Raw genomic sequence first — 112,732 nt, forward strand, 5'->3', positions numbered from 1 at the left:
GCGGCGGCGGAACGAGGCAACGGAACGCTGGCGCTCGTCATCGGCCGACTGGGCGTTGACGACGGTCAGGCGGCCGCGGCTCTTTTCCGGGCCGGCGGTGCGGGTCGGCTTGGCCGGAACGGCGGGACGCGCGGGGGCGCCACCGGGGCCACGACGCGCCGGACGGCGATCGTCCTCTTCCGCATCCATCGGGCCGCGCGGCGTGGCGACACGCGGCGCGCCGGGACCGGTGGCGATGCTGGTCGATCTCTCCGGCTCGATGCGCTTCGGCGCGGCGGTGGCCGGTCCTGTGGCGGAACTCGGCGCGCTCCTCGCGCTATCCGCCGTGCGCTCCGGCGACAATTTCGCGCTGTTCGGCTGCGACGACGGCGTGAACGAGGCCGCCAGCCTGCCGCTGTCGCGCCGGCGCGGGCTGGAGGCGGAGGTGCGCGAGCGGCTGATGGCGGCCCAACCGCGCGGCGCCGGTGCGGCCGGCCTGTTCGAGGCCGCCGGCCGCCTGCCGGGGCGGCGTTCCCTGGTGTTTCTGCTGTCGGATTTCCTCATGCCGGCGGGCGAGACCGAGCGCCTGCTCGACGCGCTGTGGCGGCACGATGTGGTCCCCGTCGTGCTGCGCGACGGCGCGCTGGAAGAGGACCTGCCGCGCTGGGGGCTGATCGAACTCGGCGATCTCGAAACCGGCGCGGCGCGGCTCGTCTTCATGCGTCCCGCCTTGCGCGCCCGCTGGTTGCGCGCGGCGCGCGAGCGGCAGGCGGCGCTGGCGGCGCTGTTCGCCCGGCGCGGGCTGCGCCCGGTCACGCTGAAGGACGCGCTCGACACCGACGCGCTGGCCCAGCGGCTGATGGAGGGCTGAATGGGGTGGCGCGCGCGCATCCTGGCCACGCTGGTTCTGCTGGCCCTTTCCGCCTCGCCGGCCATGGCCCAGCTGCGCGGCGTGGAGCTCTACGCCCCGCGCGGCTTCGGCCATGTCATCGGCGACACGCTCACCCTCACCGCCGACATCGCGCTCGACACGCCTTTCGTGCTCGATTCCGCCTCGCTGCCCACTCCGCGCGCGCTCAATTACTGGCTCGACCTGAGGGATGTGCGGGTGAAGGACCAGGGCGTGCGCGATGGCGTCCACCGCTACACCCTCGATCTCGTCTACCAGACCTTCTATGCGCCGCTGGAGCCGCGCCGGCTCACCATCCCCGCTGTCGCCCTGTTCGCCGTCGATGGCGAGCGGCGGGTGGCGGTGGACGTGCCCAGCTGGTCGTTCCTGATGTCGCCGCTGCGCGAGATCGTCGCCACCGGGCCGGGCCCGGCCATGGCGCTGCGGCCGGATATCGCTCCGCGCCCGCTGCCCACGGCGCCGCTGCGGCGCGGGCTGCTGCTGGCGCTCGGCGCGGCGCTTCTGGCGCTGCTGCTCCTCGCCTGGCAGATGGGTTGGGGACCGTTCGGCCGGCGCCGGTCGCGCCCCTTCGCGCGGGCAGCGCGGGCGATACCGTCGGGGCTGGCCGCGCCGGCGGGCGATCCCGCGCTGGCCGACCCGCGCTACACCCGCGCGCTGCAGGCGCTGCACCGGGCCTTTGATGCCACCGACGGCAAGGGCGTGTTCGCCGAGGACCTGCCCGGCTTCTTCGAGCGCCACGCCGCCTTCCGGGCGGCGGAGGCCGAGGTGCGCCGCCTGTTCGCCGCCTCGCGCCGCGCCTTTTTCGGCGCCGACCCCGCCGGGGCCCAGCGCGAACTGCCGCCGGCCGAGCTGGTGGCGCTGGCGCACCGGCTGCGCGCGGTCGAGCGGGGCACGGCATGAACGCCGCCGGCGCCGTCTGGGACGGGCTGACGCGCGGCTGGGGCGTCGATCACCCCGCCATGCTGGCGCTGCTGCTGCTCGCCGTGCTGCCGCTGCTCGCCACCCCCTTCCGCCGGCGCGGCATCGCCGCCACGAGCCTGATCCCGGACGATCCTCTGTCGCGGATCGTGGGTGTGGGCCTGCGGCTGGCCGGCGTTGTGGCCATGGTGGCGCTGGTGCTCGGCCTTGCCGGCCTCCACCGGCGCGAACAGAGCGTCGAGCGCGAGGGCACCGGCGCGCATCTCGTGCTGCTGCTCGACCGTTCCTCCAGCATGGACAACAGCTTCGCCGGCCGCGCGCCCACCGGCGACCAGGAATCGAAATCCGCCGCCGCCAAGCGCCTGCTGGCGGAATTCGTCGCCCGCCGCCCGCATGACCGCATCGCGGTGGCCGCCTTCTCCACCTCGCCCATGCCGGTGCTGCCGCTGACCGACCATCACGAGGTGGTGGACGCGGCGATCGACGCCATCGACCGGCCGGGCCTCGCCTTCACCGATGTCGGGCGCGGGCTGGCGCTCGCCTTCTCCAGTTTCGCCGAGGATACGGACGAGGCCTCACGCGCCGTGCTGCTGGTGTCGGACGGCGCGGCGCTGATCGACCGCCGGGTGCAGGAGGCACTGCGCGACGCGGCGGCACGCACGCCGCTGCATCTCTACTGGCTGTTCCTGCGCACGCGCGGGGCGCAGGGCATTTACGATGTGCCGGCCTCGGGCGACGATTCCGCGCAGGCCAATCCCGAGCGGCATCTGCACCTGTTCCTGCAGAGCCTCGGCCTGCCCTACCGCGCCTTCGAGGCCACCAGCCCGGAAGCGGTGGCGCAGGCGATCACCGAGATCGACCGGCAGGAAACCCGGCCGATCCGCTATGCCGAGCGCATTCCGCGCCGCGATCTCGCCCGCCCGGCCTTTCTCGTGGCCGCTTTCGCCGTGGCGCTGCTGCTGGCCGCCAAGCTGGCCGAGCGGCAGCTGCGCCCGGCGGGCCGCCGGCAGGCGGGGGCGACGCCGCTTCCCGCCGCCGATATGAGGAGGGCCGCATGAGGATCAGGCGCCTGGCGCTGTTCGCCACCGGGACCGTGCTGTTTGCTAGCCTCGCGGCCGCCTCCTGGCTCGGCGCGCGGCTCCTTGTCGTCGAGCGCGACAATGGCCTCATCGCGTCGCTCAATGCCGGCCATGACCTCGCCATCAGCGCGGAAGATCCGCCGGAACTCGTCTTCGCCCGGCTGCATTTCCTCGCCACCCGCGACCGGCTGGACGAGGCGCAGCCTCTGCTCAACCAGCTGGCCGGCGGGGCGGACCGGCGCCTCGCCGTCGCCGCGCTGTACGACATGGCGAATGCCCGACTGCGCGTGGCCTTCAACCATCTCGAATCCAACCGCATCGACCCCGCCATTCCGCTGGTGCGGCTCGCCAAGGACAATTACCGCCGCGCCCTCACCCTCGATCCCGGCTTCTGGGACGCGAAATACAATCTCGACGTCGCCATGCGGCTGGTGCGCGACTTTCCGCAGATCGAGCTGGAGGGCGAGGAGCTCCCGCCCGAGGCGGTGAAGAAGCTGTGGACCGACCTTCCCGGCCTGCCGCAGGGGTTGCCATGAGGGCTGCCATGAAGGCTGCAACGAGCGCGGGCGCGGCGGGTGGCCATGGCCTCGGCCACCGCCGTGACTGGCGGTTCTGGCTGCTGCTGGTGGCGCTGCTCGCCATCCTCGCGGCGCTGTTCGCCCCGCGCATCGCTCGGATCGGCACAGTGCGCGACGTGCTGGTGGTGGTCGACGTGACCGGCAGCATGAATGTGCGCGACGCGCTGAGCGAGGGGCGTCCCGCCACCCGCCTCGCCGCCGCCAAGGGCGCGGCGCGCGACATCCTCGCCGGCCTGCCCTGCGGCTCGCGTCTCGGCCTCGCCATCTTCACCGAGCGGCGCAGCTTCCTGCTGTTCGAGCCGGCGGAAGTGTGCGGCAATTTCGCCGCCATCGCCGGCTCCATCGACGATCTCGACTGGCGCATGGCCTGGGAGGGCGACAGCTATGTCGCGCGCGGCGTGCATTCGGGCATCGACCTGGCCGCCGGCCTCAAGGCCGACCTCATCTTCATGACCGATGGGCACGAGGCCCCGCCTCTGCCCGGCGGCGCGCTGCCCAGCTTCGACGGCAAGGCGGGCGAGGTGGCGGGTCTCCTCATCGGCATTGGCGGCGCGGACCCTGCCCCCATTCCGAAATTCGACCAGGACGGGCGCGAGGTCGGCTTCTATGAGGAGCAGGACGTGCCGCAGGAAAACCGCATGGGCCCACCGCCGGAGGATGCCGCGTCGCGCGCCGGCTGGAATCCGCGCAACGCCCCCTGGGGCAGCGAGGCCGCCACCGGGACGGAGCATCTGAGCGCGATGCGCGAGGAGCATCTGCGCGCGCTCGCCGCCCAGACCGGGCTCGGCTTCCTCGCGCTGGGCGCCGGCGGCGGGCTCATCGCCGCCGTCGAGGCCGACACGCGGCCCCGCCCGGTGGAAATGCGCGTCGACACCGCCGCCATCCCCGCCGCGCTGGCGCTGTTCTGCCTCGCGCTGCTGTTCGGCCTCGGCGCCACCACCTCGCGGCGCCCCGAGCGCCTTCCCACCCGCTAAAGGACACGACCATGCTTCAACGACGTGCGTTTGCGCTTTGCCTGCTGCTCCTCGCCCCGGCTCTGGCCTTCGCCCATGGGCCGACGCCCCAGCGGGCCGACGAGACGCTGGTGATCGCCGCCCCGCCGGAGGCGGTGTGGGCCGTGCTCTCCCGCTTCGGCAGCCTCGGCGAGTGGCACCCGCTGGTGAAGAAGCTGGAGGCCACCGGCGGCGACGCCGCCGGCGCCGAGCGGGTGGTGACGCTGGAGAAGGGCGAGATCAAGGAGGGGTTGGACGAGATCGACCCCGCCGCCCACCGCATTTCCTACCGCCTGCTCACCGAGAATGCCGAGGCGATCCCGGTCAGCTTCTACACCCAGACCATCGAGGTGAAGCCGGACGGCGCCGGCAGTCTTGTGTCGTGGGATGCCCGCTTCTACCGCGCCGACACCACCAACGAGCCGCCGGAGGACCGCAATGACGAGGCCGCCGTGGCGGCGATGACCGATTTCATCCAGCAGGGCCTGAAGGGGCTGCAGGCCAAGGTGACCGGCAAGTGAGCGGCGCGACGCGCGCGGTGAGGCCGGGGGCGGCGTCCCGGCGCGCCGTGCTCGCGCTCGCCATTTCCGCGCTCGCCATTTCCACGCTCGTTCTGCCCTTCGCGGCGGGCCCATCGCGGGCCGAGCCGCCCTCCCCGCCGCCTTCCCCGCTCATGGCGGTGGTGTCGCAGAAGGCGGCGGAGGTGGCGCTGGTCGATATCGACGCGCGCGCGGTGCGGGCGATGATCAGCGTCGCCGCCGTGCCGGCCGGGCTGGCCGCGAGCCCCGACGGGGCGGCGCTCTACGTCACCCATCCCGATATCAGCCTCGTCAGCCGCATCGACCTCGCCGCGCGGCGGGTCACGGCGACATTCAAGGTCGGGCTGGAGCCGTTCGGTATCGCCGTCACCCCGGACGGGCGTGCCCTGCTGGTCAGCGACTGGAGTGGCAACGCCCTGATCCGGCTCGATGCCGCCACCGGCGCGGAGACCGGCCGCGTGGCGATCGGCAAGGCCCCGGCGGGGCTGGTGCTGGATGCGGCCGGCGCCCTCGCCTATGTCGCGGATCGCGAAAGCAATCAGGTCAGCGTGGTGCGGGTCGCCGATATGAGCCGTGTCGCGACCGTGCCGGTGGGACGCGCGCCCTTCGCTCTGGCGCTTTCCCCGTCCGGGGACCGGCTCTATGTCGCCAATGTGCAGAGCGGCGATCTCTCCATCCTCGACACCGGCGCCGCGCCGCGCGAGATCGCTCGGGTGAAGATCGGGCTCATGCCCTATGGCGTGGCGGTGACGCCGGATGGAAGCCGCGTGCTGGTGAGCAACCAGCAGAGCGGCCGGCTGGCCGTGCTCGATGCCGGCACGCGCAACGTGGCGCCGGAGCAGCCCCGGCTCGGCAGCTTTCCCGAGGGCATCGCGGTGGCCTCCCCCACCCGCGCGGCGGCGGTGGACTGGGCGGACGACGAGGTGGTGGTGATCGATACCGGCACAAGCGCCCTGCTCGGCCGCATCAAGGTCGGCACCAGCCCGCGCAATCTGATCGCGGTGCCCGGCGGGCGCTGAGCCGCCCCGCTCACCCTGCCCAGTTGATGCGTGGCATCTCGCGCTGCACCGCATGGACGGCGGCGCGCAGCTGGTCGTGTCGCCACTGACGGTAAGCCGGGCCGCCGCCAGCGGAGCGGGCGATGTGGGCGGCCCAATTGGGGGCGTCGCCCAGCGCTTCGACGGGATAGATGCCGACATCGCTGTTGTCGATGCGGCCGAGGCGGGCCTCCACCGTCTCGGCGATGCGTCGCGTCACGTCACTTGGCGTCACGTCACTTGGCTTCACATCGCTTGGCGTCATGTCGCTTGTCGAAATCATCGCATTGTTCTCATTCCGTGCCCGAGGCTCCTGAATATCAAATGCCATTGTGGATGCATGATGGCCAAGGTCAGCCCGCGTGATCTAAAGCCATGCGTGTGCCGAAATTCCCGCGAACTTCTACCGCCGGGCCGGGTTGTCCTTGTCAGCAAGGAGGTAGCCATGACACTTCATCATTCAGCCAAGCCGGCGGAAGATGTTACCGATCAGAAGGTGATCCGCTTTTTCTTTCGGGGCGACGACGACATCGTCGAATGCCTCGTCGGCTGGGACGCGCTGGAGCGGCTGGAGAACAGTCCGCTCGTCGGCCGCGCCGATCGTCTCGCCCGGTTCGAGCAGCACCGCCCGCGCATCGAGGCGGCGGCGCTGCGCAAGATGGGCGAGGCCGGCAGCCCGCGCCCGCTCACCCTTGGCGCCGGGGACGTGATCGACGGGCCGGCGCTCTGACGCCTTCCGTCGCATCGCGCGCAAACAGTTCGGCCGCCTCCCGTCGAGGCGGCCGTTTCCTTTTTAGCCCGGAATAAGTTTTTCCGCCTCGTCGAGCGCCTTGCCGCAGGCGGCCGCGTCACCGGCGGCGTCGGCCGTGCGCGCTCGCGCCATGGCGCCGTCGAGCTGGTCGGCGGTGGAGGCACCGCCTTCCGCCGCCGTCTTCTGGCCCGAGGTCTGGGCGCGGACATCGGCGGGCGAAGCGGCCTTCCCGGCCAGCGTGTCGTTCATGCCCGTCGTGCCGCCGGTCCCCGGCGCCTCGCCGGCGCGCGGCGTGGCCGCAGCGGGGGCGGTGGTGCCGGCCGCCGGCAGATTGGTCGGGCCGGAGCCGGCATCGCTGGCGGAGACCTTCTTATCCAGCTGGGTGAGGCGGTCCGTGCAGGGTCCGGCGACGGCAGCGCCGGCACCGAGGGTCAGCACCCCGGCAAGGCTGAGAATGGCGGTATTTGCGAACAGTTTCATGGCGTTCCTCCTGCCAAAGCACCTTGGCTGAGGGAACAACTTCCCGGTCCCCCGCCCGTTCCCGCCCGGTCCGTGGAGACACCGGGCGGGTCGGCGCGGGCTCAGGCGGCGCGGACCGTCTCCAGGAACTCGTCCATCACCGACCGCAAGGTGCGGGACTGCTGGGCGAGTGTGGCGGCGGCGTCCTGCACCTGCGTCGCGGCGCGGGTGGAGTCGGAAGCGGCGTTGTTGATGCCGAGAATATTGCTCGCCACCTGTTCCGTGCCTTGCGAGGCGCGGCTCACATTCTGGGCGATCTCGCGCGTGGCGGCGCCCTGCTGTTCGACCGAGACGGCGATGGTGCCAGCGATGTTGTTGATCTGCCCGATCACATCGGTGATGACCACGATGGCGGTGGAGGAGCTGGCGGTGGCCGCCTGGATCTCGGTGATCTGGGTTTCGATCTCCGCCGTCGCCTGCGCGGTCTGTTCGGCCAGCTGCTTCACCTCGGAGGCCACCACCGCAAAGCCCTTGCCGGCATCCCCGGCGCGTGCGGCTTCGATGGTGGCGTTGAGCGCGAGCAGATTGGTCTGGCCGGCGATGTTGCGGATCAGGTCGATGATCTGGCCGATCTTGCCGGCTGCCACCGACAGCGCCCGCACCTTGGCGGCGGTGGAGTCCGCCTCGCTCGCCGCCATCGCCGCGACGCGCGCGGAATCGTCGGTCTGCCGCTTGATCTCGGCGATGGAGGAGGCCAGCTCCTCCGCCGCCGACGCGACGGTCTGCACATTGGAGGCGGCTTCCTCGGAGGCCGCCGCCGCCGTGCCGGTTTCGCCGGCGACGCGCGCGGTGGCGGATGTCATGGTCTGCGCCGCGCCGGAAAGCTGGGTGGACGCCGAGCCGACGCCATTCACCACTTCGCCCATGGCGTTCTCGAAACCTTCGGCGAGGCGAAGCATGGTCGCCCGCCGTTCCTCATCCTGCCGCAGCCGGTTGGCCTCGACATCCAAGGCCTGCTGGCGGGCTTTCTCCTCAATGCCGAGGCGGATCTGGTCGACGGCGCGGGAAATGTCGCCGATCTCGTCCTTGCGGTTGGCGCCGGCGATCTCGGCGACATGCTCGCCCGAGGCCATGCGGCGCAGCGCGGCGGTGAGGCGGGAAATCGGCCCGGAGACGCCGCTGGCGACAAAGGCCATGGCGATGAGCGCCAGCACGGTGACGCCGATGGCCGAGACGATCTGCCAGAACAGGTCGATGCCGGCGCGCTCGTCCAGCGCCTCGCGCAGCCTTATCGCCTCCGCCATCACCAGCGCCTGCGGCACGGTGATGATGAGCGACCAACTGGCTCCGGTGCGCCCGAGCGCGATCGGCGCATAGACCTTCAACAGGGCCTGCTCCGCATCGACCTTCACCGCCGATTGACCCTCGCGCAGAATGGTCATGTCCTTGGCCGCGTCCGGCTCGATGGCCTCGAACGCGCCGCCGATCGCCTGCGGCTTGGCGCTGGAGGCCACCACCAGCCCGGCATTGGTGACGATGGAGACCGTTCCCTTGCCGTCATAGATCGAGGCATCGACCTTTTCCGCGAGGGTCTGGACGAAGGAGAGGTCGAAATCGGCGCCGGCGACCCCGGCGAAAACGCCATTCAGCGTGATCGGCACCGACATGGTGGCGAGGAAGACCGGCTTGCCCTGAACGATATAGGGCAGCGGCGCGAGGATGCTTTCCTTGCCGTCGGTCTGCGGGCCGATGAACCAGCCGCCCTTCATCACCCCGTTGGGGTGCAGGTCGCGGCTGTCATATTCCACCAGCGGCTGCAGCGCGATCCGCCCGTCGGCATCGCGGGTCCAATAGGGCAGCGCCCGGCCGGTGGCGTCGGAGCCGATATCCTTGCGGTCGATGAAGCGGCTGTCGTCCCCGTCGAGCGCGCCTGGCATCCAGGCGCTGTAGGTGCCGTTGAAGCGCGGATTGTCCTTGAGCACGCCGAGCAGCACGGCGTTCAGCTGCGCGCGGCGCTGCTCCAGGGGTGAGCCCGCGACATCCGGTTTGCTTGCCACCACTTCCAGCGCGCGCGCCATGTTGCGGGCGGCGTTGAAGGCGGAATCGACCTCGGTCTGGACGATTCCGGCCTGGGTGGAGGCGAGCCGCTGCAGCGATTCCTGGCTCAGGCGCTCCAAGAGATTTTCGACGCTGCCCGAAACGTAATTCGAGGTCTGCGCGGCGGAATAGATGCCATAGCCGACAAGCGCGCCGGTCGCTGCCAGCACACAGACGGCGGAAAGCGAAATGATCTTGAATTTCACGGAATGAATGTTCACCGGCACCAGGCCCCTTTGCGTCCAGGAAGCGCGCAAGGTTCGGGTTGGGGCTTGCGTCAGGCTGGTTTTACCGTCGTTTACGTAGTTCTACGTGCTGCCTCCGCTGGTTCAGCGGGACGCTGTCAACGGCCCCCGGGCGGTCCGTGCGCATGTTAAAAAGTCAAACAGTATGACTATTCAGCTTCGAAAGACTGTGGCATAGATTCCCGGCCGGCAAGCGCCCGCAAGTGGCGCGACGGTGATACCTCACGGGAGAAACGCCAATGAATTTCAGGGCCTTGCTGCTCGCGTCCGCCGTGTCCGGCGCGCTGTTCTCGGTCGGCGCGCAGGCCGCCGACCTGACCATCGGCTTCTCGCAGATCGGCTCGGAATCGGGCTGGCGCGCGGCCGAGACCACCGTTTCCAAGGCCGAGGCCAAGAAGCGGAACATCAATTTCAAGATCGCCGACGCCCAGCAGAAGCAGGAAAACCAGATCAAGGCGATCCGCGCCTTCGTCGCCCAGGGCGTGGACGCCATCTTCCTCGCGCCCGTGGTCGCCACCGGCTGGGATTCGGTGCTGAAGGAGGCCAAGGAGGCGAAGATCCCGGTCGTGCTGCTCGACCGCGACATCGACCCTTCCGGCAAGGAGCTCTACCTCACCGCCGTCACCTCCGACAGCGTGCATGAAGGCAAGGTCGCCGGCGAGTGGCTGGTGAAGACCGCCGCTGGCAAGCCGTGCAACGTGGTGGAGCTTCAGGGCACGGTCGGCGCCTCCGTCGCCACCAACCGCAAAAAGGGCTTCGAGGAAGGCATCGCCGGCGCCTCCAACGTCAAGATCGTCCGCAGCCAGACCGGCGACTTCACCCGTGCCAAGGGCAAGGAAGTGATGGAGAGCTTCATCAAGGCGGAAGGCGGCGGCAAGAACATCTGCGCCGTCTACGCCCATAATGACGACATGATGGTCGGCGCCATCCAGGCGATGAAGGAAGCCGGGCTGAAGCCGGGCACGGAGATCCTCACCGTCTCCATCGACGCCGTGCCGGACATTTTCAAGGCCATGGCGGCAGGTGAAGCCAATGCCACGGTGGAACTCACCCCCAACATGGCCGGCCCCGCCTTCGACGCGGTGATCGCCTATAAGGAAAAGGGCACCGTGCCGCCCAAGTGGATCCAGACGGAATCCAAGCTCTACACCCAGGCCGACAACCCGATGGCGGTCTACGAATCCAAGAAGGACCTCGGCTACTGAGCTTTGTGCGCGAAAGTGGGCAGACTTTCGCGGCAAAGATAGGCTCTGCCCGATCCTCCAGCAGGTGCCGCTGCGGTCCTCGCCCGCAGCCCCTGCCCTGCGCGGGCCGGCTCTTCCTCCGGCCGGCTCGCGCCGCTTTCCCGCCGCTTCCGAGGCCGTCATGCACGCCACCGAAACGCTCCCGCGCCCGCTGCTGGCAGTGACCGGCTTCTCAAAGTCCTTTGCCGGCTTCGTGGCGCTCGACCGCGTCGACTTCACCCTGCGCCCGGGCGAGATTCACGCGCTGCTCGGCGAGAACGGCGCCGGCAAGTCCACCCTGATCAAGACCATGACCGGCGTGGTGGCGCGCGATGCCGGGACCATGGCGCTCGACGGCGTCGAGATCGCGCCGCGCTCGGCGGAAGAGGCGGTGCACATGGGGCTCGCCACCGTCTATCAGGAGGTCAATCTCGCGCCTAACCTTTCCGTAGCGCAGAACCTGTTCCTCGGCCGCCAGCCGACCCGCTTCGGTCTGGTGCGCGAAGGCGAGATGCGCCGGCGCGCCCGCACTCTGCTGGCCGAGTTTGGCCTGTCCATCGATGTCGCCGCGCCGTTGGAGAGCTACTCTGTCGCCGTGCAGCACATCGTCGCCATTGCCCGCGCGGTCGACCAGTCGGCGCGCGTCCTCATTCTCGACGAGCCGACCGCCAGCCTCGACGCGCATGAGGTGGAGGTGCTGTTCGCGGTGATGCGCCAGCTCAAAGCGCGCGGCATCGGCATCGTCTTCGTCACTCATTTCCTCGATCAGGTCTACGCCATCTGCGACCGCATCACCGTGCTGCGCAACGGCCGGCTCGCCGGCAGTGCGCCGATTGCGGAGATGCCGCGGCTCGATCTCGTGCGGCTGATGCTCGGGCGCGAGCTGAGCGAGGCGACCACCCAGCGCCCGCCGCGCCTTGAGGGCGCGCCCGCCGACGTGGTCGCGGCCTTTCGCGGCTTCGGCAAGGAGGGCACCGTCGCCCCGTTCGACCTCACCTTGCGCGCCGGCCATGTCGTCGGCCTCGCCGGGCTTCTGGGCTCGGGGCGGACGGAGACGGTGCGGCTGGTCTTCGGCGCCGACCGTGCCGATTGCGGCACGGCAGAGGTTGCCGGCCACGCCGCCTCCATCGGCTCGCCGCGCGAGGCCATGGCGCTCGGCTTCGGCTATTGCCCTGAGGAGCGCAAGACCGAGGGCATCGTCGCCGATCTCACCGTGCGCGAGAACATCGTGCTGGCGCTGCAGGCCCGGCGCGGTGCGCTCGCCCCGCTGTCACGGCGCGAACAGGACGCCATCGCGGCGAAGTTCATCCGCCTGCTCGACATCCGCCCGCCCGACCCGGAACGGCCCATCGGCCTGCTCTCGGGCGGCAACCAGCAAAAGGCGCTGCTTGCCCGCTGGCTCGCCACCGCCCCGCGCCTCCTCATCCTCGACGAGCCGACGCGCGGCATCGATGTCGGCGCCCATGCCGAGATCATCCGGCTGATCCGCGAATTGTGCGCGGAGGGGATGGCGCTGCTCGTCGTCTCCTCCGAGTTGGAGGAACTCGTCACCTATGCCGACGAGGTGATCGTGCTGCGCGACCGCGCCCATGTCGCCCGGCTCGGCGGGGAGCAGATCGACGTGGCGTCCATCCTCGCCGCCATCGCCGAAGCGCCCGCCGCCGCGTCGGTCGCGGCGTGAGGAGGCGGCTCATGGCTCTGCGTCTCCCCCGCATCGGCACCTCGCAGCTGCTCGCGCTCGGCGTGATCCTCCTCGCCAACTGGATGGTCTCGCCGCAGTTCTTCGACATCCGCGTGCAGGACGGGCGGCTGTTCGGCAGCCTGATCGACGTGCTCAATCGCGGCGCGCCGGTGGCGCTGCTGTCCATCGGCATGGTGCTGGTCATCGCCATGCGCGGCATCGACCTTTCGGTCGGCGCGGTCATGGCGATCTGCGGCGCCATCGCCGCCAGCCTCGCCGACAGTCACGCCCTCCCCGTCGTGCTCGCCGCCGCGCTCGGCGCCGGGCTGCTCTGCGGGCTGTGGAACGGCTTTCTCGTCGCCGTGCTCGGCATCCAGCCCATTGTCGCGACGCTGATCCTCATGGTGGCGGGGCGCGGCATCGCTCAGCTGATCACCGAGGGACGCATCGTCACCTTCACCTCGTCGCAGCTCGCCTTTCTCGGCGGCGGTTCGGTGCTCGGCCTGCCGACGCCGGTCGTGCTGACGCTCGGCATGATGGCGCTGACGTTGCTGGTGGTGCGTGGCACCGCGCTCGGCCTGATGATCGAGGCCACCGGCGGCAATCCCCGCGCCAGCGCGCTGGCCGGCATCGGCACCCGCCTCATCACCGTCGCGGTCTATGTGTGGAGCGGCCTGTGCGCCGCGCTGGCCGGCATCGTCGCCAGCGCCGACATTCTCGGCGCCGACGCCAACAATGCCGGGCTGTGGCTGGAACTCGACGCCATCCTCGCCGTGGTGATCGGCGGCACCTCGCTGTTCGGCGGGCGCTTCTCCATCCTGCTCGCCGTGGTCGGGGCGCTCATCATCCAGGCGATGAACACCGGCATCCTGCTCTCGGGCTTTCCGCCGGAGACCAATCTGGTGGTGAAGGCGGTGGTGGTGCTCGCCGTGCTGCTCGCCCAGTCGCCCCGGCTCGGCGGCGCGCTGGCCGGGCTCGGCGTGCTGTTCAGCCGTGCGAAATCCGGAGGTCCGCGCCGATGATCCGCTCTCTGGGCCGGCTGACGCCGGTGCTCGCCACCGCTGCGGTATTCCTTGCCGGATTCGTCGTCTGCTCGCTCATCTACCCCAACTTCGCCTCGCTGCGGGTGGTGATGAACCTGCTCACCGACAACGCCTTCCTGGTCATCGTCGCCGTGGGCATGACCTTCGTCATCATTTCCGGCGGCATCGACCTCTCGGTCGGCTCGGTCATCGGCTTCACCACCGTGTTCCTGGCGCTGGCCATCGAGCGCTGGGGCGTGCCGCCGCTCGCGGCCTTCGTGCTGATCCTCGCGCTCTGCGCGCTGTTCGGCGCCTGTATGGGGGCGATCATCCAGTATTTCGAGCTGCCGGCCTTCATCGTCACCCTGGCCGGCATGTTTCTGGCGCGAGGGGCGAGCTTCCTTCTGTCGACGGAATCGCTCCCCATCACCGCCGATCTCTACGCTCACCTCTCCGACCACGCTTTCCGCTTCGAGGGCGGCGCCCGGCTCACCGTGCCGGCGATGATCATGCTCGTGGTGGTGCTCGCCGGCATGGTGCTGCTGCACCTCACCCGCTTCGGCGCCAATGTCTATGCGCTGGGCGGCTCGCGCACCGCGACGGGGCTGATGGGCATCAATGTCGCGCGCACCACGGTGCTGATCTACACCCTCTCCAGCGTGCTGGCCGGGCTCGCGGGAATCGTGTTCTCGCTCTACACCTCCTCGGGCTATTCGCTCTCCGCCGTCGGTGTCGAACTCGACGCCATCGCGGCGGTGGTGATCGGCGGCACGCTGCTCTCGGGTGGGTACGGCTTCATCTTCGGCTCGTTCCTGGGCGTGATGATCCAGGGCCTGATCCAGACCTACATCAGCTTCGACGGCATGCTGTCGAGCTGGTGGGCGAAGATCGCCACCGGGCTCCTGCTGTTCGCCTTCATCGCCTTCCAGCAGCTCACTTTGCACCTGGCCCGCCGCTCGCGGCGCGCCCCGGCCGGAGCCCATTCATGAGCGCGCCCACGACCTCGCAGATCATCGTCATCCCCACCCGCCGCTCGCATTCCAACCATGCGGAAGTGGCGCGCACCATCGGCATCGACATCATCGCCGGCCGCTATGGAGAGGGCGCCAAGCTGCCGGGCGATGCCGAGCTGACGCTGCTCTTCGGCGTGTCGCGGCCGGTGCTGCGGGAAAGCGTGAAGACGCTGGTGGCCAAGGGCCTGCTCTCCACCAAGGCGCGGGTCGGCACGGTGGTGCGCGAGCGCGCGGCCTGGAACATGTTCGACGCCGATGTGCTGGCCTGGCATCTCGACGCCGGCATCGACAAGCGCTTCCTGCGCGATCTCTCGGAGATCCGCCTCGCGGTGGAGCCGCGCGCCGCCGCGCTGGCCGCCGAGCGCCGCAGCGCGGAACAGCTCGCGGTGATGCGCCGCGCCGTCGCGCAGATGAAGGACGAGCCCGGCGCCTCCGAAGGCTTCGCCGAGGCCGACCTGACGCTGCATGTGGAAGTGGCCACCGCCTCGGGCAACCCGTTCATGCGCTCGGTCGGCGCGGTGATCGAGGCGGCGCTGCGCGCCTCCTTCGTGCTCTCCGCCCCGGCCGACGCGCGCGAGCACGACATCGCCGTGGCCGCGCATGAGCGCATCGTCGAGGCGATCGCCGATGCCGATGCGGAAGCCGCCGCCGCTGCCATGACCAATGTGATTTTCAACGGCCTGCGCCGCCACGGCGCGGCCGGCTGACCGGGTGCCGAAATGAGCGATGACGGATCGACCAACGACAACAAGAAGCCTTTGCGCAGCCAGGCCTGGTTCGGCCGGCAGGACAAGATGGGGTTCTATTACCGCTCCTTCCTGAAGAATTCCGGCCAGCCGCAGGACCGTTTCGACGGCCGGCCGGTGATCGGCATCTGCAACACCTGGTCGGAACTCACCCCCTGCAACATCCATTTCCGCGATCTCGCCGAGCATGTGCGGCGCGGCGTGCTGGATGCGGGCGGCTATCCCCTGGAATTCCCCGTCTCCTCGCTCGGCGAGGTGACGATGCGCCCCACCGCCATGCTGTTCCGCAACCTCGCCTCGATGGATGTGGAAGAGGCGATCCGCGCCCATCCGCTCGACGGCGTGGTGCTGCTGATGGGCTGCGACAAGACCACGCCGGCGCTGCTGATGGGCGCGGCCTCCGCCGATCTGCCGGCCATCGGCGTCTCCGGCGGGCCGCAGCTGCGCGGCAATTACCGTGGCCAGATCATCGGCTCGGGCACCAACATCATCTCGATGAGCGAGCAGCTGCGCGCCGGCGAGATCACCATGGCCGAGTTCCACGAGGCGGAAGCGGGCATGAACCGCTCGTCGGGCTCCTGCATGACCATGGGCACCGCCTCCACCATGGCCTCGATGGTGGAAGCGCTTGGCATCGGCCTGCCGGAGAACGCCGCCATTCCCGCCGTCGACGCCCGCCGCAATTTGCTGGCGCGCATGGCCGGACGGCGCATCGTCGACATGGTGCAGGAGGACCTGAAGCCCTCCGACATCCTGACGCGGGAAGCGTTCGAAAATGCCATCCGCACGCTGGCCGCCATTGGCGGCTCGACCAATGCGGTGGTGCATCTGCTCGCCCTCGCCGGGCGCGTCGGCGTCAACCTCACGCTGGCGGATTTCGACCGGCTGGGGCGCGACATCCATTGCCTCGTCGACCTGATGCCGTCGGGCCGCTTCCTGATGGAGGATTTCTACTATGCCGGCGGCCTGCCGGCGGTGCTGCGGGCGCTGGGCGAGCGCGGCCTGCTGAACAAGGACGCCCGCACGGTGAATGGCCGCACGCTGTGGGAGAATGTCGAAAAGGCGCCGAACTGGAACCCCGAGGTCATCACCCCCTTCGAGGCGCCGTTCAAGCCGGAAGCCGGCATCGCCATCCTCACCGGCAACCTTGCCCCGGACGGCGCGGTCATCAAGCCCTCCGCCGCCTCGCCGGAGCTGATGCAGCACACCGGCCGCGCCGTGGTGTTCGAGAGCGTCGAGGAGATGCACCACGCGGTGAATGACGAGGCGCTGGATATCGACGCCTCCTGCATCATGGTGCTGAAGCATTGCGGCCCGAAGGGCTATCCCGGCATGGCCGAGGTCGGCAACATGCCCCTTCCCGCCAAGCTGCTGCGCGAGGGCGTGCGCGACATGATCCGCATTTCCGATGCCCGCATGTCCGGCACCGCCTATGGCACCGTGGTGCTGCATGTGGCGCCGGAGGCCACCGCCGGCGGGCCGCTGGCGCTGGTCCGCAATGGCGACCTGATCACGCTCGACGTGCCCGCCCGCTCGCTGCACCTGCATGTGAGCGAGGAGGAAATGGCCGCCCGCCGCGCCGCCTGGGTGCCGCCGGAGCCGCACGCCGCGCGTGGCTATCAGCGGCTTTACATCGACCACGTGCTGCAGGCCGACCGCGGCGCGGATTTCGACTTTCTGGTCGGGCGTTCGGGTTCGCCCGTTCCCCGCGACAATCACTGAGGTGCAGGATGACGAGCCTTTCCGCCGCCGGTCCCTATAAGGGCGTTTTCCCGGTCGCGCCGACCGTGTTCGACGCCGAGGGCCGGCTCGATCTCGACGGCCAGAAGCGCTGCATCGATTTCATGATCGATGCCGGCTCGCACGGCCTGTGCATCCTCGCCAATTTCTCTGAGCAGTTCGTGCTGGCCGATGACGAGCGCGATCTCGTGATGACCACGGTGCTGGAGCATGTGGCGGGCCGGGTGCCTGTTATCGTCACCACCACCCATTTCGCCACCCATATCTGCGCCGAGCGCTCGAAGCGCGCGCAGGAGGCGGGCGCGGCGATGGTGATGGTGATGCCGCCCTATCACGGCGCCACCTTCCGGGTGCCGGAAGCCTCCATCTATGCCTTCTACAAGGCGGTGTCCGACGCCATCGACATTCCGATCATGGTGCAGGACGCGCCCGTCGCCGGCACGCCGCTCTCCGTGCCGTTCCTGGCCAAGATGGCGCAGGAAATTGAAAACCTCGCCTATTTCAAGATCGAGGTGCCGCAGGCGGCGAACAAGCTGCGGGCGCTGATCGAGGCCGGCGGCGATGCCATCGTCGGGCCGTGGGACGGCGAGGAGGCGATCACCCTGATGGCCGATCTCGATGCGGGGGCCACCGGCGCCATGACCGGCGGCGGCTTTCCCGACGGCATCCGCCAGATCATCGACCCGTATTTTGCCGGGGACCGCGAGGCGGCGCTCGATGCCTATCAGCGCTGGCTGCCGCTGATCAATTACGAGAACCGGCAGGCGGGCTTCGCCACCGCGAAGATCCTGATGCAGGAAGGCGGCGTCATCAAGCACGACACGCTGCGCGCCCCGCTGCCGCCGGTCCACCCCGCCACCCGCGCCGGGCTGATCGAGCTCGCGCGTCGGCTTGACCCTATGGTACTGAGGTGGGGTAAGTGAGCGCTATGGCCATGACCGAACTCACCGGCGCTACCCTTCTCGGCTCCCGCGACCTCGCCGGCGCCGCGACCTTTCGTGCCGTCGATCCCGCCACCGGCATCGAGCTGGAGCCCGCCTTCACCGAGGCCGGACCGGCCGAGGTGGCGGAAGCGGCGGCGCTCGCCGCTGCCGCCTTCCCGCTTTACCGCGCCACCACGCCGGAGGCGCGCGCGGCCTTTCTCGACGCCATCGCCGCCAATATCGAGGCGCTGGGCGACGCGCTGATCGCCCGTGCCGCGCGCGAGACCGGCCTGCCCGTCGCCCGGCTCACCGGCGAGCGGGCCCGCACAATGGGCCAGCTGCGCCTGTTCGCCAGCTGGGCGCGCGCCGGCGGGGCGGACGAGCCGCGCCTCGACAGCCCGCTGCCCGCCCGCACGCCGCTGCCGCGCGCCGATCTGCGCCTGCGCCATATCGGCATCGGCCCGGTGGCAGTGTTCGGCGCCTCGAACTTCCCCCTCGCCTTCTCGGTCGCCGGCGGCGACACCGCCTCGGCGCTGGCCGCCGGCTGCCCGGTCATCGTCAAGGGTCATCCCGCCCATCCCGGCACGTCGGAACTGGTCGGCCGCGCCATCCGCGCGGCGGTCCGCGAGGCCGGGCTGCCGGAGGGCGTGTTCTCGCTGCTCACCGGCACCTCGCATGAGCTTGGCGGCGCGCTGGTGGCCGATCCGCGCGTCAAGGCGGTGGGCTTCACCGGCTCGCGCGCCGGGGGGCTGGCTTTGTGCCGCATCGCCGCCGACCGGCCCGAGCCGATCCCGGTCTTTGCCGAAATGAGCAGCATCAATCCGGTGTTCCTGCTGCCCGCCGCGCTGGAGGCGCGCGCCGAGGCGCTGGCCACCGGCTTTGTCGGTTCGCTGACCATGGGCGCCGGCCAGTTCTGCACCAATCCCGGCCTGGTCATCGCCCTCAGCGGCGCGTCGCTGGACCGCTTCATCGCCACCGCCGCCACGGCGGTCGCCGCCGCCCCGGCCGCGACCATGCTCACCCCGGGCATTGCCGGCGCCTATGCCAAGGGCGTCGCCGCGCTGGAGGGCAGCGCCGACGTCACCGAGGTCGCCCATGGCGCGGAGGGCGGCGCCAATGCCTGCCGGCCGGCGCTGTTCGTCACGGAGGCGGCCGCCTTCCTGCGCGAGCCGTTGCTGTCGCATGAGGTGTTCGGCGCCTCGTCTGTGGTGATCCGCTGCGCCCATGCGGACGAGATGCGGGCGGTGGCCGGCGCGCTGGAGGGCCAGCTCACCGCGACGCTGCATCTCGATCCCGCCGACCACCTCCTCGCCGCCGCCCTGCTGCCGGTGCTGGAGGACAAGGCCGGCCGCATCCTCGCCAATGGCTGGCCGACCGGCGTGGAAGTCTGCCACGCCATGGTGCATGGCGGCCCGTTCCCTGCGACGTCGGACCCGCGCTCGACCTCGGTCGGCACGCTCGCCATCCGCCGCTTCCTGCGCCCGGTCTGCTACCAGGATCTGCCGGAGGCGCTGCTGCCCGCCGTGGTGCGGACGAAAAACCCGCTCGGCCTGCCCCGCCTCGTCGACGGCACGCCCGCCCGCACCGGGGAGGCGCAGTGATGAGCGCGATCCGTCTCGCCCTTGTCGGCCTCGGCAAGATCGCCCGCGACCAGCATCTGCCCGCCATCGCCGCGACAGAGGGCATCGAACTTGTGGCGGTGGCCAGCCGCAATGCCAGCCTCGACGGCGTCGCCCATTTCGCCACGCTGGCCGAACTGCTGGCGAGCGGCGAGGCGATCGACGCGGTGGCGCTGTGCACCCCGCCGCAGGGCCGTCACGACCTCGCGGCGCTGGCCTTGAACGCGGGCAAACATGTGCTGCTGGAGAAGCCGCCCGGCGCGACGGTGAGCGAACTCGGCCCGCTGGTGGCGGCGGCGCAGGCCTCCAGCCGTACCCTGTTCGCCACCTGGCATTCGCGCTTCGCCCCGGCGGTGGAGCCGGCCCGCGCCTTCCTCAGCGAAGTGCCGGCCCGCGCGGTGACGATCACCTGGAAGGAGGATGTCCGCGTCTGGCATCCCGGCCAGCGCTGGATCTGGGAGCCCGGCGGGCTCGGCGTGTTCGATCCGGCCATCAACGCGCTGTCGATCCTCACCGCCATCCTGCCGCGCCCGGTCTTCGTGACCGGGGCGGAACTGGCCTTTCCCTCCAACTGCGCCGCCCCCATCGCTGCCACGGTCGCTTTCGCGGATGCGGACGGGCTGAAGGTAGAGGCGGATCTCGATTTCCTGCAGACCGGGCCGCAGAGCTGGGACATCGAGGTCGACACCGACCGGGGCACGCTGCTGCTCGCCAAGGGCGGGGCCGAACTCTCGCTGGACGGGCAGGTGCTGAGCGCACAGCCCGAGGCGGAATATCGCAACATCTACAAACGCTTCGTCGAGCTGGTTGAGACGGGGGGATCGGATGTCGACCTCGCCCCGCTGCAACTGGTCGCCGACGCCTTCCTGCTGGGCCGGCGCCTGGAAGTCGCGCCGTTCCATGACTGAGCCTGAGGAGAGACGCATGGACAAAGCCAGCAACAGCAACCGGCCCCTGCGCTCCCGCGCCTGGTTCGACAACCCCGACAATATCGACATGACCGCGCTCTATCTGGAGCGCTACCTGAATTTCGGGCTCAGCCAGGAGGAGTTGCAGAGCGGACGGCCGATCATCGGCATTGCCCAGACCGGCTCCGACCTGTCCCCCTGCAACCGCCATCATCTCGAACTCGCCAAGCGGGTGCGCGACGGCATTCGCGAGGCCGGCGGCATCGCGATCGAATTCCCGGTCCACCCGATTCAGGAAACCGGCAAGCGCCCCACCGCCGGGCTCGACCGCAACCTCGCCTATCTCGGCCTGGTCGAGGTGCTCTATGGCTACCCGCTCGATGGCGTGGTGCTGACCATCGGCTGCGACAAGACCACCCCGGCGCTGCTGATGGCGGCGGCGACGGTGAACATTCCCGCCATCGCGCTGTCCGTCGGGCCGATGCTGAACGGCTGGTACAAGGGCGCGCGCACCGGCTCCGGCACCATTGTGTGGAAGGCGCGCGAATTGCTGGCGGCGGGCGAGATCGATCATGCCGGCTTCGTCAAGCTGGTGGCGTCCTCCGCGCCGTCCACGGGCTATTGCAACACCATGGGCACGGCGACGACGATGAACTCGCTCGCCGAGGCGCTGGGCATGCAGCTGCCCGGCTCCGCCGCCATCCCCGCGCCCTATCGCGACCGGCAGGAAATCGCCTACCGCACCGGCCTGCGCATCGTCGAGATGGTGCATGAGGATCTGAAGCCCTCCGACATCCTCACCCGCGACGCCTTCCTCAACGCCATTCGGGTGAACTCGGCCATTGGCGGCTCGACCAACGCGCCGATCCATCTCAACGCGCTCGCCCGCCATGTCGGGGTGGAACTCTCCATCGACGACTGGCAGACCTATGGCGAGGAGGTGCCGCTGCTGGTCAATCTCCAGCCCGCCGGCGAATATCTCGGCGAGGACTATTACCATGCCGGCGGCGTGCCGGCGGTGGTCAACCAGCTGATGGGCCAGGGCCTCATCGCCGAGGACGCGCTCACCGTGAACGGGCGCAGCCTCGGCGCCAACTGCGCCGGCGCCGGCATTCAGGATGAGGCGGTGATCCGCCCTTATGACCAGCCGCTGAAGGAAAAGGCCGGCTTCCGCGTGCTGCGCGGCAACCTGTTCTCCTCCGCCATCATGAAGACCAGCGTCATCAGCGCGGAATTCCGCGTGCGCTACCTCTCCAACCCGGACGACCCGGACGCGTTCGAGGGACGGGCCATCGTGTTCGACGGGCCGGAGGACTACCACGCCCGCATCGACGATCCGGCGCTCGCCATCGACGATGGCTGCATCCTGTTCATGCGCGGCGCCGGCCCCATCGGCTATCCCGGCGCGGCGGAAGTGGTGAACATGCGGGCGCCGGACTACCTCATCAAGGCCGGCGTGCATGCCCTGCCCTGCATCGGCGACGGGCGCCAGTCCGGCACGTCGGGCTCGCCCTCCATCCTCAATGCGTCGCCCGAGGCGGCGGTCGGCGGCGGCCTCGCGCTGCTGCGCACCGGCGACCGCGTGCGCATCGATCTGAAGCGTAACAGCGCCAATATGCTGGTGCCGGAGGAGGAGCTTGCCCGCCGCCGCGCCGAGCTGGAAGCGGCCGGCGGCTATGCCTACCCCGCCAGCCAGACGCCGTGGCAGGAGATCCAGCGCGGGCTGGTCGGCCAGCTGGAAACCGGCGCCGTGCTGGAAAACGCCGTGCGCTATCAGCGCATCGCCCAGACCAAGGGGATGCCGCGTGACAACCATTAGCGCGCCCGCCCCCGAGACGGCCGCCCTCACCCTCATCTGCGCCGAGCGCTGCCATCTCGGCGAGGGGCCGGCCTATGACGCCGCGCGCGACACCGCCTGGTGGTTCGACATCGTGGAGAAGCGGCTCTATGAGGCGCGGCTCGCCACGGGCGCGACCACCGTGCACGCGCTGCCGGTCATGGCGAGCGCGCTGGCTCTTGTCGATGCCGAGCGCCAGCTGCTCGTCACCGAGGCCGGGCTGATGCTGCGCGATGTCGCCTCGGGCCGGCTGGAAACGCTCGCCGCCGTCGAGGCCGACAAGGCCGGCACCCGCTCCAACGACGCCCGCGTCCACCCCTCCGGCACCTTCTGGTTCAGCACCATGGGCCGCAACGCGGAGACCGGCGCCGGCAGCGTCTATGCCTTCCATGCCGGCGCGGTGATCCCGCTGTTTCCCGCCGTCACCATTCCCAACGCCATCTGCTTTTCGCCCGATGGGACCATCGGCTATTTCGCCGACACGGCGATTGGCGAACTCTATCGGGTGCGGCTCGATCCCGGCTCCGGCCTGCCGCTGGAGGCGCCCACCCTGCTGCACCGCCATGCCGGCGACGGCGGGCTGGACGGTGCCGTCACCGATGCCGAGGGGCTGATCTGGTGCGCCATCTGGGGCGGGGGGCGGCTCAACGCCTATTCCCCGGCGGGCGATCTCGTTCGCAGCGTGCCCACCCCGGCGCACCAGACCAGCTGCCCGGTCTTTGTCGGGCCGGCGTTCGACCGCGTGCTCGTCACCTCCGCCTGGCAGGACATGAACGAGGACGCCCGCGCGGCGGACCCGGAGCATGGCCGCACCTTCCTGCTCGACATCGGCGCCACCGGCCGCGCCGAGCCGCGCGTCCGGCTGGGGGCGCTGTGATGGGCGGCGTCTCGCACATTGTGGTGGACTGGGGCACGTCGAGCTTCCGCCTCTGGGCGCTGGACCGCGACGGCGCGGTGCTGGCCGAGCGGCGCAGCGCGCAGGGGCTGGCGGCGTCGGGCACTGAGGGCTTCGAGCGCGTGCTGGAAGCCCATCTCGACGCGCTCGGCATCGCCGAGGGCGTGCCGGTCATGATGTGCGGCATGGTCGGCTCGCGCGCCGGCTGGGTGGAGGCGGCCTATGTCGCCACCCCCGCCGGGCTCGACGGGCTGACCGAGAAGGCGGCGCATGTGCCCTCCCCGCGGCGTCTCATCCGCATCCTGCCCGGCATTGCCCAGCGCGGCGCGGCGGGGGCCGACGTCATGCGCGGCGAGGAAACCCAGCTGCTGCCGCTGATCCGCGACGGCTTCGAAGGCGTCGCCTGCCTGCCCGGCACCCATTCCAAATGGGTGCGGGTGGAAGGCGGCACGGTCGCCGGCTTCGCCACCTTCCTCACCGGCGAACTGTTCCATCTGCTGCGCAGCGCCTCCGTCGTCGCGCCGGCGGTGGAGGGGGCGGCGGCGGTGGACCCGGACTCCGACGCTTTCGCGCAGGGCGTCGAGGACGGCCTCGCCGCGCCGGAGCTGCTCGGCCGCGACCTGTTTCGCCTGCGCGCCGGCTGGCTGCTGGCGGGCACGTCGCCGGACGCGACGCTGGCGCGGCTGTCCGGCCTGCTGATCGGCGCGGAGCTTGCCGGCGCGGCCCGCGTCGCCGGAACGGGTCCGGTCGCGCTCATCGCCTCCGGCGCGACGGCGGCGCTCTACCGCACGGCGCTGACGCGCGCCGGTTTCGCCGCCGTCACCCTCCACGACGCCGAGGACTGCGTGCGCGCCGGGCTGCACGCCGCCGCGCTCAAGGCGTTCCGCCTGGAAAGGATCACCGCATGAACGCCCCCTTCGCTCCTCGCGTGCCCTGGCCGCAGCTGCGGCGCGGGCTGGTGGCCATTCTGCGCGGCCTGCGGCCGGAGGAGGCGGAAGCCATTGTCGGCGCGCTGATCGAGGAAGGGCTGGAGGCGATCGAGATCCCGCTCAACTCGCCGGACCCCTTCGCCTCCATCGAGACCGCCGCCCGCCTCGCCCCGAAGGGCGTGCTCATCGGCGCCGGCACGGTGCTCACCGTCGAGGAGGTCGACCTGCTCAACTATGCCGGCGGCCGGCTGATGGTGAGCCCGAATGTAGACGCAGCGGTGATCGCCCGCGCCGCCCGCCACGGCATGGTGACGATGCCCGGCGTGCTGACCCCGACGGAGGCGTTCGCCGCGCTGAAGGCCGGGGCCTCGGGGCTCAAATTCTTCCCCGCCAATCTGCTTGGGCCCTCGATCATCCAGGCGATTTCCGTGGTGCTGCCGCCGGGCACGGTGGTCGGCGCGGTGGGCGGGGTCGGCGAAGAGGAGTTCGCCGCCTATGCGCGTGCCGGCATCCGCACCTTCGGCCTTGGCTCCAGCCTCTACCGGCCCGGCGCCACCGCCGATGAGGTGCGGGCGAAGGCGCGGGCCATGGTCGCGGCCTATGACGCGGCCTTTCCGATCGAGACACGAGGCGGCGGATGACCCGCGCGCCTTCCTGCGGGCTTCCCCGCCAATAATCCGGACCGCCCAAGGCGGCCGTTGAAAACACCCAAGCTGAAACGCTCAAGGAGCTGACGATGAAACGCCTGACGACGCTTTTCTCCGCAACCGCCTTCGCGCTGGGCGCGCTGGCCCTCGCCCTCCCCGCCTCGGCGGCGGACAAGGGCACGGTCGGCATCGCCATGCCCACCAAATCCTCCGCCCGCTGGATCGCCGACGGCGACAACATGGTGAAGGTGCTCAAGGAGCGCGGCTACAACACCGACCTGCAATATGCCGAGGACGACATCCCCAACCAGCTCTCGCAGATCGAGAACATGGTGACCAAGGGCGCCAAGGTGCTGGTGATCGCCTCCATCGACGGCACCACCCTGTCGGACGTGCTGAAGCAGGCGCATGACAAGGGCATCAAGGTCATCGCCTATGACCGCCTGATCCGCGAGACGCCGAATGTCGACTATTACGCGACCTTCGACAATTTCCAGGTCGGCGTGCTGCAGGCGCAGTCGCTGCTCAAGGGCCTCGGCTATCCCGAGAACAAGGGCCCGTTCAACATCGAGCTGTTCGGCGGCTCGCCGGACGACAACAACGCCTATTTCTTCTATGACGGCGCCATGTCGGTGCTGAAGCCGCTGATCGAGAACGGCACGCTCAAGGTCGCTTCCGGCCAGATGGGCATGGACAAGGTCTCGACCCTGCGCTGGGACGGCGCCACCGCCCAGGCCCGCATGGACAACCTGCTCAGCGCCTACTACTCCGACAAGACGCTCAACGGCGTGCTCTCGCCCTATGACGGCCTGTCCATCGGCATCCTGTCCTCGCTCAAGGGCGTGGGCTATGGCTCCGGCAAGATGAAGATGCCCGTCGTCACCGGCCAGGACGCGGAAGTCCCGTCGATGAAGTCGATCCTCGCCGGCGAGCAGTACTCCACCATCTTCAAGGACACGCGCGAACTCGCCAAGGTGACGGCCGACATGGTCGACGCCACCCTGTCCGGCAAGGAGCCGACGGTCAACGACACCAAGACCTATAATAACGGCGTCAAGGTCGTGCCCTCCTACCTGCTCAAGCCCGTCGTCGTCGACAAGAGCAACTGGGAAGCCGTGCTGATCGGCTCCGGCTACTACAAGCCCGGCCAGATCAACTGATCCCCCTACCCGCCGAACGCCGCGCCGGCACCCCGCCGGCGCGGCCCCGGCCTTTGGACCGATCCATGAACGCTCTTCTGGAAATGCAGGGCATCAGCAAGCACTTCGCGGGTGTGCGGGCGCTGAGCGATGTCACCTTCGCCGTCCGGCCCGGCGAGATCCATGCCCTTGTCGGCGAGAACGGCGCGGGCAAGTCGACGCTGATGAAGGTGCTGAGCGGGGTCTACCCGCACGGTTCCTATGAAGGGGCCATCGTCTTCGACGGCGAGGAGCGCCGCTTCAGCGACATCACCGACTCGGAAGCGCTGGGCATCATCATCATCCACCAGGAACTGGCGCTGGTTCCGCTGCTCTCCATCGCCGAGAACATCTTCATCGCCAACCCGCCCGGCCGCTTCGGCATCATCGACCGCGGCGCGGTCCACCGGCGGACCAAGGAACTGCTGGCCAAGGTCGGGCTCGACGAATCCCCGGACACGCTGGTGACCAATATCGGGGTGGGCAAGCAGCAGCTGGTGGAGATCGCCAAGGCGCTGTCGAAGAAGGTGCGCCTGCTGATCCTCGACGAGCCCACCGCCAGCCTGTCGGAGAAGGACAGCGCCGCGCTGCTCGACCTGCTGTTGGAATTCAAGGCGCAGGGCATCGCCTCCATCCTTATCTCGCACAAGCTCAACGAGGTCTCCAAGGTCGCCGACCGCATCACCGTGCTGCGCGACGGGCGCACCGTCGACACGCTCGACTGCCATGACGGCGCGGTGGAGGAAGACCGCATCATCTCCAAGATGGTCGATCGCGATCTCGAACACCGCTATCCCAAGCGCGAGCCGAACATTGGCGGGCCGATCTTCAAGGTGACGAACTGGTCGGCCTATCACCCCCTGCATTCCGAGCGGCAGGTGATCAAGAATGTCGATTTCGAGGTCCGGCGCGGCGAGATCGTCGGCATTGCCGGGCTGATGGGCGCGGGCCGCACCGAATTCGCCATGAGCATTTTCGGCCGCTCCTGGGGCCAGAAGATCAGCGGAAGGGCGGAGATGGAAGGCCAGCCGGTCGACCTCTCCACCGTGCGCCGCGCCATCGATGCCGGCCTCGCCTATGTCACCGAGGACCGCAAGCAACTCGGCCTCCTGCTGGCCGAGGACATCCGCAAGAACGTCACTCTCGCCAATCTGCCCGCCGTCGCGCCGGGCCGGGTGATCGACGATCTGAAGGAGCTGCGCGTCGCCTCCGACTACCGCGCCCGCATGCGCATACGCTGCCACAGCGTCTATCAGGAAACCGGCAAGCTCTCCGGCGGCAACCAGCAGAAGGTGGTGCTGTCGAAATGGCTGTTCACCGACCCCAAGGTGCTGATCCTCGACGAGCCGACGCGCGGCATCGATGTCGGCGCCAAATATGAAATCTATTGCATCATCAACGAGCTGGCGGATGCCGGCAAGGGCGTGGTGGTGATCTCCTCCGAGATGCCGGAACTGCTCGGCATCTGCGACCGCATCTGCGTGATGAACGAGGGCGCCTTTGTCGGCGAATTCCCCGGCGCGGAGGCCTCGCAGGAAAAGATCATGCGCGCCATCATGCGCAAGGGAGAGCAACGCCCCATGGAGGCATTGGCATGAGCGACACCGCTCTCAAGGACAAGGCGAGCCACGCCGGCTTCCTGAAAAACAATCTGCGCGAATACGGGATGCTGATCTCGCTCTTCGCCATCATGATCTTTTTCGAGGTGGTGACGAACGGCACGCTGCTGCGCCCGCTCAACCTCACCAATCTCGTGCTGCAGAACAGCTACATCGTCATCATGGCGCTGGGCATGCTGCTGGTCATCGTCACCGGCCATATCGACCTGTCGGTCGGTTCGGTGGCCGGCTTCATCGGCGCGGTGGCGGCGGTGCTGATGGTGAAGTTCGACCTGCATTTCATCCCGGCGACGCTGATCTGCCTGGCGCTGGGCGGGCTGATCGGCGCGGCCCAGGGCTATTGGGTGGCCTATTTCAAGATCCCGTCCTTCATCGTCACCCTGGCCGGCATGCTGGTGTTCAAGGGGCTGGCGCTGGCGATCCTGGCGGGGCAGTCGGTCGGCCCCTTCCCGCCCACCTTCCAGAAGCTGTCCTCCGGCTTCATCCCGGAACTCATCCCCGATGCCGGAAACCTCTACCCCACCTCGCTCGCGATCGGCGCGGCGCTGGGGCTGGCGATGGTGTGGCTGAACTTCCGTGGCCGCGCCCGGCAGGAAGCGCACCACATCCACACCGAGCCCTATGGATTCTTCTTCGCCAAGAACGCGCTGCTGTTCGCGGTCATTCTCTATTTCGCCTATCTCATCGCCTCGCATCGCGGCCTGCCCAATGTGCTGGTCATCATGACGGCGCTGATCGCGCTCTATGCCTTTGTGACCACCCGCACCACCATTGGCCGGCAGATCTATGCCGTCGGCGGCAATGAGAAGGCGGCGAAGCTCTCAGGCATCAAGACCGAGCGGCTGACCTTCCTCACCTTCGTCAATATGGGCGTGCTGGCGGCGCTGGCGGGCCTCGTCTTCGCCGCCCGGCTCAACACGGCGACGCCGAAAGCGGGCCTCGGCTTCGAGCTCGACGTGATCGCCGCCTGCTTCATCGGTGGCGCCTCGGCCTATGGCGGCGTCGGCCGCGTCGGCGGCGCGGTCATCGGCGCGCTGATCATGGGCGTGATGAACAATGGCATGTCGATTCTGGGCATCGGCATCGACTACCAGCAGGTGATCAAGGGGCTGGTGCTGCTCGGCGCCGTCTGCCTCGACGTGTACAACCAGCGCCGCGCCTGAGCGCGCACCGCCCGGTCGCCCGCAGGGGCGGCCGGGCCGCCGGCCCGCCGCTTGACAAGGGCGGCGCGCTGGGGGACCCCGGTTGTCCGCATCCCTCGTCACACCCGGCGCGCCATGTTCCGCTTCCTGCATTCCAGCGACCTGCATCTGGGCAAGCGCTTCGGCAATTTCGCCGGCGACCTGCCCGGCCGGCTGCGCGAGGCGCGCCATGGCGTCATCGCCCGGCTGGCGCAGCACGCGCGCGAACAGGGCGCCGGCACCATCCTGCTCGCCGGCGACAGCTTCGACACCGAGACTCCCGCGCCGGAGGTGCGGCGGCAGGCGCTGGCGGAAATGCGCCACCACGCGCCGCTCACATGGGTGCTGCTGCCGGGCAATCATGATTCGCTCCAGGCCGCGCCGCTCTGGGCGGCGCTGAAGGCGGAAGCGCCGGATAATGTGATCCTCGCCAGCGAGCCCCGGCCGCTCGATCTCGCCCCGGGCGTGGTGCTGCTGCCCGCCCCCTGCACCACGCGCCGGCCGGGCCGCGACCTCACGGAGTGGATGGACGCCCACCCGACCCCGGAAGGCACGCTGCGCCTCGGCCTCGCCCATGGCGCCATTCGCAGCTTTTCCGAGGACGCGGTGGCCGGCGAGGTGATCGCGCCTGATCGCGCCCGGCGGGCGGGCCTCGCCTATCTCGCGCTCGGCGACTGGCACGGGGCGGTGGAGGTGGACCCACGCACCCGCTACAGCGGCACGCCGGAGCCGGACCGCTTCAAGCACGCAGCGCCCGGCACCGCCTTGGCGGTGAGCCTTGCGGGCGCAGAGGCGCACCCCGAGGTGCAGGCCCTGCCGACCGCGAGCTTCGCCTGGCGCGAACTCGACCTGCATCTGCTGGAGGGCGACGACCCGATAGCCGCGCTGGCGGCGCTGCTGCCGGAAGAGCGGGCGCGCCGACAGACGCTCGCGCGGCTCGTCGCCACCGGCCGCACCGGGCTGGAAGGGCAGGCGGCGCTGCAGCGCGCGGTCGCCGCCGCCGCGCCGGATTTCGCCTTTCTCGAGCTCGACGCCGCCGGCCTTGCCACCGCCTGCGCGCCGGACGATCTCGACCGCATCGACCGGGGCGGCGCACTGCGCGCGGCGGCCGATGCGCTGCTGGCGGAATCGGGCGATGGCTCCCGCTCGGCCGAGGAGCGCGAGATCGCCCGCGCCGCTCTCAGTCGGCTCTATTCCCTGGCACAGGCGAGCGCCCCATGAAGATTTCCGCGCTGCGGCTGTTCAATGTGAAGCGCTTCGCCCAGCGCGGCGTCGCCATCGAGAACATTGGCGACGGCGTCAACGTGCTGTGCGCGGTGAACGAGTTCGGCAAGTCCACCAGCTTCGAGGCGCTGCACGCGCTGTTCTTCCAGCCGCATTCCGGCACGCCGGGCGATGTGCAGCGGCTGCGGCCCTATAGCGGCGGCAGCCCGCTGGTGGAGGCGGACATTTCCACCGGGGCAGGCCGCTTCCGTCTCACCAAGCAATATTATGGCGGCCGCTTCGCCCGCGTCACCGATCTCGCCACCGGCCGGCTGCTGGCGCAGGCGGACGAGGCGGAAGCCTTCATCGCCGGGCTCATCCGTGGCGGCACCGCCGGCCCGGCCGGGCTGCTCTGGGTGCGGCAGGGCCTCACCGGCATCGAGAAGCGCAGCAAATCGGAAGAGGACAGCGAGAAGCAGGTGCGCGCCAGCCTGCTGGAATCGGTGCAGGGCGAGGTCGAGGCCGTCACCGGCGGGCGCCGCATGGCGGAGATCATGGCAGCGACGCAGGCGGCGCTGGCCGATCTCGTCACCGCCACCGGCCGGCCCAAGGCGGGCGGGCGCTACGCCGCCGCGCTCGACGCCCGCGACGCGCTGATCGAGCAGGAGCAGCGGCTGGGAGCCGATGTGCGCGCGCTGCGCGAGGCGCTGGACCGGCGCGCGCAGGCGCTCAAGCGGCTTGCCGAGCTGGAACAGCCGGCGGAGCGGGAGGCGCGGGATCGCGCGGTGGCGAGCGCGCAGGCCGCCTTCGACGCCGCCAAGGCGCAAGGCGAGGCGCTGCGCGCCGCCGAGGCGGAGGCCGGGCTGGCGCGCGAGCGCCGCGACGCCGCCGAGCGCGAGCTCACCGCCTATCGCAACGTGCTCGCCACCGCGCAGGCGCATGCCGCGGCGATGGCCGAGGCCGAACAGCGGCGCGCGGCGGCGGTGCTGCGGCGCCAGTCCGCCGGGGCGGAACTGCAACGGGTGCAGGCCGAGCTTGTCGCAGCCGAAGCGGCAGAAGACGCGGCGCGCCAGCGTCTCGCCCGCGCCGAGGCCGCGTCGAAGGCACAGGAGGCGCGCACACGGCAGGCGGCGCTGGCCGAACGGCTCGCCGCTGCCGAAACGGCCCGGCAGGCGCTGGAAGCCGCCGACGCGGCGCTGGCCCTTGCCAAGGTCCCGCCCGGCCGTCTCGATGAATTGCAGGCGCTGGAGATCGACATTGCCAAGCGCCGCGCGGTGGAGGAGGCGGCGCGGCCGTCGGTGACCATCGAATACGCGCCCGGCGCCGCCCCCATCCTTATGGACGGCGCGCCGCTGGGCGCGGGCGAGGAGCGCGGCTATGACGGGCAGGCGCGGCTCACCCTGCCCGGCCTCGGCACGCTGACCCTTCGCTCCAATCGCGCCGCGCCCGCCGACAGCAAGCTCGCCGAGGCGCAGGCGCGCCACCGCGACCTGCTCGCCGCGCTGGGGGTCGAGGACCTCGCCGCCGCCCGCGCCCGGCAGATGCGGGCGCAGCAGATCGAGACCGAGCGGCGTGAGGGGCAGGCCCGCCTGGCTCTGCTCGCCCCGGAAGGGCTGGCGCGGCTGCGCGAGGAGGTGGCCGCCGGCGCCGGGCTCGGCGCGGAGCTGCCCGAGCCCGCGGACGACCCCGCCGCACTGCGCGCCGCCGCCCTCGCGGCCGCAGAGGAGCGGCGCGCCCTCGCCCGGCAGGCGCTGCGGGCGGCCGAGCCGCTGCGCGCCCGCGCCGACGAGGCGTTCGTCGAGGCGGAGACCGCGCTGGCCGGGCTGAAGGCCGAACACGCGCAGATCGCGGCCCTGCTCGGCCCGGAGGACGCCCGCCCCGCCCGTGCGGAGGCGCTGGCGCGCCAGCGCGACGATCTGCAACGCCTCTTCAGTGATACCGAGGCGCAGATGCTGCGCCACCGCGCCGGCGCGGTCGATCTTGAGGCCGCCGAGGCGGCGCTGCGCCGTGCCCGCTCGGTGGAGGAAGCCGCGACCCGGGAGGCAGCGACGCTGCGCGAGACCCTCGCCGGGCTCAATGCGCAGATCGGCACCCGCGCGGATGAGGCGGTGGAGGAAATGTGGGGCGAGGCGAAAGAGGCGCTCGCCGCCGCCACCGCCCGCGCGGAGGGCTTCAAGGCCGAGGTGCGGGTGCTGCAGCGCCTGGCCACCGCGCTGGAAGCGGCGCGGGCGCAGGCGCGCGATCTCTATCTCAAGCCGGTCATGGCCGAACTCTCGCCGCTGCTCGGCCTGTTGTTCGACGATGCCGCCATCACCTTCGACGACAAGACGCTGCTGCCGCAGACCCTGCGCCGCAACGGCCATGAGGAAGAGGTGGAGCGGCTGAGCGGGGGCATGCGCGAGCAGCTCTCCGTGCTCACCCGCCTCGCCTTCGCCCGTCTGCTTGCCCGCGACGGCCGGCCGGCGCCGGTCATTCTCGACGACGCGCTGGTCTATTCCGACGACGACCGCATCGAGCGCATGTTCGACGCGCTGCACCGCCAGTCGCGCGACCAGCAGATCATCGTCTTCTCCTGCCGCCAGCGCGCCTTCCAGAAGCTGGGCGGCCATGTGCTTGCTATGACCGACTGGCAGCCCGGGGTGGGGACGCCGGGCTAGTTCCGCACCACCTTGCCGGGGTTCATCAGGTTGGTCGGGTCGAGCGCGGCTTTCAGCGCCCGCATCAGGCTGAGCTTGGCCTTGTCGCCATAGCGGTCGAGCAGGTCGAGCTTGACCGTGCCGATGCCGTATTCCGCCCCGAAGGACCCGCCCATCGCCACGGCGAGGTCGTAGAGGCGCGGCGACACCTCGCGCTCGAACCATGGCTTGTAGACGGCCGGCGCCGCCCCCACCGGCGCGACGACGTTGAAATGCACATTGCCGTCGCCGACATGGCCATAGATGGAGAGCCGCCCGCCGGCGCCCTGTTCCTCAACCAGCGCGCTCGCCTGTGTAATGAGGTCCGGCAGCGCCGAGGTCGGCACGGAGATGTCGTGCTTGAGCGAGCCGCCATTGGCGACTTCCGCCTCGGGAATATGCTCGCGCAGATACCACAGCTGGTCGCGCTGCTGCCCGCCATTGGCCAGCGTGCCGTCGCTCACCCAGCCCTCGCCCATGGCCTCTTCGAGAAAGGCGGCCATCGCCTCCTCAAGTCCCAGCAGCGGCGAACAGCTCTGCGCCTCCATCAGCACATAATGCGGCGCCGCCGTCTCCAGCGGATGCCGCAGCCCCGGCTGCGCGGCGAGCAGAAGGCTGAGCGAATGGTGGGAGACATATTCGAACGAGGTGATGTTCTCGCCGGTGAGCGTCTGCGCGCGGGCGAGCAGCGTGGTCAGCGCGCCGATCTCCTCGACGGCGAGGAAGGCGGTCACTGGTCTGCGCCGGCTTGCGCGCCAGCTTCCGCGAGGCGGCGGTGATGATGCCGAGCGTGCCCTCGGCGCCGAGCAGCAGCTGCTTCACGTCATAGCCGGTGTTGTTCTTGCGCAGCGGTTGCAGCACGTCGAGAATCTGCCCGTCCGGCAACACCGCCTCCAGCCCCAGAACGAGGTCGCGGGCCATGCCGTATTTCAGCACGGAAATGCCGCCGGCATTGGTCGAGAGCGTGCCGCCCAGCTGGCAGGACTGGCGCGAGCCGAGATCGAGCGGCAGCATCAGCCCGGCGTCGGCGGCGGCGTCCTGCACCACGCTCAGCACGCAGCCGGCCTCGGCGGTGAGCGAGAGATTGGCGGCGTCGAGCGTGCGCACGGCGTTCAGCCGCTCCAGGCTCAGCACCAGTTCCCGGCCGTCGGACGAGGGCGTGGCGGCGGCGCAATAGGAGGTGTTGCCGCCCTGCGGCACCAGCGGCACGCGGTGTTCGGCGCAGAGAGCGACGATGGCCTGCACCTCCGCGGTGGAGCGCGGGCGCAGCACGGCGCGGGCGGCGCCGGTGCGGAAGCGGCGGAAATCGGTGAGATAGCGCGCCACCACGTCCGGGTCGGCGACGGTGAGCTCCGCCGGCAGGCTGCCGAGTACGCGGTTGATCGGGTCCATGCGTGCCGCCCTTCTTCCCCTGCCCTCGCGCGGGCCGGGGGAGATAGCCGGCGCGCGGCACGGCTGGCAAGCCGTCGCGTTGGGGGAGGCGCGCTCAGATGCGGGCGAGGATGGCGCCGGCGAGGCGGGCGACGGTGGCGACATGGGCGCGGCTCGCCTCATAGGCGCCCTCCCCGTCCCGCTGCATCAGCGCGGCATGGAGGCGCCGCATCTCGGCAATCGCGTCGGCATGGCGGCCCTGCTGGGCGATGGTCATGGAGCGCAGATGGTTGATGCGGGCATTGAGCGAGCGCACCACCTCCCACGCCACCTCCTTGCCGGCGGCGACGAACAGCTTCTCGTAGAATTCCGTGGTCCGCCGCAGCACCTCGCGCGGGCTGCCGGTGCGAAAGGCGGCGTCGATCTCGTCGATCACCCCGCCAAGCTCGGCAATCGCCGCCTCGGGAGCGTTGAGCGCGCAGGCCCGCGCCGCCTCGCTCTCCAGCAACGCGCGGATTTCATAGATCTGCGCCGCCTGCGCCGGGTCGGGCTTGGTCACGGCCGGGCCTTGATGGGGAATCGTCTCCACCAGCCCCTCGGCTTCGAGATGGCGCAGCACCTCGCGCACCACGCTGCGGCTCACCCCCAGCCTTTCGCACAGCTGGCGCTCCACCAGCCGCTCGCCGGGCTTGAAGCGGAAATCGAGAATGGCGTCGCGCATTTTCTCCAGCGTCAGGCTGCGCAGCGTCGGCACGCTGCGCTCGACCTTCATCTCTTCGCCGGCAGCGTTGGATTCGGTAGTCGCGACCATGGCTGTCTCCGTTCCCGCCTCTTGTCGCCCGAGCGGCGCGGGATGACAATTGACTCGATTGTCTTATGGTATACCATCATACGGAACTTGAGGCCATCGTCGCTGAACGACTGCCCGCACGGCGCCGCTCAGCCCGTCTTTCGTGAGACAGATCATGCCGTTGCAGCTGCGCAAGCTCGTCACCTATGCCGAGACCACCTTCATCGAGGGCGGCCGCGCGGCCCCCCACGCCGCTGCGGCTCTATGCGGCGGCGGCGGTGCTCACCAATCCGTGGGCGGGGCGCGGCTTCGTCGAAGACCTGAAGCCGGAGATTCACGACGTCGCTCCCCAGCTCGGCGCGCTGCTGACCGAGGAAATCCTGCGCATGGCCGGCTCGGGCGAGGCGGTGGAAGGCTATGGCAAGGCGGCGATCGTCGGCACCTCGGGCGAGGTGGAGCACGCCTCGGCGCTGATCCACACGCTGCGCTTCGGCAATCATTACCGCAAGGCGGTCGGCGCCAAGAGCTATCTGGCCTTCACCAATACGCGCGGCGGGCCGAACGCTTCCATCGCCATTCCGCTGATGGACAAGCTGGATGAGGGGCGCCGCTCGCATTACCTCACCATCCAGTTCGCCATCAACGATGCCCCGGCGCCGGACGAGATCGTCGTCGCGCTCGGCGCCTCCATTGGCGGGCGGCCGCATCACCGCATCGGCGACCGCTATCAGGATCTCAAGGAGCTCGGCTCCACCCAGGGCCTCGACGCCGCCCCGGCGGACAGCTCCCATGGCTGACCGGCGCCTCCTCGCCTATGCCGGCCGCGACGGCGCCCCCGCGCAGGTCGCCTATCGCCGTGCGGGCGTGGCCGGTGCCCCGGCCGTCGTGCTGATCCATGGCGTCGGCATGGCGAGCGAGGTGTGGGCACCGCAGATCGACGCGCTCGCCGCCGGCCATGACGTGATCGCGCTCGACATGCCCGGCCATGGCGGCTCCAGCTTGCCGCCGGAGGATGCGCGCCTGTCCGACTATGCCGATCAGGTCGTCGCGCTGTTGGACGGGCTGGGCCTGCCCTCCGCCGCTCTGGTCGGCCATTCCATGGGCGCGCTGGTGGCGCTGGAGGTGGCACTGGCGCATCCCGCCCGGGTGCGCGCGGTCGCCGCGCTCAACGCCGTGTTCTGCCGCACGCCGGAACAGCGCGCGGTGGTCACCGCCCGCGCCGGCTCGCTGGAGGCGGAAGGCCGCGCCGCCTCGCACGAAGCCGCCGTGGCGCGCTGGTTCGGCGCCCCGGTGCCGGTGGAGCTTGAGGCGAGCGCGGCGCAGGTGTCGGCCCTGCTCGCGTCTGGCGACCCCGTCGGCTATGCCCGCACCTATGCGCTGTTCGCCGCCTCGGACGAGGCGCATCGCGACCGGCTCGCGAGCCTCGCCATGCCGGCTCTGTTCATGACCGCCGAGGGCGATCCTAATTCGACCGCCGCCATGTCGCGGGCGATGGCGGCGCTAGCCCCGCACGGCGCCGCCGAGGTGCTGGCCGGCGCGCGCCATATGATGACGCTGACCCATCCCGCCGAGGTGAACGCGCGGCTCCTCGCCTTTTTCGACGCGCCGGCCGCGCCCTTCGACGCGAAAGCCTTCCGCCGCGCGCTCGGCGCCTTCCTCACCGGCGTCACCGTGGTGACGACGCGAACGGAAGAGGGCGAGATGCGCGGCTTCACCGCCAATTCCTTCTCCTCCGTCTCGCTCGATCCGCCGCTGATCCTCGTCAGCCTGGCGAAAACTGCGTCGAGCTTCCCGGTGTTCTCCGCCGCCGATCACTTCGCCGTCTCCGTGCTGGCGGCGGAGCAGAAGGACGTGTCGGCCCTGTTTGCCTCCAAGTCGCCGGACAAGTTCGCCGGCGCGCCCTGGCAACTAGGTCCCGCCGGCAGCCCGGTCATGTCTGGCGCGGCGGCGTGGTTCGACTGCACGCGCCACGAGGTGGTGGAGGCGGGCGACCATGTGATCCTGATCGGCCATGTGCGCGGCTTCGGCGCGCGCGATGTCGCCCCGCTCGGCTATTGCCGTGGCGCCTATGTCGATGTCTCGCTCGGCCTGCAGGCGCTGGCCAAGCGCGACGAACCCGCCCGCGTCGGCGCCATTCTGGAAGCGGACGGCGCGCTGCTGATGGTGGAAGACGGCAAGGGCGGCCTGAGCCTGCCCACCGGCTCCTGCCTGGAGCCCGCCGCCAACCCGCGCAGCCTGCGCGGCGCGCTCAGCAAGCTCGGCGTCGAGGGACGGCTCGGCTTCCTGTTCGCGGTGTTCGAGACGCCAGCCGCCGGTGACGGCCCGCCCACCGTGTCGCTCTATTACCGCGGCAGCTTTGAAGGCACACCCGCCGCGTCGGCGGGGGCGGTGCTTGTGCCGCTGGACGCGGTCGATCTCGCCCGCCTGCCGGACGAGGCGACCCGCTCCATGCTCGCGCGCTATCTGCGCGAGCGCCGCGAGGATGCGTTCGGCATCTATGTCGGCGACGCCGCGCAGGGCGTCGTCCATCCCCTCGCCACCCCCGCGCCGCACTGAGTCACCGGGATCATCGCCATGAAGTTCTCCCTCTTCGTCCATATGGAGCGCACCGATCCCGCCATTCCCCATGCAAGGCTGTTCGCCGAGCTGGAGGAGCTGGCGCTCACCGCCGAGGGGGCGGGCTTCGAGACGGTGTGGATCGGCGAACACCACGCGATGGATTTCACCATCGCCCCCAACCCCTTCATCCAGCTCGCCCATCTCGCGGCCAAGACGAAGACCATCCGCCTCGGCACCGGCAATGTCATCGCCCCGTTCTGGCACCCGATCCGGCTCGCCGGCGAGGCGGCGATGATGGACCTCGCCTGCGACGGCCGGCTCGATCTCGGCGTGGCGCGCGGCGCCTATGTTTTCGAATATGAGCGCCTGATGCCCGGCCTCGACGCCATGGGAGCCGGGCTGCGCATGCGCGAGCTGGTGCCGGCGGTGAAGCAGCTCTGGGCGGGCGATTATGCCCATGAGGGCCAGTTCTGGAGCTTTCCCACCTCCACCGCCTCGCCCAAGCCGGTGCAGGAAGGCGGCCCGCCGATCTGGATCGCCGCGCGCGACCCCAACAGCCATGCCTTCGCGGTGGCCAATGGCTGCAATGTGCAGGTGACTCCGCTCGCCTCGGGCGATGGCGAGGTGGCGAGCCTGATGGAGCGCTTCAACACGGCGGTGGCGGATCACCCGCAGGTGCCGCGCCCGAAGATCATGCTGCTGCAGCACTGCTTCGTGGCCGATTCCCCAGCGGAGGCCGACCAACTCGCCGACGATCTCTCCGCCTGGTACGGGCTGTTCGGCGCCTGGTTCGCCAATAAGCGGCCGATCCATCAGGCGATCATGGCGCCGCTCACCCCGGAGGAGCGCGCCGCCGCCCCGCACTTCGCCCCTGACGTGGTGCGCAAAAATCTCGTCATCGGCCAGCCAGACGAGGTGATCGCCCGGCTGAAGGGTTATGAGGCGCTTGGCTTCGACCAGTTCTCGCTCTGGATTGACGCCGGCATCAGCCACGCGCGCAAGGCGAAGTCGCTGGACCGCTTCATCCGCCACGTGATGCCGGCCTTTGCGTGAGGATGAAGCGATGACCGCGCTGCGCGATGATTTCCGGCTCTATATTGACGGCGCCTTCGTCACCGGCGGGGGCAGCTTCGAAAGCTATGACCCCGCCACCGGTCAGCCCTGGGCGGTGATGCCGGCTGCCACCAGCGCCGACGTGAACCGCGCCGTGGAGGCCGCCCAACGCGCTTTCGACGCGCCGGAATGGGCCAACCTCACCGCCACGGCGCGCGGCAAGCTGCTGACCAAGCTCGGCGATCTCGTCGCCGCCCATGCGCAGGAACTCGCCGAGCTGGAGACCCGCGACACCGGCAAGATCATCCGCGAGACGCGGGCGCAGATCGGCTATGTCGCGGAATATTATCGTTATTTCGGCGGTCTCGCCGACAAGGTCGAGGGCGCGCATCTGCCGGTCGACAAGCCGGATATGGAAGCCTGGCTGCGCCGCGAGCCCATCGGCGTCGTCGCGGCCGTGGTGCCGTGGAATTCGCAGCTTTTCCTCTCGGCGGTGAAGCTCGGCCCGGCGCTGGCGGCGGGCTGCACCGTCGTGCTGAAAGCGTCGGAGGAAGGCCCCGCCCCGCTGCTCGCCTTCGCCCGGCTGGTGCATGAGGCCGGCTTTCCCCCCGGCGTCGTCAACATCCTCACCGGCTTCGGCGAGGAGTGCGGGAAGACGCTCACCGCGCACCGGCTTGTCTCCCGCGTCGCCTTCACCGGCGGGCCGGCGACCGCACGGCATGTGGTGCGCAACACGGCGGAGAACCTCGCCTATACGACGCTGGAACTCGGCGGCAAATCGCCGGTGCTGGTGTTCGCCGATGCCGATCTGGAGAGCGCCGCCAATGCGGTGGTGGCCGGCATCTTCGCCGCCTCCGGCCAGAGCTGCGTCGCCGGCTCGCGCCTGTTCGTCGAAGAGAGCGTGCGCGACAAGCTGCTCGCCATCCTCACGCAGAAGGCCCGCCGCATTCGCATTGGCGACCCGCAGGACCCGGCGACCGAGATGGGCCCGCTCGCCACTGCGCGCCAGCTCGCCCATATCGAGCAGGTCGTCGCCGCCAGCCTCGAAGCCGGTGCCGCGCTGGTGACCGGCGGCACGCGGGCGGAGGGGTTCACGGCCGGCAATTATTACGCCCCGACCATCCTCGCCTGCGCCGGCAATGAGGTGCCCTGCGCGGCGGAGGAACTGTTCGGCCCGGTGCTGAGCGTCATCAGCTTCACTGGCGAGGCGGACGCCATCGCCAAGGCCAATGACAGCCCGTTCGGCCTCGCCGCCGGTGTGTTCACCCGCGATCTCACCCGCGCCCACCGGCTGATCCGGCGGCTGCGCGCCGGCATCGTCTGGGTCAACACCTACCGCGCCGTCTCCCCCATCGTGCCCTTCGGCGGCTATGGCCTGTCCGGCCTCGGGCGCGAGGGCGGGGCGGAATCGATCCGCGACTACACCCGCACCAAATCGGTCTGGCTGCGCACCTCCGACGCGCCGATCGACGATCCCTTCGTCATGCGCTGAGGCCCCGCCATGCTCTACGAGATGCGTACCTACCGGCTGAAGACCGGCGCCGTCCCCGCCTATGTGAAGCTGGTGGCGGAAGAAGGCATCGCCTTGCAGAAGAGCCATCTCGGCCAGCTGGTCGGCTATTTCACCAGCGAGATCGGCCCGCTGAACGAGATCGTCCACATCTGGGCCTATGCCAGCCTCGATGACCGCTCCGCCCGCCGCGCGCGGCTGAACGCCGATCCTGCCTGGCTCACTTTCCTGCCGAAGATCCAGGCGCTGATCGAGACCATGGAGAACAAGATTCTCCTGCCCACCGCCTTCTCGCCGCTGGACTGACGGCGCTTCGCCGCCGCCCGACGCAAGACGACACGAGCGCCAACGCGCCGCCTTCCATACGAACGCCAACCAAAGGGGACCACCATGTCGCGCACATCCCGTGCCCTCGGAATTGCCGCCCTCGCCCTCGCCGCCGGCCTTGCCGGTGCGGCGGTGGCGCAGTCGGGTTCCATCGTCTTCACCAGCTGGGGCGGCACCACCCAGGACGCCCAGAAGAAGAGCTGGGCCGTGCCCTTCACCAAGGAAACCGGCATCACCGTCAAACAGGACGGCCCGACCGACTATGGCAAGCTGAAAGCCATGGTCGAGAGCGGCAACGTTTCCTGGGACGTGGTGGATGTGGAGGCCGATTTCGCCGCCGCCGCCGCCAAGGACGGGCTGATCGAGCCGATCGACTTCTCCATCGTCAAGCGCGGCGAGATCGACCCGCGCTTCGTCACCGACCATGCGGTGGGCAGCTTCTATTATTCCTTCGTGCTCGGCTTCAACCCGGCGAGCCTGAAGGGCAAGGCGCCGAAGAGCTGGGCGGATGTGTTCGACACCAAGACCTTCCCCGGCAAGCGCACCTTCTACAAATGGTCGGCGCCGGGCGTGCTGGAAATCGCCCTGCTGGCGGATGGCGTGCCGGCCGACAAGCTTTACCCGCTCGATCTCGACCGCGCTTTCAAGAAGCTCGACAGCATCAAGAAGGACATCGTCTGGTGGGGCACCGGCGCGCAGTCGCAGCAGCTGCTCGCCTCCGGCGAGGCGCCGATCGGCCAGTTCTGGAACGGGCGCATCTTCGCCCTGCAGCAGAGCGGCGAGAAGGTCGAGCTGTCCTGGGAGCAGAACCTGACCGCCGCCGACATGCTGGTCGTGCCCAAGGGCTCGAAGAACAAGGAAGCGGCGATGAAGTTCATTGCCGAGGCGACCAGCCCCGAGGGACAGGCGAGCTTCGCCACCGAGAGCGGCTATGCCCCGGTGAATGTGAAGTCCGCCGCGCTGATGCCGAAGGACGTGGCCGCCAACCTGCCCGACAAGCACACCGCCTCGCAGATCAATCTCGATATGGGCTATTGGGCCGCCCATCGCGACGAGATCGGCAAGCGCTGGTACGCCTGGCAGGCGGAGTGAGCCGGCGGCCCCTTGCCGGATGAGAGCCGCGCTCCCCGTCACAAGGGAGCGCGGAAGGCGCCGGGCAAGGACGGGCGTATCGTTCCGTCCTCGTCGGCCTCATCGTCCACCTCACTGCACTCATCGAACCGCCGTGATCGAACCCTCATGACCGTGACCGACGCGCCGATCGCCCGCCCTCCCGCCGCCGCGCGCCCGCGCGCCGGCGGGATCGCGCCCGTATTGCCGGCGCTCGCTCTGGTTGTGTTCGTCTTCGTGATTCCGGTGCTGGCGTTGCTGCTGCGCAGCGTGCTGGAACCCGCGCCGGGGCTGCAGAACTACGCCGCCTTCTTCGGTTCGACGACCTATCTCAAGGTGCTGGGGAACACCTTCCTTGTGGCCTTCACCGTCACGGTGGTGACGGTTCTCCTCGGTTTTCCAGTGGCTTGGTTCCTGGCGATCGCGCCGTCCTTCTGGTCGCGCCTGCTGTTCGCCATCGTCATCCTGTCGATGTGGACCAACCTGCTCGCCCGCACCTATGCCTGGATGGTGCTGCTCCAGCGCACCGGCATCATCAACCGCACGCTGATGGATCTCGGCCTGATCTCCGAGCCGCTGCCGCTCATCAACAACCTTGTCGGCGTTACCATCGGCATGACCTACATCATGCTGCCCTTCATGATCCTGCCGCTGCACGCCACAATCCGCTCCATCGACCCCGCCATCTTCCAGGCCGCATCCCTTTGCGGCGCCAGCCGTTTTCAGGCTTTCACCCGCGTCATGCTCCCCCTCACCGCCTCCGGCATCGCCGCCGGCGCGCTGATGGTGTTCGTCATGTCGCTTGGCTACTTCATCACCCCGGCCCTGCTTGGCGGCACCGCCAACATGATGCTGGCGGAACTGATCGCGCAGCTGGTGCAATCGCTGCTCGACTGGGGGCTGGCGGGTGCGGCGGCGCTGGTGCTGCTTGTGATCACGCTCGCCATCTATATGGTGCAGCTGCGCTTTTTCGGCTTCGGTCAGGCGAGGGGCTAGGCGCCATGCTGCTCGATTTCGCCCGTCTCGGCCCCTGGCGGGTCGCCCTCAGCCTCATTGCCCTGCTGGTCGGCGCCTATCTGCTGCTGCCGATCCTGCTCATCGTCGCGCTGTCCTTCGGCTCCTCGCAATGGCTGCAATTCCCGCCCCCCGGCTGGACGCTGCGCTGGTATGAGGAACTGTTCGACGATCCCGAATGGATCGCGTCCTTCCTCACCAGCTTCAAGATCGCCGCCGTGGTGACGGTGCTGTCGGTCGGCATCGGCCTGATGGCCTCCTTCGGGCTGACACGCGGCACGTTTCGCGGCCGGCAGGCGCTGCGGGCGCTGTTTCTCACCCCGATGATCCTGCCCGTGGTGGTGCTGGCGGTGGCGCTCTACGCCTTCTTCCTGCGGCTGCACCTCAACGGCACGTTTCTGGGCTTCGTTCTCGCGCATCTGGTCATCGCCGTGCCCTTTTCCATCATCGCGATTTCCAATGCGCTGGAACGGTTTGACCGCGATATCGAAACCGCCGCCATCGTCTGCGGCGCCAGCCCGCTGGAAGCCAAGATCCGCGTCACCCTGCCCGGCATCCGCCTCGGCCTGATCAGCGCGGCGATCTTCTCCTTCCTCGCCTCCTGGGACGAGGTGGTGATCGCCATCTTCATGGCGAGCCCCGATCTGCAGACATTGCCGGTGCGCATTTACGGTACGCTGCGGCAGGACCTCTCCCCGGTCATCGCCGCCGTCTCGACGCTGCTGATCGCCCTGACCGCCGCCCTCATGGCGGCCGCCGCCCTCCTTCGCAAGGACGACCGCTCATGAGCTTTCTGGAAATAGCCAATATTTCCAAGACGTTCGGTAACGTCACCGCTGTCAGCGACGTGTCGCTGGACATCGCGCGCGGCGAGTTCGTCACCTTTCTCGGCCCCTCTGGCTCGGGCAAGAGCACGACGCTCTACATGATCGCCGGCTTCTTCGAGCCGACGGGCGGCGATGTGCGGCTCGAGGGGCGCAGCATCCTTTCCGAGCCGTCGAACAAGCGCAATATCGGCATGGTGTTCCAGCGCTACACGCTGTTCCCGCATCTCTCCGTCGCCGAGAACGTCGCCTTTCCGCTGCGCGTGCGCCGCCGCCCGGCGGCGGAGATCGCCCGCAAGGTCGAGGAGATGCTGGCACTGGTGCGGCTGGAGAGCTTCGCCGGCCGCATGCCCGCCCAGCTCTCGGGCGGCCAGCAGCAGCGCGTCGCTCTCGCCCGCGCGCTCGCCTACAACCCACCGTTGCTGCTGATGGACGAGCCGCTGTCCGCGCTGGACAAGAAGCTGCGCGAGGAAATCCAGGACGAGATCCGCCGCATCCACCGGCAGACGGGGGTAACCATCCTCTATGTCACCCATGACCAGGAGGAGGCGCTGAGCCTCTCCGACCGCATCGCCCTGTTCAACCACGGAAAAATCGAGCAACTCGGCAAGGGTCGCGAACTTTATGAAGCGCCGCGAACCCGCTTCGTCGCTGATTTCATTGGTCATTCCAATTTTCTCGACTGTACCATCTCCCGCAGCCAGGGCGCGTTCGCGGACATCACGCTTCCCGATGGCAGCGCGCTGGAACGCGTCGCGGTGCACGGCGCCGCAACAGCCGGCGGGCGCGGCGGCCTGATGATCCGGCCGGATCGGCTCCGTCTGTCGCCGCTCGGAGCCGAAAGCGGGCCCGGCATCGACGTGGTTCTGTCCGATGCCACTTTCATTGGCGAAACCTATCACTTCGTGCTGACAACGGGGTGGGGCGCGAGCGTCAACATGCGCATGCCCGCGCGCCTGGCACGTGCCGACGATGCGACCATCGGCACCCGCCTGCGGTTGCACTGGGAGGCGTCGGACGCCAGCCTGTTCGGCCAGTGACCGTTGTTCGTGTGGACAGTCGCGAGCTGACCTCCTAAGTCTGCCCGCGTTCTGAGCCAGCCGTCGATATGTCCCCGATCGGGACGGTAGCGGGCGGACACCGTCGCTGCATTTCCGAGCCAATGCCATGATTAATTCGACTGACAGCATTTCCGCCTATTTCGCTGAATCCGCTCGCCTTTTAGGCCGTCTCGACTCAATCGCGGCGGATGTCCGCAGGGCGGCCGACACCTGGATCGATGCGTTGGCGAGCGGCGGCAAGGTGATGTTCTGCGGCAATGGGGGCTCGGCCGCCGACTCACAGCACCTTGCGGCCGAACTGATGGGGCGATTTCTCTCGGATCGCGCTCCGCTGCCGGCATTGGCGCTGACCGTGGATACGTCGGCATTGACGGCGATTGGCAACGACTACGGCTTTGAGCATGTCTTCGCGCGCCAAGTCCGTGGCATCGGCCGCAAGGGTGATGTGCTGGTCGGATTGTCCACCAGTGGCAACAGCGCGAATGTGGTGAAGGCTTTCGAGGCCGCCCGGCAGATGGGCATCACCTGCGTCGCCTTTACCGGGGCGAGCGGCGGCGCGCTGGGCGCGCTCGCGGATGTGCTGCTGGCTGTGCCGCACCAACAGACCAGCCACATTCAGGAGGCCCATATCGCGATCGGGCACGTGATGTGCGGCATTGCCGAAGCGGCGCTCTGCCCGCCCGCTCGTTAGTCGCGCGCCGGCAGACTTTACGCTCGAAGCCACGTGCGTGGCTTGCGCGCACGTGCTTGGTGGGACGCGAGCGGTCAGTCGAAATTTGAGACCGTCGATCCACCATCGGTGAGCGAAATCGGAATGACATTGCCGGCGCCGAAATGCTCCACGAAGAGAGGGTGGCGGTCGGGTTCGACGATAAAGAGGATAAAGCCCGCGCCGCCGGCGCCCAGAAGCTTGCCGCCATGCGCGCCGAGTTCCTTCCCGCGCCGATAGAGGCCGTCAATGGTCGGGCTGGTCACTCCCTCTCCCAGATTGCGTTTCAGGCGCCAGCCTTCGTCCAGGAGATGGCCGAAGCGAGCGATACTCGCCCGGTCATCGCCAGCTTCTTCCAATAAACGGGTCCCTGTGCGCGTCATCTCGTACATTTCAGCGAGATAGGCGGCGTTGTCGCCGCTGACGGTGCGCCGGTGCTGGCTTTCAAGCGCGTCCACCGCGCGACGCTGGGCGCCGGTATAGACGAGCAGCAGCGAGGCATTAAGGGTCGCCAGGCGGCTCGTGGTGAGCGTCAGCGGCTCGATGGCAATGGTCTCACCGGAAAACTCGTAGCGCGAGAGGCCGCCGAAGGCCGCGTGGATCTGATCCTGAACGCCCACATTCTCCTGGAGAATGTCCTGCTCCATGCGAATGGCCTGCCGTGCCAGTTCATAGCGCGTCAGCTGGATGCCGCGCATGCGGTGAAGCAGGTTGATGAAGCCAACGGTAAAGGCGGACGAACTGCCGAGGCCGGTATTTCCTGGCAAATCCGACATGGTTGCGATGTTGAGCGGGCACTCCCAGCCGTAGAGCTTCAGGCTTTCGCGGATCACCGGGTGCTGAATGTCTTCGATCCGCTGCACACTCTCCGTCGTGCGATAGGTCACGCGAAACCTCTGCTCTGCGATCGGCGAGAGGGGAAGCGCCTGGATATAGATGTATTTATCTATGGTGCCGCCAAGAACGGCACCCGGGCTGGACCGAAAATAGGAGGGGTAATCGGTGCCGCCGCCGAAAAAGCTGGCGCGCAGAGGGGTTTTGCTAATCCACATTCTGATACCACTTAAAGCAATCGGGCGACGATGTCGATGACGGAGCCGCCTTCGTAACGTAATGAGCGCAGGCCCGCAGCGTGCGCGGCTTCCATGTCGGCGGAACTGTTGCCGATGAGAAAGCTGCGCTCTGTATCCACAGGCCATGCCGCCATCAGGTCGAGGAGCATCCCCGGGCCGGGCTTACGGCGCGGGCAGTCGCGGCGGTAGGCGGCAATGGCCGCCTCGGGGTGGTGGGGACACCACTCGAACGCATCCACATGGCCGCCCATAGAGGCCAGGGAGGCCTGCATGGCGTTGTGAAAGGCCATAACCGCGTCCTCGTCGTAATAGCCGCGGGCGATTCCAGCCTGGTTGGTGACCACGAAGACGAAATAGCCGCGCTCATTGATGTGAGCGATGGCTTCCCGCGCCTGCGGCATCCAGACGAGATCCTCGACCCGATGCGTGTAACCGCCATCGCGATTGAGCGTCCCATCCCGGTCGAAGAACACCGCCGGACGCGTACGGGCGGCGACGAGATCCACTTGCACCTGCGCGAAGGTTTCGGGAATCCCGATGTCGACGAAATACACTCCCTCGCGTGCCTGCACGGCGACGACGCGCCCGTCCGCCACGAGGCGCGGCAGGACGTCCCGCTCCAGGGAGCAGGCGGCGTGGGGCGGGACCATATCGAGAATCGCGCGGTCGATGGCATAGACGCCGGCGCTAATGAGGCCTGAGGAATCCGCGAGAGGAGCGCCCTTCTCCTCGAACCCGACGACGCGCTCGCCCTTCAACGTGACCCGACCGAAACGTGCCGTATCGGGGACGCGGTGAAGCAGCATCTGCGCCTTGAGCTTGGGATCCCGTTCCCTTGCCTTCTCCCAGCCAAATCCAAAGCGTGCGAGGTCGGCGTCGATCCAGGAGTCGCCGTTCAACAGCAGGAAATGCGGCGCAAGATGATCGGCCGCGAAACGCAAGGCGCCGCCCGTTCCGAGCGGCCCTGGCTCCACAAGCACATCGATCTGCGCGCCGAAGAGCCGGCGTCCATGGAACGCCGTCACGATCTGCTCACCGAAACGGCCGGCGAGCAGCACGATGTGCTTCACGCCATAGCGGGCCACTTCCTGAATGAGGTGAAAGAGGAAGGGGCGCCCGGCGACTTCCAGCATGGGTTTGGGCGTCGCTTCGGTCAGCGCGCCGAGACGGGTGCCCATGCCCCCGCAGAGGATGACGGCCTGATCAATCAAGTTAGGTCGCCTGCTGAGCGGGAAGGTCTGCCGGCATGGTCATGTGTCCACCCACTTTGTGGGACAGGCGAAGCGAGGGGCGGTCGATGTAGCGCTCAAAGGGTATCGCAACCAGAAGGCTGATCCCGATGCTTGCCCCGCTCGCAATCAGCGCCGCTGGCATATAGCCGAACCAGGCCTCCAGCGGAAGGAAGAGGGCGATGCCGATCGTGAACATGATCGGAAAATGCGTGAGGTAGAGACTGAAGGACAGTCGGCCGAGCCAGCCCGCCCATGGGAAGGAAAGCAGGTTGCGCAAACGGGGGCTGATGAACACGGCCGTGACGATGAGCAACGCGGCGATCTGCTTCTCCAGTTGGACGCCGAGGCCGAGTTGCAGAACGTTATAGGTCGACACGATCACCACCGAAATGAGAAGGACCCCCGAGAGATATGAGCGGAGCCGGGTATCCACGTCGCCGAGAAGCGGGCTACGCCAGATATAGGCTAGGAAGCCAATGATAAAGAGGCTCAGCGGTCCGGGCGCGACCAGGAGAGAGACGATCACCAGGAAGGGCCAAAAGGCGATGCGCGGCAAATGAATATAGGCCTTGACCACGGCAAGGGTGAGCAGCGAGCCCCAGAACTCGATATGCAGCGTCCATAAAGGCGGATCCAGCGACTGGGAAAGCCCAACCAGATTGATGCCGAAGAAGGAAGATCCGAGCGGTTGAAAGATGGAAGCGCCGACATAGCCCAGCAGCATTGAGTTGAGCAGAATGTCCTGAAGCAGTGGCCATCCTGGCTCGACCGTGAAGAGATAGAGCAGTCGGATCCAGCGCGAGGCGTTGAACATTTCCATGCGCTCCCGCATTCCCGGCCAGATCGTCAGCAGCACGATCGCCAGCGCGAGGGCCGCAAGGACCGGCAAGTACAGTCGGACGAACCGCTTTGCCACCTGCCGTCCTGCGGGCAGGTCATTCCTGAGGAAGGAGTAGCTGAGCACGAAGCCGCTCACCAGGAAGAAGGCATAGACGGCGATACCGCCGTCCTGCAGGAAGAAAAACGGCGAATGGGCGAGGATATGGCCCAGCGAGTCCTCAGCCCCGGGCTGAAAGCGGGCCACGACGGGGAAAAACAGCGAGAAAATATGGGCAAGCACAACCTGTAGTGCGCCTAGGCCGCGAATCCCCTCAAAGAACATGAACTTTTTGGATTGGGTCGCGGACACAGCCGTGTCGGACGAAGAGCCTGTCTTGGAAGCCATAGTCCAACCGCCACACGGGATACGAGAGAAGTGCGTTGTGGGCCGGGGGCAGAATCAGGTGCTTACGGCGCTGATCCCAATTATGTAGAACCTTATTGAAAATCAAATAGAGTCAAAGTCTGCGCGTGATGCGTTCCGTCGGTGGTGTAATAAACGGTAATACGCGCGACAGGCGGCCTTCTGAGTCCGAGGGTCGTGCTATGTATCTTGTTACCGGAGTCGGTATTCTAATCATCGCTGCGCTTGTTCTGTCGGTTCTCAGTTACCAATTTTATGTGGCCTTTGGCGGATTTTCGGCTGGCGACGTTGCCAACGTCACTATCCTGCCGAAATTGAGCGGCGAGGTTAGGCCGGAACCGGCGGAACGATTTGTGTTCCTGTCGGTCTCTTTGGCCACCGGGGTGCTGGCGCTCCTCGTCGCGGCAGTCACGCCCCGCTTTCTTTCTTCGGTGCACCCCACCCGCGCGGCGCTGGCCAGTCTCGCGATCTATTTCTGCCTGTCGGCTCTGGTCCTCCTGGGGCTGTCGCGCTTCGATTTCGGGCCGTCACTGCTTTATGGCGAAGCTGCATTGCAGGAGGGGGGAGCCGGGCGTCTGGCTGTGATCTGGCTTTCGGCTGTTGCCGTTCTTGCGCTCGCACCTCATGTGCCGCGCAAGTTGGTTGTGCCGCCTTTCGCAGGGGCATGGCTGGCAAGCGGGCTCTTCGCCGGCGCGTTGGTCTTGCAGATCGTCGCGTGGCGCCTTGTCGGTGAAGAGGCGGTGGAGCCCAATGTCGCGTGGTCGATTCATTGGGATGCTATGGTGTATGCAATCGCCCAGGTTGCTGCCGGGCAGAATTTGCTGGTCGACCTTCCCTCTCAGTACGGCCTCTATCCGGAATTCCTCGGCCGGATTTTCCGGGTGACCAACTTCTCTGTCCTGAAGCTGTCGCTGCTTTTTGCGGCGATGCAGGTGATTTCGATGTTTGCCGTCTATTGGGTGGTGCTGCAGCTGACGCGCAGCGTCGTGTTTCGCGTCACCTTTGGCCTCGCCTTCGTTCTCGTCACCTTCGAGACCGTGCTGAAGATCAACGGCATGGCCGAGTTCTATTTCCAGTATTGGCCGATCCGGTTCTTTTGGCCGGCACTTTCGGTACTGGCGGTCTATGCCTATGCCCATCGTCCGGATCTGAGGCGGGCGGCGGTGGTCTCCTTTTGCGCGGCCGTCGGCACGGTTTGGAACGCCGACACCGGCGTCATGGTGATCGGTGCCTTCGCGGCTCTGCTCGCGGCGAAAGCGATTCTGCGGCCGGCGGCGCCAGGGGCGGCGGGAGAACGCGCCTTCAATGAAATACAGGCGCTGCTCCTGCACCTGATCATCCTGTCGGTGACGCTCGCTGGGACGTTTGTCTACTTCACGACCGTTGCACCGGAGGCGCCTCACTGGGAGTGGTTGATGACCTATCCCAACCTCTTCTACCGGCTGGGCTTGAACATGCTTCCCCTGCCCCTTGGTCTTGCCACACCTTGGATGAGCGTACTCGGGGTCTATCTCCTGGGCTTGCTGTTTGCGCTGACGGAATGGCGCCGGGGGGCGCACGCCCCCTGTGTGGATGTCGTGTTCTACCTCAGTGCGCTCGGATGGGGGCTGTTCGTCTATTATCAGGGCCGTTCGCACATCCTCAATCTTGTTACGGTGTGTTGGCCGGCACTGGCGATCGCGACCATCCTGGCGGATCGAACCGTCCGAATGGTACGCGCCGGCGGGCTGGGCCCTGTCCATCTCGCCATGCCCGCGCTGGCGCTCACTGTTCTGATGTTCTGCGCCCTTCCGTTCATCCAGAACGTCGGCCCGCTCTGGCGCGATGCGGAGCGGGCGCTCGACGGTCAGGGCCGCCTCGCCTCGCCTCTCGTGGCCGACGAGTTAGACTTTATTCGCCGCCACACGCGGCCGGGGGACGAATGCGTCATCCTTGCGCAGCGGCAGGGACTGTATTACGCGTCGGCCCGGTTGCGGTCGCCGCTGAAGGGGCCAGGCTATGTGGAGATGCTGACGGTCGAAGATCGCGACGCGATGCTCCGGCAACTGGCGTCGGGAAGATTCGGATGTGTCTTTGTTGGCGAAGGTGGTGACACTGCCCTCGATCTGAACACTGATGTGTTGGCGTCGTTGCGTCACTATGGTGTCGTGGACACCAACACGTCGAAATCCATGTCGCTTCTCGCTATAGAGCGGCGTGGCGGCGATGCTAGGCCCATGTCCGATGACGATCCATAGTTGCTCGCCAGCAGGCGAGTCCTGTATCAGAATACCCCGTATTCACTATCTAGAATTGCATCCATGACCGATTCTTCCCACCGACCTCCGACGTTCCGGTTCCCGTCTCCCGACGAGAGCATGGCTTTCACCGGGGAGCGCTATGTTTCCGGTCTGGTGGGTGAGATTCAGCATGAGCACTATCACCGCTATCTCTTCGCCCTTCAGTTCTGCGACGGCAAAGACGTTCTCGATGTGGCGAGCGGAGAGGGCTATGGAAGCCATCTCCTTGGCCAGGTCGCGCGTTCCGTGGTGGGTGTCGACATCGACGCTGCTTCCGTCGCTTTCGCGGCGCGCAACCATGCGACGGCGACCGTCTCGTTCCGCGAGGGCAAGGCCGAGGCGCTGCCGCTTGAGGCGCAGTCGGTCGATGTTGTCGTCAGCTTCGAGACGCTTGAGCATTTTGAAGACCAGCCGGCCTTTGTCCGCGAGGTTCTGCGTGTCCTGCGCCCCGGCGGCATGCTGGTGATCTCTTCCCCGGACCGCGTCACCTATTCGGAGAGGCGGGATTTCAAAAACGCCTTCCACGTGCGCGAACTGGACCGCCAGGAACTGCGCGACCTGTTGGCGACGCGTTTTGCGCATATTGCGCTGTTCGAACAGCGTGCCCTGTGGGGCTCCGTGATCCTGGGCGACGAGCCGACGGGGGCGCGGGGCGTCGCCGGCTTCATCAGCGATGATGGCACAAGCTTCGCCTCCTGCGCGGGCGTGCCCGAGGCGCCCTATCTGATCGCGCTCGCGTCAAACGAAAAATTGCCGGCCCTGAGCCACAGCGTGCTCCATTCGCCGAACCACTTTCGCGCCCTCGAAGGTGCCCGCCTCAGTGCCGAGGAGAGCGCACGAGCCGGCGTGTCCGAAATCGGTCGGCTGAACGACGAACTCAGCGATGTTCGACGCAGGGCACAGGCAGAGATCGACCGGCTCAACGCCGAGCTCGCGGCCGTCCGTGGCGCTGGGCAGGCGGAAATCGACCGGCTCAACGCCGAACTGACCGATGCGCGGCGCACGGGGCAGGCGGAGATTGACCGCCTTAACGCCGAATTCGCGGGGCAGCGTGCGGCGGCACCGTTGGCGGGCGAAAGCAGCGTGCCGTCTCCTGAGCGGACCGAGATCGAGCGACTTCGCGCCGATCTGGCCCATGCGCAGGCGGCGGCGCAGGCGGAGGTTGCCCGCCTCGGGGCTGAGCTCACCCATGCGCGAGCGGTCGGTGCCGCCGTCGCCGTGCGGCTTGAAGCCCAACTCGTCCAAGCGCGGGAGACCGCCGCAGCCGATGTCACCCGCTTGGAGGCGGAAGCGTCGGCGCTCAGGGCGGAGCTTGTGCGTATTGACGGCGACCGCAGATATGAGCGCGAGCAATTCGAGGCCGCGCATCTGGGTTCACTGCACGAACTCCACGCCTCACATGCGCGGCAGATCGAGGAGATGCGTCGGCGGCCCTTGCGAACGTTGAGGCGCTGGGTGAGAGACCGGCTTCGCAAGACCGCCTTGTACCGCGCGTTGAAGCCCCGGATTCGGGCACTGCGTGGGCAGGCGAAGTCGGCTTTCGGCCCCCGCAGGTCGCAGGTCGGGCTGCCGACGATGGCGGCAGGACCGGGGATCGAGTTGCTGCCGATGGCAGAAGGACTCGACTTCGGCATTGGCGAGGACACGCCTGTCGTCTCGGTTATTATCCCGACCTATGGCAAGGTCGACTACACCTTGCGGTGCCTGGCGTCGATGCACCGTTTCCGGCCCGCGGCGACCTATGAGGTGATCGTCATCGACGACGCCTCTCATGATCCGGCGCTGGCGATACTGCGCCGCATTCCTGGTCTGATCTTCCTGGAAAACGAAACCAATCTGGGCTTCATCAGCAATTGCAACAAGGCCGCCGGGCAGGCGCGCGGGCGCTACCTTCACTTCCTCAACAACGACACCGAGGTGACCGAAGGCTGGCTCGACACGCTGCTTCGCGCCTTCGCTCTGCACCCCTCGGCGGCCATTGTCGGCTCCAAGCTGGTCTATCCCGATGGGCGTCTGCAGGAAGCCGGTGGCATCGTCTGGCGGGATGGTTCGGCCTGGAATTTCGGGCGCAATGACGATCCGGCGCTGCCCAAGTACAATTACACCCGCGAAGTCGATTATTGTTCCGGCGCCTCGATCCTCGTCGACGCGGCGTTCTTCCGCGATCAGGGCGGCTTCGACCTCGCCTACGCACCGGCTTATTGCGAGGACTCCGATCTGGCGTTCAAGGCGCGCGCGGCTTCTCGGAAGGTGTTGTACCAGCCGCGCTCCGTCGTCATCCACCATGAGGGGGTGTCCCATGGCACCGACACGTCTGAAGGGATCAAGTCCTATCAGGTCCGGAACCAGCAACGGCTGGTCGAGCGGTGGCGCGCGGATCTGGAAGCCCGCCACTATCCCAACGCTGTGAATGTGTTCCGCGCCCGCGAGCGCAACTTCACCGGCAGGGTCGTGCTGGTCATCGATCACTATCTGCCCGAGCCGGACCGGGATGCCGGTTCGCGAACCATGGTGGCGTTCCTCTCCGAGCTTCTCAGCGCCGGCTATGTGGTGAAGTTCCTGACTGAGAACGGCTATCTGCATCCTGACTACGCGCCGCTCATTCAGGACATGGGCATCGAGATTCTCTACGGGCCGCTCTCCACGCTGTCGGGCTTCAATGAGTGGATGAAGGAGTTCGGCGGGCAGTTGCATGCCGTGCTGTTCAGCCGGCCCCACATCACCGCGAAATACCTGGACATCGTCCGGATCAACACCCGAGCCCGCTCGGTCTATTACGGGCACGACCTGCATCATCAAAGGCTCCGGCTCGCCCATCAGGCGACGGGAGTGCCGGGGGACCTTGCGGCGGCACAGGCGCAGGAACGGGAGGAGCGGTGGATCTGGTCGCAAATGGACTGCGTGCTCTATCCCTCCGTTGACGAAGTGGCGGCGGTGAAGGCGATGGAACCTTCCACACCCGTTCAGCTTGTTTCGCCCTACATCGCCGAATTGCCGACACAGACGCCCGACTTCGAGACCCGGGAAGGTCTGCTCTTCGTGGCCGGCTTTGCGCATTCGCCGAACGTCGATGCTGCCGTGTGGCTCGTGAAAGAGGTCATGCCGCTGATCTGGCAAGCCATGCCGGATTTGCACCTGTCGCTCGTCGGCTCGTATCCGACCGCAGAGGTTCAGGCCCTCGTCTCCGAGCGCGTGACCGTTCGCGGCTGGGTGAGCGCCGAAGATCTGACGCGCTACTACCGGACCTCTCGCGTCGCCATTGTACCGTTGCGCATCGGAGCGGGGGTTAAATCCAAAGTGGTGGAAGCGCTGCAGTATGGGTTGCCCCTGGTTACGACACCGGTCGGGGCGCAAGGCATGCCGGGGCTGGAAACCATCTGTCCGGTCAGCGCCAACCCTGCGGAACTCGCTGAGGCGGTACGCCAGCTCACGACGGATGGGGATCTGTGGGCAAGGCAGGCGAGTGCGCAGCAGGCCTATGCCCAGGAGCACTTCTCCCGTGACACGATGCGTAGGCAACTCGTGCAGGCCATCGAAGGGATGTGTGCCTGATGAAGGTCGTCATACTCGCGGGAGGATTTGGCACCCGCATCAGCGACGAATCCACGGTCGTGCCGAAGCCGATGATCGAAATCGGCGGGCGCCCGATCCTTTGGCACATCATGAAGATCTACTCCGCTCACGGCTTCAATGAGTTCATCATTTGCCTAGGCCATCGCGGCTATGTCATCAAAGAGTATTTCTCCAATTATTTCCTGCACATGTCCGATGTAACCTTCAACATGGCCGGCAATTCAATGGAGGTGCACAGGGAAACCGCGGAACCGTGGCGCGTGACGCTGGTCGATACCGGCGATGGCACGAATACGGGCGGCCGACTCAAGCGTGTCGCCTCCTATCTGCGTAATGAGCCTTGCTTCGCCATGACCTATGGCGACGGCGTCGCCGACATCGACCTCAAGGCGGAACTGGCCTTTCATCGAGCCCATGGCCGGCTGGCGACGATCGCGGCGGTGACGCCGCCCAGCCGCTTCGGGGTGCTTGAGATCGAGGCCGATGGGCGTGTCGCCTCGTTCCGCGAGAAGCCGCCGAACGAGGTCGGTCGGATCAATGGCGGCTTTTTCCTGCTGTCGCCCGAGGTTCTCGACCTCATTGCCGACGATTCCACGGCATGGGAACAGGAGCCCCTCGAAACTCTCGCCTCTCAGGGCGAGTTGAAGGCCTTCCTTCACGACGGCTTCTGGCAGCCCATGGACACGCCGCGCGACCGCCGGCTTTTGCAGGAACATTGGGTGTCCGGCACGGCTCCCTGGAAGGTGTGGGCATGAGCCTCGATCCTTCATGGCGGGGACGCCGGGTGCTCCTCACCGGGCATACGGGCTTCAAGGGCGCATGGCTCGGCCTGTGGCTGGAGCAGCTGGGGGCCATCGTGACCGGTTTCGCCCTTGAGCCGCCGACTGAGCCCAGTCTGTTTGCCCACCTCTCCCACGCCCGGACGCTCGACAGCATAATCGGCGATATTCGTGATCTCGCCGCCGTTGAAGCGGCGTTTGACCGGGCGGCGCCGGAGGTCGTCATCCATATGGCGGCGCAATCGCTGGTTCGCCCTTCCTATGACGATCCTCTCCGGACGTACTCAACCAATGTGATGGGAACGGCGAATGTGCTCGATGTCATCCGCCGGCGAGGGGGCGTGCGGGCTGCGGTCATTGTGACCAGCGACAAATGCTACGAGAACCGTGAGCAAATATGGGCGTATCGCGAGAGCGATCCCATGGGCGGCCACGACCCCTACAGCAACAGCAAAGGCTGTGCGGAACTGGTCACGCAGGCTTTTCGCGCCTCCTATTTCAAGGCGGGCGGTACGGCGGTGGCGACGGCTCGGGCAGGCAATGTGATCGGCGGCGGGGATTGGGCGGTTGATCGTCTGGTCCCGGATGCGGTTCGCGCCTTCAGCCATGGCCGCGCGTTGGCGGTGCGCAATCCTGGGGCGCTGCGGCCCTGGCAGCATGTGCTCGAACCGCTGTTCGGTTATCTCATGCTGGCGGAAGCTCTGCTGGGGCCGCGCGCTGCGGACTTCGCGCAGGCATGGAATTTCGGTCCTGCGACCGACAGTGACGTGCCGGTATCGAGGTTGGCCGACGAACTGGTGCGGCGTTGGGGTGAAGGGGCGGCATGGCAGGTTGTGGGCGACACGACCGGCTTGCATGAGGCCCGAACGCTGGCGCTCGACTGTACCAAGGCGCGGACGCAGTTGCGTTGGCAGCCGGCCCTCGATCTGGGCGAGGCGGTGGCGCTGACCGTGCACTGGTTCAAGGCCTGCCAGGCGGGAGCGGACATGCGGGCGTTCACGCTTGCGCAGATCGACGCGTACTGCGCCGCGCGAAGGGCCGCGTGACGTGTCGCAACGGCGGACCGGAATGAGGATTGGGTGATGGTGAGCGAAACGCCGGCTGCGACCGCCGAGGAATTGCGCGCGCAGATCATGGCGCTGGTCGAGGCCTATTATGACGCACGGCACGCCCCGTCGCCCTTCGCCGCCGGCCGATCGCCGGTGCCGGTTTCGGGGCGCGTGTTCGACGCCCGCGACATGCAGAGCCTGGTCGACAGCGCGCTGGATTTCTGGCTGACCACCGGGCGTTTCAATGCGGCCTTTGAGGCGCGGCTGGCCAAGGTGGTCCAGCGGAAACATGTGCTTACGGTGAACTCCGGTTCGTCGGCCAATCTCGTGGCGGTTTCGGCGCTGACCTCGCCTCTGTTGGGGGAGCGGGCGCTGAAGCCGGGTGATGAGGTGATCACCTGCGCCACCGGCTTTCCCACGACGATCAACCCGGTGCTTCAGAACGGCCTGGTGCCGGTCTTCGTGGATATCCACCTGCCGACCTACAATATCGATCCCGATCAGATCGAGGCGGCGCTCAGCGAGCGCACGCGCGCCATCGTGGTGGCCCACACGCTGGGCAATCCCTTCGACCTTGATGCGGTCATGGAGATCGCCCGGCGGCGCAATCTGTGGGTTGTCGAGGATTGCTGCGATGCTCTTGGCGCGACCTATCGCGGCCAGCCGGTCGGGACCTTCGGTGATGTCGGCACATTGAGCTTCTATCCCGCTCACCATATCACGATGGGCGAAGGCGGCGCGGTCTTCACCGCGAATGCCCGGCTGCGTCGGGCGATGGAGTCGATCCGGGACTGGGGGCGTGACTGCTACTGCGCCCCGGGGGCGGACAATACCTGCCACAAGCGCTTCGACTGGCAGCTCGGCGACCTGCCGCATGGCTATGATCACAAGTACATCTACTCGCATGTCGGTTATAATTTGAAGATCACCGACATGCAGGCTGCCGTGGGCCTCTCGCAGCTCGATCGTCTGGACGGCTTCATTGCCAGCCGCCGGCACAATTTCAACAGCCTCAAGACTGGCCTCGCCGAGCTTGAGGACGTGTTCATTCTGCCCGAGGCCACGCCCCACTCCGACCCTTCCTGGTTCGGCTTCCCGCTCACGGTTCGGGAAGGCGCGCCTTTCGACAGACGGGCGCTGGTGATGCACCTGGATGCGCACCGCATCGGCACGCGCCAGCTTTTCGGGGGCAACCTGCTGCGTCAGCCCTATATGGCAGGGCGCCCGCATCGCGCGGTCGGGTCCCTTACCAACAGCGATACTGTGATGAACCGGACGTTCTGGGTCGGCGTCTATCCGGGGCTCGGCGATCCCGCCATCGACTACATGGTCGATACCATCCGCAGCTTCGTGCGCGGTTAGGACAGCATCGGCCATGCGCGTCTTCATGACCGGTACTAGCGGCTTCCTCGGGCGCCCCACGGCGCGCCAGCTCGTCGCTGCCGGCCATGAGGTCGCAGCGCTGGTGCGGCCGGACACGGATCGCGCGCGCTTGGGCGATGTCGCGAACGCCCTCACCCTGATCTCAGGATCGCTTGAGGATATGGATAGCCTGAGCGCGCCGCTTGCCGCCTTTGCGCCGGACCTCTTCATTCACGCCGGCTGGTCGGCGGTGAGCGGGGCCGGACGGAATGCACCGGCGCAACTGCGCAATGCCGTGGTCGCCGCCGATCTCGCCACGCTGGCGTCGGAGAGCGGCGCGGGTGCCTTCATCGGCATCGGCTCTCAGGCCGAATATGGCCCGATGACCGGTGCAGCCGACGAGACCCATCCCACCAGTCCGACCTCGCTCTATGGTGTGGCGAAGCTGGCCGCTGCGCTCGCCACGGAGCAGATTTGCCTCCGCGCCGGTTTGCGCTGGTCGTGGATACGGCTGTTCTCTGCCTATGGCCCGCGCGACAACCCCTCCTTTCTCATCCCAACCCTGATGAGGAGCCTTCTGGCGGGAGAGTGCCCTCCCCTCACCGCCTGCACCCAGAAATGGGATTTTCTCCACGTGGACGATGCCGCCGCTGCCATCGTCGCCGTGGCCACGGCGCCGGCGGCGGCCGGACTGTTCAATCTCGGCTCGGGCGAGGCGCCGCCACTTGCAGACACGGTGTCGCTATTGCGGGACCTCATCGATCCCGCCCTGCCTCTTGGCTTTGGCGCGCTGCCCTTTCGGCCCGAGCAGCTCATGCATCTGCAGGCGGACATTGGCCGCCTGCACCGCGTCACCGGCTGGCGGCCGCGCCTGACGCTCGCGGAGGGGCTGTCCGCCACCCTGCGGTGGTACAGCTCGCAGGGGCGGGACCCTTCCAATGTCGACGCGCGGAACGGACGAGGCGGACGGTGAGGATGTTCCGGCACCTCGGCTTTCCCTTGACCTCCGACCCGACGCGTCAGGCGCGGCTGGCGCAGTTCGTTCGCTTCGTGCTCGTCGGCGGACTCAATACGCTGGTTGGCTATTCGCTCTTCGCTGGGCTTTACCTGATGTCGGGCGACCACAGGCTTGCCCTGCTGGTCGCGACCATTCTGGGCGTGCTGTTCAATTTCGTTACGACCGGCCGATTGGTCTTCGGAAACCGCCGGTGGGGCCGCCTGCCGCTCTTCGTCGGAATCTACGCTCTGAGCTTCGCGCTCAATCTCGGTGCGCTCGAACTGCTGGCCGCGGCGGGCGTGGCGCCGCTGTTGGGGCAATTGCTTGTTCTGCCTGCCGTCGTCGTTCTCTCGTTCCTAGGGAACCGTCTTGTCGTCTTCCGGGGGGGCCCATGAAAATCTCCGTCGTCACCCCGTGTTACAACGAGGAAGACAACGTCGCTGAATGCTATGCGATCGTGCGCGCGATCTTCGACGAGCATCTGCCCGGCTATGAGCGGGAGCACATTTTCTGCGACAATGCATCGACCGACGCGACGGGGGAGATTCTGCGCCGGTTGGCCGCTGAGGATCCGAGCGTCAAGGTCATCGTCAACGCCCGCAATTTTGGCCCGCTCCGTAATACCTATAACGGCGTGATGGCGACCTCCGGCGATGCGGTGCTCATTTTCCTGCCGGCCGATCTCCAGGATCCGCCAGAGCTCTTGCCCGAGTTCGTGCGTCTGTGGGAGCAGGGCTACGAGATCGTCTATGGCATCCGGGCGACCCGCGACGAGAGCTGGTCGATGCGCACTCTTCGTCAGGTCTATTACCGCGCGCTGACACGCTTCTCGGAGTTCGACATACCGCCGGGCGTTGGCGATTTTCAGCTGGTCGACCGACGTGTGGTGGACTCCATGCGGCGCATCGACGACACCTATCCGTTCATGCGCATGATGACGTTTGAATGCGGCGGCCGGGCGGTGGGCGTTCCCTATCGCTGGCGGGCACGCAAGCGCGGCCTGTCGAAGAACCGCCTGTCCGCCCTGTTCGACCAGGGCATGAACGGTATCACCTCATTCACCACCGCGCCGTTGCGGATCGGGCTTTTCGCCGGCTTCGTTCTCGCCGGGCTCAGCGTCCTCTATTCCATCATCAATCTCCTTGTAGGCCTCCTGTTCTACCAGCGGCTCGCCGAGCCCGGCATCTTCACGCTGATCGTGGCGCTGTTCTTCTTCGGTGGGGTGCAGCTGTTCTTCATGGGGCTCATCGGCGAGTATGTGCTGGCGATCTATGCCCGCGTGCGCCAGAAGCCCGTGGTTTTCGAGCGGGAACGCCTCAATTTCGGTGAGGCTGCCGCCGCAGCGGGCGGGCCAAAGACAGATCAGCCGGCCAGTCCGGGGAGCGAGCCATGACCGGAGCCGAGTACATCGCCGCCTTCCTCGCCAGCAAGGGCATACGGCATGTCTTTCTGATGACCGGCGGCGCCGCCACCTTCATGATCGACGCCATCGGCCGACGCGACGACATCGACTATGTCTGCGTGCAGCATGAGCAGGCGGCGGCCATGGCGGCGGACGCGGTGTGGCGGGTGAACGGCACGGTGGGGGCGACGATGGCCACATCGGGCCCGGGCGCCACCAATCTGCTGACGGGCATCGCCTGCTCCTATTTCGATTCCATCCCGTCGCTGCACATCACCGGACAGGTGAATCTCCGCGAGAGTCGAAGGCTGGGCAGTGCCGCTCCCCGCCAGGTCGGCTTTCAGGAGACGAAGATCGTCGAGATGGCGCGGCCGGTCACCAAATACGCGGCGCAGGTTCATACGCCCGAGGACCTGAGGCGGGAGCTGGAGGTCGCGTATCGCGAGGCGACCACGGGGCGCATGGGGCCGGTTCTGGTCGATGTGCCGATGGACCTGCAGCAGGCCGAGATGGGTGCGTTTTCTCCCCTGCCACCACCTCCTTCGCCTCCGCCACATGAGGAGGAACTGGCCCGCATCGCCGCGACGGTGACGCGGGCGCTGGAAGGCGCCAGGCGCCCTCTTCTCTATTGGGGCGCCGGCGTCGGCTTGGCCGGGGTTGAGCGGGAGGTGGAAGCGTGGGTGCGCGCGAGCGGCCTGCCCGTGGTCTCCAGCTGGGCAGGCGCCACCTTTATCGACCACGATCTCCCCGGCTTCTGCGGAACTGTCGGGGTCTACGGCAACCGGGGCGGGAATTTCCTGATCCAGAATTGCGACGCCCTGCTCGTGCTCGGAAGCCGGCTCGACAACCGCCAGCGCACGGGCAATCCGGCGACCTTCGCCCCCGAAGCGCGGGTGATCGTGCTGGACGTGGACGCCGAGGAACTCGCGAAATACGCTGCGGATGGCTATGTCTGCGAGCGCCTCGATTTCAAGCACCTGCCAGCCGTGCTGCAGCAGGTCGCCTTGCCCGAGGCCAATAATGCATGGCTCGACCATGTGGGGCTGATGCAGGAGCGCTATGTCGGCAAATGCCACAGCACATTCGCCGAGGCGAATGGCAGCCAGTCGCCCTATGAGGCGATCCGCCGGATCAATGCGCTGGTCGCGCGCGACGCGGTGGTGGTGAACGATACCGGCGCGGCCGTCTGCTGGGCGTTCCAGGCGTTCCATCGCACCGGACAGGCGCTGTTCACCGCGGGCGGCAACTCGCCCATGGGTTACGCGCTCCCCGCCGCGATTGGCGCCAAGTTGACGGCGCCTGAGCGGCAGGTGGTCTGCATGACCGGCGACGGAGGCTTTCAGGTCAATTTGCAGGAACTGCAGACCGCCGTTCATTACGGCATCGACATGACCATCATCGTCATAAACAATGGTGGCTACGGCATCATCAAGCAGTTTCAGGATGCCTATCTCGCCGGTCGCCATCACGCGACGGCCACGGGTTACAGCCAGCCGGATTTCGGGCGTATCGCTGCGGCGTATGGCATTGACTACCACCGCATCGAACAGCCCGGCGACATCATCCCGGAGATGCTGGCCCCCAAAGGGCTCCGGCTGCTCGACATCATCCTCGACCCGCGCACGCCGATTGAGCCAAAGGTTGAGATGGGGCGGCCGATCCACGACCAGTTTCCGTATCTGGACGATGGCGAGTGGGCGGAAGGAAATGCCTTCAACCGTCACGGGCGCCGGGCGGGCGCGCCGAAATAGCGACCGGCAGGTCCCGCAGACCATGGGACTTGGCGTACGCGACGCCGCGCCGTGTGGCATCCCGGACTGAAATGGCCATGGATCAGCGCGGCGGTTGACGCGTAATTACAAGCTCTCGTTCGCGCGGTCGTCGGGTCCGGCAACGCAGCCCCCCCTCCCTCGCCCCGCGCTAGGCAAGCGGCTAAGGAGAATGGTAGTTTCGACCGCTACGGGGGCGGAGCTGAAGCCCATCTCCGGTAAAGGACGGGCCTTGGAACCGAGCTGATGTGGGACCGGCATCCGATCCGTCTGTCTCTGCTGCACATGCTGCCGCAGGTCGCGCAGGCGCAAGGTCTGGAGCTTGCGCCGCTGCTCGACCGGGCCGGCATAACAGGCGCCCTTGATGGCGAGGATATCGTCGCGCGCGGGCAGATCGCGACCGTGCTGCGCGAGGCCGCGCGGCGGGCGGGCGAGCCGACGCTGGGTCTTGCCCTGGCCGCCAGCGCCCAGCCGGCGCAGCTGGGCCTTTCCGGGCGAGCGCTGTTCTCCGGCCGTACGCTGCGCGAAAGCCTCGCCGCCCATGCCCGGCATATGCCGACACTTCAGGGCGGCGTGCGCCTCCAACTCGATGAAGACGGCGGGCGAGCGTTCTGGCGTCACAGTTTCGAGGACAGCGATCCCGCCCACAGCGCGGTGCTCAATGACGGGGTGGCGGGTTTCATGGTCGGGGCGCTGCGCGCCCTCGCCGGCGGCGAGGCCGGCCCGCTGCGCGTGAACCTTCCCCACCAGGCGCGGGCACCGGTTCGTGCCTATGAGGACGCTTTGGCTGCGGATGTCGTCTTCGGCAACGGCGTGGGGCTCGTCATCGGTTTCGACGCGGCGTGGCTCGACCGTCCCAACCCAATGTTCGGCGCCGCATGGACGCAGTTCGAAGGCGTCCCGACGCCGGTCATGCTGTATGAGCGGCACGACGATGCCGCGCTGGTCGCCGCGCTTGAACGTATCATCACTGCCTCGGCGCTCGCCGGAACCCTGTCGCTGATTGATGCCGCGCGTAGCCTCGGTCTATCGCCGCGCACGCTGCAGCGGCGTCTCGCCTCGCTGGGCCTGCGTTTCGAGGTTCTGGTCGATGAGTGGCGGCAGGGGCAGGCACGGCAGTGCCTCGCCGGGAGCCGGCACCCCGTCGCGTCCATCGCCCGCCAGCTGGGCTACAGCGATCCCGCCCATTTCATCCGCGCGTTCCACCGCTGGGAAGGCGTGGCGCCGCTCCATTGGCGTCGGTCGATCTGGCGCGAAATGGCAATTGAGAGAGACGAGGGGGCGGTGCTAGGGTCCTGACCTGCGGTCTCTCCGGATCGCGACGCCAACTTGGCCCCGCGAGGGCGGCGCCGGCGGGAAGGCAGCGGAGCCGCGATGCAGCTGACAGTTCTGGCCGAGGGGCATGCCGATGCCGGGGCGCTGACGGCACCCGGCATGGTGTGGATCCCCGCCGGTACGTTCACCATGGGCTCGGATCGGCATTATCCCGAGGAAGCGCCGGCCCACCGCGTCGGCGTCGACGGCTTCTTCATCGACACGACCCCGGTCACCAACCGTGCCTTCGCCGCCTTCGTCGCCGCCACCGGCTACCGGACGCTGGCGGAAAGAGACCCTTGCCGGGCGGATTATCCCGATGCCGATCCGCGCCTCCTCGTGGCCGGCTCGCTCGTCTTCACCGCGCCTGACCATGCGGTGGGACATGAGGACTGGACGCAGTGGTGGCGCTTCATGCCCGGCGCGGACTGGCGGCATCCGCAGGGGCCCGGTAGTACGCTTGAAGGCTTTGAAGATCATCCCGTCGTCCATGTCGCCCATGAAGACGCCCTCGCCTATGCGCATTGGTGCGGCAAGCAATTGCCGAGCGAGGCGGAATGGGAGTTCGCCGCGCGCGGCGGGCTCGACGGAGCGGAATTCGCCTGGGGCGACACATTGGTGCCGGGCGGCGTCCACCGCGCCAATACCTGGCAGGGCGCGTTCCCGCAGGAAAACAGCGCCGAGGACGGCTATGCCGGCACCTCGCCGGTCCGCGCCTATCCCGCCAATGGCTATGGCGTCTTCGACATGATCGGCAATGTCTGGGAGTGGACCGACGACTGGTACGCCTCCAGCCATGCCGCGTCCCTCCCCTCCGCCAAGGCCTGCTGCGTCTCGCGCAACCCGCGCGGCGCGCGGCGCGAGGACAGCGCCGATCCGTTCGAACCGGGCGCATTGGCGCCGCGCAAGGTGCTGAAGGGTGGTTCGCATCTGTGCGCGCCCAGCTATTGCCGGCGCTACCGCCCGGCCGCCCGCCAACCCCAGACCCTCGACACGGCCTCGGTGCATATCGGTTTCCGCTGCATCCGCCGTGTCGCCCCTGATGCCCGCCCTCTGTGACGCGCTGAAGCCGAGGAACTGCCGTGACTGATCGTGATCTCCCCCCCGCCGCGCCGGCCCGTGCGCCCAGCCGCCGCGACGTGCTGGCCGGCAGCGCCGGCTTCCTGGCCGCCGTTTCCGGCCTGTCGCTGCTCTCCTCCGGGGCTCGGGCGGAGGCTGCGCCGCGCCCGCATATTCTCTACATCGTCGCCGACGATCTCGGCTTCGCCGATGTCGGCTTCCGGGGCTCCGACATCCGCACCCCGAATCTCGACGCGCTGGCGGCGACGGGGGCGACGCTGAGCCAGTTCTACACCCAGCCAATGTGCACCCCGACCCGTGCGGCGTTGCTGACCGGGCGCTATCCCTTGCGCTACGGGCTGCAGGTGGGCGTCATTCCCTCCGGAGCCAGCTACGGCCTCGCCACCGACGAGTTCCTGCTGCCGCAGGCGCTGAAGGAGGTCGGCTATCGCACCGCCTTGGTCGGCAAGTGGCATCTCGGCCATGCCGACCGCAAATACTGGCCGCGCCAGCGCGGTTTCGATTATTTCTACGGGCCGCTGGTCGGCGAAATCGACCACTTCAAGCATGAGGCGCACGGCGTTACCGACTGGTACCGCGACAACACGCTGCTGAAGGAAGAGGGCTACGACACCGAGCTGTTCGGCGCCGACGCGATCCGCCAGATCGCCGGGCATGATGCGAAGACGCCGCTGTTCCTCTATCTCGCCTTCACCGCCCCGCACACGCCCTATCAGGCGCCGCAGCGCTATCTCGATGCCTATGCGGGCATCGCCGATCCCCAGCGCCGGGCCTATGCGGCGATGATCACCGCCATGGACGAGCAGATCGGCAAGGTGGTGGCGGCACTCGACGCGCAGGGAATGCGCGAAAACACGTTGATCGTGTTCCACAGCGACAATGGCGGCACGCGCGACAAGATGTTCGCCGGCGAGGGCGCGGTTGCGGGCGACCTTCCGCCCAGCAACGCGCCGCTGCGCGCGGGCAAGGGCACGCTCTATGAGGGCGGTACCCGTGTCGTCGCCCTCGCCAACTGGCCCGGCCGGATCGCACCGGGCGCGGCGGAAGGGGTGATGCATGTGGTGGACATGCTCCCCACCCTCGCCAAGCTCGCCGGCGCCAGTCTCGGCAAGGCGAAACCGCTCGATGGCGGCGATGTCTGGCAGGTACTGGCCGCCGGCCAGCCCGGACGGGCGGAACTGCTCTACAATGTCGACCCGACCCAGGGTGCGGTGCGCGAGGGCGATTGGAAGCTGGTGTGGCATGTCGCGCTGCCGCCCAAGGTCGAATTGTTCGACCTGTCGAAGGACCCGTCGGAAACGACGGACCTTTCCACCGCTCACCCCGAGAAGGTGGCGCAGCTGCAGCAGTGTGTGGTGGATTTCGCCCGCACCATGGCACCGCCGCTCTTCTACAGCGCGGCGCTGAAGGCTACGCTTTCCGCGCCGCTGGCGCAGCCAGGCGAGGCGCTCTACGAGATGGGTCTGGAGAACGATTGATGCGCGAGCCCCGCTTGCGGGCCCCTGGCCCTTCCGCTGCCGCACCCATTCTTGGCGCGGCACTGCTGGCCCTTGTCGGCAGTGGGCCGGCCGGTGCCGCCGATCTCGAACCGTCGCCGCCGGCGGTGAGCTTGCCCGGGCCGGTCGTCGATGCGGATGCACCGACCTTCTCCGCCACGATGTATCTCTGGGCCAGCGCGCTGCACGGCACCAGCTCCACCCTGCCGCCTTTGCCCGCCGCCAATATCGACCTCAGCTTCCGCGACGTGCTGCAGGACCTCAACGGCGCGGTCATGGGCTCGGGCGAAATGCGGGTGGGGCGCTGGGGCTTCCTCGCCGATCTGATGTTCACGCAGGTGACGCCCTCCGGCACCCTGCCCGGTCCCTATAACGCCGGCTTCGAGGTGCGCTCGCGCAGCCTGACACTGCAGGGTGACGTGCTCTATCGCCTCTACGAATCGGACACATTTGATGTCGATGCTGGCGCGGGCCTGCGCTACTGGCACCTCAACAACCGGCTCACCGTCGATCCCGGCCTTTTGCCGGCGGGGCTCGAATACACCCAGGCCGAGAGCTGGGTCGATCCGGTCATCGCCGCCCGCGTGCTCGCCCAGCTTGGCGGGCCGTGGAGCCTGACGCTGGTGGGCGATATCGGCGGCTTCGATGTTGGCTCCAAGCTCACCTGGCAGGCCATCGCCACCGTGAACTATCGGTGGAACGAGAATCTCGCCCTGCGCGCCGGCTATCGCGCGCTGTCGGTCGACTACCAGAACGGCGCGTTTCTCTATGACGTGCTGATGCAGGGTCCCATTATGGGTGTGACCTACCGCTTCTAGCGGCCACGTCAGGTCTACGCGTCCGCCTCGGTGATGAGGCGGGCGAACTGCTCACGTCGGGCGAAATAGGCGGGCTTGATCTTGTCGATCTTGCTGGAGTCGACGACGAGATAGGCCACCGCCGCCCGCGCCAGCGCGGCCTGCTTCACGGGTACCTCATGGAAGTTGGAACAGGTGATGCCATACTGGGCATGGACGCCGCCGGCGGAAATGAACGCCTTGCTGATGCCGAGCCGCTCCAGGCTGCGCAGTGCCTCCTCGCCGGAAAAGCTCTGCGACGAGGCGTGAAACAGCCCGCCCAACAGGATCAGGCTCGTGTTCGGCCGCCCCGCGAGCCGGGTGGCGATGTTCATCGCATAGGTGATGACGGTGAGCCGGCCCGTCACCGGTAAATGGTCGATCATGCGCGGCGTGGTCGTGCCGCAATCGATGAAGATGGTGTCGTCCGGCTCGACAAGGCGCGCCGCCGCGCGGCCGGCGGCCTCCTTGGCCTCGGCATGGGCGTCGAATTCCGCATCAAGCCGGTAGGTTGAGGCGCGCTCGCTCCCTGCGGGCAGGATATAGCCGCCGAGATAGCTGAACAGTTCCGGCGCGCTCGCGAGATCGCGGCGCACCGTCATCTCCGACACGTCGAGATGCTGGGCGGCGTCGCGCAGATGCAGCACGCCCACGGCGCGCAGCCGCTCGTCCAGCCGCCGGATTCGCTCGGGTTTCTTCACGTCGCTCCCCATCCCCCACCTTCATTGGCGGTCCGCCTTGACTCGTCAAGAGTGCCGTGAAATGTTCGCAACAAATCTTGTGATAATCATAACAAAATTGACCGGGTGAAGACGTCACATGGCAGCGAATGCACCAGCCCTGCGCGAGTCCCGCGCCCTGGCCGGCCTAATCGACCACACCATTCTCAAGGCGGAAGCCTCGCGCGCCGAAGTGGCGCGCTATTGCGCGGAAGCGCGCGACCATGGCTTCGCCTCGGTGTGCGTGAACGCGGTGCACGCCGGCTTCGTCGCCGATGAACTCGCCGGCACGCCGGTGAAGACCTGCGTCGTCATCGGCTTCCCGCTCGGCGCCGGCGGAGCCGAGGCCAAGGCGGCCGAGGCGCGGCTGGCCATTGCCGCCGGGGCGCAGGAAATCGACATGGTGATCGACATCGGTGCGCTGGTGGAAGGCGACCTCGCGCGCTGCCGCGCTGATCTGGCGGCCGTGCGCGACGCCACGCGCGGCACGGTGCTCAAGGTGATCCTGGAGACCTGCCTGCTCACCGATACCCAGAAGGAAGAGGCCTGCCGCCTCGCGCAGGAGGTCGGCGCCGATTTCGTCAAGACCTCGACCGGCTTTTCTACCGGCGGCGCGACCGTCGCCGACATCGCGCTGATGCGCCGGGTCGTCGGGCCGGTCATGGGCGTGAAGGCGTCGGGCGGGGTGCGGGACGCCGCCACCGCCTGGGCGATGGTCGACGCCGGCGCCACCCGCATCGGCGCCAGCGCCAGCATCGCCATTGTCGCGGGCGCCGCGCCTGTCGCGAACGCCGGCTACTGAGCCGTTCCGGCCGGCTTGCAACCGGGGGCGGCACCCTCTGCCCTTCGCCGACGCCATCAAAATCAACGAATGTCTGGGAGGACATCCATGAGAAAGACTCTGATCACCCTCGCGGCGAGCCTGTCGCTGCTGGCCGCCCCGGCCTTCGCCGATGGCGTGGTCGACACCAGCCAGGTGCCGAAGGACATCACCGCCGCCGCCACCGGCAAGAAGTTCTCCATTGCCACCGTGGTGAAGGTCGACGGCATCGCCTGGTTCGATCGCATGCGCGACGGGGTCAAGCAGTTCGGCACCGACACCGGCATGGATGTGTGGCAGGTCGGCCCGAGCCAGGCGGACGCCGCCGCCCAGGTGCAGCTCATCGAGAACCTCATCGCCCAGGGTGTCGATGCGATCTGCATCGTTCCCTTCTCGGTCGAGGCGGTCGAGCCGGTGCTGAAGAAGGCGCGCGACCGCGGCATCGTGGTCATCGCCCATGAGGCCTCGAACCTCAAGAACGCTGACTACATTCTCGAAGCCTTCGACAACAAGGCCTATGGCGCGCAGCTGATGGAGGTGCTCGGCAAGTACACGGGTGGCAAGGGCAAGTACCTCGCCACCGTGGGCAGCCTCACCTCGCAGTCGCAGAACGAGTGGATCGACGGCGCGATCGAGTACCAGAAGAAGCACTTCCCGGACATGGCGCTCGCCACCCAGCGCCTTGAGACCTATGACGACGCCAACACCGACTATAACCGGCTGTCGGAAGCTCTCACCACCTATCCGGACGTGAACGGCATCATCGGCGGCCCGATGCCGACCTCGGCTGGCGCCGGCCGTCTGATCGCCGAGCGCGGGCTGAAGGGCAAGGTGTTCTTCTCCGGCACCGGCCTGCCCTCCGTCGCCGGCAAGTATCTCGCGGATGGCGACATTCAGTACATCCAGTTCTGGGACCCGGCAGTCGCCGGCTACGCCATGAACGAGCTCGCCGTGATGGCGCTCTCGGGCAAGAAGGACCAGATCAAGGCTGGCCTCAATCTCGGCCTCAAGGGCTATGAGAACCTCACCACCCCGGCCGGCGCCGCGCCGAACCTGCTCTACGGGCAGGGCTGGGTCGGCGTGACCAAGGAAAACATGGACCAGTACAAGTTCTGACGGCGTGCGGCGCGGGGTCCTAGAGGTCCCGCGCCGCTCCCGCAGGGCGAGCAGTGGCGGGGCGCCGGCGCCCCTCCCCGGCTTGCGAAGGTCCCCTCATTTCGCTGACAAAGGCGTGGGCGGGCAGCACGGCGTGCCGGCTTTCCTTCCCCGACGGGCGCATCCCATGGCCGTACCCCTGATCGAACTGCGCGGCGTGACCAAGCGCTTTCCCGGCATGAAGGCGCTGGACGGCGTCGATTTCGCCATTGCCCCGGCGGAAATCCTCTGCCTCGCCGGCGAGAACGGCTCGGGCAAGTCGACGCTGATCAAGATCGTCTCCGGCGTCTATGACTTTGACGAAGGCGCGCTGCTGATCGACGGCGCGCCGGTGTCCGGCTTCTCGCCGCGCGCGGCCATCGCGGCCGGTGTCCAGGTCATCTATCAGGACTTCTCGCTGTTCCCGAGCCTGACCGTGGCGGAGAACCTTGCCATGGGCCGCCTGCTCAGCGAAGGGCGCCGGCTCGTCAGCCCCGCCGAGTGTCGCCGCCTCGGCGCGCAGGCGCTTGCCCGGCTGGATGTCGCCATCGACCTCGACGCGCGGGTGGGCGATCTCTCCACCGCCGACCGGCAGATCGTCGCCATCGCCCGGGCGCTGATGAGCGAAACGCGCCTGCTGATCATGGACGAGCCGACCACCGCGCTCACCGGGCGCGAGGTGGAGCGGCTCTTCACTCTCGTCCGTGAAATCCGCGCCAAGGGCATCGCGGTGCTGTTCGTCAGCCACAAGATGCGGGAGATGCTGGAGATTTCCGACCGCATCTGCGTGTTCCGCAATGGCCGCAAGGTCGAGGAAGGCCCGACGGCCGATTTCACCGAGGCCCGCATCACCCGCGCCATGACCGGGCAGGATCTCGGCCATGAGCGCTATGGCTGGGCGGGCGATGCGGCGGCCGAGCCGCGCCTGCGGGTGCGCGACCTCAGCGTCGGCGAGGCGGTGCGCGACGTGTCGTTCGATCTGCGCGCCGGCGAGATTGTCGGCCTCTCCGGTCTGCTCGGCTCCGGCCGCACGGAACTTGCCCTCGCTCTGTTCGGCATGGAGCCGGAGCATCGCGGCACGGTGCTGCTCGACGGCACGCCGCTCCGCCTCGCCAGCGTGCCGGCGGCGGTGGAGGCCGGCATTGCCTATGTGCCGGAGGACCGGCTGTCCGAAGGTCTGTTCATGAGCCAGTCCATCGCCCGCAATGTGGTGGCGAGCGCCATCGAGCGGGCGACGCGCGGGCCGTTCCTCTCCAACGACGCCATGACCGCGCTGGCCGAGCGCACCGTCGCCGACATGAAGATCGCCACTACCGATGTGGAGAAGGAGGTCGGCAAGCTCTCCGGCGGCAATCAGCAGCGCGTCATCATCGGGCGCTGGCTGCTCACCGGGCCGCGCGTGCTGATCCTGAACGGCCCCACCGTCGGCGTCGATGTCGGCTCCAAGGCCGAAATCCACCGGCGCATCCGCGAACTCGCGGTCAAGGACGGGCTGGCGGTGCTGATGATCTCGGACGACGTGCCGGAGCTTCTGCACAATTGCAACCGCATCCTCCTCATGCACCGCGGCGCGATCCTCGACGATCTCGACCCGCGCGGCCTGGAAGAGGACGACATCCATTCCCGCTTGAAGACGCTGCGCTGATGATGACCCTCGCCAAGCTGATGCGCCGCTCCGAGACGGCGGTTTTTCTCATCGTCGCCGCGATCATGGTCGTGATCGGGCTGATCAATCCCGCCTTCTGGCAGGCGGACAATCTGTTCAACCTGCTGCGCGCCAATGTCATCATCGGCATCATGGCGCTCAGCGTGCTGGTGGTGATGATCTCCGGCGGCATCGACGTGTCGTTCCCGGCCTTCGCCGCCGCCGCCATGTATCTCACCGTGCTGGCGATGAACGCTTATGGCCATGAGGGCGTGCTGCTGCCCTTCATCGCCGCGACGCTGATCGGGCTCATCTGTGGCCTCGCCAACGCCTTCTTCATCCACACCTTCCGCATGATCCCGCTGATCGTCACGCTGGGATCGGCCTCGGTGGTGCGCGGCCTGCTGCTGGGGCTGGTCGGCACCTCGATCGTCAATATCGACCGCATGCCGCCGGCGCTGATCGCCTTCGGCCGGTCCAGCCTCGATATTGGCGGCGCCAAGCTCTCGGTGATGGTGTTCGTCTATCTCGCCATCGCCGGCGCAGTCTGGTGGTTCCTCAGCCGCACCATGACCGGCCGCTCCATCTTCGCCTATGGCGACGATGCGGAATCGGCCAAGCGCGTCGGCTTCAACACCCGGCGCACGGTCTATGTCGCCTATGGGCTTGCCGGCGCGCTGGCGGGTTTCGCCGGCCTGCTGCACGCCTCGATGATCTGGCTGGCCAATCCGCGTGACTTCGTCGGCTATGAGCTCGACGTGATCGCCGCCGTCGTGCTGGGCGGGGCGTCGATCTTCGGCGGGCGCGGCTCGGTCGTGGGCACGCTGCTCGGCGTGTTCCTGCTGGTCCTGATCAAGAACAGCCTCATCATCATGCGCGTGGACAATACCTGGCAGGGTGTGGTCGTCGGCGGCGTCATCGTCGTCGCCACCGCGCTCACCGCCTGGCGCGACCGCAAGACGCTGGCGTGAGGGGAATGGGCACCATGGAAAAGCGTCTCGACCTTTCGCGCTTCATCAACCGCGACAACAACATCCTCCAGCTGGTCCTCATCACCATCGTCATCTTCGCGGTGATGAGCTGGCTCGAACCCACCAAGTTCCTGCGCTACTACAATTTCGAGTCGATCAGCTTCATCTTCCCCGAGCTCGGCATCGTCGCCATCGCCATGATGCTGGCGATGCTCACCGGCGGCATCGACCTGTCGGTGATCGGCATCGCCAATCTCGCCGGCATCCTCGCCGGCGTGTTCTTCACCAAGCTGTTCCCCGGCGATCCCACGGCCGGCGCGGCGGGCGAGATTGCCCGTGTCGCCGCCGGGGTGATGCTGGCGCTCGGCGTCGGGCTGATCGCCGGTGCGCTGAACGGGCTGCTGATCACCCGGGCAAAGATCACCCCCATCCTCGCCACGCTCGGCACCGGCCAGGTGTTCACCGGCCTGTGCATGGTGCTGACCGGCGGGCCGGCCATTGTCGGCTTCCCCGCCTATTGGGGGCTGATCGGCAATGGCAAGCTGTTCGGCATCGCCGTGCCGCTGCTGATCTTCGTCGCCGTCGCCATGGTGATCGCGGTGATGCTGACGCGCACCTCTTTCGGCCTCAACCTGTTTCTCATCGGCACCAATCCGCGCGCGGCGGTGTTCGCGGGGCTGAAGAGCGACCGCATGGTGCTGGCCTCCTACATGCTGAGCGGCACGCTGGCGGCGCTGGCGGGCATCATGCTGTCGGGCCGCACCAATGCGGCGAAGTCGGATTACGGCACGTCCTACCTGCTGCAGGCGGTGCTGATCTGTGTGCTCGGTGGGACCAATCCCGCCGGCGGCAAGGGCACGGTGCTCGGCATTTCCATCGCGGTCATCGCGCTGATGCTGCTGGCCTCGGGCTTCCAGATGATGCGCTTCTCCAACCATCTGATCGACTTCATCTGGGGCGGCTTCCTGCTGCTCGTCATGGTGCTGAACGCTTTCAGGAACCGCGCATGACCCGCATCCATCTCGACCGCCGCAGCTTCGGCGACACGGAACGGCTCGCTGTCGAGCATGAGGGCCTGACTGCCAGCCTGTTCCGCTACTCCACCGGGGTGGAGGCGGTCCGGCTCGCCAATGCACGCGGCGCGCTGGTGGTGCTGCCCTATCTCGGGCAGATGATCTGGTCCGCCGCTTTTGACGGCGTCGACCTGACCATGCGCAGCATCTTCAAGGCGCCGCGTCCGGTGCGCACCATCGCCGAAACCTACGGCTGCTTCGCCTTCCATTCCGGCCTGCTGCGCAACGGCGTGCCCGGCCCCTCCGATACCCATCCCGCCCATGGCGAGATGCCCTGCGCGCCGATGGACAGCGCCGGCATCGAGGTGGGGACGGGCGCGCGCGGGCCGTGGATGCGGCTGTTCGGTGCCTATGAATACGCGATGGGCTTCGGCGCCCATTACATGGCCCGGCCGAGCGTGACGCTGCACGCCGCTGACGCCCGCTTCGACATGGCGATGGAGGTGACCAACCTCTCCGCCGGCGACGCGATGGACCTCATGTATATGGCGCATGTGAACTACGCCTTCGTCGAGGGCGGCGAGATCCTGCAGCAGGCGCCCTTCGACGCCGCTCACACCGTCGTCCGGCGGGCGGTTCCGGCCCATGTCACGCCGAACCCCGCCTATCGCGCCCGTATCGAAGAGCTGGCGGCCGATCCTTCCGCCAGCCGCGTGATCCGCCAGGCGGATGGCTTCGACCCGGAGCAGGTGTTCTATCTCAACGGTCTCGCCACCGATGCGCAGGGCGCGACGACGGTGCTGCTGCGCCGCCCGGAGGGCGACGCCTTCCTTGCCCGCTACCAGCCGGACGCATTTCCCAAGACCGTGCGCTGGATTCTGGCCGGGCACGACCAGTCGGTCTGCGCCTTCGCCCTCCCCGCCACCTGCGAGCCCGAGGGCTACGCCGCGGAGGCGGCCAAAGGCAATGTCATCCGCCTGCCGGCCGGGGCCACGGCGCGCTACAGCGTCGAGCTTGGCCATCTCGACGCGGCCGAATGCGCCGCGCTCGCGCCGAGCCTCGGCGGTTGAAACGGAAATGACCGTCCCGGCAGCGGACGGCGGGAGAGGTTGAAATGTCGAAGATCGCCGTCGTCGGGTCCAACATGATGGACCTCGTCACCTATGTCGACCACATGCCGCTGCGCGGCGAGACGGTCGAGGCGCCGAGCTTCGAAATGGGCCATGGCGGCAAGGGCGCGAACCAGGCCATCGCCGCCGCGCGGCTCGGTTCCCCCGTCGTCATGGTCACGAGGGTGGGCGAGGATGCCTTCGCCGACGCCACCCTCGCCAATTTCGCCCGCAACGGCATCGACACCACCCATGTGCTGCGCACGCCCGGCGCGCCCTCCGGCGTGGCGCCGATCTTCGTCGAACCCTCGGGCGAGAACTCGATCCTCATCGTCAAAGGCGCCAATGCCCATCTCGCCCCGGCGGATGTCGACGCCGCCGCCGCTCTGCTCAAGGGCTGCGCGCTGATCCTGATGCAGCTCGAAATCCCGGTCGAGACCGTCTACCACACAGTGAAGCGGGCGAAGGAATGGGGCGTGCCGACCCTGCTGGTCCCGGCGCCGGCGCTGCCGGATCTCGATGTCGCCCGGCTGGCGGATCTCGCCTTCCTCACCCCGAACGAGACCGAACTCGCGACCCTCACCGGCCTGCCGGTCGAGACCGAGGCGCAGGTGGAGGCGGCGGCGAAGTCTCTCACCGCGCGCGGCATCGGCACGGTGGTGGTGACCATGGGCGGGCGCGGCGCGCTGCTGGTGTCGGGCGACGAGGTGCGCCGCGTCGCGCCGGTCAAGGTGGAGCCGGTCGACACGACCGGCGCGGGCGACGCCTTCATCGGCGCCTTCGCCCATTTCCACACCCAAGGTCTGCCGGTGTTCGAGGCGCTGGGCGAGGCGGCGACCTATGCGGCGGATTCGATCACCCGGCGCGGCACGCAGCGCTCCTACGCCACCGCCGCCGATTTCCGCACCCGCTTTCCGCGCCAGAGCCTGATCCGATCAGCTTGAATCAAGCTGATCGGTGAATCAGTCTCTTGATTATTGATAGAGAACGCCTAACGCGCTGCGGGCTCGTTCGAACGTCGTCAGGGTGCCTCAGAGCTGGATGCGACGGGTGAGAAGCGGCGCTGTGGCCGGACACAGCGCCGTCGCCTGTGGCGACTGACGGATGGCGTCCGGCGCCCGTTCGCGCGGCGTGGCGGCGAAGCCGAGGCGTTCGAAAAAGGCGGAGGCGCCCTCGGTCAGCAGCCACGCCTGCCGTGCGCCCATGTCGAAAGCCCGGCTCATCAGCAGCAGGGCGATGGTGAGCCCCACACCCCTGCCGCGCGCGGCGGGCGTGACCAGCAGCGAGCGCAGCAGCACGTCGTCCCCGTACAACTCGAAGCCGCCATAGCCGACCAGCGAGCCGCCGAGGGTCCGGTAGCTGAAGAAGCGGCCGGGGGAGGCCCTCAGGTCTTGGGTCGGCAGGCCCGCCTCCCGCAACGCCTTGGCGAGGCGCGGCTCGGCGGCGGCGACCTGCTCGTCGCGCAGGAAGGGGCTGCCATCGTCCTTGTCGAGATCGGCGCGCGGGACGATGGGGAGCAGGTCCAGCACCGTCTCCGACGGGCGGCACAGCTTCACGCCGAGCGGCGTCACCACAAGCGGCCGGTTCAGCAGGATCGGATGGGCGGCGATGGCCGCGAGCCGTCGGGCGTCGTCCACGTCAGGCGCGTCCAGCCCGAGGTCGCGGAAGGGCGTCCCCCGCTCGCGGAGCAGGGCCTGCAGGTTCCAGCCCATGCGCTCCGCCAACTGCACCAGCAGGGCGGAGGCCGGCGGCGATTTCAGGTAGTCGATCACATGCGGCTCGATGCCGGCATGGCGGATCAGCGCCAGCGTATTGCGCGACGTGCCGCATTCCGGGTTGTGATAGACGATGACATCCATGGCGGCAAAGCCAGCAGGGCCTGATGTTGATCCATACGTTGAGGTTGATGGACATGGCGACATGAAGCAAGGTTGCTGCAACGTCGTCCGGCCGTGATCTGGGCGGCCCCCCTGCCCCGGACCGGCCCCCGTCCCTGGTGACTGCGGTCCTCATTGCGCGCCCGTTGGGTCGGTCCTAGCTGTGGCGGCATTCAGCCGGAGTGCCCGACATGGCCGACCCTTTATCCCCGCTGTCTGTCCCCGCTCTGGCGGAAGGCTACCGCGCCGGCCGCTTCACCCCGCGCGATGTCTGCACACAGGCATTGGCGCGGCTGAGCGAGTGGGAGCCGAGGCTGAACGCCTTCATCGACCCGATGACGGACGAGGTGATGCGGCAGGCCGACGCGGCCAGCCGCGCGCTGGCGCGGGGTGACGACAAGGGCCCGCTGCACGGCATCCCCATCGCCATCAAGGACATCATCGACGTGGCCGGGGTGGAGACGAGCTGCGCCACGCGGGCGCTGCCCCCGCGCCGCGCGGCCCGCGATGCGGACTGCGTGCGGCGCCTGCGGGAGGCGGGGGCGATCCTCTTCGGCAAGACCAATCTGCTGGAATTTGCCTATGGCATCGCTCACCCGGCGTTCGGCCAGACCAACAATCCGTGCGACCCCTCCCGCACCGCCGGCGGCTCCAGCGGCGGCTCGGCGGCGGCGGTCGCGGCCGGCATCGTGCCTCTGGCGCTGGGAACCGATACGGGCGGTTCGGTGCGCGCGCCGGCGGCCTATTGCGGCATCGTGGGGTTGAAGCCGAGCTTTGGCCTGCTGTCGCTGGAGGGCGTCTATCCGCTGTCGCGGAGCCTCGATCATCTCGGCCTGCTCGGCCGCAGCGTCGCCGATATCGCGCTCGGCCTTGCCGCGCTGGCGCCCTCGCCAGCCGCCGGCGGCGACGCCGTGGCGCCGATCCGTCTCGGCGTCTGCCGCAGCCAATGGGATTCGCCGGCGCTGCGTCCGCAGGTGCGGCTGGCCGGCAATGCCGCCCTTGGCCGGCTCAAGAATGCCGGCGTGACGATGGTGGATATCGCCCTGCCCTCGCCGGAGCGAATGGCCGCCGCACTGCTCGATATTCTGCTGCCGGAGGCCGCCCTGGTGCATGCGCAGACCTATCGGAATGCCGCCTCCGGCTATGCACCCGGCACCGCCGCGCAGATCGAGGCGGGGCTCGTCCTGCCGGCCGTGCGCTATCTCGACGCGAAGCGGCAGCAAGAGCAGTGGACTGCCGAGCTGGGGGTGCTGTTCGACGCGGTCGATGCCATCATCAGCCCGACCGTGCCCTTCGTCGCGCCGGACACCGATCCCGCCCTCAGCGCCGAGGGCGACGATGAAATCCTCACCCTCACCCACGCCAATCTCACCGGCGCGCCGAGCCTCTCCCTGCCCTGCCGCCGCGAGAGCGGGCTGCCGGTGGGGCTTCAGCTCACGGGTAAACCCGGCGCGGACACGGCGCTCCTCGCGCTTGCCCACCAGTTGGAGCCGCTGCTTTAGCGGGCCTCGTTCGTCCCGGCGTGAAGCGTCGCCGCCGCGCGGATGTCGGCGGCGAGTTCGTCCACCCGGTCGGGCCTCGCGTCCCAGGCGAACATGAACCGGGCGCCGCCGCCGATGAAGGTGTAGAAGCGCCAGCCGCGCTGCCGCAACGCCTCCAGCACCGGCTCCGGCGCCTTCAGGAACACGGAATTGGCCTCCACTGGGAACAGCAGCTCCACGCCCGGGCAGCCGCTCAGGGCATTGGCAAGCCGCACCGCGCAGCCATTGCCATGGCGCGCATTGGCGAGCCAGGCGCCGCTTTCCAGCAGCCCCACCCAGGGGGCGGAGAGAAAGCGCATCTTGGAGGCGAGCTGGCCGGCCTGCTTGCAGCGATAGTCGAAATCCGCCGCCAGGGCGTGGTCGAAGAAGATCACCGCCTCCCCCACCGCCATGCCGTTCTTGGTGCCGCCGAAGCACAGAACGTCGACGCCGCTCATCCACGTCATTTCGGCCGGCGTGCAGCCCAGACTCGCGCAGGCATGGGCGAAGCGGGCACCGTCCATGTGCAGCTTGAGCCCGAGTTCGCGGCACAGCGCCGAGATCGCGGCGATCTCCTCCAGGCTATAGACGAGCCCGGTCTCGGTCGGCTGGGTAAGCGTGACCACCCGCGCCTTGGGAAAGTGGATGTCGGAGCGGCTGGTCGCCAGCGCGCGGATGGTCTGCGGCGTCAGCTTGGTCGAACTCGACGGCGCCACCAGCAGCTTCGAGCCGTTGGAGAAGAATTCCGGTGCCCCGCATTCATCCGTCTCGACATGGGCGGAGGCCGCGCAGATCACGCTGTGATAGGACTGGCAGAGCGAGGCCAGCGCCAGCGAGTTCGCCGCCGTGCCGTTGAAGACGAAGAACACCTCGCAGTCGCTCTCGAACAGGTCGCGAAACGCGTTGGCGGCGCGGGCGGTCCATTCGTCGTCGCCATAGGCGACGCACGACCCGTCATTGGCGCGTGCCATCGCCGCCCAGGCTTCCGGGCAGATGCCGGCATAATTGTCGCTTGCGAATTGCTGCGCCGAGATGGCCATGCGCCTTCCCCTCTTCCGTCCGTTCAATGCGAGCCGCGCTGGCTAGCCCGCGAGATCGCCGATCACGCGCACCCTCACCCGCAGCGGATCGCCGGGAATGTAGGACATGGGCGTGTCGTCGACATCCAGCACGGCAAGCGTATCCGGTGCCGCACCGGCGGCAACAGCCTGCGCGCGGGCCGCGCGTAGTGTCTCCGCGATCGCCTCGTCGCGGGGCACGCCATAGAAGATGCGGTCGCTCTCGCCGCTGACCTGCGACATGGCGGCGCCCACCGCATTGGCGACACCGGCATTCTCCACCTTGATGACCTGGGAGACGCCGGGGAGATGGTCCGGCACCAGAAACGCCCCGCCGCCGACGGCGATAACGGGCAGATCGGCACCGCTGGTCTTCATCCGGTCGACGAGTTCGGCGAGCCGGCGCGCGATCCAGATGTGCGCCGCCTCGGAGAGGTCGAGCGGGATGTCGTTCCGCCGCTCCGCATCCCCCACTTCCAGCAGGCCCAGCCGCACGCCGACATCGGTGAGGGTCAGCGTGTCGCCACCGGCGATGCGCGCCTTCTCCAGCAGCCGGAAGCCGACGCTGTCCGGCCCGACGGTGAACGGCGCCTCCCGCACCACGGTGCCGCCGCCGAGCGCGATCGCCACCACGTCCGGCATGCGGAAGAAGGTGCGCACCCCGCCAATATCCACCTGCGTGTTGGCCTGCCGGGGGAAGCCGGCCTGCAGCATGCCGGCATCCGTCGTGGTGCCGCCGACATCGAGCACGACGGCGTCGCTGAGACCGGACAGAAGATGCGCCCCGCGCATGCTGTTGGTCGGGCCGGAGGCGAAGCACAGCACCGGAAAGCGCTCGGCCTCCTCGGCCCGCATCACCGTGCCGTCATTCTGGGTGAGGTAGAGCGGACCCGTGAGGCCCGTCTCCGTGATCGCCTGACGGAAGGCGGCGACCGTGCGCCGCGCCAGCCCGTGCAGGGCGCTGTTGAGGATGGTGGCGTTCTCGCGCTCGATCAGCCCGATGCGGCCGAGATCGCTGGAGAGGGTGACGGACACGTCGGGCGCCACCTCGGCGAGAATGGCGGCGGCTTCCCGCTCGCAATCGGCGATGAGCGGCGAGAACACGGCCGTGATGGCGGCCGCCGTGATGCCGCTGTCGCGGATCGCCTCTGCCGCCCGGCGCATGCCGTCGCGGTCGAAGGCGACGATGGGCCTTCCGTCGAATTCATGCCCGCCCTGCAGCAGGAACACGGGCCCCGCCACCGCGCGGTGCAGGTCCTGTGGCCAGTCGGCCATGGGTTCGATGGAGGACGCGGCGGGAAGCCCGATGCGGATCACCGCCACCTTGGACAGCCCGCGCCGTTCGATCACCGCATTGGTGAAATGCGTCGTGCCGATCATCACCGCGCGCACATCGGGCGTCGTGCCATCGGGGTCGGCCAGCACATGGGCGAGCGCCGCCCGCACCCCGCTCGTCACATCCGCCGTGGTCGGGCTCTTGATCGCGCGCAGGATGCGGCTGCCGTCGAGCAGAACCGCGTCCGTGTTGGTGCCGCCGACATCGATGCCGATGCGCTTCATGGGTTCAGCTCCTCGAAGGGGCGGTAGTCGAAATCGTAGCCAAAGGCCCGCGGCCCCACGACGGCGAGCCCCTCCGCGCTGCGCATGATCGGGTCGGCGCCGAGCACGATCACCGCCACGCGCTGCCCGTAGCGGATGACCTCGGCGCCGATGGCCTCGGCGCTCTCCTCGTCGAGCACGGTGATGAGGTCCGGCACGCTGGCCACAAGGGCTCCGTCCCGGTGGGCGACCGCGAACTCGTTCTGGAACGCGATTGCGAGTTCCCGCCCCTGCCAGGCGCCCGTGCCGGTGAGACGGACGGTGCCGCGCACGAAGCCACCTTCGGTGCGGCGCGACACGTCGTCCACCTTGCCGGTGAACACCAGCCGCGCCAGCGCGCCCTCGACCACGGCGGCGACGGGATCGCGGCCGGCCGCCTTGGCGGCCTGGATCGAGCGGCCGATGGCGATGGCGCGCGAGACCGAGCGCAGGATCGCGTGCGCCTTCACCTCGGCGCCCGAGCGCGGCGCCGTGCAAGTGCCGGCAATGGAGCCAAGCTCGACCACGATGCGGCGGCCGATCCGCTCCACCCGTGTCGGGCTTTCGGCGCGGGCGATGAGGATTTCATTGTCGCGTATGTCGGCGATGGCGAAGGGGGCGACTTCCAGCCCGCGAATGGCGAAGCTCCCCATCTGCGCTTCCGGGAAGGCGCGGCCCATCGTGTCGGCATCCACCACCGGCAGGCCCAGTTCCATGCCGACCAGCATGGCGAAAAAGGCGTTCTCGCCGCCGATCTCGATCGACATGATGGCGTTGAAAGGCTGGCCGGTATGCGCCTCCATGCGGCGCACGGCCCGGCAGATGGATTGCGGCTCCGGCAGTCGCTCCTTGGTCACCAGCGGCGCACCCATGATGCACACCACGGCGACGCGGGCATCGTCCGCGAGTTCATCCGGGTCGATCAGGCGGATGCGCCGGCCGCGCCGGTAGTCCGCCTGCGCGCACATCAGTTCGAGATGGGGATGGTTGCCCCCGCCGGTGCCGAGCACGCCCGCACCGATGGCGAGCGCCTCCAGTTCGTCATAGTCGAGTTCACGCATGGAAATGCCCTTGAACGGCCTCAGCCGTCGACCAGCCAGACCGACTGGCCCGGCCAGGAGAAAATGGCGGTGGCACCGCGCTCCGGCGCCGGCAGCGCCGCGCTCTGATGCGCCGTGAGGCGCGTGCCGTCCGGCAGGTGGCCGGTGATCTGCTGCACGGCGCCGGAGAACATGATTTCATCCACCCGCGCCTCGACGCGGCAGTCATGGTGCGCGGGCGCGACCGCGCCCACGGCGATGGTTTCCGGGCGGACGACCAGCGCCACCCGGGCCCCCTCGCCCCGCCCGCCGCACTGCGCGGCGCTGAGGTCCAGCGACAGCGGCAGCGAAGCCGCCACGACGCGGCCCCCCGCGCCGAGGCGTCCGTCGACGAGATTGGCGTTGCCGACGAAATCGGCGACGAAGCGCGTCGCCGGCCGGCGGTAGAGGTTTTCCGGCGTGTCGAACTGCTCCAGCGCGCCGCCATTCATCACGGCGATACGGTCGGAGAGCGTCAGCGCCTCTTCCTGGTCATGCGTGACCGCCACGAAGGTGAGGCCGAGGTCGCGGTGAATGGTCTTCAGTTCCGCCTGCATCTGCTTGCGCAGCTTGAGGTCGAGCGCGCCCAGCGGTTCGTCCAGTAGCAGCACCGCCGGCCGCACGATCAGCGCCCGGCCGAGCGCCACACGCTGCGCCTGCCCGCCCGACATCTGGCTCACCCGGCGGTCACCGAAGCCCTTGAGGTTCACCAGCTCCAGCATCGCCTCGACGCGGCGGGCGATCTCGTCCTTCGCCACCTTGCGCATGCGCAGCCCGAAAGCGAGGTTCTGCGCCACGGTGCGGTGCGGGAACAGCGCATAATCCTGGAACACCATGGCGGTGTCGCGCTCATAGGGGGCGGCGCCGAGGACCGAGACGCCGTCGATGCGCACATCGCCCGAGGAGGGCGTGACGAAGCCCGAGATCATCCGCAGCAGGGTGGACTTGCCACAGCCGGACGGCCCGAGAATGGTGACGAAGGCTCCGCGCGGAATGTCCATCGACACATCGCGCACAGCCGCCGACGCGCCATAGACCTTGCTGACGGCCCGCAGTTCGACGGCGTTGGGGGAAAGCTCGGTCATCACTCAGGACTCACGTTCGCGGCGGCTCTGGCCGAGGATCCAGACCTGCGCCGAAACGCTGACAAACAGCGTGACCAGGATCACCAGGGCGGAGAGCGCGTAGATTTTGGGCGAGATGACCTGCCGCAGCGAGGTCCAGATGGCGATGGGCAGGGTCTCGGTAAATCCGGCGAGGAACCACGCCACGACGAACTCGCCGAACGCATCGGTGAAGGCCAGCAGCAGCACCGCGATCAGCGACGGCGCGACCAGCGGCAGCACCACCTCGCGGAAGGTGGTGAACTCGTCCGCCCCGAGATTCATCGCCGCCTCGATATAGCTGCGCCGGAAACCGAGAAAGCGCGAATAGAGCATCAGCGTCGCGTAGCTCGATGTCATCGTGGTGTGCGCCAGCACAATGGCGGGTGGTCCGATCAGATCCGGCGCGGCGCGGAACAGCACGATGAGCCCCAGCCCCAGCACGAGTTGCGGCAGCACGACGGGACCGAGCACCAGGCACAGCAGCAGCGACTTCATCCGCACCGGCCGCCACGCCAGCACCATCGCCGCCGGCATGGCGAGCGCCGTGGAGAGCACCGCCGCCATCAAAGCGAGGCGGATGCTGGTGAAGAGCGAGCCGACGAGGCGCGTATCGGAAAGGCTCGCGCCAAACCAGTCGGTGGTGAAGGCGTCGATCGGCAGACCCGGAATCGCCTTGGCGTCGAAGGCGAAGAGCACGATCACCACGATGGGCAGATAGAGAAAGGCGTAGAGCAGCACCGAATAGGCCGGCAGCGTCCAGCCGAAGGAGAGGCGGTTCATAGGCCGCTCTCCCCGCTGGCGCGGCGGATCCATTTCATCGACAGCGCCAGCGCGGCGAAGACGAGGACAAGCAGCACCACGGCCATCGCCGCCCCGCTCGGCCAGTCCAGCCGGCGCTGGAACTCGTCCTGGATCACCTGCGAGAACATCAGCTGCTTGCCGCCGCCGAGCAGCGCCGGCGTGACGAATTCGCCGAGCCCGAACACGAAGCAGAACACCGCGCCCACCACCAGCCCGGGCGCCGACAGCGGCAGGATCACCTCGAAGAAGGTCCGCGTGGGGCTGGCGTTGAGGTCCATCGCCGCCTCGATCCAGTTGTCGTGGATGTTGCTGATGGCGGCGTAGAGCGGCAGCACATAGAGCGGCAGATAGGCGTAGATCAGCCCGATCGCGGTCGAGACCGGCGAATAGAGCAGGAAGCTCATCGGCGCATCGGTCAGGCCGAGCGTCATCGCCAGCTGGTTGATGACACCGCGTTCGCCGAGCAGCAGCCGCCATGCCGCCACCCGCATCACGATGCTGATCCAGAACGGCGCGATCACCGCCACCAGCAGCAGCCCGCGCCAGCGGCCCGCCTTCTTGGCGATGAAATAGGCGACGGGAAAGGCGAGCACCGCGCAGGCCACCGTGACGAAGGCCGCCGTCTCCACCGACAGCAGCAGCGCGCGCCAGATCGCCGGGCGGGCGAAGATGGCGATGTAGTTGTCGAAGGTGAAGGCGGGGATCAGGCGGTAGCTCTGGGTGCGCCATACGCTCACCCCGAGGATCAGCGCCACTGGCACGACGAAGAACACGATCTGCCACAGCACCAGCGGCAGCAGCCCGGCCGCCGGCAGCGCCGCCCTTAGAAGCGACCGGCGTCGTGCGATGTCACGCGCCGCGCTCATGAAGCGAAGGCGTATTCGTCGCGGGCGAAGGCCGGACGGGGATAGGCGAGCTTGGATGGCCGCAGCCCCGTCGCCACCATGGCGCGGGCGAAATGCAGCGCCACCTTGCCAGGGTCGATCACCGGAATGGAGACGCCGAAATGGCTGTGCAGCGCTTCCTCCACCGCCTGCGCCATGTCGAAGCCGGTGCCGGTGCAGCCCATGACGAAGGCTTCCGCCCCGTCGCGCTCCACCGCGTCGATGCTTTCGGCGATGATATGGGCGAGGCACGTCTCGTCCAGTGCCAGCACGCTCGCGCCCGCCGCCCGCACCGAGGCGAGCTGGCGCTCCAGCCCGTAGCGGGCCACGACGCGCCGGATGAGCGGGAACAGCGGCTTCTCGGTGATGAACACGGTGAAGCGGTTCGACAGCATCGCCGCCATGTGCAGCGCCGCCTCGCCTTCCCCGACGATGGGGATGGAGACGAGCTCGCGCGCGCCCGCCAGCCCCGGATCGGTGAAACAGGCGATGGTGCAGGCATCGACCCCGTCCGCCTCGGCCTCACGGGCGAGGCGCATCACTTCCGGCGCGGCGAGCGCCGAATCGAATTCCGCCTCGATGGAGTTGGTGCCGCGCCCCAGCGGCACGGCGGAGATCTCGACGCCGTCGCCGGCGAAGGAGCGGTACTCGGCCTCGGCCTTGCCCACCAGCTCCTTGGAATCCAGCACCGGCACGATCACGCGTATATGCATCGACCCGCGCCTCAGCCCATCTTGAAGGTCTGCCAGGCGTCGGCCCAGGCGTTCTCATCGACCGGGGCCAGGCTCATCTGGCAGTTGGCGACCCATTCTTCCATCTTGTCGAGGCCGAGCGCCTTGACCTGTTCAGGCGTGAGGAGGTCCTTCACCTTGGCATTGGTCACGGCGAACTTGTCCGCGCCCCAGGCCATCTGCTTCATCGCCTTGGCGCTGGTCATGTAGTCGATATAGGCCATGGCGGAGGCGAGATGCTCGGTGCCGCGCACGATCTGCAGCGTTTCCATCCACATGGCGCCGCCCTGCTTGGGAATGGACAGCTCGACATCGGCGCCGGCAAGACGGGCCGTGGTGCGGACATTGTCGCTGGACGAGCCCCACACCATCCACGCCTCGCGGTTGGTGAGGTCGGATTTCACGGTGCCCATGTCGGCCTGCAGCGCCCGCATGTTGGGACGGAAGGCCATCATCTTGTCGAGGATCTTCTGCAGCGCCTCGCCGGACGCCTCCTCCGGCTTGGCCTGGCCGATCCACTTGCCGGTCATCCAGAGGTAGAGCTCCGGCCAGTCGATAATCTCGACCCGGTTCTTCAGCGCCGGGTCCCAGGCGAGTTCCGCATCGGCGGCGGCGGCGGCGGAAATCTTGTCCGGCCAGTAGACGAAGCCGTTGACGCCGAACCGGGTCGGGATGGCGTAAACCTTGCCGTCGAACATCGTCTCCGGCCGGTTGCGGAACGCCGGCAGCGTGTCTTCGAGCGAGGGCAGCTTGGCGGTGTCGATCGGCAAAGTGAGGCCGGCGGCGGCGAATTTCGAGGTCCACACCGCGTCGGGGTTGATCACGTCGAATTTGGTGGTGCCGGCCTGAACGAGGCTCAGCTGCGCGCCATTGCTCTCGGCTTCCTTGATGTTGAGCTCGACGCCGGTCAGCTCGGTGAAGCCGCGCATCAGCTCCGGATCGTTATAGCCGGCCCAGGCCAGCACATTGAGCGGCCCCGTGAGCTTGGCCTCGCCCGCATAGGCCGGGCGGGTGAAATCGACCTGGCTGGCAATGGTCGCGAACATCGCCGCCTGCGCGCCGAAGCGCAGCACATCGCGGCGGCTGGGGCGGGGCGGGGTAAGAAAACGCGATCCGGATATGCGACCATTCCCTCTTGGCGCGGAGGACGACCACCGCTGTTTATGCCAGAATGTATATCCCCGCGCGGGACGGTCCTCCGATAGTGACTGCAGTCACCGCTCCGCCCCTGCGCTGGGCGCCCAGGGCATGAATCTTGCCTGTAAGTGCGTCTTGAACAGCAGGAAAGCATGGCCGGCATGGGTCGCCACGAACGGGTTCACGATCTGCCGGCCGGCTTCGGCAAGACCATGGCGCGCGTGCTGTCACGCATGGGCCGCGACGATTTCTATGAGACCGTCATCGACGCCATCGCCCCGCTGATCCCGTGCGATTTCTGGATCATGGCCCGCTACGAGGAGGCGGCGAAGCCCTGCATCATCTCCGAATCCGGCATGGCCGCCCGCGCCAAATCCGCCTATGCGGACCGGCTGTGGCGGTTCGACCCGCTGGCCTCCACCCCACTCGCCAATGACGGCCATCGGGCGGTCAGCCTGCGGAACCTGTGCGCGCATGGCCCGCTCGACCGCAGCTATGCCCGCTATCTCGATGTCGATCTCGGCATCGCCGACGAACTGGCGCTGCTCCTGCCGCTGAACGAGCGCAGCTTCCTCGCCCTGTGCCTCGACCGGCACCGGGAGGCGTTCGACGACGGGGAGCTGCGCCTCGCCTCGGAAATGCTCGACATCCTCTTGGAAATGCACCGCCAGCACGTGACCCTCACGGTGGAGCGGCAGGTCACGCGCACCTCGAGCCTGGCGGGCGACGCGCCGGCGGAGATCCTGATCCTCAGCGCCGATGGCGCCCGCCTGTTCCAGTCCGAAGGCTGGGGAGAGGCGGCGCGTCAGGCCTTCGACCGGCCGGGCGTGCCCGACCATGTGCTGCGGGGCGACCGTCGGGTCATTCTCGGCAATGGCGGCTGGTGCCTGCTGCGGCCGGCAAGCGAAGGCACGGACCCGCTTCTGCGCGACGCGCAGGTGTTCGTGCTGCGAAAAGAGGCACAGGACTTCGCCAGCCGCCTCGACCGGCTGGCCCGGCTCTACGGGCTGACCGAGCGTCAGAAGCAGATCGTGCGGCTCTCTCTTGATGGACACCACAACGCCTCCATCGCCCGCCAGCTCGATATCACCGTCGGCGGGGTGAAGAATCACAAGCTGCGCATCTACGACAAGCTGGACATCACCAGCGAGCGCGAGCTGCTGCCGGCCTTCCTCACTAGCCTCTGATACCGCAACGGTCCGAAGCCCGCAGCGAGGCCGGCGCGCCCCTCCGGCGCGCGTCGCAGGTGCGCGGGCATCGCCGGGGACAAGGCCCCCGCACGCGGCGCCAAACGTCCCGGAATTAACCACTCGTTAACCAAAATTAACTGAATCTATCCATCACTTAGGGAGATTCGACCCGTGAACGCAGTCAGTCAGACAGGCCCCTCCATCCGTTTCCGTGGACGCTCGTTCATGGCGATGACGCTGGTGGCCGACGTGCCGCTGTCGGCCTGGCTTGCCGATTTCGATGTCTGGCTGCAGCGTTCTCCCGGTTTCTTCACCGGGCGCACCGTCGTGCTCGATCTCGCCGGCACGGCGCAGAGCAAGGCCGAGGTCGAGGGCTGGATCCGCGAACTCGCGACGCGCGGCGTCCGGCTGGTCGGGCTGGAGGGCGTGCGCCCCAGCCTCGTCGACGCCGCCATGCCGCCCATCCTGCGCGGCGGGCGCGACGCCACGCTCGCCATCAACGACGTGGCCGCGCCGGAGCCGGCGCCCGAGCCGCGCAAGCCGGTCGAGCCGGTGAACATGATCGTCGAGCGGCGCGTGCGCTCCGGCCAGTCCATCGTCTGCCTCGAAGGCGACGTGACCATTATCGGCTCGGTCGGGGCCGGGGCGGAGATCATCGCCGGCGGCTCGATCCATGTCTATGGCACGCTGGCCGGCCGGGCGATCGCGGGCGCGACCTTCGGCGCTTCGGCGCAGATCTTCTGCAGCAAACTGGAAGCCGAACTGCTCGCCGTGGACGGCATCTACCGCACGGCCGAGGACATTGACGACGCCTTTCGCGGCACGGCGGTGCGCGTGTCGACCGAAGACGAGACCCTGCGAATTACCGCGCTTTAGGAGCGAAACAAGTCATGGCCAAGATCATCACTGTCACGTCGGGAAAGGGCGGGGTCGGCAAGACGACGACGACCGCCGCCATCGGCGCGGCCCTGGCCCGCACCGGCGATAAGGTCGTCGTCGTCGATTTCGACGTCGGGCTGCGCAATCTCGACCTCATCATGGGGGCGGAGCGGCGGGTCGTGTACGATTTCGTCAACGTCATCCAGGGCGATGCCCGCCTGCCGCAGGCGCTGATCAAGGACAAGCGGCTGGAATCGCTGTTCCTGCTGCCGGCCTCGCAGACCCGCGACAAGGACGCGCTGACCGAGGAAGGCGTGGACCGCGTCATCGGCATGCTCTCGCAGCATTTCGACTGGGTAATCTGCGACAGCCCCGCCGGTATCGAGCGCGGCGCGACGCTGGCCATGCGTCACGCCGAGATCGCCATCGTCGTCACCAACCCGGAAGTCTCCTCGGTGCGCGACAGCGACCGCATCGTCGGCATTCTCGACGCCAAGACGCTGCGGGCCGAGCGCGGCGAGACGGTGGACAAGCGCCTGCTGCTCACCCGCTACGACCCCGTCCGCGCGGCGCGTGGCGACATGCTGAAGACCGAGGACGTGCTGGAAATCCTGTCGCTGCCGCTGCTCGGCATCGTGCCGGAGAGCCCGGACGTGCTGAAGGCGTCGAATATGGGCGTTCCGGTCTCGATCCATGATCCCAACAGCGCCCCGGCCCGCGCCTATCACGACGCGGCGCTGCGTCTGAAGGGCGAGAACATCGCCATGGAAACGCCGCGTGCGCGTGGCGGCCTGTTCAGCAAGCTCCTGCGGAGGGCGGCATGACCTTGTGGAAGCGCCTTTTCTCGCAGGGTACCGCCCCGCAGGCGCGGGAACGGCTGCAGATTCTGCTGTCCCATGAGCGCCAGGTGGTGGGCGGGGACGACCTGCTGTCCCGCCTGCGCGAGGACATCCTCGCCGTCGTGGCCCGGCATGTGCCCTGCGAGCAGGACAATGTGAAGGTCCGCCTCGAGCGCGGGACGCCGATGTCGATCCTCGAAATCGAGGTCGAGGTGCGCGGCGAGCTCAATCTCGCCATCAGCCGCGCCGCCTGACGCGGCCGGGGGGGGGCGGGAGCGCCCGTCAGCGACCTCCTGCCCGCCAAGACAGTCAAAGCCCGCGAAGCGAAGCCCGGTACCGGAGACGGTTCCGGGCTTTGTCTTTGCGAAAGTGGAAGGACGGACCCGTCAGGCGTGGCCCAGCATTGTGCCAGCGTCGAAATGCGGGCGGCCTGAAATGGCGGAAGGGGTGGGATTCGAACCCACGGTGGGCTTGCACCCACGGCGGTTTTCAAGACCGCTGCCTTAAACCACTCGGCCACCCTTCCCCGTGACGACATCGGCCGTTGCGGCAGACATCATCGGCGATCCGTTTCCGAACCTGGCACCGGATCGGCGCCGGGCTCCATCCGTCCCGCTGAAGCAGCCCCGCCAGGAGACAGCCGCCCTAGGAGACAGCCCGCCAGGCAAGACGCTCGTCATGCGTCGGGTTCGGGTGCCCGGCGGGCCGGGCGGGATCGCCGGCGAGCCATGCCCCAGCAGGTGCCTGCTCGTCAAGCTGTTCCCCCGGCAGATCGGCGCGGCGGGAGCGTCGCGGCATCGGGCCCTCCCCTTGCCGCTGTCCCGCTCCGCCGCGCTCCGCCGGCTTACCTCACCCGGCGGAACACCATGCCGCCATGGTGCAGCGTGTCCTCATCGACAAAGACACCGTCGGCGGTGAAGCCGGTGTCGTCCCAATAGTCGATCTGCGTCCCCCGCACCTCGTAGCGGCCGCGATAGGCGCTCTCGCGTTGGCCACGCGCTTCGTCATAGCGGCCATTGGGCAGCAATTCGTGCCTGACATAGCGATCAGCGGTGACCCACAGCCCGACATAGGGGTGATCTTGGTCGGGTGCGGTTGGGCTGCTGGCGGGCGGTGTGAGCGCGGGCTGGGTCATGGCGGGAACGGCTCCGGCGAGGGTGAGGAGGAGCGCCGCACTCGCGGCGGCGCGGCGTGTCAGGAGAAGGAGGGGGGCGGTCATGCCTGTTCCCTCACGCGCTGGCGGTGGGGCGGACGACGATCTCGCTCACATCGACATCGGCGGGCTGTTCGAGGGCGAAGCGCACCGCGCGGCCGATGGCATCCGGCGTCAGGGCGATGGCGCGGTAGCTCTTCATCGCCTCGGCGGCGGCGGGATCGGTGATGGTGTCGGCGAGTTCGCTCTCCACCACGCCGGGATGGATGCAGGTGACGCGCAGCTGCCGGTTCTCCTGCCGCAGCCCCTCCGAAATCGCGCGGACGGCGAATTTGGTGGCGCAATAGACCGCCGCCGTCGGCACCACCGACAGTGCGCCGATGGAGGCGATGTTGACGATATGGCCGGCGCCGCGCGCGGTCATCTCAGGCAGCACGGCGGCGATACCGTGCAGCACGCCCTTGATGTTCACATCGACCATGCGGTCCCACTCGTCCACCTTCAGCGAGGCCATGAGCGAGAGCGGCATGATGCCGGCATTGTTGATCAGCACATCGATCTTGCCGAAGCGCGCCCGCGCGGCCTCTGCGAAGGCGGCGAGATCGGCGCGGTCGGTCACGTCGAGCCGGCGGGTCATCACCTCGGCGCCGGTCGCCTCGGCGATCTCAGCCGCCAGCGCGTCCAGCCGGTCGGTGCGGCGCGCGCCCAGCGCGAGTCGGGCGCCGGCGCGGCCGAGTTCGCGGGCAATGCCGGCACCGATGCCACTGGAGGCGCCGGTGATGAGAACCACTTTGTCGAGCGTCGTTTTTTCCAGAGCCATTTCACAAGTCCTTCCGTGCGTTTGGCGTTGGCAGGAAGGTAGAGAGAGGGCATTGTCGCCGGTAGACGCTGAGTTGACGACACAGAGGAAAGCTTGGCTTACCAATGCCGACGGATCTCAACGCTCTCGCCGTGTTCACGCTGGTGGCGCAGCAGCGCAGCTTCCGTGCCGCCGCCGACCGTCTTGGCGTTACCCGCTCGGCGGTGAGCCAGACCATCGGCCGGCTGGAGGCGACGATGGGGCTCGCCCTGGTGCGCCGCACCACCCGCAGCGTCAGCCTCACCGAGGCCGGCGAGCGGCTGCATGCGGCGCTGGCCCCGGCGCTGGCGGAAATCGAGGCGGCGGTCGAGAGCACGGGCGATCACGCCGCCGGGCCGCGCGGCCAGCTCCGCCTCGCCGTCTCCTCCATCGCCGAGCGCTTTCTCGCCGGCCCGCTGCTGGCGGGGTTCGCCGATGCCCATCCTGCGGTGCAGCTCGATGTGACGGTGACGGATGAGGAGTTCGACATCGTCGCCGAAGGTTTCGACGCCGGCGTGCGGCTCGGCGAGGTGATCGAGCAGGACATGATCGCCGTGCCGGTCTCGGCCGAACAGCGCCAGATCGTGGTTGCCGCGCCGGCCTATCTCGCGCGCGCCGGTGCGCCGGCGCATCCGCGCGAACTGGCCGGCTTCCGCTGCATCGGCTGGCGGGCGGCGCCGCAGAAGGCGCCGTATCGCTGGGAGTTCACGGAAGAGGGCCGGGATTTCACCGTCGCGGTGGCGCCGGAGATCACCACCAACGACATGGCGCTGATGATCAAGCTCGCCTTGGCCGGGGGCGGCCTGACCTTCGGCATGGAGGAGACCTTCCGGCCGTACATCGCCCGCGGCGAGCTGGTGCCGTTGCTGGAGGCGTATTGCCCGCCCTTTGCGGGGTTCTATCTGTACTATCCGAGCCGGCGCAATCTCGCGCCCAAGCTGCGGGCGCTGATCGACCTTCTGCGCTACAGCAAGGGCTGACGCACGCCCTGCCCGGCCTCTGCGCCGTTCAGCCGCCCTGGCGGGTGCCGGTTCCGCTCGGCGTTGCCCAGTCGGGCACGGCCCAGCCCGGCATGGTCCACATTTTCGGCGCTGACGGCGGCGGAGCGGGCTCGGCCGACGCGGCGGCTTCCGCCCCGCTGGGCCGCGCGGCCGGCTTGGCGCTGCGCGCGACCTTGGGCTGGCCGGCCTTCCACGCGGCCATGAAGGCGCCGGTCTCCCGCAGGATCAGTTCCTGTACGGCGGCGTGGGTCGGCAGCTGCGCGTGGTTGACGAAGCGCGCGCCGGCATCCCAGGCGCTGATGTTGCGGGCGCCACGCACATTGGCGAAGCCGGGGCCGGCAATGTTGATGCAGCGCGGCACGGTGCAGGCCGGCGGGGCCGGCGCGGCGTCGATGGTGATGACCAGAGGCGGCTTGTAGCCGGCGCGCGCCAACTCGCTGGCGTAGCGCAGGGCGCTCTCCCCGCCCATGGAATGGCCGATGATGACATCGGGCACCAGCCCCTTCGACTTCATCATCAGATGCGAATCGGTGCGGGTCTGGAAACCCTGCCGCGCCAGCGGCCGGGTCAGAGCGGAGACGCCGATATAGTCGTTTTCGACATAGACCCCGAGACCGTCCAGAAGCAGGACGACAGGCGGAGAGGCCGCCGCAGGCGAGGCCGGTTCCAGTTCCTGGGCCCGCCGGCTGGATTGGGCCAGCGCGGCCGGTGGGGCGATCAGGGCAGCGCCGACGGCGAGCGCGGCGACGGTGGCAGTGACAGGCTTCAAATCGGTTGCTCGACTAACGGATCGCTCTTCCCCCGCCGTCACGCTTACCTCAACCGCGCGGCCGCCGCCATCGCTTTGGCGGGATGCCCGCGCGCGGGAAGTGCATGGGTCTCCCCGTCGCGCGATCCGGTTACCGCCGGGGCCTACGCCGCCCGGCTCCAGTGATGCGCGTCGTTGCGCAGCTGGCAGGCCTGCGTCCAGGTGGCGAAGGCGACCCAGGCGTCGCTCTTCTGCTGCGGCAGGCGGGCCGCTTCCAACTGGGTGAGCAGCATTTCCGCAAAACGGCCGAGACGGTCGTGACGCAGCGAACGGATGAATCCGATGGCCTCGTCCAGCGAGGCGACGGTCAGGTCCTCCTGACCGATGAGCAGGTGCAGAGGGTCGGGGCGAAAGGCGGGGCCTTCAACAATGTTGGTCATGTGAACCTCCCGTTTTCGGCCTTTTGTGAAACCCGTCGGAGGTGGGGCCGTAACCCTCGACGGGCAGGCACATCCTAGGCTCAGGATCTTGGCACCCAAATGACGCAGTCAAGAAGTATCCGGGCACGACCATGGCGGATCGCGCCAATTAGGGCGGGAGGGCGTTCACACTTTTGCGTGAAACGGTGATGTCCCCCATGAAGAATACCGAACATCGTACATGTAATGCGGCATTCCAGACGATGGCTCATGATTAGTGCGCCGGCACCGCGGTGCGCGAGCCAATAGAAAAGCGTCACGAGCGTGCTTGTTCCCCTTGGTCAGCTGTCGCGACCTTCTGTTGAGGGCGCTCGGCGTTTTTCCGGCGCCGCACGGGGCCGAACTGTTGCCATCTCGGCTCGATAAGTAAAAACTATACTATTCGCACCTGAAATATTTCGCTTATGCGAATATACGGCATTATTAATGCTGCCGTGCAGCGTCGAATACCTCTTGCGCGCCGGCCGATACATCATGCTACGCTGCGGACGGACGGCAGAAGACCGTCCTGAGGAGGAAACGCCAATGAAGATCCGCAGCACCTTCGCCGCCGTCGCCGCGGCGACGAGCCTTTTCGCCGTCGCCCCCGCCTTCGCCCAGGAACAGGCGGCGCATGTGAAGCCGGCGACGGTCTATGTGCAGGAGAAGATCGTCCCCTGGCTCAGCGATCCGGTGGTGATCACCGCCGTGATCGACTCGAACAAGGCGCATAAGCGCCTCATGCAGGAAGACATCAATGCCCTCGACAAGGCGTGGGTCGCCAAGGACCCGGCGGTGGTCGACCCGGTTCGCAAGAACAAGCTGTCCGAATTCCTGATCCAGAAGAAGGATGCCTCCGGCGGCGTGATCACCGAGGCCTTCGTCATGGATAATCGCGGCCTCAATGTCGGCCAGACCGACGGCACCTCGGACCTCTGGCAGGCCGATGAGGCAAAGTGGCAGAAGACCTATGCGGTCGGCCCCGGCACCATCTTCGTCGACAAGGTCGAGGAAGAGGACGGCAAGAAGATCGCCCAGGTCAGCGTGACCATTTCCGACAAGGACGTGGCCATCGGCGCCGTCACCTTCGGCATCGATGTCGACAAGCTGAAGTAAGTCCAGTTCCGGATGTGTCTCTCCCGGATATTGGCGGGCGGCGCGAGCCGCCCTTCTTTTTTGCGCGGTCTCCGGGGCCGCGCGCCGCATCGACCTTGGCGCGACCATGGGTTAAGTGTGCCCTGCCGGGTCAAACACAGGAGAGCGCCATGTTCCTCGCAATGAACCGATTCAAGGTGAAACTCGGCTCGGAAGCCGATTTCGAGACTGTCTGGCGCGAGCGCGACAGCCATCTGCGCACAGTCCCGGGCTTCAAGTCGTTCCATCTGCTGCGCGGCCCCACCAAGGACGACCACACCCTCTACGCCTCGCATTCGGAATGGGCGTCGCGGGCGGATTTCGAGGCGTGGACGCGCTCGGAAGCCTTCCGCAAGGCGCATGGCAGCGCCGGCGCCAACAAGCCGCTTTATCTCGGCCATCCCGAGGTCGAGCTGTTCGAGAGCGTGCTCGCCCAGTCGGTGGAAGACCAGGCGGCCTGACAGCCGCGTCGGGGACGCCGATGAGAGGGAGCTCGGCATGGCGGGGCCGCGCCCGGCGCAGTTGACGGATCGGGCGGCGTGCCGTAACGCCTCGCGATCCTGAAATGCCGGGTACCCCCACGATCATGGCCGACATCGCGTCCTCCGACGCCTTCTCCCCCGCGCGCGGTGAGGCGCCGCGCATCTCCTTCGTTTCGCTCGGCTGCCCCAAGGCGCTGGTCGACAGCGAACGGATCATCACCAGCCTGCGCTCGGAAGGCTATGAGCTGTCGCGCCATCACGAGGGCGCCGACCTCGTCATCGTCAACACCTGCGGCTTTCTCGACAGCGCCAAGGCCGAAAGCCTTGCCGCCATCGGCGATGCGCTGAAGGAGAATGGCAAGGTCATCGTCACCGGCTGCATGGGCGCCGAGCCCGAGCAGATTCGCGACGTGCATCCCGGCGTGCTCGCCGTCACCGGCCCGCAGCAATATGAAAGCGTGCTGGCCGCCGTGCATCAGGCGGTGCCGCCGCAGCACGATCCCTTCGTCGATCTGGTGCCGCCGCAGGGCATCAAGCTCACCCCGCGCCATTACGCCTATCTCAAGATTTCCGAGGGCTGCAGCAACCGCTGCACCTTCTGCATCATCCCCAAGCTGCGCGGCGATCTCGTCAGCCGGCCGGCGGCGGATGTGCTGCGCGAGGCGGAACGGCTGGTGAATGCGGGGGTGAAGGAACTCCTCGTCATCTCGCAGGACACCTCGGCCTATGGCGTCGATCTGCGCTACGCGCCGAGCCAGTGGAAGGACCGCGAGGTCCGCGCCCGCTTCTTCGATCTCGCGCGCGAACTCGGCAGCCTCGGCGCCTGGGTGCGCATGCACTATGTCTACCCCTACCCCCATGTCGACGAGGTGATCGGCCTGATGGCGGAGGGCGTGATCCTTCCCTATCTCGACATCCCCTTCCAGCACGCCTCCCCCACCGTGCTCAAGCGCATGAAGCGCCCGGCGTCGAACGAGAAGACGCTCGCCCGCGTGCAGGCCTGGCGCGCCGCCTGCCCGGACCTCACCCTGCGCTCCACCTTCATCGTCGGCTTCCCCGGCGAGACCGAGGCGGAGTTCGAGGAACTCATCGCCTTCCTCGAAGAGGCGGAACTCGACCGGGTCGGCTGCTTCAAATATGAGCCGGTGGACGGCGCCCCCGCCAATGCGCTCGGCGCCGACATGGTGCCGGATGAGGTGAAGGAGGAGCGCTGGAAGCGCTTCATGGAGGTGCAGCAGCGCGTCAGCGCCCGCCGCCTCAAGCGCAAGGTCGGCACCCGCCAGCAGGTGATCATCGACAGCGTCGGCCCCACCGTCGCCATCGGCCGCTCCAAGGCGGACGCGCCGGAAATCGACGGCGTGGTGCATGTCGCCGCCCGCCGTCCGCTGCGCGTCGGCGAGATCGTCACCGTCAAGATCGAGCGCGCCGACGCCTATGACCTGCACGGCACGGCGGTCGGGTACTGAGCCCCGCCCGCGCGGCGCCGGGTGGCGCTATTCCAGCACCCGGCGCAGCTGTTCGGAAGGGATGATGCTCTCGTCCACGGTCGGCCACGCCAGAACCACCGTGTAGGCCAGCGTCATCGAGAAGGCGATGGCGAAGGTCGAAAGGCCGAGAATGAGCTGGTAGGGCTTGCCCACATGCAGCGCCGCCAGCCCGACCAGCGACAGCAAGCCCAGCACCATCACCACGATCCAGCGATGCGGCGCCAGATCCGCATGCAGAATGAAGTAGCGATCCGTGCGCAGCCGGCGCAGCTCGATCTGCCCGGCCAGCAGCACCGAACGGATATAGGTCGGAATGGCGGAATCCGCCTCCGCCCGGCCGATGGCGTCGACCAGCGCCTCGAAGGTGGCTGACACCTCGGCCTGCGGACGCACCCACCCCTCGTCCCATTCATAGCGCGACAGCGCGCGGGCATAGACGCCGACCGCCTCGTCGATCGGTGCGCAGACGGGACCGCACACGCGGGCCACGTCGAGCATGGCGTCGAGCTTCTGCACCTCCTGCAACACGGTCTTGGCGTAGAGCGTCTCGCGGTTCCAGATGTCGCTGACCATGAAGGCGAGGAACAGCGCGAAAGGCAGGGTGAGCGCGCCGAGATAGGAGGTCTGCAGGTCGCGCGGCACGAACACCGCGACGAGACGCGGGTGCATCGCCACGCGGTAGCAGGCCCACGCCGCCAGCAGCGGCACGGTAGCGACGAAGGCGACGAACAGCGGGAAATAGTCGCTGACGAACAGGCGTGTCCACGTCACGTTCGCGTCTCCGCCTCAGGGTTTCAAGAGGTCGCGCAGCGCGGCTTCGATCACCTGCGTGGCGGCCTTCAGGTCGCGGATGCGCACATGCTCGTCGGCGGCATGGGCGTTGGCTTCCAGAATGGAGCGCGGCCCGGCGCCGTAGAGCACGGTGGGCACGCCCGCCGCCGTGTAGTGGCGGGCATCGGTGTAGAGGGGGACGGCGGTGGCGGGCGGGGTTTCGCCCAGCACCTCAGTCGCATGGCGCTGGATCGTCTCCACCAGCCGCTCCGTGCCCGGCAGGGTGCGCAGCGGCTCGGCGAGGATGAGGCGGCGGCATTCGATCTCGATGCCCGCCTGCCCCGCCACCGCGCCCTCCACCAGCGCATGCAACTCCGCCTCGACGCTCTCGCCATTCTCTTCCGGCGTCAGCCGCCGGTCGACCCGCAGCACGATGCGGTCGGGCACCACATTGGTGTTGATGCCGCCGGAGATGAGGCCGACGGTGATCTTCGGCGAGCCGATGCCCGGCGTGGCGCTGACGCGGCTGCTGAGCCGCCGGCGCTCGGCATAGATCGCACTGAGGATGGCGGTGGCGGCTTCCAGCGCGTCGGCGCCGGTTTCCGGCATCGCCGCATGCGCCTGCCGGCCGCGCACCACGATTTCCATGTGCAGGCAGCCATTATGCGCCACGACAACGGCATAGGAGAAGCCGGCGGAGATGGCGAGGTCGGGCGCGCTGATGCCCTGCCCCAGCAGCCATTGCGGGCCGACAAAGCCGCCGGCCTCCTCGTCATAGGTGAAATGCAGCTCGACCGTGCCGTCGAGCCCTTCCGGCCGCTGCTTCAGCGCCAGCAGCGCGAAGGCATAGGTGGCGAAGTCGGATTTCGACACCGCCGCGCCGCGCCCATAGATCGCCCCGCCCTTTTCGACGGCACCATAGGGGTCATAGGTCCAGCCCTCGCCCGGTGGCACCACGTCGCCATGGGCGTTGAGGGCGATCACCGGGCCGCTGCCGCTGCCGAAGCGCTCGCGGACGATGAGGTTGACGACGGATTTCATGCCGTGCGCGCGGACGAAGGGCTCCGGCACCGCGTGGCGCTCGACGGTGAAGCCGAGTTCTTCCAGCAGCCGCGCCGCCACTTCCGCATGCGGGGCGCAGTCGCCCGGCGGGTTGTCGCTGGGAACCCGCACCAGCGCCTTGAGGAATTCGACCTCGCGCGCCAGCCCGTCATCGTCGCCGGACATGCTCACCTCACCGCTCCGTCTGGGCCGCCACCGTCGGGGGCCTTTGAAACCGCGCGCCAAGAGAGCGCCGGTGCCACAGCATAGCGTCCGGGCGCGGCGGCGCGAAGATCGGTAAAAAGCGGGGGAAAGGCAATGCGCCGGCGCGGGTGGGCCGCGCGGCGCTGTCATTGCCGGGCACCGGCGTCGGCGCTGTCCACGGGAAACGCCATCGCCGGTGCCGCCGGCTTCGGCCATTGCGGCGGCACGGTAGGAGCCGCGCCGCCAAAGGCTCCGCCCAAGGGGCGGCGCGGGGCTACTTGCCCGGCACGGTGTCGTCGATGCCCTTCACGTACCAGTTCATGGAGAGGATGTCCTTGTCGGCCAGCACCTCGCCCTCCTTCACCACGACCTCGCCCTTCTGGTTGAGAATCGGGCCCTTGAAGGGGTGCAGCGCGCCGGAGGTGATGGCGGCCTGGGTGGCCTCGGCCATCTTCTTCACGTCGTCGGGCATGTTGGTGTAGGGGGCCATCACCACCTCGCCATCCTTCATGCCGCCCCAGGTGTCCGTGGAGGTCCAGGTGCCGTCGAGGGCCGCCTGCACGCGCTCGATATAATAGGGCGCCCAGTCGTCGACGATGGCGGTGAGCTGCGCGTTCGGGCCGAACTTGATCATGTCCGAGGCCTGGCCGAACGCCTTGGCGCCGCGCGACTCGGCGGCCTGCATGGCGGCCGGGCTGTCGGTGTGCTGGGAAATGATGTCCGCGCCCTGGTCGATCAGCGCCTTGGCGGCGTCGGCTTCCTTGGCCGGGTCGAACCAGGAATTCACCCAGACGATCTTGATCTTCATGTCGGGATTGACCGACTGCGCGCCCAGCATCAGCGAATTGATGCCGGAAATCACTTCCGGGATCGGGAAGGAGGCGATGTAGCCCACCGTGCCGGTCTTCGACATCTTGGCCGCGATCTGGCCGAGGACATAGCGGCCTTCATGGAACTTGGCCGCATAGGTCGAGACGTTCTTGGCCCGCTTGAAGCCGGTGGCGTGCTCGAAATAGACGTTGGGGTGGCGCTTGGCCACCTTCAGCGTCGGCTCCATGAAGCCGAAGGAGGTGGTGAAGATGATCTTGTTGCCGGCGCGCGCCAGCTGCTCGATCACGCGCTCGGCGTCCGGCCCTTCGGAGACGTTCTCGACAAAGGTGGTCTCCACCTTGTCGCCGAACTTTTTCTCGACCGCGAGCCGGCCCTGATCGTGCTGGTAGGACCAGCCGAAATCGCCGACCGGCCCGACATAGACCCAGGCCGCCTTCAGCTTCTCCGCCGCCTTGGCGGGTGCCGCCGCCCCGGCGAGGGCGAGGCCCGAGGCGATGGCCACCGCCATGGAGAGAATCTTGCGCATGAACGTCTCCGCTCCGTCAGTCGCGGCCGGAGGGATCACCGGCACGCGCGACCGCTTCGCGCACCGGGAGGCCGCGTGGCGCGGCCGGGTCTGTGGTCGTCGTCAGCGGTCCGGCACGAAGGGCACGCCCAGCGAGGCCGGCGCCCCCTGCCCGTGCTTCAGCGCCGAGATCACCACCAGCGCCGCGATCGTCGCGAGATAAGGCAGCGACGACAGCAGCTGCGAGGGAATGCCCAGCCCGAACCCCTGCGCATGCAGCTGCAAGATCGAGACCGCGCCGAACAGATAGGCGCCGCCGAGCAGCCAGAGCGGCCGCCAGGCGGAGAATACCACCAGCGCCAGCGCGATCCAGCCGCGCCCGGCGGTCATGTCGCTGGCCCAGAACGGCGTATAGGCGAGAGAGAGATGCGCCCCGGCGAGCCCGGCGCAGGCCCCGCCGAACATCACCGCCAGCGTGCGGATGCCGCGCACGGGGTGGCCGAGCGCATGCGCCGCCGTGTGGTTCTCACCCACCGCCCGCAGCACGAGGCCGATGCGGGTGCGCGCCAGCGTGTAGGTGACGGCCGCGAGCAGCACCAGCGAGGCGTAGACATAGGCATTCTGCCCGAACACCGCCTCGCCGATGATCGGCAGGTTGGTAAGTCCGGGGATCACCAGTTCCGGCGCGCCGTCGAGCCGGGTGCCGACGAAATTGGAGCCGATCAGCCCGGCGACGCCGAGGCCGAGAATGGTGGTGGCAAGGCCGGAGGCGACCTGGTTGGTCGCCAGCCAGATGGCGAGGCCGGCGAAGACGAGCGAGAGCAGCACCCCCGCCAGCACCGCCGCCAGCGTGCCGAGCAGCAGGCTGCCCGATCCATAGGCGGTGGCATAGCCGACGGCGGCGCCGACGATCATCATGCCCTCGACGCCGAGATTGAGCGTGCCGGCGCGCTCCGCCACCAGTTCGCCGAGCGAGGCGATGAGCAGCGTCGTCGCCGCCGCCACGATGCTGGCGAGCACCGCGCCGAGGATGGCCACGTCAAGCATGGGTCGCTCCCTCCACCCGGCGGATGCGGTAGCGCACCAGCACATCGGCCGCGAGAATGGCGATCAGCAGCGTGCCCTGAAACACGCGGGTCACGTCGAAGGGCAGGCGCATGCTGATCTGCGCTGCTTCGCCGCCAATATAGGTCAAGGCGAGCACGAGGCTGGCGATGAGGATGCCCACCGGGTGCAGCCGGCCGAGCATGGCAGCGATGATGGCGGTGAAGCCGTAGCCGGGCGAGATGGTCGGTTGCAGCTGGCCGATCGGCCCGGCCACCTCGATGATGCCGGCCAGCCCCGCCAGCGCGCCGGACACCGCGAACACGCCATAGGTCACGCGCTTCTCGTCGAAGCCGGCAAAGGCGGCGGCACGCGGCGCCGAGCCGGCCAGTTCGATGGAAAAGCCCACCAGCGTGCGCCCGAGCACGAAGGTGGCGGCGATCACCGCCAGCAGCGCGATGACGATGCCGGCATGCAGCCGCCCTTCGCCCATCAGCAGCGGCATCAGCGCCACATCGTCGAAGGTCACGCTCTGCGGGAAATTGAAGCCCTGCGGATCGCGCCAGGGGCCGCGCACGAGATAATCCAGCCCGAGTTGCGCGACATAGACCAGCATCAGGCTGGTGAGGATTTCGCTGGAGCCGAAGCGCACGCGCAGAAAGGCGGGTATCAGCCCCCACAGCGCCCCGCCAATGGCGCCCAGCACCAGCATGGCCGGCAGCACCCACGGCCCGGCCTCGGTGCCATGGGTCGCCAGCGCCAGCCAGGAGCCGAGCACGGCGCCGGCGACATACTGGCCCTCGGCGCCGATGTTCCAGCGATTGGCGCGGTAGCAGAAGGCGAGGCCGACGCCGATCAGCAGCAGCGGTGCCGCCTTCACCACCAGTTCCTGCAGCGTGTAGGGATCGCCCAGAGGATCGATGAAATAGATGGCGAAGGCGCGCACCGGATCGTGGCCGAGCACGACGAACATGAAAGCCCCGACCACCAGCGTGACGAGGAGCGCCACCAGCGGCGCCAGCGCGTGGCGCAGGGGAGAGATGTTTTCCTGCCGTTCGAGCCTAAGCGGCATGGTGGCCCTCCCCCTCCGCGTCGGCATCATGCGCGCCATGAGCGCCGCCCATGGCGAGGCCGATCGCCTCGCGCGAGGTTTCTTCCACCGGCACCGGCGCGGTGAGGCGCCCTTCGCTCATCACCGCGATGCGGTCAGTGAATTCCAGCAATTCGTCGAGATCCTGACTCACCACCAGCACGGCGCAGCCCTGCGCCGCGCGCTCGCGCAGCGTGGTGCGGATGAAGCCGGCGGCAGCGGCATCCACGCCCCAGGTCGGCTGGTCGACGACGATGAGGACCGGGTTGCGCAGCACTTCGCGCCCGATGACGAATTTCTGCAGATTGCCGCCGGAAAGCCGCCGCGCCTTCGGGTCCTTGCCGCCGAAGCGCACGTCGAAGCCCTTCACGATTTTCTGGAAGCGGCCGAACAGGGTGGTGCGGCGAATGACATCCGCCGTGACGATCTCGCCGTCGCCATGGGTGGTCAGCAGCACATTGTCGGACAGGCGCATATCGGGGGCGGCGGCATGGCCCAGCCGCTCCTCCGGCACGAAGCCGGCGCCGAGCGCGCGGCGCTCCGTGGGGCCGAGCCCGCCGGCAGCCACCTTGTCGATGACGATGCTCTCCTGGTCCTCGACCAGGGTTTCGCCGGACAGCACGTTGAACAGCGCCGTCTGGCCATTGCCCGCCACGCCGGCGATGCCGACGATCTCGCCCGCGCGCACTTCGATATTGATGTCGTGCAGGGCCGAACCGCGCGACCCGTCGCCGGGAAGGTTGAGGTGGCGCACCAACAGGCGCGGCTCGCCCAGCGCGTGCGTCGTCACGCGCGGCGTGCGCGGCACTTCCGCCCCCACCATCAGCCGGGCGAGGCTGGCGGAGGATTCCCGCTTGGGATCCACCTCGGCGATGAACTTGCCGCCGCGCAGCACGGTGGCGCGGTGGCAGAGCCGGCGCACCTCGTCCAGCTTGTGGCTGATGAACAGCACCGCCCGGCCCTCGCCGGTGAGCACGTCGACGGTGCGGAACAGGTTTTCCGATTCGTCCGGGGTGAGCACCGAGGTCGGCTCGTCGAGGATCAGCACGCGCGGGTTGCCGAGCAGGCAGCGGACGATTTCCACCCGCTGGCGCTCGCCCACGGAGAGTTCGCCGACGCGGCGATAGGGCTCGACGGCAAGGCCATAGCGGCGCACGCAATCGTGGATGCGGTCGGCGAGCACGGAAAGCGGCTGGTGGCCGGGCAGCCCGAGCGCGACGTTCTCCACCACGGTCATCGCGTCGAACAGCGCGAAATGCTGGAACACGACGCCGACGCCCTTGGCGCGGGAACTCGCCGGGTCGGGGAAGACGATCGGCGCGCCCTCATAGAGCAGCTCGCCCGAATCGGCCTGCAGCAGGCCGCACATCATCTTCACCAGCGTGGACTTGCCGGCGCCGTTTTCGCCGAGCAGCGCATGCGTCTCGCCGGCGCGGATGGCGAGGCTCACATGGTCATTGGCCACCAGCGCGCCGAAGCGCTTGGTGAGTTCCACCGCTTCGAGCAGTGATTCCGGCCGGTGCGGCGCCTCCCCCATCCCCGCGCCCCGCTCTAGTGGCCACAGCCGCGGTGCCCGGCACCGCGCGGGCGTGAAGTCGGGGAAACGAGGCGGCGTGAAAGTGTCATGCGCAGCACGCTGTAGGGGTTACGAGCCGGCAGCATGGCATGGCGGGCACGCGGGGCAAGCCTAAAGTCTGGTCCGAAAATTTCGAAAACTGGCGCGTTTTGCGTCAGTCTGCCGGATCTAGATACCGTCACGGCAGCAGCACGGTCGACCCGGTGGTGCGCCGCGCCTCCAGGTCCCGATGCGCATCGGCGGCATCGGCGAGCGGGTAGCGCTGATTGACCGGGATCTTCACCGCGCCGGACGACACCACCTCGAACAGGTCGGCCACATTGGCGAGCAGGTCTTCGCGCGTGGCGACATGGGTGGCAAGCGTCGGCCGCGTCGCGTAGAGCGAGCCCTTCTGCGACAGGGCCAGCAGGCTGAAATTGCTGATCGCACCGGAGGCATTGCCGAAGCTGGCGAACAGGCCGCGCGGCTTGATGCAGTCGAGCGAGGCCGGGTAGGTCGCCTGCCCCACCCCGTCATAGACGACATCGCACAGCGCGCCTTCGGTGATGTCCTTCACCCGCGCGACGAAGTCCTCCTCGGAATAGTTGATGACATAGGCGGCGCCGCAGTCGCGGGCGATCTCCGCCTTCGCCGCCGATCCCACCGTGGCGATGACGGTGGCGCCGAGATGCGTTGCCCACTGGCACAGGATCTGCCCGACGCCGCCCGCGGCCGCGTGCACCAGCAGCGTGTCGCCCGCCTTCACCTTGTGCGTCTGCCGCAGCAGATAGCGCGCCGTCATGCCCTTGAGCATCATCGCGGCGGCGGTCTCGTCGGCGATCGAATCGGGGAGCTTCACCAGCGGCGCGGCGGAGATGATGCGCTCGCTGCAATAGGCGCCGAGCGACGAGCCATAGGCGACGCGGTCGCCCGGCTTGAGCCCGCTCACCCCCTCGCCGACCTGCAGCACGATGCCGGCCGCCTCATTGCCGGGCGTGAAGGGCAAACCGCCCGGCGCCGGGTAGAGCCCGCTGCGGAAATAGGTGTCGATGAAGTTGAGCCCGATGGCGGTGTGGCGCAGGCGCACCTCGCCCGGGCCCGGCGTGCCGAGCGTCACCTCTTCCAGCCGCAGGACCTCGGGTCCACCGGTTTCATGGATGCGAATCGCCACGACCATCGTGCTCTCCTGACGAAAAGGGAAAGGGGAAGGCCGCCGGAGCTCAGCTCTGCGGGCCGGCTGCGCGCTTGCGCACCGGAATCACCCCGAACAGGGCGAAATAGACCGCGCAAGCGCAAAGCCCCACCGTCACCCACACATCCGGCCGCATGTCCTCAAGCACCGCGATCACCGCCAGCACCGCCCACAGCGCCAGCAGCGCGAGGGTGACCAGCCGCAGCCGCACGACGCGGAAAGGATGCACGAACTTGATCGGCAGGAAGGTCAGCACGGCGAGCAGCGCGATGATGCCGGCGATCACGAACGGGTTCAGCGGCACCAGGAAGAAATAGAACACCACCACGTTCCACACCGCCGGAAAGCCCTGGAAATACAGGTCGTCGGTCTTCATCGAGGTGTCGGCGAAATAGAGCGCGCTGGTGAGCAGGATGGTGGCGCTCGCCGCCACCGCCAGCCAGAACGGCATCAGCCCGCCGCTCGCCACCGCGAAGGCCGGCACGAGGCAATAGGTGAGGTAGTCGACCACGAGATCCAGCGTGTCGCCCGACCAGCGCGGCAGCACCTCGCCCACCTTCGCCCGCCGCGCCATGGTGCCGTCAATGCCGTCGACGAACAGCGCGATGCCGAGCCAGGCGAACATGATCGCCCAATGGCCTTCCACCGCCGCCATCAGCGCCATAAGGCCGCACACCGCCCCGGAGGCGGTGAAGATGTGGACGGCGAAAGCAAGCGTGCGTCGTCCGGCCGGCCCCGCACTGAGCGACTTGGTTGTCATCGCCACCGGCTCTCCTCCCCCGACCGTGCGACCCGTAGGATCGCCGCCTGCCTCTTCAACATCTGACATATAACATGCGCCCGCCGCGATCCGCATTGCCAGACCACGCCGGGCTGCTTATCCCACACTCCAGGTCCGGCTTATAGTCCCGGTGATGCACATGGAGGTTCACATGTCATCCGAACTGCACACAGGACAGCGGGCGGCGGTGGTCGGCGGCGGCGCCAGCGGCCTCATCGCCGCGCTGGCGCTGGCGGCGGGTGGCCTGCCCGTCACGCTCATCGCCCCGCCCCGCGCGGTCGATCCGCGCGCCACGGCGCTGATGGACGGCTCGGTGAAGGCGCTGGAAGCGCTCGGCGTGTGGCCGCGCTTGCGCCCGAACGCCTCGCCGCTGCGGGTCATGCGGCTGGTGGACGATACCGGCCGGCTGATCCGCGCCCCCGAGGTCGAGTTCCGCGCCGGTGAGCTGGGGCTCGACGGCTTCGCCTGGAATGTGGAGAACGAGGCGCTGCTCGCCGCGCTCGACGCCGCCGTGGCGGCGACGCCCGGCATCACACGGCGTGAGGCCGGCGTCGCCAGCGTCCTTGAGAGCGCCACCCATGCGAAGCTGGAACTCGACATCGGCGAACCGGTGGACGCCGCGCTGGTGGCGGCCGCGGATGGGCGCAACTCGCCTTGCCGGCAGGCGGCCGGCATCGAGGTGACCGCGCGCGCCTATCCCCAGGTCGCGGTCACCGCCACCCTCGCCCATAGCCGCCCGCATCGCGACATTTCCACCGAATTTCACACCCGCACCGGCCCGTTCACCCTCGTGCCCCTCCCCGGGAATCGCTCCAGCGTCGTCTGCGTCGTCTCGGCGGCGGAAGCGGAAGCGCTGGCGGCGCTCGATGACGCCGCCTTCGCGCGCGAGATGGAGCGCAAGGCGCATTCGCTGCTCGGGACGATGCGGCTCGATTCGCCGCGCGGCAGCTTCCCGCTCAGCCAGCGCACCGCGACGCACTTCGCCCGCGGCCGCATCGCGCTGATTGGCGAGGCCGCCCACATCATTCCCCCCATCGGCGCTCAGGGGCTCAATCTCGGCGTCCGCGACGCCGCCACCCTCGCCGAGATCGCCAGCGACGCGGTGCGTGCCGGGCGCGACATTGGCGGCGCCGAGGTGACGGAGGCCTATGAGCGCCGCCGCCGCCGCGATGTCGCCGCGCGCGGCTTCGCCATCGATCTGTTCAACCGCTCGCTGCTCACCGATCTTCTCCCCGTCGCCGGACTGCGCGGGCTGGGCCTGTATATGCTCGGCCGCTCGCCGGGCCTGCGGCGGCTGGTGATGCGCGAGGGGGTGGGGCCGACCAGCGACGTGCCGCGCCTGCTGGCCGGGGCGCCGCTTTAGGGCATGCGCTGATCGGTAAATCGCCCTCCAAGCTATTGCAGCAGGCCGTGCGGCAGCATGTCGTGCTGCAGGGCGTAGAGCATGGCGGTGACGGTCGCCACCGAGACCACGGTGCCGACCAGCACGCCGCCCGACGCGCCGGCGACATAGGTGTCGTACTGCTTGGCCATGATGAAGGCGTTCAGCGCCGGCGGCAGGCTCGCCATCAGCACGGCGGTGGCGATCCACACCGGATCGAACCCGCCGACGAGGCTCAGCACCAGCCACACCAGCGCCGGGTGGATGACCAGCTTGATGGCCAGCAGCCATGGCACCTCGCTCTGCATCTTGCCCATCGGCCGCAGCGCCACCGAGACGCCGAGCGTGAACAGCGCGCAGGGCGCGGCGGCGTTGCGCAGGAACTCCATGGTCTTTTCCATCGCCGCGGGCGGATGGAATTCGGCATAGGCCGAGAGCACGCCGAGGAAGGTGGCGACATTGAAGGGGTGCGTGACCACGCGGCGCACCACGAGCAGCAGCGTGTGGCCGAGCCCGCGTCGGTCGCGCCCGCCGACCGCCATCAGCACCGGCACGATGGTGAAGAAGAACAGGCTGTCGAAGACGAAGATCAGCGCCGTCGGCACCGAGGCGGCGGCGCCGAGCGCGCCCAGCGTCAGCCCCGGCCCCATATAGCCGACATTGGAATAGGAGCCGACGATGGCGGCGATGGAGGCTTCCGGCAGGTTGCCGCGCCGCAGCCAGAGCCCGACGAGAAGCGACAGGGTGAAGCACACCGCCGTCGTCGCCGTGGTGGCGAGGATGAATCGGCCATTGGTCAGTTCGTGGAACGGCGTGCGCGCCACAAGCGAGTAAAACAGCGCCGGCAGGGCGACATAGATGATGAAGAAGCTCAGCCAGGCGAGGCCGCTTTCCGGGATGCGCGCCAGCCGGCCGCATCCCAGCCCCAGGAAAATGACGCCGAAGAAGGGAAGCGCGAGCGCGAGGACCTCGTCCATAAGCGCTCGCTACCGGCTCGCCGCGCCCCGGTCAATGGCGACGTGGCGTGCCCGTGCCGGGCGGGTTCAGGCATGGCGGTTGCATGAGCGGCGTTGACAGGCGCCGGCCTCGCCCGCTACGGGGGCGCCACCCCTATGGCGGACATTTCAGTATGGCGGACGGGTCCAGGATGAAAGAGCGCAACGCCAAATACCGGATCGGCGAGGTCGTGCGGCACCGGCACTACCCGTTCCGGGGCGTTGTGTTCGACGTGGACCCGGAATTCTCCAACACCGACGAGTGGTGGGAATCGATCCCCGAACATATCCGCCCGACCAAGGATCAGCCCTTTTACCATCTGCTGGCCGAGAATGCGGAGACGGAATACGTCGCTTATGTCTCGGAGCAGAATCTGGAACTCGACACCACGGGCGAACCGCTGCGCCACCCGCAGCTGCCGGAAATGCTGGCGGCCGATGGCGATGGCGGCTGGCGCGTGCGCAGCGAGAGGCTGCAATAGCTCGCGCCTCTTGCGCATCCGCCCCGAACGAAAACGCCCCCCGAACGAAAACGCCCGGCTCATCGCCGGGCGTTTCTGTATCGGGAGGAACGCGGGCCTTACTGGGCCGGCGCGGTCTTCAGCTTTTCGGCGCCAAGCTTTTCAAGGCCGGCCTTGGTCTGCTGCTCGCGCTGGTCGGCCTCGGCCTTGAGCTGATCCTGGCGGGCCTTCACCTGCTCCTGGATCTTGTTGATCTGCGCCTCGAACACCTTCGGGTCGGTCTGCGGGCCGTCATAGACCTTGGCGAAATCGCCGAGCCCGATCGGGTAGGAGATCAGCCGGCCGACGGCATTGGCGACCTGCAGCGTCAGGCCGGGGGCCTTCTTCATGCGGTCGATGAAGCCCTGGTCGACCTGGATGTCGCCGCGGCAGAAGCGCTCGTCGCACATCACGAAGGTGCCGAGGATCGGCTGTTCGTTGGCGAGGGCGACGCGGAAGCCGTTGCGCAGCAGCAGGCCGGTCGGGAAGGCGACGGTGAACGCCTTCTTCGGGTCGTCCTGCACCTCGAACACGCCGAAGCGGACGAGGAACTGCCCGGTGTCGGTGATGATGGTCTGCTCCATTTCGCAGACCTCCTTGTTGATCGACGGCTCCTGCCGGCAGCGCTTCATCCACGGAATCGGAATCGCCGGGATCTGCTGCGCGCCAGCCTGCTGGCCATTGGCCGGCGCGGCGGGCTGGGCGGCGGGAGCGGCCGGTTGCTTGGCGGCCGGCTTGGCCGGCGCCGTCTGGGCGAGCGCGGCGCCGCTGGCGAAGGCCAGCGCCAGGGCGGCGCCAGCCAGGCTGCGCGCGAGAGTGGAGCGGTGGATCATGTCGAGTTCCTGTCGAGCGAACCGGGTAGAGACAACAGCGGACGCCTCGCCGCCATAACGCGATCGTGGGGCTGTCTCAAGCGCAATTGAGGCGACAGAGTGACCCCGGGACATATCGGTGTCCCGTTCATGCTAGATGTGGGGGGCGACTACGCCCCGAATCTCGAACAGGAGCCGATGCGTGAGCGGTATCACCCGGCGGGCCTTTGCGCGCAACGTCTTAATCGCCGGCGGCGCGGCCTTGGGCTACCCCTATGCGGTGCCGGCCCGCGCGCAGGAGAGCGCCCCGCCGCCCCGCCCCCGGCACGGCCTCGCCATGCATGGCGACCCGCTCTACCCGCCCGGCTTCGCCCATTACCGCTGCGTCAATCCCGACGCCCCCAAGGGCGGGCGGCTGGTGCAGGGCGCGGTCGGCGCGTTTGACAGCCTGAACCCGTTCATCGTGCGCGGCACCGCGCCGCCCTTCGTGCGCTGGAACATCGTCGAAAGCCTGATGGCGCGCAGCCCGGACGAGGCCTTCACCTGCTACGCCCTGCTCGCCCGCAGCGTGGAAACCGACGCGGCGCGCTCCTATGTCGCCTTCGAGATCGACCCGCGCGCCCGCTTCTCCGACGGCACGCCGGTGACGGCCGACGACGTGCTGTTCTCCTACGAACTGCTGCGCGCCAAGGGACGGCCGAACCACCGCACCTATTACGGCAAGGTGGCGAGGGCGGAGGTCACCGGCCCGCTCGCCATCCGCTTCACCTTCGCCGTGGTCGACCGCGAATTGCCGCTGATCCTGGCGCTGATGCCGGTGCTGGGCCGCCACGCCACCGATCCCGCGACCTTCGAGCAGACCAGCTTCAAGGCCCCGCTCGGCAGCGGGCCCTACATCGCCACCGAGGTGAAGCCGGGTGAGAGCGTGCTGCTCACCCGCTCCCCCGCCTATTGGGGCGCGGAACTGCCGGTCAATCGCGGCAACTTCAATTTTGACAGTCTGCGCTATGACTTCTACCGCGATGTGAATGCGCAGTTTGAAGCCTTCAAGCGTGGCCTCTACGACATACGCTTCGAGACCGATCCCGGCCGCTGGAAGACCGGCTATGATTTCCCCGCCGTGCGCGACGGGCGGATCGTCACCGAGGAAATCAGCACCGGCACGCCCAAGCCCTATTCGGCGCTGATCTTCAACATGCGTCGCCCGCTCTTCGCGGATGTGCGGGTGCGGCAGGCGATGGTGGCGCTGTTCGATTTCGAATGGGCGAATCAGAACCTCTATTTCGGCCTCTACCGCCGCAATGGCAGCTTCTATGACGATTCCGAGCTCTCCTCGCTGGGCCGTCCCGCCGATGCGCGGGAGCGGGCGCTGCTCGCCCCCTATGGCGACGCGGTGCTCCCCGCGGTCCTGGACGGCACCTGGCAGGCGCCGCGCTCCGACGGCACGGGGCGCGACCGCACAAGGCTGCGCGAGGCACTCGATCTCTTCGCCGCCGCCGGCTGGGACCTGAAGGCCGGCACGCTCAGCAACCGCAGCACCGGCCAGCCCTTCGCGCCCGAGCTGCTCGTCGGCTCCAAGGACCAGGAACGGCTGGCGCTCGCCTATCAGAACATGCTGCGCCGTGCCGGGGTGCGGCTCGACATCCGTCTCGTCGACAATGTGCAGTTCGAGGCCCGCAAGCAGAATTACGACTACGACATGGTGCCCTATATCTGGGACCAGTCGCTTTCCCCCGGCAATGAGCAGGCGTTCTATTTCGGCTCCGCCGCCGCCGACACGCCCGGCACGCGCAATTTCATGGGTCTGAAGAGCCCGGCGGCGGACGCGATGATCGAGGCGCTGCTGGCGGCGCAGGGCAAGGAGGATTTCGTCTCCGCCGTGCGCGCGCTGGACCGGGTACTGATTTCCGCGCAGTTCTCCGTGCCGCTGTTCTACACGCCGGGCCAGTGGGTGGCGCGCTGGCGCAAGGTGGAACGGCCGCAGACGCTGGCCTTGCAGGGCACGCTGGCGGAAAGCTGGTGGCAGGCCAAGGGCTAGCGGAATCGGGCAGCGGAAACCGGGCAGACGGCCGCTCTCGCGCGGTCAATTCCATGTCGCCCGGCGCATGAAGCGCTGGACAGCCGGGCCGTCACCTGTTCCTTAGGGGCGGAATGCGCGCGGGGAGCCGGCTTGAGCCGGTTGACCCGTGAAGGAATGAAGTGCTGGAGCCATGTCCATGCGTTACGCCGTCCTCTCCGCCGCCCTGCTCGTGGCGGGCACCCTGTCCGCCGGGGCGCAGCAGCCGATCGAGGTGCACCCGAACCAGCCGGCGCAGGGTGGGCTGGAGATCACCATTCCCCCGATCAACGACCCGAATTATCTCGATTACGGCCCGCTGCCGGACAAGCCGGGTTCCGACAAGAGCCAGGACTATATGGACCAGGCCGGCGGCAATTATGACAATCTCAGTGGCCCGGGCTCGGATGTCGATGCCGATGTGATGCCCGACACCGACGGCGCCTATCAAAGCCCGCTGGAGTGAGAGCCGACTGAGAGCGGCGGTCGTGCGTAAGGTCCTCTGCCGCTGAGAGCACCGTCATCCCGGCCGCAGCCGCAGCCTTGCCGGGATGACGTAGTGAAAGGGGAGACTGAGACAGCCCTCCCGAACCATTGGCCCGGCTACTCATCGCCCGTCATCCCGGAAGGACCGCAGGTCCTATCCGGGATCGCAACGGAGTTTTCTGACGATCCCGGCTCTCCGCCTTCGGCTGCGGCCGGGATGACGGTCCTCCCAGAAGCGGCTCACGCCGCCTTCGCCCCCTGCTCCGCGATCTTCGCCAGTTCTTTCAGAATGCCGGCGCTGCCCTTCAGCCGCGCATTGGCGCTCGGCCAGTCCTCCGAGAACACCACCTTGCCGTCCGGGCGCATCTTCGCCACCACATGCGGCTTGCCGACATAGGTGATGAAGCCGGCCGGGTTGGGGAAGCGCCCGTCGCGGAAGGTCAGCACCATGCCGCGCGGGCCGGCATCCACCTTCTCCACATTGGCGCGGCGGCACAGCGCCTTGATCGCCACCAGCTTGAGCAGCTGCTCCACTTCTTCCGGCAGCGTGCCGAAGCGGTCGACCATTTCCGCGCCCATGGATTCGATCTCGGCGTCGGTCTCCATGTCGGCCAGCCGGCGATAGAGGCTGAGGCGGACATGCAGGTCGGTCACATAGTCTTCGGGGATCAGGACCGGCGTACCGATGGAGATGGTGGGCGACCACTTATCCGCCGCCGGCGCGGTGATGCCGGCCTTGAGGTTGGCGATCGCCTCCTCCAGCATCTCCTGATACAGCTCGTAGCCGACCTCCTTGATATGGCCGGACTGTTCGTCGCCCAGGAGATTGCCGGCGCCGCGAATGTCGAGGTCGTGGCTGGCGAGCTGGAAGCCCGCCCCCAGCGTGTCGAGCGACTGCAACACCTTGAGCCGCCGGTCCGCCTGCGTCGTCACCTGCTTTTCCGCCGGCAGGGTGAAGATGGCATAGGCGCGCGTCTTGGAGCGGCCGACGCGCCCGCGCAGCTGGTAGAGTTGGGCGAGGCCGAACATGTCGGCGCGGTGGATGATCAGCGTGTTGGCGGTCGGGATGTCGAGGCCGGATTCGACGATGGTTGTGGAGAGCAGCACGTCGAACTGCCCGTCATAGAAGGCGGACATGATCTCTTCGAGCTGCGTCGCCGCCATCTGGCCATGCGCCACCGCGACCTTCACCTCCGGCACGCTCTTGTCGAGGAAGTCCTTTACCTCGGCGAGGTCCTCGATGCGCGGGCAGACATAGAAGCTCTGCCCGCCGCGATAGCGCTCGCGCAGCAGCGCCTCGCGCACGATCAAGGCATCGAACGGGGTTATGAAGCTGCGCACCGCCAGCCGGTCCACCGGCGGCGAGGCGATGATGGAGAGTTCGCGCACCCCGGTCATGGCGAGCTGCAACGTGCGCGGAATCGGCGTAGCGGTCAGGGTCAGCACATGCACCTCGGCGCGCATCTGCTTCAGCCGCTCCTTGTGGCCGACGCCGAAATGCTGCTCCTCATCGACGATGACGAGGCCCAGATCGCGGAACGAAATCGTCTTGCCCAGCAGCGCATGGGTGCCGACCACGATGTCCACCGTGCCGTCGGCCAGCCCCTTCTTGGTGTCGGAAAGCTCCTTGCCGGTCACCAGCCGCGAGGCCTGCCGCACCAC

Annotated in this window: 103 protein-coding genes, 1 tRNA gene and 2 pseudogenes (1 of these 106 cut by a window edge); 69 read left to right on the forward strand and 37 right to left on the reverse strand. The window is 68.2% G+C overall.

Annotated features, from left to right (window positions below):
- Positions 1–189 (reverse strand): hypothetical protein (locus tag ACP2AH_RS00095; RefSeq protein ID WP_425103973.1); only part of this gene is annotated, 189 nt, incomplete at its 3' end.
- A gap of 13 nt (positions 190–202) precedes the next feature.
- On the opposite strand from ACP2AH_RS00095, the gene ACP2AH_RS00100 reads away from it, so the two are divergent.
- From ACP2AH_RS00100 to ACP2AH_RS00130, 7 genes are read left to right on the forward strand one after another with little or no spacing between them, the layout of a single operon-like run.
- Positions 203–850, forward strand: a complete 648-nt coding sequence (locus tag ACP2AH_RS00100) for a hypothetical protein (RefSeq protein ID WP_425103974.1) — start codon at positions 203–205, stop codon at positions 848–850.
- Positions 851–1,789: a nonribosomal peptide synthetase MxaA gene (locus ACP2AH_RS00105; protein WP_425103975.1), complete on the forward strand. Its 939-nt coding sequence runs from the start codon at positions 851–853 to the stop codon at positions 1,787–1,789.
- Positions 1,786–2,865, forward strand: a complete 1,080-nt coding sequence (locus ACP2AH_RS00110; protein WP_425103976.1) for a VWA domain-containing protein — start codon at positions 1,786–1,788, stop codon at positions 2,863–2,865. Before ACP2AH_RS00105 ends, ACP2AH_RS00110 begins: the two co-directional genes overlap by 4 nt.
- Complete coding sequence (locus ACP2AH_RS00115; RefSeq protein WP_425103977.1) at positions 2,862–3,422, forward strand: hypothetical protein; 561 nt, start codon at positions 2,862–2,864, stop codon at positions 3,420–3,422. The genes ACP2AH_RS00110 and ACP2AH_RS00115 overlap by 4 nt, the downstream gene beginning before the upstream one ends.
- Before the next feature lie 8 nt (positions 3,423–3,430).
- Positions 3,431–4,438, forward strand: a complete 1,008-nt coding sequence (locus tag ACP2AH_RS00120) for a VWA domain-containing protein (protein WP_425103978.1) — start codon at positions 3,431–3,433, stop codon at positions 4,436–4,438.
- 11 nt (positions 4,439–4,449) lie between these two features.
- Positions 4,450–4,977 carry an SRPBCC family protein gene (locus tag ACP2AH_RS00125; RefSeq protein ID WP_425103979.1) on the forward strand — a complete coding sequence of 176 codons (528 nt, stop codon included), beginning with the start codon at positions 4,450–4,452 and terminating at the stop codon, positions 4,975–4,977.
- Positions 4,974–6,014 (forward strand): cytochrome D1 domain-containing protein, encoded by a 1,041-nt coding sequence (locus ACP2AH_RS00130; RefSeq protein WP_425103980.1) that lies wholly within the window; start codon positions 4,974–4,976, stop codon positions 6,012–6,014. Before ACP2AH_RS00125 ends, ACP2AH_RS00130 begins: the two co-directional genes overlap by 4 nt.
- A gap of 10 nt (positions 6,015–6,024) precedes the next feature.
- Here the strand turns inward: ACP2AH_RS00130 and ACP2AH_RS00135 are convergent, their stop codons facing one another.
- On the reverse strand, positions 6,025–6,315 hold the full coding sequence (locus ACP2AH_RS00135) for a hypothetical protein (RefSeq protein WP_425103981.1): 291 nt from the start codon (positions 6,313–6,315) through the stop codon (positions 6,025–6,027).
- Positions 6,316–6,477: 162 nt separating this feature from the next.
- Between ACP2AH_RS00135 and ACP2AH_RS00140 the strand changes: the two genes are divergently transcribed.
- Positions 6,478–6,762, forward strand: a complete 285-nt coding sequence (locus ACP2AH_RS00140) for a DUF1488 family protein (protein ID WP_425103982.1) — start codon at positions 6,478–6,480, stop codon at positions 6,760–6,762.
- A 63-nt stretch (positions 6,763–6,825) separates the two neighbouring features.
- Here the strand turns inward: ACP2AH_RS00140 and ACP2AH_RS00145 are convergent, their stop codons facing one another.
- Together ACP2AH_RS00145 and ACP2AH_RS00150 are read right to left on the reverse strand one after the other, a co-directional pair.
- Complete coding sequence (locus tag ACP2AH_RS00145; RefSeq protein ID WP_425103983.1) at positions 6,826–7,263, reverse strand: hypothetical protein; 438 nt, start codon at positions 7,261–7,263, stop codon at positions 6,826–6,828.
- A gap of 101 nt (positions 7,264–7,364) precedes the next feature.
- On the reverse strand, positions 7,365–9,560 hold the full coding sequence (locus ACP2AH_RS00150) for a methyl-accepting chemotaxis protein (RefSeq protein ID WP_425103984.1): 2,196 nt from the start codon (positions 9,558–9,560) through the stop codon (positions 7,365–7,367).
- 263 nt (positions 9,561–9,823) lie between these two features.
- On the opposite strand from ACP2AH_RS00150, the gene ytfQ reads away from it, so the two are divergent.
- From ytfQ to ACP2AH_RS00240, 18 genes are all read left to right on the forward strand, one after another.
- Positions 9,824–10,789: a galactofuranose ABC transporter, galactofuranose-binding protein YtfQ gene (gene ytfQ, locus ACP2AH_RS00155; protein WP_425103985.1), complete on the forward strand. Its 966-nt coding sequence runs from the start codon at positions 9,824–9,826 to the stop codon at positions 10,787–10,789.
- Positions 10,790–10,949: 160 nt separating this feature from the next.
- Complete coding sequence (locus ACP2AH_RS00160; protein ID WP_425103986.1) at positions 10,950–12,488, forward strand: sugar ABC transporter ATP-binding protein; 1,539 nt, start codon at positions 10,950–10,952, stop codon at positions 12,486–12,488.
- A gap of 11 nt (positions 12,489–12,499) precedes the next feature.
- On the forward strand, positions 12,500–13,510 hold the full coding sequence (locus ACP2AH_RS00165) for an ABC transporter permease (protein WP_425103987.1): 1,011 nt from the start codon (positions 12,500–12,502) through the stop codon (positions 13,508–13,510).
- Positions 13,507–14,499 (forward strand): galactofuranose ABC transporter, permease protein YjfF, encoded by a 993-nt coding sequence (yjfF, locus tag ACP2AH_RS00170; RefSeq protein WP_425103988.1) that lies wholly within the window; start codon positions 13,507–13,509, stop codon positions 14,497–14,499. Before ACP2AH_RS00165 ends, yjfF begins: the two co-directional genes overlap by 4 nt.
- Positions 14,496–15,230 (forward strand): FadR/GntR family transcriptional regulator, encoded by a 735-nt coding sequence (locus ACP2AH_RS00175; protein ID WP_425103989.1) that lies wholly within the window; start codon positions 14,496–14,498, stop codon positions 15,228–15,230. Before yjfF ends, ACP2AH_RS00175 begins: the two co-directional genes overlap by 4 nt.
- 12 nt (positions 15,231–15,242) lie before the next feature.
- A complete protein-coding gene (locus ACP2AH_RS00180) occupies positions 15,243–16,991 on the forward strand; it encodes an IlvD/Edd family dehydratase (RefSeq protein WP_425103990.1) in 1,749 nt (582 codons plus the stop codon).
- A gap of 8 nt (positions 16,992–16,999) precedes the next feature.
- Entirely contained in the window at positions 17,000–17,932 is a 933-nt protein-coding gene (locus tag ACP2AH_RS00185) for a dihydrodipicolinate synthase family protein (RefSeq protein ID WP_425103991.1), read from the forward strand.
- Between the two features lie 5 nt (positions 17,933–17,937).
- Positions 17,938–19,533, forward strand: a complete 1,596-nt coding sequence (locus ACP2AH_RS00190) for an aldehyde dehydrogenase (NADP(+)) (RefSeq protein ID WP_425104701.1) — start codon at positions 17,938–17,940, stop codon at positions 19,531–19,533.
- Positions 19,533–20,459 carry a Gfo/Idh/MocA family protein gene (locus ACP2AH_RS00195; protein WP_425103992.1) on the forward strand — a complete coding sequence of 309 codons (927 nt, stop codon included), beginning with the start codon at positions 19,533–19,535 and terminating at the stop codon, positions 20,457–20,459. The genes ACP2AH_RS00190 and ACP2AH_RS00195 overlap by 1 nt, the downstream gene beginning before the upstream one ends.
- 16 nt (positions 20,460–20,475) lie before the next feature.
- Positions 20,476–22,278 carry an IlvD/Edd family dehydratase gene (locus tag ACP2AH_RS00200; RefSeq protein ID WP_425103993.1) on the forward strand — a complete coding sequence of 601 codons (1,803 nt, stop codon included), beginning with the start codon at positions 20,476–20,478 and terminating at the stop codon, positions 22,276–22,278.
- Complete coding sequence (locus ACP2AH_RS00205) at positions 22,265–23,173, forward strand: SMP-30/gluconolactonase/LRE family protein (protein WP_425103994.1); 909 nt, start codon at positions 22,265–22,267, stop codon at positions 23,171–23,173. The genes ACP2AH_RS00200 and ACP2AH_RS00205 overlap by 14 nt, the downstream gene beginning before the upstream one ends.
- A complete protein-coding gene (locus ACP2AH_RS00210) occupies positions 23,173–24,099 on the forward strand; it encodes a 2-dehydro-3-deoxygalactonokinase (protein WP_425103995.1) in 927 nt (308 codons plus the stop codon). Before ACP2AH_RS00205 ends, ACP2AH_RS00210 begins: the two co-directional genes overlap by 1 nt.
- Complete coding sequence (locus ACP2AH_RS00215) at positions 24,096–24,761, forward strand: 2-dehydro-3-deoxy-6-phosphogalactonate aldolase (protein WP_425103996.1); 666 nt, start codon at positions 24,096–24,098, stop codon at positions 24,759–24,761. The genes ACP2AH_RS00210 and ACP2AH_RS00215 overlap by 4 nt, the downstream gene beginning before the upstream one ends.
- Before the next feature lie 95 nt (positions 24,762–24,856).
- Positions 24,857–25,927, forward strand: a complete 1,071-nt coding sequence (gene chvE, locus ACP2AH_RS00220; protein WP_425103997.1) for a multiple monosaccharide ABC transporter substrate-binding protein — start codon at positions 24,857–24,859, stop codon at positions 25,925–25,927.
- A gap of 65 nt (positions 25,928–25,992) precedes the next feature.
- Positions 25,993–27,543 (forward strand): multiple monosaccharide ABC transporter ATP-binding protein, encoded by a 1,551-nt coding sequence (gene mmsA / locus ACP2AH_RS00225; protein ID WP_425103998.1) that lies wholly within the window; start codon positions 25,993–25,995, stop codon positions 27,541–27,543.
- The gene (mmsB, locus tag ACP2AH_RS00230; protein ID WP_425103999.1) at positions 27,540–28,727 is read left to right on the forward strand and encodes a multiple monosaccharide ABC transporter permease; all 1,188 of its coding nucleotides are present in this window, start codon (positions 27,540–27,542) and stop codon (positions 28,725–28,727) included. The genes mmsA and mmsB overlap by 4 nt, the downstream gene beginning before the upstream one ends.
- A gap of 114 nt (positions 28,728–28,841) precedes the next feature.
- Positions 28,842–29,966 (forward strand): metallophosphoesterase family protein, encoded by a 1,125-nt coding sequence (locus ACP2AH_RS00235; protein ID WP_425104000.1) that lies wholly within the window; start codon positions 28,842–28,844, stop codon positions 29,964–29,966.
- A complete protein-coding gene (locus tag ACP2AH_RS00240; protein WP_425104001.1) occupies positions 29,963–32,605 on the forward strand; it encodes an AAA family ATPase in 2,643 nt (880 codons plus the stop codon). The genes ACP2AH_RS00235 and ACP2AH_RS00240 overlap by 4 nt, the downstream gene beginning before the upstream one ends.
- Here ACP2AH_RS00240 and ACP2AH_RS00245 read toward each other — a convergent pair.
- The 3 genes and pseudogenes from ACP2AH_RS00245 to ACP2AH_RS00255 form a co-directional block, all read right to left on the reverse strand.
- Positions 32,602–33,357, reverse strand: a complete 756-nt coding sequence (locus ACP2AH_RS00245) for an FAD-binding oxidoreductase (protein WP_425104002.1) — start codon at positions 33,355–33,357, stop codon at positions 32,602–32,604. The genes ACP2AH_RS00240 and ACP2AH_RS00245 overlap by 4 nt on opposite strands.
- Positions 33,358–33,541: 184 nt before the next feature.
- Positions 33,542–34,177: pseudogene (locus ACP2AH_RS00250) on the reverse strand (FAD-binding oxidoreductase); the annotation flags it as partial.
- The gene (locus ACP2AH_RS00255) at positions 34,110–34,805 is read right to left on the reverse strand and encodes a GntR family transcriptional regulator (RefSeq protein ID WP_425104003.1); all 696 of its coding nucleotides are present in this window, start codon (positions 34,803–34,805) and stop codon (positions 34,110–34,112) included. The pseudogene ACP2AH_RS00250 and the gene ACP2AH_RS00255, both read right to left, overlap by 68 nt.
- A 154-nt stretch (positions 34,806–34,959) precedes the next feature.
- On the opposite strand from ACP2AH_RS00255, the pseudogene ACP2AH_RS00260 reads away from it, so the two are divergent.
- The 10 genes and pseudogenes from ACP2AH_RS00260 to ACP2AH_RS00305 all read left to right on the forward strand — a co-directional run bounded on the left by ACP2AH_RS00260 (position 34,960) and on the right by ACP2AH_RS00305 (position 44,933).
- A pseudogene (locus ACP2AH_RS00260) lies at positions 34,960–35,581 on the forward strand (amino acid synthesis family protein).
- Positions 35,574–37,340: an alpha/beta fold hydrolase gene (locus ACP2AH_RS00265; RefSeq protein WP_425104004.1), complete on the forward strand. Its 1,767-nt coding sequence runs from the start codon at positions 35,574–35,576 to the stop codon at positions 37,338–37,340. Before ACP2AH_RS00260 ends, ACP2AH_RS00265 begins: the two are co-directional and overlap by 8 nt.
- Before the next feature lie 18 nt (positions 37,341–37,358).
- Positions 37,359–38,396 (forward strand): LLM class flavin-dependent oxidoreductase, encoded by a 1,038-nt coding sequence (locus ACP2AH_RS00270; protein ID WP_425104005.1) that lies wholly within the window; start codon positions 37,359–37,361, stop codon positions 38,394–38,396.
- 10 nt (positions 38,397–38,406) lie between these two features.
- Complete coding sequence (locus ACP2AH_RS00275; protein ID WP_425104006.1) at positions 38,407–39,888, forward strand: aldehyde dehydrogenase; 1,482 nt, start codon at positions 38,407–38,409, stop codon at positions 39,886–39,888.
- A gap of 9 nt (positions 39,889–39,897) precedes the next feature.
- On the forward strand, positions 39,898–40,212 hold the full coding sequence (locus ACP2AH_RS00280) for an NIPSNAP family protein (protein WP_425104007.1): 315 nt from the start codon (positions 39,898–39,900) through the stop codon (positions 40,210–40,212).
- A gap of 84 nt (positions 40,213–40,296) precedes the next feature.
- Entirely contained in the window at positions 40,297–41,325 is a 1,029-nt protein-coding gene (locus tag ACP2AH_RS00285) for an ABC transporter substrate-binding protein (protein ID WP_425104008.1), read from the forward strand.
- Between the two features lie 147 nt (positions 41,326–41,472).
- Positions 41,473–42,339 carry an ABC transporter permease gene (locus ACP2AH_RS00290; protein WP_425104009.1) on the forward strand — a complete coding sequence of 289 codons (867 nt, stop codon included), beginning with the start codon at positions 41,473–41,475 and terminating at the stop codon, positions 42,337–42,339.
- Positions 42,340–42,344: 5 nt separating this feature from the next.
- On the forward strand, positions 42,345–43,145 hold the full coding sequence (locus ACP2AH_RS00295) for an ABC transporter permease (protein WP_425104010.1): 801 nt from the start codon (positions 42,345–42,347) through the stop codon (positions 43,143–43,145).
- Positions 43,142–44,221 carry an ABC transporter ATP-binding protein gene (locus ACP2AH_RS00300; RefSeq protein WP_425104011.1) on the forward strand — a complete coding sequence of 360 codons (1,080 nt, stop codon included), beginning with the start codon at positions 43,142–43,144 and terminating at the stop codon, positions 44,219–44,221. The genes ACP2AH_RS00295 and ACP2AH_RS00300 overlap by 4 nt, the downstream gene beginning before the upstream one ends.
- 127 nt (positions 44,222–44,348) lie before the next feature.
- Complete coding sequence (locus tag ACP2AH_RS00305) at positions 44,349–44,933, forward strand: D-sedoheptulose-7-phosphate isomerase (protein ID WP_425104012.1); 585 nt, start codon at positions 44,349–44,351, stop codon at positions 44,931–44,933.
- A 74-nt stretch (positions 44,934–45,007) separates the two neighbouring features.
- Here ACP2AH_RS00305 and ACP2AH_RS00310 read toward each other — a convergent pair whose 3' ends face one another.
- Genes ACP2AH_RS00310 through ACP2AH_RS00320 form a run of 3 tightly spaced genes read right to left on the reverse strand, consistent with a single transcriptional unit; the run spans position 45,008 to position 48,481 of the window.
- On the reverse strand, positions 45,008–46,003 hold the full coding sequence (locus ACP2AH_RS00310) for a galactokinase (protein ID WP_425104013.1): 996 nt from the start codon (positions 46,001–46,003) through the stop codon (positions 45,008–45,010).
- 11 nt (positions 46,004–46,014) lie between these two features.
- Positions 46,015–47,235 (reverse strand): HAD-IIIA family hydrolase, encoded by a 1,221-nt coding sequence (locus tag ACP2AH_RS00315; RefSeq protein WP_425104014.1) that lies wholly within the window; start codon positions 47,233–47,235, stop codon positions 46,015–46,017.
- 1 nt (position 47,236) lies between these two features.
- Complete coding sequence (locus tag ACP2AH_RS00320) at positions 47,237–48,481, reverse strand: acyltransferase family protein (RefSeq protein ID WP_425104015.1); 1,245 nt, start codon at positions 48,479–48,481, stop codon at positions 47,237–47,239.
- 200 nt (positions 48,482–48,681) lie between these two features.
- On the opposite strand from ACP2AH_RS00320, the gene ACP2AH_RS00325 reads away from it, so the two are divergent.
- From ACP2AH_RS00325 to ACP2AH_RS00385, 13 genes are all read left to right on the forward strand, one after another.
- Complete coding sequence (locus ACP2AH_RS00325) at positions 48,682–50,736, forward strand: hypothetical protein (RefSeq protein ID WP_425104016.1); 2,055 nt, start codon at positions 48,682–48,684, stop codon at positions 50,734–50,736.
- A gap of 63 nt (positions 50,737–50,799) precedes the next feature.
- A complete protein-coding gene (locus ACP2AH_RS00330; RefSeq protein WP_425104017.1) occupies positions 50,800–54,330 on the forward strand; it encodes a glycosyltransferase in 3,531 nt (1,176 codons plus the stop codon).
- The gene (rfbF, locus tag ACP2AH_RS00335; RefSeq protein ID WP_425104018.1) at positions 54,330–55,106 is read left to right on the forward strand and encodes a glucose-1-phosphate cytidylyltransferase; all 777 of its coding nucleotides are present in this window, start codon (positions 54,330–54,332) and stop codon (positions 55,104–55,106) included. Before ACP2AH_RS00330 ends, rfbF begins: the two co-directional genes overlap by 1 nt.
- The gene (gene rfbG / locus ACP2AH_RS00340; RefSeq protein ID WP_425104019.1) at positions 55,103–56,176 is read left to right on the forward strand and encodes a CDP-glucose 4,6-dehydratase; all 1,074 of its coding nucleotides are present in this window, start codon (positions 55,103–55,105) and stop codon (positions 56,174–56,176) included. Before rfbF ends, rfbG begins: the two co-directional genes overlap by 4 nt.
- A 36-nt stretch (positions 56,177–56,212) precedes the next feature.
- Positions 56,213–57,541, forward strand: coding sequence for a lipopolysaccharide biosynthesis protein RfbH (gene rfbH / locus ACP2AH_RS00345; protein WP_425104020.1), 1,329 nt, complete (start codon positions 56,213–56,215; stop codon positions 57,539–57,541).
- A gap of 25 nt (positions 57,542–57,566) precedes the next feature.
- Positions 57,567–58,514: an NAD-dependent epimerase/dehydratase family protein gene (locus ACP2AH_RS00350; protein WP_425104021.1), complete on the forward strand. Its 948-nt coding sequence runs from the start codon at positions 57,567–57,569 to the stop codon at positions 58,512–58,514.
- A 2-nt stretch (positions 58,515–58,516) separates the two neighbouring features.
- Entirely contained in the window at positions 58,517–58,933 is a 417-nt protein-coding gene (locus tag ACP2AH_RS00355) for a GtrA family protein (protein ID WP_425104022.1), read from the forward strand.
- Positions 58,930–59,931: a glycosyltransferase family 2 protein gene (locus ACP2AH_RS00360; RefSeq protein ID WP_425104023.1), complete on the forward strand. Its 1,002-nt coding sequence runs from the start codon at positions 58,930–58,932 to the stop codon at positions 59,929–59,931. Before ACP2AH_RS00355 ends, ACP2AH_RS00360 begins: the two co-directional genes overlap by 4 nt.
- Positions 59,928–61,691: a thiamine pyrophosphate-binding protein gene (locus ACP2AH_RS00365; protein WP_425104024.1), complete on the forward strand. Its 1,764-nt coding sequence runs from the start codon at positions 59,928–59,930 to the stop codon at positions 61,689–61,691. Before ACP2AH_RS00360 ends, ACP2AH_RS00365 begins: the two co-directional genes overlap by 4 nt.
- 264 nt (positions 61,692–61,955) lie before the next feature.
- Positions 61,956–63,008: an AraC family transcriptional regulator ligand-binding domain-containing protein gene (locus ACP2AH_RS00370; RefSeq protein ID WP_425104025.1), complete on the forward strand. Its 1,053-nt coding sequence runs from the start codon at positions 61,956–61,958 to the stop codon at positions 63,006–63,008.
- A gap of 75 nt (positions 63,009–63,083) precedes the next feature.
- Positions 63,084–64,082, forward strand: a complete 999-nt coding sequence (locus ACP2AH_RS00375) for a formylglycine-generating enzyme family protein (protein WP_425104026.1) — start codon at positions 63,084–63,086, stop codon at positions 64,080–64,082.
- Positions 64,083–64,105: 23 nt separating this feature from the next.
- Positions 64,106–65,581: an arylsulfatase B gene (locus ACP2AH_RS00380; protein WP_425104027.1), complete on the forward strand. Its 1,476-nt coding sequence runs from the start codon at positions 64,106–64,108 to the stop codon at positions 65,579–65,581.
- Entirely contained in the window at positions 65,581–66,417 is an 837-nt protein-coding gene (locus ACP2AH_RS00385; RefSeq protein WP_425104028.1) for a hypothetical protein, read from the forward strand. The genes ACP2AH_RS00380 and ACP2AH_RS00385 overlap by 1 nt, the downstream gene beginning before the upstream one ends.
- A gap of 14 nt (positions 66,418–66,431) precedes the next feature.
- Here the strand turns inward: ACP2AH_RS00385 and ACP2AH_RS00390 are convergent, their stop codons facing one another.
- Positions 66,432–67,136 (reverse strand): DeoR/GlpR family DNA-binding transcription regulator, encoded by a 705-nt coding sequence (locus ACP2AH_RS00390; RefSeq protein ID WP_425104029.1) that lies wholly within the window; start codon positions 67,134–67,136, stop codon positions 66,432–66,434.
- 118 nt (positions 67,137–67,254) lie between these two features.
- Between ACP2AH_RS00390 and deoC the strand changes: the two genes are divergently transcribed.
- The 7 genes from deoC to rbsK all read left to right on the forward strand — a co-directional run bounded on the left by deoC (position 67,255) and on the right by rbsK (position 74,790).
- Positions 67,255–67,956: a deoxyribose-phosphate aldolase gene (deoC, locus tag ACP2AH_RS00395; RefSeq protein ID WP_425104030.1), complete on the forward strand. Its 702-nt coding sequence runs from the start codon at positions 67,255–67,257 to the stop codon at positions 67,954–67,956.
- Between the two features lie 87 nt (positions 67,957–68,043).
- Complete coding sequence (locus tag ACP2AH_RS00400; RefSeq protein ID WP_425104031.1) at positions 68,044–69,090, forward strand: autoinducer 2 ABC transporter substrate-binding protein; 1,047 nt, start codon at positions 68,044–68,046, stop codon at positions 69,088–69,090.
- Positions 69,091–69,256: 166 nt separating this feature from the next.
- A complete protein-coding gene (locus ACP2AH_RS00405; protein ID WP_425104032.1) occupies positions 69,257–70,753 on the forward strand; it encodes a sugar ABC transporter ATP-binding protein in 1,497 nt (498 codons plus the stop codon).
- On the forward strand, positions 70,753–71,724 hold the full coding sequence (locus tag ACP2AH_RS00410; RefSeq protein ID WP_425104033.1) for an ABC transporter permease: 972 nt from the start codon (positions 70,753–70,755) through the stop codon (positions 71,722–71,724). Before ACP2AH_RS00405 ends, ACP2AH_RS00410 begins: the two co-directional genes overlap by 1 nt.
- A 14-nt stretch (positions 71,725–71,738) precedes the next feature.
- Entirely contained in the window at positions 71,739–72,734 is a 996-nt protein-coding gene (locus tag ACP2AH_RS00415; RefSeq protein ID WP_425104034.1) for an ABC transporter permease, read from the forward strand.
- Positions 72,731–73,807, forward strand: a complete 1,077-nt coding sequence (locus tag ACP2AH_RS00420) for an aldose 1-epimerase family protein (protein WP_425104035.1) — start codon at positions 72,731–72,733, stop codon at positions 73,805–73,807. Before ACP2AH_RS00415 ends, ACP2AH_RS00420 begins: the two co-directional genes overlap by 4 nt.
- Positions 73,808–73,851: 44 nt before the next feature.
- On the forward strand, positions 73,852–74,790 hold the full coding sequence (gene rbsK / locus ACP2AH_RS00425) for a ribokinase (RefSeq protein WP_425104036.1): 939 nt from the start codon (positions 73,852–73,854) through the stop codon (positions 74,788–74,790).
- A gap of 87 nt (positions 74,791–74,877) precedes the next feature.
- Here rbsK and arsN2 read toward each other — a convergent pair whose 3' ends face one another.
- Positions 74,878–75,705: an arsenic resistance N-acetyltransferase ArsN2 gene (arsN2, locus tag ACP2AH_RS00430; protein ID WP_425104037.1), complete on the reverse strand. Its 828-nt coding sequence runs from the start codon at positions 75,703–75,705 to the stop codon at positions 74,878–74,880.
- A 209-nt stretch (positions 75,706–75,914) separates the two neighbouring features.
- Between arsN2 and ACP2AH_RS00435 the strand changes: the two genes are divergently transcribed.
- Positions 75,915–77,225 (forward strand): amidase, encoded by a 1,311-nt coding sequence (locus ACP2AH_RS00435; protein WP_425104038.1) that lies wholly within the window; start codon positions 75,915–75,917, stop codon positions 77,223–77,225.
- Here ACP2AH_RS00435 and ACP2AH_RS00440 read toward each other — a convergent pair.
- The 8 genes from ACP2AH_RS00440 to ACP2AH_RS00475 are packed head-to-tail and all read right to left on the reverse strand — an operon-like array spanning position 77,222 to position 85,553.
- Positions 77,222–78,277: a threonine aldolase family protein gene (locus tag ACP2AH_RS00440; RefSeq protein ID WP_425104702.1), complete on the reverse strand. Its 1,056-nt coding sequence runs from the start codon at positions 78,275–78,277 to the stop codon at positions 77,222–77,224. The two genes, ACP2AH_RS00435 and ACP2AH_RS00440, sit on opposite strands and share 4 nt — an antisense overlap.
- 48 nt (positions 78,278–78,325) lie before the next feature.
- Positions 78,326–79,861 (reverse strand): hydantoinase/oxoprolinase N-terminal domain-containing protein, encoded by a 1,536-nt coding sequence (locus ACP2AH_RS00445; RefSeq protein ID WP_425104039.1) that lies wholly within the window; start codon positions 79,859–79,861, stop codon positions 78,326–78,328.
- Positions 79,858–80,940, reverse strand: coding sequence for a DUF917 domain-containing protein (locus tag ACP2AH_RS00450; protein WP_425104040.1), 1,083 nt, complete (start codon positions 80,938–80,940; stop codon positions 79,858–79,860). Before ACP2AH_RS00450 ends, ACP2AH_RS00445 begins: the two co-directional genes overlap by 4 nt.
- A 20-nt stretch (positions 80,941–80,960) precedes the next feature.
- Positions 80,961–82,043, reverse strand: coding sequence for an ABC transporter ATP-binding protein (locus ACP2AH_RS00455; RefSeq protein ID WP_425104041.1), 1,083 nt, complete (start codon positions 82,041–82,043; stop codon positions 80,961–80,963).
- Between the two features lie 3 nt (positions 82,044–82,046).
- Positions 82,047–82,844 carry an ABC transporter permease gene (locus ACP2AH_RS00460; RefSeq protein WP_425104042.1) on the reverse strand — a complete coding sequence of 266 codons (798 nt, stop codon included), beginning with the start codon at positions 82,842–82,844 and terminating at the stop codon, positions 82,047–82,049.
- Positions 82,841–83,731 carry an ABC transporter permease gene (locus ACP2AH_RS00465; RefSeq protein WP_425104043.1) on the reverse strand — a complete coding sequence of 297 codons (891 nt, stop codon included), beginning with the start codon at positions 83,729–83,731 and terminating at the stop codon, positions 82,841–82,843. Before ACP2AH_RS00465 ends, ACP2AH_RS00460 begins: the two co-directional genes overlap by 4 nt.
- A complete protein-coding gene (locus tag ACP2AH_RS00470; RefSeq protein ID WP_425104044.1) occupies positions 83,728–84,462 on the reverse strand; it encodes an aspartate/glutamate racemase family protein in 735 nt (244 codons plus the stop codon). The genes ACP2AH_RS00465 and ACP2AH_RS00470 overlap by 4 nt, the downstream gene beginning before the upstream one ends.
- A gap of 11 nt (positions 84,463–84,473) precedes the next feature.
- On the reverse strand, positions 84,474–85,553 hold the full coding sequence (locus tag ACP2AH_RS00475) for an ABC transporter substrate-binding protein (protein ID WP_425104045.1): 1,080 nt from the start codon (positions 85,551–85,553) through the stop codon (positions 84,474–84,476).
- Positions 85,554–85,778: 225 nt separating this feature from the next.
- Here ACP2AH_RS00475 and ACP2AH_RS00480 point away from each other — a divergent pair, with 225 nt between their 5' ends.
- The 4 genes from ACP2AH_RS00480 (at position 85,779) to minE (ending at position 88,779) form a co-directional block, all read left to right on the forward strand.
- Positions 85,779–86,804, forward strand: a complete 1,026-nt coding sequence (locus ACP2AH_RS00480) for a helix-turn-helix transcriptional regulator (protein ID WP_425104046.1) — start codon at positions 85,779–85,781, stop codon at positions 86,802–86,804.
- Between the two features lie 174 nt (positions 86,805–86,978).
- Positions 86,979–87,683, forward strand: a complete 705-nt coding sequence (gene minC, locus ACP2AH_RS00485; protein ID WP_425104047.1) for a septum site-determining protein MinC — start codon at positions 86,979–86,981, stop codon at positions 87,681–87,683.
- Positions 87,684–87,697: 14 nt separating this feature from the next.
- The gene (minD, locus tag ACP2AH_RS00490) at positions 87,698–88,510 is read left to right on the forward strand and encodes a septum site-determining protein MinD (protein ID WP_244376553.1); all 813 of its coding nucleotides are present in this window, start codon (positions 87,698–87,700) and stop codon (positions 88,508–88,510) included.
- On the forward strand, positions 88,507–88,779 hold the full coding sequence (gene minE, locus ACP2AH_RS00495; RefSeq protein ID WP_244376554.1) for a cell division topological specificity factor MinE: 273 nt from the start codon (positions 88,507–88,509) through the stop codon (positions 88,777–88,779). The genes minD and minE overlap by 4 nt, the downstream gene beginning before the upstream one ends.
- A gap of 182 nt (positions 88,780–88,961) precedes the next feature.
- Here minE and ACP2AH_RS00500 read toward each other — a convergent pair.
- The 4 genes from ACP2AH_RS00500 to ACP2AH_RS00515 form a co-directional block, all read right to left on the reverse strand.
- Positions 88,962–89,051: transfer RNA gene (locus ACP2AH_RS00500), tRNA-Ser, on the reverse strand.
- Positions 89,052–89,170: 119 nt separating this feature from the next.
- A complete protein-coding gene (locus ACP2AH_RS00505) occupies positions 89,171–89,323 on the reverse strand; it encodes a hypothetical protein (RefSeq protein ID WP_425104048.1) in 153 nt (50 codons plus the stop codon).
- 46 nt (positions 89,324–89,369) lie between these two features.
- A complete protein-coding gene (locus ACP2AH_RS00510) occupies positions 89,370–89,660 on the reverse strand; it encodes an Atu4866 domain-containing protein (RefSeq protein WP_425104703.1) in 291 nt (96 codons plus the stop codon).
- Positions 89,661–89,754: 94 nt separating this feature from the next.
- Positions 89,755–90,498, reverse strand: coding sequence for an SDR family oxidoreductase (locus ACP2AH_RS00515; RefSeq protein ID WP_425104049.1), 744 nt, complete (start codon positions 90,496–90,498; stop codon positions 89,755–89,757).
- Between the two features lie 104 nt (positions 90,499–90,602).
- On the opposite strand from ACP2AH_RS00515, the gene ACP2AH_RS00520 reads away from it, so the two are divergent.
- Positions 90,603–91,496: a LysR family transcriptional regulator gene (locus tag ACP2AH_RS00520; protein ID WP_425104050.1), complete on the forward strand. Its 894-nt coding sequence runs from the start codon at positions 90,603–90,605 to the stop codon at positions 91,494–91,496.
- 28 nt (positions 91,497–91,524) lie between these two features.
- On the opposite strand, the gene ACP2AH_RS00525 is transcribed toward ACP2AH_RS00520, so the two are convergent.
- Both ACP2AH_RS00525 and ACP2AH_RS00530 read right to left on the reverse strand, forming a co-directional pair.
- Positions 91,525–92,286 carry a hypothetical protein gene (locus ACP2AH_RS00525; RefSeq protein ID WP_425104051.1) on the reverse strand — a complete coding sequence of 254 codons (762 nt, stop codon included), beginning with the start codon at positions 92,284–92,286 and terminating at the stop codon, positions 91,525–91,527.
- A gap of 143 nt (positions 92,287–92,429) precedes the next feature.
- A complete protein-coding gene (locus ACP2AH_RS00530) occupies positions 92,430–92,705 on the reverse strand; it encodes a hypothetical protein (protein ID WP_425104052.1) in 276 nt (91 codons plus the stop codon).
- Positions 92,706–93,269: 564 nt separating this feature from the next.
- Between ACP2AH_RS00530 and ACP2AH_RS00535 the strand changes: the two genes are divergently transcribed.
- The 3 genes from ACP2AH_RS00535 to rimO all read left to right on the forward strand — a co-directional run bounded on the left by ACP2AH_RS00535 (position 93,270) and on the right by rimO (position 95,805).
- Entirely contained in the window at positions 93,270–93,839 is a 570-nt protein-coding gene (locus tag ACP2AH_RS00535; RefSeq protein ID WP_425104053.1) for a hypothetical protein, read from the forward strand.
- Between the two features lie 149 nt (positions 93,840–93,988).
- On the forward strand, positions 93,989–94,318 hold the full coding sequence (locus ACP2AH_RS00540; RefSeq protein WP_307017589.1) for an antibiotic biosynthesis monooxygenase family protein: 330 nt from the start codon (positions 93,989–93,991) through the stop codon (positions 94,316–94,318).
- A 125-nt stretch (positions 94,319–94,443) separates the two neighbouring features.
- Positions 94,444–95,805: a 30S ribosomal protein S12 methylthiotransferase RimO gene (rimO, locus tag ACP2AH_RS00545; protein ID WP_425104704.1), complete on the forward strand. Its 1,362-nt coding sequence runs from the start codon at positions 94,444–94,446 to the stop codon at positions 95,803–95,805.
- A gap of 27 nt (positions 95,806–95,832) precedes the next feature.
- Here the strand turns inward: rimO and ACP2AH_RS00550 are convergent, their stop codons facing one another.
- The 8 genes from ACP2AH_RS00550 to ACP2AH_RS00585 all read right to left on the reverse strand — a co-directional run bounded on the left by ACP2AH_RS00550 (position 95,833) and on the right by ACP2AH_RS00585 (position 104,819).
- Positions 95,833–96,597, reverse strand: a complete 765-nt coding sequence (locus ACP2AH_RS00550) for a hypothetical protein (RefSeq protein WP_425104054.1) — start codon at positions 96,595–96,597, stop codon at positions 95,833–95,835.
- Between the two features lie 15 nt (positions 96,598–96,612).
- The gene (locus tag ACP2AH_RS00555; protein WP_425104055.1) at positions 96,613–97,824 is read right to left on the reverse strand and encodes an ArgE/DapE family deacylase; all 1,212 of its coding nucleotides are present in this window, start codon (positions 97,822–97,824) and stop codon (positions 96,613–96,615) included.
- 292 nt (positions 97,825–98,116) lie between these two features.
- Positions 98,117–99,199, reverse strand: coding sequence for a BMP family ABC transporter substrate-binding protein (locus ACP2AH_RS00560; protein WP_421697761.1), 1,083 nt, complete (start codon positions 99,197–99,199; stop codon positions 98,117–98,119).
- A 102-nt stretch (positions 99,200–99,301) separates the two neighbouring features.
- Positions 99,302–100,225 (reverse strand): ABC transporter permease, encoded by a 924-nt coding sequence (locus tag ACP2AH_RS00565; protein WP_425104056.1) that lies wholly within the window; start codon positions 100,223–100,225, stop codon positions 99,302–99,304.
- Positions 100,218–101,294, reverse strand: coding sequence for an ABC transporter permease (locus tag ACP2AH_RS00570; RefSeq protein WP_425104057.1), 1,077 nt, complete (start codon positions 101,292–101,294; stop codon positions 100,218–100,220). The genes ACP2AH_RS00565 and ACP2AH_RS00570 overlap by 8 nt, the downstream gene beginning before the upstream one ends.
- A complete protein-coding gene (locus tag ACP2AH_RS00575; protein WP_425104058.1) occupies positions 101,284–102,849 on the reverse strand; it encodes an ABC transporter ATP-binding protein in 1,566 nt (521 codons plus the stop codon). The genes ACP2AH_RS00570 and ACP2AH_RS00575 overlap by 11 nt, the downstream gene beginning before the upstream one ends.
- Positions 102,850–103,066: 217 nt before the next feature.
- Entirely contained in the window at positions 103,067–104,044 is a 978-nt protein-coding gene (locus ACP2AH_RS00580; protein WP_425104059.1) for a quinone oxidoreductase family protein, read from the reverse strand.
- A 43-nt stretch (positions 104,045–104,087) separates the two neighbouring features.
- Complete coding sequence (locus tag ACP2AH_RS00585) at positions 104,088–104,819, reverse strand: CDP-alcohol phosphatidyltransferase family protein (protein WP_421697756.1); 732 nt, start codon at positions 104,817–104,819, stop codon at positions 104,088–104,090.
- Positions 104,820–104,991: 172 nt separating this feature from the next.
- Between ACP2AH_RS00585 and ACP2AH_RS00590 the strand changes: the two genes are divergently transcribed.
- The gene (locus ACP2AH_RS00590) at positions 104,992–106,203 is read left to right on the forward strand and encodes a UbiH/UbiF family hydroxylase (protein WP_425104060.1); all 1,212 of its coding nucleotides are present in this window, start codon (positions 104,992–104,994) and stop codon (positions 106,201–106,203) included.
- Between the two features lie 32 nt (positions 106,204–106,235).
- Here the strand turns inward: ACP2AH_RS00590 and ACP2AH_RS00595 are convergent, their stop codons facing one another.
- The gene (locus tag ACP2AH_RS00595) at positions 106,236–107,198 is read right to left on the reverse strand and encodes an AEC family transporter (RefSeq protein WP_307017571.1); all 963 of its coding nucleotides are present in this window, start codon (positions 107,196–107,198) and stop codon (positions 106,236–106,238) included.
- Positions 107,199–107,368: 170 nt separating this feature from the next.
- Between ACP2AH_RS00595 and hspQ the strand changes: the two genes are divergently transcribed.
- Complete coding sequence (hspQ, locus tag ACP2AH_RS00600; protein WP_244376633.1) at positions 107,369–107,698, forward strand: heat shock protein HspQ; 330 nt, start codon at positions 107,369–107,371, stop codon at positions 107,696–107,698.
- Positions 107,699–107,796: 98 nt separating this feature from the next.
- Here hspQ and ACP2AH_RS00605 read toward each other — a convergent pair whose 3' ends face one another.
- A complete protein-coding gene (locus ACP2AH_RS00605; RefSeq protein WP_425104061.1) occupies positions 107,797–108,549 on the reverse strand; it encodes an invasion associated locus B family protein in 753 nt (250 codons plus the stop codon).
- Between the two features lie 316 nt (positions 108,550–108,865).
- Here ACP2AH_RS00605 and ACP2AH_RS00610 point away from each other — a divergent pair, with 316 nt between their 5' ends.
- Positions 108,866–110,566 carry an extracellular solute-binding protein gene (locus ACP2AH_RS00610; protein ID WP_425104705.1) on the forward strand — a complete coding sequence of 567 codons (1,701 nt, stop codon included), beginning with the start codon at positions 108,866–108,868 and terminating at the stop codon, positions 110,564–110,566.
- A gap of 178 nt (positions 110,567–110,744) precedes the next feature.
- The gene (locus tag ACP2AH_RS00615; protein ID WP_425104062.1) at positions 110,745–111,050 is read left to right on the forward strand and encodes a hypothetical protein; all 306 of its coding nucleotides are present in this window, start codon (positions 110,745–110,747) and stop codon (positions 111,048–111,050) included.
- Between the two features lie 260 nt (positions 111,051–111,310).
- On the opposite strand, the gene mfd is transcribed toward ACP2AH_RS00615, so the two are convergent.
- On the reverse strand, positions 111,311–112,732 hold the end of the coding sequence (gene mfd, locus ACP2AH_RS00620) for a transcription-repair coupling factor (RefSeq protein ID WP_425104063.1). It continues 2,091 nt past the right edge of the window; the window shows 1,422 of its 3,513 coding nt (coding positions 2,092–3,513); the start codon falls outside the window, past its right edge — the gene reads right to left on this strand; its stop codon occupies positions 111,311–111,313.

It is taken from the genome of Ancylobacter sp. (assembly GCF_965249975.1).
Taxonomy (GTDB): Bacteria; Pseudomonadota; Alphaproteobacteria; order Rhizobiales; family Xanthobacteraceae; genus Ancylobacter.

What these genes read in the sequence shown, in the direction of transcription:
- ACP2AH_RS00105 (WP_425103975.1), top strand. Translation starts at nt 851, where the DNA reads ATGGGGTGGCGCGCGCGCATCCTGGCCACGCTGGTTCTGCTGGCCCTT.
- ACP2AH_RS00110 (WP_425103976.1), top strand. Translation starts at nt 1,786, where the DNA reads ATGAACGCCGCCGGCGCCGTCTGGGACGGGCTGACGCGCGGCTGGGGC.
- ACP2AH_RS00115 (WP_425103977.1), top strand. Translation starts at nt 2,862, where the DNA reads ATGAGGATCAGGCGCCTGGCGCTGTTCGCCACCGGGACCGTGCTGTTT.
- ACP2AH_RS00120 (WP_425103978.1), top strand. Translation starts at nt 3,431, where the DNA reads ATGAAGGCTGCAACGAGCGCGGGCGCGGCGGGTGGCCATGGCCTCGGC.
- ACP2AH_RS00125 (WP_425103979.1), top strand. Translation starts at nt 4,450, where the DNA reads ATGCTTCAACGACGTGCGTTTGCGCTTTGCCTGCTGCTCCTCGCCCCG.
- ACP2AH_RS00135 (WP_425103981.1), bottom strand. Translation starts at nt 6,315, where the DNA reads ATGATTTCGACAAGCGACATGACGCCAAGCGATGTGAAGCCAAGTGAC.
- ACP2AH_RS00140 (WP_425103982.1), top strand. Translation starts at nt 6,478, where the DNA reads ATGACACTTCATCATTCAGCCAAGCCGGCGGAAGATGTTACCGATCAG.
- ACP2AH_RS00145 (WP_425103983.1), bottom strand. Translation starts at nt 7,263, where the DNA reads ATGAAACTGTTCGCAAATACCGCCATTCTCAGCCTTGCCGGGGTGCTG.
- ytfQ (WP_425103985.1), top strand. Translation starts at nt 9,824, where the DNA reads ATGAATTTCAGGGCCTTGCTGCTCGCGTCCGCCGTGTCCGGCGCGCTG.
- ACP2AH_RS00160 (WP_425103986.1), top strand. Translation starts at nt 10,950, where the DNA reads ATGCACGCCACCGAAACGCTCCCGCGCCCGCTGCTGGCAGTGACCGGC.
- ACP2AH_RS00165 (WP_425103987.1), top strand. Translation starts at nt 12,500, where the DNA reads ATGGCTCTGCGTCTCCCCCGCATCGGCACCTCGCAGCTGCTCGCGCTC.
- yjfF (WP_425103988.1), top strand. Translation starts at nt 13,507, where the DNA reads ATGATCCGCTCTCTGGGCCGGCTGACGCCGGTGCTCGCCACCGCTGCG.
- ACP2AH_RS00175 (WP_425103989.1), top strand. Translation starts at nt 14,496, where the DNA reads ATGAGCGCGCCCACGACCTCGCAGATCATCGTCATCCCCACCCGCCGC.
- ACP2AH_RS00180 (WP_425103990.1), top strand. Translation starts at nt 15,243, where the DNA reads ATGAGCGATGACGGATCGACCAACGACAACAAGAAGCCTTTGCGCAGC.
- ACP2AH_RS00185 (WP_425103991.1), top strand. Translation starts at nt 17,000, where the DNA reads ATGACGAGCCTTTCCGCCGCCGGTCCCTATAAGGGCGTTTTCCCGGTC.
- ACP2AH_RS00190 (WP_425104701.1), top strand. Translation starts at nt 17,938, where the DNA reads ATGGCCATGACCGAACTCACCGGCGCTACCCTTCTCGGCTCCCGCGAC.
- ACP2AH_RS00195 (WP_425103992.1), top strand. Translation starts at nt 19,533, where the DNA reads ATGAGCGCGATCCGTCTCGCCCTTGTCGGCCTCGGCAAGATCGCCCGC.
- ACP2AH_RS00200 (WP_425103993.1), top strand. Translation starts at nt 20,476, where the DNA reads ATGGACAAAGCCAGCAACAGCAACCGGCCCCTGCGCTCCCGCGCCTGG.
- ACP2AH_RS00210 (WP_425103995.1), top strand. Translation starts at nt 23,173, where the DNA reads ATGGGCGGCGTCTCGCACATTGTGGTGGACTGGGGCACGTCGAGCTTC.
- ACP2AH_RS00215 (WP_425103996.1), top strand. Translation starts at nt 24,096, where the DNA reads ATGAACGCCCCCTTCGCTCCTCGCGTGCCCTGGCCGCAGCTGCGGCGC.
- chvE (WP_425103997.1), top strand. Translation starts at nt 24,857, where the DNA reads ATGAAACGCCTGACGACGCTTTTCTCCGCAACCGCCTTCGCGCTGGGC.
- mmsA (WP_425103998.1), top strand. Translation starts at nt 25,993, where the DNA reads ATGAACGCTCTTCTGGAAATGCAGGGCATCAGCAAGCACTTCGCGGGT.
- mmsB (WP_425103999.1), top strand. Translation starts at nt 27,540, where the DNA reads ATGAGCGACACCGCTCTCAAGGACAAGGCGAGCCACGCCGGCTTCCTG.
- ACP2AH_RS00235 (WP_425104000.1), top strand. Translation starts at nt 28,842, where the DNA reads ATGTTCCGCTTCCTGCATTCCAGCGACCTGCATCTGGGCAAGCGCTTC.
- ACP2AH_RS00240 (WP_425104001.1), top strand. Translation starts at nt 29,963, where the DNA reads ATGAAGATTTCCGCGCTGCGGCTGTTCAATGTGAAGCGCTTCGCCCAG.
- ACP2AH_RS00255 (WP_425104003.1), bottom strand. Translation starts at nt 34,805, where the DNA reads ATGGTCGCGACTACCGAATCCAACGCTGCCGGCGAAGAGATGAAGGTC.
- ACP2AH_RS00265 (WP_425104004.1), top strand. Translation starts at nt 35,574, where the DNA reads ATGGCTGACCGGCGCCTCCTCGCCTATGCCGGCCGCGACGGCGCCCCC.
- ACP2AH_RS00270 (WP_425104005.1), top strand. Translation starts at nt 37,359, where the DNA reads ATGAAGTTCTCCCTCTTCGTCCATATGGAGCGCACCGATCCCGCCATT.
- ACP2AH_RS00275 (WP_425104006.1), top strand. Translation starts at nt 38,407, where the DNA reads ATGACCGCGCTGCGCGATGATTTCCGGCTCTATATTGACGGCGCCTTC.
- ACP2AH_RS00280 (WP_425104007.1), top strand. Translation starts at nt 39,898, where the DNA reads ATGCTCTACGAGATGCGTACCTACCGGCTGAAGACCGGCGCCGTCCCC.
- ACP2AH_RS00285 (WP_425104008.1), top strand. Translation starts at nt 40,297, where the DNA reads ATGTCGCGCACATCCCGTGCCCTCGGAATTGCCGCCCTCGCCCTCGCC.
- ACP2AH_RS00290 (WP_425104009.1), top strand. Translation starts at nt 41,473, where the DNA reads ATGACCGTGACCGACGCGCCGATCGCCCGCCCTCCCGCCGCCGCGCGC.
- ACP2AH_RS00295 (WP_425104010.1), top strand. Translation starts at nt 42,345, where the DNA reads ATGCTGCTCGATTTCGCCCGTCTCGGCCCCTGGCGGGTCGCCCTCAGC.
- ACP2AH_RS00300 (WP_425104011.1), top strand. Translation starts at nt 43,142, where the DNA reads ATGAGCTTTCTGGAAATAGCCAATATTTCCAAGACGTTCGGTAACGTC.
- ACP2AH_RS00305 (WP_425104012.1), top strand. Translation starts at nt 44,349, where the DNA reads ATGATTAATTCGACTGACAGCATTTCCGCCTATTTCGCTGAATCCGCT.
- ACP2AH_RS00310 (WP_425104013.1), bottom strand. Translation starts at nt 46,003, where the DNA reads ATGTGGATTAGCAAAACCCCTCTGCGCGCCAGCTTTTTCGGCGGCGGC.
- ACP2AH_RS00320 (WP_425104015.1), bottom strand. Translation starts at nt 48,481, where the DNA reads ATGGCTTCCAAGACAGGCTCTTCGTCCGACACGGCTGTGTCCGCGACC.
- ACP2AH_RS00325 (WP_425104016.1), top strand. Translation starts at nt 48,682, where the DNA reads ATGTATCTTGTTACCGGAGTCGGTATTCTAATCATCGCTGCGCTTGTT.
- ACP2AH_RS00330 (WP_425104017.1), top strand. Translation starts at nt 50,800, where the DNA reads ATGACCGATTCTTCCCACCGACCTCCGACGTTCCGGTTCCCGTCTCCC.
- rfbF (WP_425104018.1), top strand. Translation starts at nt 54,330, where the DNA reads ATGAAGGTCGTCATACTCGCGGGAGGATTTGGCACCCGCATCAGCGAC.
- rfbG (WP_425104019.1), top strand. Translation starts at nt 55,103, where the DNA reads ATGAGCCTCGATCCTTCATGGCGGGGACGCCGGGTGCTCCTCACCGGG.
- rfbH (WP_425104020.1), top strand. Translation starts at nt 56,213, where the DNA reads ATGGTGAGCGAAACGCCGGCTGCGACCGCCGAGGAATTGCGCGCGCAG.
- ACP2AH_RS00350 (WP_425104021.1), top strand. Translation starts at nt 57,567, where the DNA reads ATGACCGGTACTAGCGGCTTCCTCGGGCGCCCCACGGCGCGCCAGCTC.
- ACP2AH_RS00355 (WP_425104022.1), top strand. Translation starts at nt 58,517, where the DNA reads ATGTTCCGGCACCTCGGCTTTCCCTTGACCTCCGACCCGACGCGTCAG.
- ACP2AH_RS00360 (WP_425104023.1), top strand. Translation starts at nt 58,930, where the DNA reads ATGAAAATCTCCGTCGTCACCCCGTGTTACAACGAGGAAGACAACGTC.
- ACP2AH_RS00365 (WP_425104024.1), top strand. Translation starts at nt 59,928, where the DNA reads ATGACCGGAGCCGAGTACATCGCCGCCTTCCTCGCCAGCAAGGGCATA.
- ACP2AH_RS00370 (WP_425104025.1), top strand. Translation starts at nt 61,956, where the DNA reads ATGTGGGACCGGCATCCGATCCGTCTGTCTCTGCTGCACATGCTGCCG.
- ACP2AH_RS00375 (WP_425104026.1), top strand. Translation starts at nt 63,084, where the DNA reads ATGCAGCTGACAGTTCTGGCCGAGGGGCATGCCGATGCCGGGGCGCTG.
- ACP2AH_RS00385 (WP_425104028.1), top strand. Translation starts at nt 65,581, where the DNA reads ATGCGCGAGCCCCGCTTGCGGGCCCCTGGCCCTTCCGCTGCCGCACCC.
- deoC (WP_425104030.1), top strand. Translation starts at nt 67,255, where the DNA reads ATGGCAGCGAATGCACCAGCCCTGCGCGAGTCCCGCGCCCTGGCCGGC.
- ACP2AH_RS00400 (WP_425104031.1), top strand. Translation starts at nt 68,044, where the DNA reads ATGAGAAAGACTCTGATCACCCTCGCGGCGAGCCTGTCGCTGCTGGCC.
- ACP2AH_RS00405 (WP_425104032.1), top strand. Translation starts at nt 69,257, where the DNA reads ATGGCCGTACCCCTGATCGAACTGCGCGGCGTGACCAAGCGCTTTCCC.
- ACP2AH_RS00410 (WP_425104033.1), top strand. Translation starts at nt 70,753, where the DNA reads ATGATGACCCTCGCCAAGCTGATGCGCCGCTCCGAGACGGCGGTTTTT.
- ACP2AH_RS00415 (WP_425104034.1), top strand. Translation starts at nt 71,739, where the DNA reads ATGGAAAAGCGTCTCGACCTTTCGCGCTTCATCAACCGCGACAACAAC.
- ACP2AH_RS00420 (WP_425104035.1), top strand. Translation starts at nt 72,731, where the DNA reads ATGACCCGCATCCATCTCGACCGCCGCAGCTTCGGCGACACGGAACGG.
- rbsK (WP_425104036.1), top strand. Translation starts at nt 73,852, where the DNA reads ATGTCGAAGATCGCCGTCGTCGGGTCCAACATGATGGACCTCGTCACC.
- arsN2 (WP_425104037.1), bottom strand. Translation starts at nt 75,705, where the DNA reads ATGGATGTCATCGTCTATCACAACCCGGAATGCGGCACGTCGCGCAAT.
- ACP2AH_RS00435 (WP_425104038.1), top strand. Translation starts at nt 75,915, where the DNA reads ATGGCCGACCCTTTATCCCCGCTGTCTGTCCCCGCTCTGGCGGAAGGC.
- ACP2AH_RS00445 (WP_425104039.1), bottom strand. Translation starts at nt 79,861, where the DNA reads ATGAAGCGCATCGGCATCGATGTCGGCGGCACCAACACGGACGCGGTT.
- ACP2AH_RS00450 (WP_425104040.1), bottom strand. Translation starts at nt 80,940, where the DNA reads ATGCGTGAACTCGACTATGACGAACTGGAGGCGCTCGCCATCGGTGCG.
- ACP2AH_RS00455 (WP_425104041.1), bottom strand. Translation starts at nt 82,043, where the DNA reads ATGACCGAGCTTTCCCCCAACGCCGTCGAACTGCGGGCCGTCAGCAAG.
- ACP2AH_RS00460 (WP_425104042.1), bottom strand. Translation starts at nt 82,844, where the DNA reads ATGAACCGCCTCTCCTTCGGCTGGACGCTGCCGGCCTATTCGGTGCTG.
- ACP2AH_RS00465 (WP_425104043.1), bottom strand. Translation starts at nt 83,731, where the DNA reads ATGAGCGCGGCGCGTGACATCGCACGACGCCGGTCGCTTCTAAGGGCG.
- ACP2AH_RS00470 (WP_425104044.1), bottom strand. Translation starts at nt 84,462, where the DNA reads ATGCATATACGCGTGATCGTGCCGGTGCTGGATTCCAAGGAGCTGGTG.
- ACP2AH_RS00480 (WP_425104046.1), top strand. Translation starts at nt 85,779, where the DNA reads ATGGGTCGCCACGAACGGGTTCACGATCTGCCGGCCGGCTTCGGCAAG.
- minD (WP_244376553.1), top strand. Translation starts at nt 87,698, where the DNA reads ATGGCCAAGATCATCACTGTCACGTCGGGAAAGGGCGGGGTCGGCAAG.
- minE (WP_244376554.1), top strand. Translation starts at nt 88,507, where the DNA reads ATGACCTTGTGGAAGCGCCTTTTCTCGCAGGGTACCGCCCCGCAGGCG.
- ACP2AH_RS00505 (WP_425104048.1), bottom strand. Translation starts at nt 89,323, where the DNA reads ATGCCGCGACGCTCCCGCCGCGCCGATCTGCCGGGGGAACAGCTTGAC.
- ACP2AH_RS00510 (WP_425104703.1), bottom strand. Translation starts at nt 89,660, where the DNA reads ATGACCCAGCCCGCGCTCACACCGCCCGCCAGCAGCCCAACCGCACCC.
- ACP2AH_RS00515 (WP_425104049.1), bottom strand. Translation starts at nt 90,498, where the DNA reads ATGGCTCTGGAAAAAACGACGCTCGACAAAGTGGTTCTCATCACCGGC.
- ACP2AH_RS00520 (WP_425104050.1), top strand. Translation starts at nt 90,603, where the DNA reads ATGCCGACGGATCTCAACGCTCTCGCCGTGTTCACGCTGGTGGCGCAG.
- ACP2AH_RS00530 (WP_425104052.1), bottom strand. Translation starts at nt 92,705, where the DNA reads ATGACCAACATTGTTGAAGGCCCCGCCTTTCGCCCCGACCCTCTGCAC.
- ACP2AH_RS00535 (WP_425104053.1), top strand. Translation starts at nt 93,270, where the DNA reads ATGAAGATCCGCAGCACCTTCGCCGCCGTCGCCGCGGCGACGAGCCTT.
- ACP2AH_RS00540 (WP_307017589.1), top strand. Translation starts at nt 93,989, where the DNA reads ATGTTCCTCGCAATGAACCGATTCAAGGTGAAACTCGGCTCGGAAGCC.
- rimO (WP_425104704.1), top strand. Translation starts at nt 94,444, where the DNA reads ATGGCCGACATCGCGTCCTCCGACGCCTTCTCCCCCGCGCGCGGTGAG.
- ACP2AH_RS00555 (WP_425104055.1), bottom strand. Translation starts at nt 97,824, where the DNA reads ATGTCCGGCGACGATGACGGGCTGGCGCGCGAGGTCGAATTCCTCAAG.
- ACP2AH_RS00560 (WP_421697761.1), bottom strand. Translation starts at nt 99,199, where the DNA reads ATGCGCAAGATTCTCTCCATGGCGGTGGCCATCGCCTCGGGCCTCGCC.
- ACP2AH_RS00565 (WP_425104056.1), bottom strand. Translation starts at nt 100,225, where the DNA reads ATGCTTGACGTGGCCATCCTCGGCGCGGTGCTCGCCAGCATCGTGGCG.
- ACP2AH_RS00570 (WP_425104057.1), bottom strand. Translation starts at nt 101,294, where the DNA reads ATGCCGCTTAGGCTCGAACGGCAGGAAAACATCTCTCCCCTGCGCCAC.
- ACP2AH_RS00575 (WP_425104058.1), bottom strand. Translation starts at nt 102,849, where the DNA reads ATGGGGGAGGCGCCGCACCGGCCGGAATCACTGCTCGAAGCGGTGGAA.
- ACP2AH_RS00580 (WP_425104059.1), bottom strand. Translation starts at nt 104,044, where the DNA reads ATGGTCGTGGCGATTCGCATCCATGAAACCGGTGGACCCGAGGTCCTG.
- ACP2AH_RS00585 (WP_421697756.1), bottom strand. Translation starts at nt 104,819, where the DNA reads ATGACAACCAAGTCGCTCAGTGCGGGGCCGGCCGGACGACGCACGCTT.
- ACP2AH_RS00590 (WP_425104060.1), top strand. Translation starts at nt 104,992, where the DNA reads ATGTCATCCGAACTGCACACAGGACAGCGGGCGGCGGTGGTCGGCGGC.
- ACP2AH_RS00595 (WP_307017571.1), bottom strand. Translation starts at nt 107,198, where the DNA reads ATGGACGAGGTCCTCGCGCTCGCGCTTCCCTTCTTCGGCGTCATTTTC.
- hspQ (WP_244376633.1), top strand. Translation starts at nt 107,369, where the DNA reads ATGAAAGAGCGCAACGCCAAATACCGGATCGGCGAGGTCGTGCGGCAC.
- ACP2AH_RS00605 (WP_425104061.1), bottom strand. Translation starts at nt 108,549, where the DNA reads ATGATCCACCGCTCCACTCTCGCGCGCAGCCTGGCTGGCGCCGCCCTG.
- ACP2AH_RS00610 (WP_425104705.1), top strand. Translation starts at nt 108,866, where the DNA reads ATGCATGGCGACCCGCTCTACCCGCCCGGCTTCGCCCATTACCGCTGC.
- ACP2AH_RS00615 (WP_425104062.1), top strand. Translation starts at nt 110,745, where the DNA reads ATGCGTTACGCCGTCCTCTCCGCCGCCCTGCTCGTGGCGGGCACCCTG.